At 66.8% G+C, this 115343-nt stretch carries 89 protein-coding genes, 1 tRNA gene and 6 pseudogenes (2 of these 96 cut by a window edge); 64 read left to right on the top strand and 32 right to left on the bottom strand.

The genetic code is table 11. The annotated features are described in order from the left end of the window. The 5 genes from ARGLB_RS10065 to ARGLB_RS10045 all read left to right on the top strand — a co-directional run. On the top strand, positions 1-736 hold the 3' portion of the coding sequence (locus ARGLB_RS10065; RefSeq protein WP_003801823.1) for a prephenate dehydrogenase. The gene continues 374 nt to the left of window position 1, outside the view; only the last 736 of its 1110 coding nucleotides appear in the window; its start codon lies off the left edge, out of view; it ends in the stop codon at positions 734-736. Next, positions 736-1449, top strand: a complete 714-nt coding sequence (cmk, locus tag ARGLB_RS10060; protein WP_003801821.1) for a (d)CMP kinase — start codon at positions 736-738, stop codon at positions 1447-1449. Before ARGLB_RS10065 ends, cmk begins: the two co-directional genes overlap by 1 nt. Continuing rightward, positions 1442-2176 (top strand): lysophospholipid acyltransferase family protein, encoded by a 735-nt coding sequence (locus ARGLB_RS10055; protein WP_043418628.1) that lies wholly within the window; start codon positions 1442-1444, stop codon positions 2174-2176. The genes cmk and ARGLB_RS10055 overlap by 8 nt, the downstream gene beginning before the upstream one ends. Positions 2177-2186: 10 nt before the next feature. Next, on the top strand, positions 2187-3737 hold the full coding sequence (gene der / locus ARGLB_RS10050; protein WP_003801817.1) for a ribosome biogenesis GTPase Der: 1551 nt from the start codon (positions 2187-2189) through the stop codon (positions 3735-3737). A gap of 140 nt (positions 3738-3877) precedes the next feature. Further along, positions 3878-3954: transfer RNA gene (locus ARGLB_RS10045), tRNA-Pro, on the top strand. A gap of 80 nt (positions 3955-4034) precedes the next feature. On the opposite strand, the gene ARGLB_RS10040 is transcribed toward ARGLB_RS10045, so the two are convergent. Further along, complete coding sequence (locus ARGLB_RS10040; RefSeq protein ID WP_003801814.1) at positions 4035-4907, bottom strand: Fpg/Nei family DNA glycosylase; 873 nt, start codon at positions 4905-4907, stop codon at positions 4035-4037. A gap of 154 nt (positions 4908-5061) precedes the next feature. Between ARGLB_RS10040 and gcvH the strand changes: the two genes are divergently transcribed. From gcvH to ARGLB_RS10015, 5 genes are all read left to right on the top strand, one after another. Further along, a complete protein-coding gene (gcvH, locus tag ARGLB_RS10035; RefSeq protein ID WP_003801813.1) occupies positions 5062-5448 on the top strand; it encodes a glycine cleavage system protein GcvH in 387 nt (128 codons plus the stop codon). A 146-nt stretch (positions 5449-5594) separates the two neighbouring features. Further along, a complete protein-coding gene (locus tag ARGLB_RS10030) occupies positions 5595-6071 on the top strand; it encodes an FHA domain-containing protein (RefSeq protein WP_003801812.1) in 477 nt (158 codons plus the stop codon). 22 nt (positions 6072-6093) lie between these two features. Further along, the gene (gene ftsR, locus ARGLB_RS10025) at positions 6094-6810 is read left to right on the top strand and encodes a transcriptional regulator FtsR (RefSeq protein WP_043418625.1); all 717 of its coding nucleotides are present in this window, start codon (positions 6094-6096) and stop codon (positions 6808-6810) included. Next, positions 6810-7313, top strand: coding sequence for a bifunctional nuclease family protein (locus ARGLB_RS10020; protein ID WP_003801809.1), 504 nt, complete (start codon positions 6810-6812; stop codon positions 7311-7313). The genes ftsR and ARGLB_RS10020 overlap by 1 nt, the downstream gene beginning before the upstream one ends. A 252-nt stretch (positions 7314-7565) precedes the next feature. Further along, positions 7566-8162 (top strand): MerR family transcriptional regulator, encoded by a 597-nt coding sequence (locus ARGLB_RS10015; protein WP_003801807.1) that lies wholly within the window; start codon positions 7566-7568, stop codon positions 8160-8162. Between the two features lie 96 nt (positions 8163-8258). On the opposite strand, the gene ARGLB_RS10010 is transcribed toward ARGLB_RS10015, so the two are convergent. Continuing rightward, on the bottom strand, positions 8259-9080 hold the full coding sequence (locus ARGLB_RS10010) for a ParA family protein (RefSeq protein WP_003801805.1): 822 nt from the start codon (positions 9078-9080) through the stop codon (positions 8259-8261). Between the two features lie 304 nt (positions 9081-9384). On the opposite strand from ARGLB_RS10010, the gene ARGLB_RS10005 reads away from it, so the two are divergent. Then, entirely contained in the window at positions 9385-12780 is a 3396-nt protein-coding gene (locus ARGLB_RS10005) for a pyruvate carboxylase (protein WP_003801803.1), read from the top strand. 196 nt (positions 12781-12976) lie between these two features. Next, positions 12977-14425, top strand: a complete 1449-nt coding sequence (locus ARGLB_RS10000; protein ID WP_003801801.1) for a MinD/ParA family ATP-binding protein — start codon at positions 12977-12979, stop codon at positions 14423-14425. A gap of 100 nt (positions 14426-14525) precedes the next feature. Here ARGLB_RS10000 and ARGLB_RS09995 read toward each other — a convergent pair whose 3' ends face one another. Further along, positions 14526-16346 carry an AMP-dependent synthetase/ligase gene (locus tag ARGLB_RS09995; RefSeq protein WP_003801799.1) on the bottom strand — a complete coding sequence of 607 codons (1821 nt, stop codon included), beginning with the start codon at positions 16344-16346 and terminating at the stop codon, positions 14526-14528. Between the two features lie 194 nt (positions 16347-16540). Here ARGLB_RS09995 and ARGLB_RS09990 point away from each other — a divergent pair, with 194 nt between their 5' ends. Continuing rightward, positions 16541-17686: an ROK family glucokinase gene (locus ARGLB_RS09990; protein ID WP_003801798.1), complete on the top strand. Its 1146-nt coding sequence runs from the start codon at positions 16541-16543 to the stop codon at positions 17684-17686. Between the two features lie 25 nt (positions 17687-17711). Here ARGLB_RS09990 and ARGLB_RS09985 read toward each other — a convergent pair whose 3' ends face one another. The 3 genes from ARGLB_RS09985 to ARGLB_RS09975 are packed head-to-tail and all read right to left on the bottom strand — an operon-like array spanning position 17712 to position 20015. Next, positions 17712-18425, bottom strand: a complete 714-nt coding sequence (locus tag ARGLB_RS09985) for a hypothetical protein (RefSeq protein ID WP_003801796.1) — start codon at positions 18423-18425, stop codon at positions 17712-17714. Continuing rightward, positions 18418-19230 carry an alpha/beta hydrolase gene (locus tag ARGLB_RS09980; protein ID WP_003801792.1) on the bottom strand — a complete coding sequence of 271 codons (813 nt, stop codon included), beginning with the start codon at positions 19228-19230 and terminating at the stop codon, positions 18418-18420. Before ARGLB_RS09980 ends, ARGLB_RS09985 begins: the two co-directional genes overlap by 8 nt. Then, on the bottom strand, positions 19227-20015 hold the full coding sequence (locus ARGLB_RS09975; RefSeq protein ID WP_003801790.1) for an alpha/beta hydrolase: 789 nt from the start codon (positions 20013-20015) through the stop codon (positions 19227-19229). The genes ARGLB_RS09980 and ARGLB_RS09975 overlap by 4 nt, the downstream gene beginning before the upstream one ends. 110 nt (positions 20016-20125) lie before the next feature. Here ARGLB_RS09975 and ARGLB_RS09970 point away from each other — a divergent pair, with 110 nt between their 5' ends. Together ARGLB_RS09970 and ARGLB_RS09965 are read left to right on the top strand one after the other, a co-directional pair. Beyond that, positions 20126-20914, top strand: a complete 789-nt coding sequence (locus ARGLB_RS09970; protein WP_003801785.1) for a lysophospholipid acyltransferase family protein — start codon at positions 20126-20128, stop codon at positions 20912-20914. A gap of 123 nt (positions 20915-21037) precedes the next feature. Further along, positions 21038-22429, top strand: a complete 1392-nt coding sequence (locus tag ARGLB_RS09965; RefSeq protein WP_003801783.1) for a class II 3-deoxy-7-phosphoheptulonate synthase — start codon at positions 21038-21040, stop codon at positions 22427-22429. A gap of 77 nt (positions 22430-22506) precedes the next feature. Here ARGLB_RS09965 and ARGLB_RS09960 read toward each other — a convergent pair whose 3' ends face one another. Together ARGLB_RS09960 and ARGLB_RS09955 are read right to left on the bottom strand one after the other, a co-directional pair. Beyond that, positions 22507-24753: a Stk1 family PASTA domain-containing Ser/Thr kinase gene (locus ARGLB_RS09960; RefSeq protein ID WP_003801782.1), complete on the bottom strand. Its 2247-nt coding sequence runs from the start codon at positions 24751-24753 to the stop codon at positions 22507-22509. A gap of 113 nt (positions 24754-24866) precedes the next feature. Continuing rightward, positions 24867-26186 (bottom strand): lytic transglycosylase domain-containing protein, encoded by a 1320-nt coding sequence (locus ARGLB_RS09955; RefSeq protein WP_003801780.1) that lies wholly within the window; start codon positions 26184-26186, stop codon positions 24867-24869. Positions 26187-26436: 250 nt separating this feature from the next. Between ARGLB_RS09955 and ARGLB_RS09950 the strand changes: the two genes are divergently transcribed. Continuing rightward, positions 26437-26790, top strand: coding sequence for an Rv2175c family DNA-binding protein (locus tag ARGLB_RS09950; RefSeq protein ID WP_003801779.1), 354 nt, complete (start codon positions 26437-26439; stop codon positions 26788-26790). A 71-nt stretch (positions 26791-26861) separates the two neighbouring features. Here the strand turns inward: ARGLB_RS09950 and ARGLB_RS09945 are convergent, their stop codons facing one another. Continuing rightward, positions 26862-27956 (bottom strand): polyprenyl synthetase family protein, encoded by a 1095-nt coding sequence (locus tag ARGLB_RS09945; RefSeq protein ID WP_085929195.1) that lies wholly within the window; start codon positions 27954-27956, stop codon positions 26862-26864. After that, positions 27953-28498, bottom strand: a complete 546-nt coding sequence (locus ARGLB_RS09940; protein WP_245531508.1) for a hypothetical protein — start codon at positions 28496-28498, stop codon at positions 27953-27955. Before ARGLB_RS09940 ends, ARGLB_RS09945 begins: the two co-directional genes overlap by 4 nt. A gap of 141 nt (positions 28499-28639) precedes the next feature. On the opposite strand from ARGLB_RS09940, the gene dinB reads away from it, so the two are divergent. The 23 genes and pseudogenes from dinB (at position 28640) to dnaE (ending at position 55872) form a co-directional block, all read left to right on the top strand. Then, positions 28640-29800: a DNA polymerase IV gene (dinB, locus tag ARGLB_RS09935; protein ID WP_085929194.1), complete on the top strand. Its 1161-nt coding sequence runs from the start codon at positions 28640-28642 to the stop codon at positions 29798-29800. 331 nt (positions 29801-30131) lie between these two features. Next, positions 30132-30503: an SCO2097 family morphological protein gene (locus tag ARGLB_RS09930; protein WP_003801771.1), complete on the top strand. Its 372-nt coding sequence runs from the start codon at positions 30132-30134 to the stop codon at positions 30501-30503. A gap of 414 nt (positions 30504-30917) precedes the next feature. Further along, positions 30918-31346, top strand: a complete 429-nt coding sequence (gene mraZ / locus ARGLB_RS09925; RefSeq protein ID WP_003801769.1) for a division/cell wall cluster transcriptional repressor MraZ — start codon at positions 30918-30920, stop codon at positions 31344-31346. 153 nt (positions 31347-31499) lie between these two features. After that, the gene (gene rsmH, locus ARGLB_RS09920) at positions 31500-32498 is read left to right on the top strand and encodes a 16S rRNA (cytosine(1402)-N(4))-methyltransferase RsmH (protein ID WP_003801767.1); all 999 of its coding nucleotides are present in this window, start codon (positions 31500-31502) and stop codon (positions 32496-32498) included. Then, entirely contained in the window at positions 32495-33160 is a 666-nt protein-coding gene (ftsL, locus tag ARGLB_RS09915) for a cell division protein FtsL (RefSeq protein WP_003801765.1), read from the top strand. The genes rsmH and ftsL overlap by 4 nt, the downstream gene beginning before the upstream one ends. A gap of 44 nt (positions 33161-33204) precedes the next feature. Continuing rightward, positions 33205-35013: a peptidoglycan D,D-transpeptidase FtsI family protein gene (locus ARGLB_RS09910; RefSeq protein ID WP_003801762.1), complete on the top strand. Its 1809-nt coding sequence runs from the start codon at positions 33205-33207 to the stop codon at positions 35011-35013. A 117-nt stretch (positions 35014-35130) separates the two neighbouring features. Further along, positions 35131-36801 (top strand): UDP-N-acetylmuramoyl-L-alanyl-D-glutamate--2,6-diaminopimelate ligase, encoded by a 1671-nt coding sequence (locus tag ARGLB_RS09905; protein ID WP_003801760.1) that lies wholly within the window; start codon positions 35131-35133, stop codon positions 36799-36801. Between the two features lie 6 nt (positions 36802-36807). Continuing rightward, positions 36808-38280 (top strand): UDP-N-acetylmuramoyl-tripeptide--D-alanyl-D-alanine ligase, encoded by a 1473-nt coding sequence (locus tag ARGLB_RS09900; protein WP_003801759.1) that lies wholly within the window; start codon positions 36808-36810, stop codon positions 38278-38280. Next, entirely contained in the window at positions 38277-39386 is a 1110-nt protein-coding gene (gene mraY / locus ARGLB_RS09895; RefSeq protein WP_003801757.1) for a phospho-N-acetylmuramoyl-pentapeptide-transferase, read from the top strand. Before ARGLB_RS09900 ends, mraY begins: the two co-directional genes overlap by 4 nt. Before the next feature lie 20 nt (positions 39387-39406). Beyond that, positions 39407-40988 (top strand): annotated as a pseudogene (gene murD, locus ARGLB_RS09890) (UDP-N-acetylmuramoyl-L-alanine--D-glutamate ligase). A gap of 2 nt (positions 40989-40990) precedes the next feature. Next, complete coding sequence (gene ftsW / locus ARGLB_RS09885) at positions 40991-42271, top strand: putative lipid II flippase FtsW (protein ID WP_003801750.1); 1281 nt, start codon at positions 40991-40993, stop codon at positions 42269-42271. Positions 42272-42282: 11 nt separating this feature from the next. Then, a complete protein-coding gene (gene murG / locus ARGLB_RS09880; protein WP_003801749.1) occupies positions 42283-43383 on the top strand; it encodes an undecaprenyldiphospho-muramoylpentapeptide beta-N-acetylglucosaminyltransferase in 1101 nt (366 codons plus the stop codon). After that, a complete protein-coding gene (gene murC, locus ARGLB_RS09875) occupies positions 43380-44759 on the top strand; it encodes a UDP-N-acetylmuramate--L-alanine ligase (protein ID WP_003801748.1) in 1380 nt (459 codons plus the stop codon). Before murG ends, murC begins: the two co-directional genes overlap by 4 nt. Continuing rightward, the gene (locus tag ARGLB_RS09870; protein WP_003801746.1) at positions 44752-45789 is read left to right on the top strand and encodes a cell division protein FtsQ/DivIB; all 1038 of its coding nucleotides are present in this window, start codon (positions 44752-44754) and stop codon (positions 45787-45789) included. Before murC ends, ARGLB_RS09870 begins: the two co-directional genes overlap by 8 nt. Before the next feature lie 189 nt (positions 45790-45978). Next, the gene (gene ftsZ, locus ARGLB_RS09865; RefSeq protein ID WP_003801745.1) at positions 45979-47211 is read left to right on the top strand and encodes a cell division protein FtsZ; all 1233 of its coding nucleotides are present in this window, start codon (positions 45979-45981) and stop codon (positions 47209-47211) included. 67 nt (positions 47212-47278) lie between these two features. Beyond that, a complete protein-coding gene (locus tag ARGLB_RS09860; RefSeq protein WP_003801744.1) occupies positions 47279-48052 on the top strand; it encodes a purine nucleoside phosphorylase YfiH/LACC1 family protein in 774 nt (257 codons plus the stop codon). Continuing rightward, a complete protein-coding gene (locus tag ARGLB_RS09855; RefSeq protein WP_003801743.1) occupies positions 48045-48782 on the top strand; it encodes a YggS family pyridoxal phosphate-dependent enzyme in 738 nt (245 codons plus the stop codon). Before ARGLB_RS09860 ends, ARGLB_RS09855 begins: the two co-directional genes overlap by 8 nt. Before the next feature lie 90 nt (positions 48783-48872). Beyond that, positions 48873-49403: a cell division protein SepF gene (locus ARGLB_RS09850; protein ID WP_003801742.1), complete on the top strand. Its 531-nt coding sequence runs from the start codon at positions 48873-48875 to the stop codon at positions 49401-49403. A gap of 134 nt (positions 49404-49537) precedes the next feature. After that, entirely contained in the window at positions 49538-49825 is a 288-nt protein-coding gene (locus tag ARGLB_RS09845) for a YggT family protein (protein WP_003801741.1), read from the top strand. Positions 49826-49993: 168 nt separating this feature from the next. Continuing rightward, positions 49994-50689, top strand: coding sequence for a DivIVA domain-containing protein (locus tag ARGLB_RS09840; protein WP_003801740.1), 696 nt, complete (start codon positions 49994-49996; stop codon positions 50687-50689). Positions 50690-50770: 81 nt separating this feature from the next. Next, on the top strand, positions 50771-51343 hold the full coding sequence (gene lspA, locus ARGLB_RS09835; protein ID WP_003801739.1) for a signal peptidase II: 573 nt from the start codon (positions 50771-50773) through the stop codon (positions 51341-51343). Further along, entirely contained in the window at positions 51336-52262 is a 927-nt protein-coding gene (locus ARGLB_RS09830; protein ID WP_003801737.1) for an RluA family pseudouridine synthase, read from the top strand. The genes lspA and ARGLB_RS09830 overlap by 8 nt, the downstream gene beginning before the upstream one ends. Before the next feature lie 52 nt (positions 52263-52314). Beyond that, positions 52315-55872 carry a DNA polymerase III subunit alpha gene (gene dnaE, locus ARGLB_RS09825; RefSeq protein WP_003801735.1) on the top strand — a complete coding sequence of 1186 codons (3558 nt, stop codon included), beginning with the start codon at positions 52315-52317 and terminating at the stop codon, positions 55870-55872. Here dnaE and ARGLB_RS09820 read toward each other — a convergent pair. Then, the gene (locus ARGLB_RS09820) at positions 55869-56327 is read right to left on the bottom strand and encodes a flavin reductase family protein (RefSeq protein WP_175304981.1); all 459 of its coding nucleotides are present in this window, start codon (positions 56325-56327) and stop codon (positions 55869-55871) included. The two genes, dnaE and ARGLB_RS09820, sit on opposite strands and share 4 nt — an antisense overlap. A 180-nt stretch (positions 56328-56507) precedes the next feature. On the opposite strand from ARGLB_RS09820, the gene ARGLB_RS09815 reads away from it, so the two are divergent. The 3 genes from ARGLB_RS09815 (at position 56508) to nrdR (ending at position 59287) form a co-directional block, all read left to right on the top strand. Beyond that, complete coding sequence (locus ARGLB_RS09815) at positions 56508-57092, top strand: hypothetical protein (protein ID WP_003801732.1); 585 nt, start codon at positions 56508-56510, stop codon at positions 57090-57092. 90 nt (positions 57093-57182) lie between these two features. Beyond that, the gene (gene hisD / locus ARGLB_RS09810) at positions 57183-58577 is read left to right on the top strand and encodes a histidinol dehydrogenase (RefSeq protein WP_050934328.1); all 1395 of its coding nucleotides are present in this window, start codon (positions 57183-57185) and stop codon (positions 58575-58577) included. Between the two features lie 122 nt (positions 58578-58699). Continuing rightward, positions 58700-59287 (top strand): transcriptional regulator NrdR, encoded by a 588-nt coding sequence (nrdR, locus tag ARGLB_RS09805; protein WP_083839631.1) that lies wholly within the window; start codon positions 58700-58702, stop codon positions 59285-59287. Positions 59288-59420: 133 nt separating this feature from the next. On the opposite strand, the gene ppgK is transcribed toward nrdR, so the two are convergent. Both ppgK and map read right to left on the bottom strand, forming a co-directional pair. Further along, positions 59421-60224 carry a polyphosphate--glucose phosphotransferase gene (gene ppgK, locus ARGLB_RS09800; RefSeq protein WP_003801723.1) on the bottom strand — a complete coding sequence of 268 codons (804 nt, stop codon included), beginning with the start codon at positions 60222-60224 and terminating at the stop codon, positions 59421-59423. Positions 60225-60304: 80 nt separating this feature from the next. Further along, positions 60305-61183, bottom strand: coding sequence for a type I methionyl aminopeptidase (gene map, locus ARGLB_RS09795; RefSeq protein WP_003801721.1), 879 nt, complete (start codon positions 61181-61183; stop codon positions 60305-60307). A gap of 124 nt (positions 61184-61307) precedes the next feature. On the opposite strand from map, the gene ARGLB_RS23025 reads away from it, so the two are divergent. Further along, the gene (locus ARGLB_RS23025; protein ID WP_003801719.1) at positions 61308-61472 is read left to right on the top strand and encodes an SPOR domain-containing protein; all 165 of its coding nucleotides are present in this window, start codon (positions 61308-61310) and stop codon (positions 61470-61472) included. Between the two features lie 63 nt (positions 61473-61535). On the opposite strand, the gene panB is transcribed toward ARGLB_RS23025, so the two are convergent. Beyond that, positions 61536-62441, bottom strand: a complete 906-nt coding sequence (gene panB / locus ARGLB_RS09790; protein ID WP_003801716.1) for a 3-methyl-2-oxobutanoate hydroxymethyltransferase — start codon at positions 62439-62441, stop codon at positions 61536-61538. Positions 62442-62684: 243 nt separating this feature from the next. Here panB and glnA (ARGLB_RS09785) point away from each other — a divergent pair, with 243 nt between their 5' ends. The 5 genes from glnA (ARGLB_RS09785) (at position 62685) to ARGLB_RS09765 (ending at position 68799) form a co-directional block, all read left to right on the top strand. Next, positions 62685-64025, top strand: a complete 1341-nt coding sequence (gene glnA / locus ARGLB_RS09785; RefSeq protein WP_003801714.1) for a type I glutamate--ammonia ligase — start codon at positions 62685-62687, stop codon at positions 64023-64025. A 9-nt stretch (positions 64026-64034) separates the two neighbouring features. Further along, positions 64035-67046 carry a bifunctional [glutamine synthetase] adenylyltransferase/[glutamine synthetase]-adenylyl-L-tyrosine phosphorylase gene (locus tag ARGLB_RS09780; protein ID WP_003801713.1) on the top strand — a complete coding sequence of 1004 codons (3012 nt, stop codon included), beginning with the start codon at positions 64035-64037 and terminating at the stop codon, positions 67044-67046. Positions 67047-67067: 21 nt separating this feature from the next. Then, positions 67068-67493: a VOC family protein gene (locus ARGLB_RS09775; RefSeq protein WP_003801710.1), complete on the top strand. Its 426-nt coding sequence runs from the start codon at positions 67068-67070 to the stop codon at positions 67491-67493. Between the two features lie 6 nt (positions 67494-67499). Next, the gene (locus tag ARGLB_RS09770; RefSeq protein WP_003801708.1) at positions 67500-68015 is read left to right on the top strand and encodes a GNAT family N-acetyltransferase; all 516 of its coding nucleotides are present in this window, start codon (positions 67500-67502) and stop codon (positions 68013-68015) included. 232 nt (positions 68016-68247) lie between these two features. Next, positions 68248-68799, top strand: a complete 552-nt coding sequence (locus ARGLB_RS09765) for a hypothetical protein (protein WP_003801706.1) — start codon at positions 68248-68250, stop codon at positions 68797-68799. 572 nt (positions 68800-69371) lie between these two features. On the opposite strand, the gene glnA (ARGLB_RS09760) is transcribed toward ARGLB_RS09765, so the two are convergent. Then, complete coding sequence (gene glnA / locus ARGLB_RS09760; RefSeq protein WP_003801701.1) at positions 69372-70796, bottom strand: type I glutamate--ammonia ligase; 1425 nt, start codon at positions 70794-70796, stop codon at positions 69372-69374. A gap of 271 nt (positions 70797-71067) precedes the next feature. Between glnA (ARGLB_RS09760) and ARGLB_RS24065 the strand changes: the two genes are divergently transcribed. After that, a complete protein-coding gene (locus ARGLB_RS24065) occupies positions 71068-71505 on the top strand; it encodes an RDD family protein (protein ID WP_003801699.1) in 438 nt (145 codons plus the stop codon). Between the two features lie 6 nt (positions 71506-71511). On the opposite strand, the pseudogene ARGLB_RS22765 reads toward ARGLB_RS24065, so the two are convergent. The 4 genes and pseudogenes from ARGLB_RS22765 to lipB form a co-directional block, all read right to left on the bottom strand. Then, positions 71512-71823, bottom strand: a pseudogene (locus ARGLB_RS22765) (DUF3817 domain-containing protein); the annotation flags it as partial. A gap of 110 nt (positions 71824-71933) precedes the next feature. After that, positions 71934-72686, bottom strand: a complete 753-nt coding sequence (locus ARGLB_RS09750; RefSeq protein WP_003801697.1) for a DUF4191 domain-containing protein — start codon at positions 72684-72686, stop codon at positions 71934-71936. Between the two features lie 88 nt (positions 72687-72774). Then, a complete protein-coding gene (lipA, locus tag ARGLB_RS09745) occupies positions 72775-73782 on the bottom strand; it encodes a lipoyl synthase (RefSeq protein WP_003801694.1) in 1008 nt (335 codons plus the stop codon). Then, a complete protein-coding gene (gene lipB / locus ARGLB_RS09740; RefSeq protein ID WP_003801692.1) occupies positions 73779-74447 on the bottom strand; it encodes a lipoyl(octanoyl) transferase LipB in 669 nt (222 codons plus the stop codon). Before lipB ends, lipA begins: the two co-directional genes overlap by 4 nt. Before the next feature lie 162 nt (positions 74448-74609). Here lipB and ARGLB_RS09735 point away from each other — a divergent pair, with 162 nt between their 5' ends. Further along, complete coding sequence (locus tag ARGLB_RS09735; protein ID WP_003801690.1) at positions 74610-76475, top strand: serine/threonine protein kinase; 1866 nt, start codon at positions 74610-74612, stop codon at positions 76473-76475. 23 nt (positions 76476-76498) lie between these two features. Here ARGLB_RS09735 and ARGLB_RS09730 read toward each other — a convergent pair whose 3' ends face one another. Continuing rightward, positions 76499-77392 carry a TIGR01777 family oxidoreductase gene (locus ARGLB_RS09730; protein ID WP_043418656.1) on the bottom strand — a complete coding sequence of 298 codons (894 nt, stop codon included), beginning with the start codon at positions 77390-77392 and terminating at the stop codon, positions 76499-76501. Positions 77393-77465: 73 nt separating this feature from the next. Here ARGLB_RS09730 and ARGLB_RS09725 point away from each other — a divergent pair, with 73 nt between their 5' ends. Then, a complete protein-coding gene (locus ARGLB_RS09725; protein ID WP_003801685.1) occupies positions 77466-81071 on the top strand; it encodes a S41 family peptidase in 3606 nt (1201 codons plus the stop codon). A gap of 114 nt (positions 81072-81185) precedes the next feature. Here ARGLB_RS09725 and ARGLB_RS09720 read toward each other — a convergent pair whose 3' ends face one another. The 5 genes and pseudogenes from ARGLB_RS09720 to ARGLB_RS09700 all read right to left on the bottom strand — a co-directional run bounded on the left by ARGLB_RS09720 (position 81186) and on the right by ARGLB_RS09700 (position 87360). Beyond that, positions 81186-81614 (bottom strand): OsmC family protein, encoded by a 429-nt coding sequence (locus ARGLB_RS09720; RefSeq protein WP_003801682.1) that lies wholly within the window; start codon positions 81612-81614, stop codon positions 81186-81188. Positions 81615-81805: 191 nt separating this feature from the next. Next, positions 81806-82156: a hypothetical protein gene (locus ARGLB_RS09715; protein ID WP_003801680.1), complete on the bottom strand. Its 351-nt coding sequence runs from the start codon at positions 82154-82156 to the stop codon at positions 81806-81808. Between the two features lie 163 nt (positions 82157-82319). Further along, positions 82320-84088 (bottom strand): annotated as a pseudogene (gene sucB, locus ARGLB_RS09710) (2-oxoglutarate dehydrogenase, E2 component, dihydrolipoamide succinyltransferase). Positions 84089-84217: 129 nt separating this feature from the next. Further along, on the bottom strand, positions 84218-85600 hold the full coding sequence (lpdA, locus tag ARGLB_RS09705) for a dihydrolipoyl dehydrogenase (protein WP_003801672.1): 1383 nt from the start codon (positions 85598-85600) through the stop codon (positions 84218-84220). Positions 85601-85842: 242 nt separating this feature from the next. Continuing rightward, the gene (locus tag ARGLB_RS09700; protein WP_003801670.1) at positions 85843-87360 is read right to left on the bottom strand and encodes a leucyl aminopeptidase; all 1518 of its coding nucleotides are present in this window, start codon (positions 87358-87360) and stop codon (positions 85843-85845) included. A gap of 261 nt (positions 87361-87621) precedes the next feature. Between ARGLB_RS09700 and ARGLB_RS09695 the strand changes: the two genes are divergently transcribed. From ARGLB_RS09695 to ARGLB_RS09680, 4 genes are all read left to right on the top strand, one after another. Next, positions 87622-88560, top strand: coding sequence for a proteasome assembly chaperone family protein (locus ARGLB_RS09695; protein ID WP_003801667.1), 939 nt, complete (start codon positions 87622-87624; stop codon positions 88558-88560). Positions 88561-88653: 93 nt separating this feature from the next. Beyond that, the gene (locus ARGLB_RS09690; RefSeq protein WP_003801665.1) at positions 88654-89994 is read left to right on the top strand and encodes an MFS transporter; all 1341 of its coding nucleotides are present in this window, start codon (positions 88654-88656) and stop codon (positions 89992-89994) included. 146 nt (positions 89995-90140) lie between these two features. Further along, positions 90141-91664: a DUF4192 family protein gene (locus tag ARGLB_RS09685; RefSeq protein WP_003801663.1), complete on the top strand. Its 1524-nt coding sequence runs from the start codon at positions 90141-90143 to the stop codon at positions 91662-91664. 450 nt (positions 91665-92114) lie between these two features. Further along, entirely contained in the window at positions 92115-93389 is a 1275-nt protein-coding gene (locus ARGLB_RS09680; protein WP_003801660.1) for an RNA polymerase sigma factor, read from the top strand. Between the two features lie 359 nt (positions 93390-93748). Here ARGLB_RS09680 and ARGLB_RS09675 read toward each other — a convergent pair. Together ARGLB_RS09675 and ARGLB_RS09670 are read right to left on the bottom strand one after the other, a co-directional pair. Beyond that, positions 93749-95067: pseudogene (locus tag ARGLB_RS09675) on the bottom strand (HNH endonuclease). Between the two features lie 525 nt (positions 95068-95592). Beyond that, positions 95593-95814: a DUF7455 domain-containing protein gene (locus ARGLB_RS09670; protein WP_003801656.1), complete on the bottom strand. Its 222-nt coding sequence runs from the start codon at positions 95812-95814 to the stop codon at positions 95593-95595. Positions 95815-96039: 225 nt separating this feature from the next. Between ARGLB_RS09670 and ARGLB_RS09665 the strand changes: the two genes are divergently transcribed. Then, on the top strand, positions 96040-98145 hold the full coding sequence (locus ARGLB_RS09665) for a DNA gyrase/topoisomerase IV subunit B (protein WP_003801653.1): 2106 nt from the start codon (positions 96040-96042) through the stop codon (positions 98143-98145). A 29-nt stretch (positions 98146-98174) separates the two neighbouring features. Here the strand turns inward: ARGLB_RS09665 and ARGLB_RS09660 are convergent, their stop codons facing one another. Both ARGLB_RS09660 and ARGLB_RS09655 read right to left on the bottom strand, forming a co-directional pair. Continuing rightward, a complete protein-coding gene (locus ARGLB_RS09660; protein ID WP_003801652.1) occupies positions 98175-99164 on the bottom strand; it encodes a M56 family metallopeptidase in 990 nt (329 codons plus the stop codon). A gap of 6 nt (positions 99165-99170) precedes the next feature. After that, a pseudogene (locus ARGLB_RS09655) lies at positions 99171-99556 on the bottom strand (BlaI/MecI/CopY family transcriptional regulator). Between the two features lie 273 nt (positions 99557-99829). Here ARGLB_RS09655 and ARGLB_RS09650 point away from each other — a divergent pair. The 3 genes and pseudogenes from ARGLB_RS09650 to cydD all read left to right on the top strand — a co-directional run bounded on the left by ARGLB_RS09650 (position 99830) and on the right by cydD (position 105986). Then, complete coding sequence (locus tag ARGLB_RS09650) at positions 99830-101431, top strand: cytochrome ubiquinol oxidase subunit I (RefSeq protein ID WP_003801646.1); 1602 nt, start codon at positions 99830-99832, stop codon at positions 101429-101431. Between the two features lie 18 nt (positions 101432-101449). After that, the gene (gene cydB, locus ARGLB_RS09645) at positions 101450-102499 is read left to right on the top strand and encodes a cytochrome d ubiquinol oxidase subunit II (protein WP_003801644.1); all 1050 of its coding nucleotides are present in this window, start codon (positions 101450-101452) and stop codon (positions 102497-102499) included. 6 nt (positions 102500-102505) lie between these two features. Then, a pseudogene (gene cydD / locus ARGLB_RS09640) lies at positions 102506-105986 on the top strand (thiol reductant ABC exporter subunit CydD). On the opposite strand, the gene ARGLB_RS09635 reads toward cydD, so the two are convergent. Next, positions 105983-106213 (bottom strand): zinc-ribbon domain-containing protein, encoded by a 231-nt coding sequence (locus tag ARGLB_RS09635; RefSeq protein ID WP_043418617.1) that lies wholly within the window; start codon positions 106211-106213, stop codon positions 105983-105985. The pseudogene cydD and the gene ARGLB_RS09635 overlap by 4 nt on opposite strands. Positions 106214-106374: 161 nt before the next feature. Between ARGLB_RS09635 and ARGLB_RS09630 the strand changes: the two genes are divergently transcribed. After that, positions 106375-107427 (top strand): GNAT family N-acetyltransferase, encoded by a 1053-nt coding sequence (locus ARGLB_RS09630; protein ID WP_003801639.1) that lies wholly within the window; start codon positions 106375-106377, stop codon positions 107425-107427. Positions 107428-107440: 13 nt separating this feature from the next. On the opposite strand, the gene ARGLB_RS09625 is transcribed toward ARGLB_RS09630, so the two are convergent. Then, complete coding sequence (locus ARGLB_RS09625; protein ID WP_003801638.1) at positions 107441-107959, bottom strand: DinB family protein; 519 nt, start codon at positions 107957-107959, stop codon at positions 107441-107443. Positions 107960-107968: 9 nt separating this feature from the next. Next, positions 107969-110485 carry a DNA gyrase/topoisomerase IV subunit A gene (locus ARGLB_RS09620; RefSeq protein WP_003801635.1) on the bottom strand — a complete coding sequence of 839 codons (2517 nt, stop codon included), beginning with the start codon at positions 110483-110485 and terminating at the stop codon, positions 107969-107971. A gap of 56 nt (positions 110486-110541) precedes the next feature. Between ARGLB_RS09620 and ARGLB_RS09615 the strand changes: the two genes are divergently transcribed. The 4 genes in view from ARGLB_RS09615 to ARGLB_RS09600 are tightly spaced (at most 44 nt apart) and all read left to right on the top strand, a layout consistent with a single transcriptional unit that may run on beyond the window. Next, entirely contained in the window at positions 110542-113232 is a 2691-nt protein-coding gene (locus ARGLB_RS09615; RefSeq protein ID WP_003801632.1) for a bifunctional acetate--CoA ligase family protein/GNAT family N-acetyltransferase, read from the top strand. Positions 113233-113276: 44 nt separating this feature from the next. Then, positions 113277-114017, top strand: a complete 741-nt coding sequence (locus ARGLB_RS09610) for a DUF5998 family protein (protein ID WP_003801630.1) — start codon at positions 113277-113279, stop codon at positions 114015-114017. A gap of 1 nt (position 114018) precedes the next feature. Beyond that, a complete protein-coding gene (locus tag ARGLB_RS09605; RefSeq protein ID WP_050934325.1) occupies positions 114019-115302 on the top strand; it encodes an alkaline phosphatase family protein in 1284 nt (427 codons plus the stop codon). Continuing rightward, positions 115295-115343 carry the beginning of a thymidine kinase gene (locus tag ARGLB_RS09600; RefSeq protein WP_003801626.1) on the top strand. 725 nt of this gene lie beyond the right edge of the window, so only the first 49 of its 774 coding nucleotides appear in the window; it begins with the start codon at positions 115295-115297; its stop codon lies off the right edge, out of view. Before ARGLB_RS09605 ends, ARGLB_RS09600 begins: the two co-directional genes overlap by 8 nt.

Raw genomic sequence — 115343 nt, 5'->3', positions numbered from 1 at the left:
CCCCATGGCCGGACGCGAGAAATCCGGGCCCGTCGCCGCCCGCGGCGAGCTCTTCACCTCCATGCCGTGGGTTGTATGCCCGACCGAGGAATCCTCGGCCGGGGCGGTCCAGGCTGCGCGGGCGCTGGCCACCGACCTCGGTGCTGTCGTTTCGCAGTTCACGGCCGAGGAACACGACGGCGCCGTGGCCCTGGTGTCCCATCTGCCGCAGGTGATGTCCTCGCTGCTGGCGACCCGTCTGCAGGACACGCCGCTGCACGCCCTCTCCCTCGCGGGGAACGGGCTCCGCGACACCACCCGCATCGCAGCCAGCGACCCCACGCTGTGGGTCCAGATCCTGGGTGCGAATGCCGGCAAGGTGGTGCAGATCCTTTACGGGGTTCGCGACGACCTCAACCGGCTGATCGGAACGCTTGAGGACCCCGCAGCCGCCGGAGCCCGTCTCGACCTGGCCCAACTGATGAGTGAAGGCAACGCCGGGCAGGCACGGATTCCGGGTAAGCACGGCGGGCCGCCGCAGGCATATTCCTGGCTCACGGTGCTCGTGGACGACCGGCCCGGCCAGATCGCGAGGCTGCTGACCGAGATCGGTGAGATTGGCGTCAACCTCGAAGATCTCCGCCTGGACCACTCCTCAGGGCAGAATGTGGGCATGGTGGAGATCTCGGTGCTGCCGAGCGCGCATGACCTCCTTGTAGAAGCACTAAGCGACCGTGGATGGCGGGTACTGCAGTAATGACACAGGAACTGACCGAAACTTTGCCTGCCCTCCGGCTTGGCCGCCCGCTCGTGGTGGCCATTGACGGGCCGTCCGGCTCCGGAAAGTCCAGCGTCAGCAAGGAAGTGGCCCGCCGGCTCAGCCTTGCCTATCTGGACACGGGCGCCATGTACCGTGCCCTCACCTGGTACTGCCTCGACCGCGGCACAGACCTCGCCGATGCCTCCGCCGTCGAGCTGGCCGCCGAAGAACTGCCGCTTGACATCAGCACCAGCCCGCACGCCGAGTATGTGCGGGTCGACGGCACCGACGTCACCGACGCCATCAGGGAACCGGCCATCTCCTCGGCCGTCAGTGCCGTCGCCACCACGCTCGGTGCCCGGACGGAACTCATCCGCCGCCAGCGCGCCCTGATTGAAAAGCACAACCGCCGCATGGTGGTGGAGGGCCGGGACATCACCACCGTCGTCGCGCCCGCTGCCCAGGTCCGCATGCTTCTGACCGCCAGCGAGGAGGCGCGGCTCCGCCGTCGCGGCATCCAGCTCGGCGGGACGCAAAGCGCTGAGCAGCTGGCCGCCCAGGTGACCCAGCGGGACGCGAAGGATTCCACGGTGGTGAATTTCACCCAGGCGGCGGACGGCGTAGTGACTCTGGATTCATCTGAGCTGGATTTCGAGGAAACCGTGTCCGCCGCGCTGCGCATCGTCACCAAGGTCATCAACCATGAGTGATTCCGCCAGGATGCCGGGGGCTGGAGTTCCCGGCAGCTGGACCACGGCCTGGAGCCGGCCCGTCGGCCGGTTCCTGAACAACATCGTCTACCGCACATCCGTGACCGGGCGCTCCAACGTCCCGGCCGCGGGGCCGGTGATTTTCGCAGGAAACCACATCAGCTTCCTCGACGGACCCGTCATGTTCGGTGCCTCACCCCGGCCCATGCACATCCTTGTTAAGAAGGAGATGTTCAAGGGCTTCCTGGGCCGCGTGCTGAAGGCATCGGGCCAGCTTCCGGTTGACCGGGCGGGGGACCGCTCGGTCCTGCAGCTCAGCAAGGACGTGCTCGACGCCGGCCGCTGCGTCGGCATCCTGCCCGAGGGAACCCGGGGGAGCGGCACCGCAGCCGGCATCAGCAACGGGGTGGCGTGGCTCGCCCTGAATTCCGACGCCGTCGTGGTGCCCGTGGCCATCCTGGGCACGCGGCAGGGCGGCGAACACCTGGACAGCATCCCGAAACCGGGCCGCAGGCTGCACGTCAGCTTTGGCCAGCCCCTCGCGCTCGGCCGGAAACCGGAAGAAACCGGGCGTGCTTCAATGGACAGGGCGGCTACGGAAATCCGTAACACTCTGGCCGCGCACATCCGCGACACTGTCCGGCTCAGCGGGCTGTCATTGCCCTCCGCGGATCATCCGCACCAACGTACAACAGCAGTAGCCGGGCCGCCGGCAGACCACCATTAAGGAAAGTGCAATGAGCGATACGACTCAAACTTCCGGCCACTCCGGCGCCGGCGAAGACGAATACACGCCCACCGGCACGGACCAGGTGGCTGAACATCTGGCAGCCCTGGACGACGACGAGGCCGAGCTTCGCGCCGCCTCCCTCCGCGCCGGACTGGACGACTACGAACTCGACGAGGAAGACGCCGCGCTCCTCAGCGGCCTGCACGACGAGGACGAGCTTGAGGGCCCGCTCAAGCTGGACCCCGTGCTCGCCATCATCGGCCGCCCGAACGTCGGCAAGTCAACCCTCGTCAACCGCATCCTCGGCCGCCGCGAGGCGGTCGTGGAGGACACCCCCGGCGTGACGCGTGACCGCGTGATGTATTCGGCGAACTGGAACGGCCGGAACTTTACCCTGGTGGACACCGGCGGCTGGGAGCACGATGCCCGCGGCATCCACGCCCGGGTGGCGGAACAGGCCGAAATGGCAGTCGAGCTCGCTGACGCCGTGCTGTTCGTCGTTGACTCTGCCGTAGGCGCAACCGCCACCGACGAGGCTGTCATGAAGATGCTCCGGCGGAGCAAGAAGCCTGTCATCCTCGTGGCCAACAAGGTGGACGACTTTGCGCAGGAAGCCGACTCGGCAGTCCTGTGGGGCCTGGGCTTCGGCGAGCCGTACCCCGTCTCCGCGCTGCACGGCCGCGGCGTCGCCGACCTGCTGGACCACGTCATGGACACCCTGCCGGAATTCTCCACCGTCGAGGGCGTTGAACGCTCCGGCGGCCCCCGCCGGATCGCCCTGATCGGACGTCCCAACGTCGGCAAGTCCTCCCTGCTGAACAAGCTGGCCGGCTCCGAGCGTGTGGTGGTGGACAACACCGCCGGCACCACGCGAGACCCCGTTGACGAATTCATCGAGCTCGGCGGCCAGACCTGGCGTTTCGTGGACACCGCCGGCATCCGCCGGCGCCAGCACATGGCACAGGGCGCCGATTTCTATGCCTCCCTCAGGACCCAGAGCGCGCTGGAAAAGGCGGAGGTCGCCGTCGTTCTCCTGGCTGTTGACGAGGTGCTCAGCGAACAGGATGTCCGCATCCTGCAGCTGGCCATCGAATCGGGGCGCGCCCTGGTGCTCGCGTTCAACAAGTGGGACCTGCTGGACGACGAACGCCGCCGGTACCTGGAACGCGAAATCGAACAGGACCTGGCGCACGTGGAGTGGGCACCGCGCGTCAACATTTCCGCCAAGACCGGCTGGCACAAGGACCGCCTGGTGCCGGCGCTGGAACTGGCGCTGGAAAACTGGGACAGGCGCATTCCGACCGGACGGCTCAACGCCTTCCTGGGCGAGCTGGTGGCGGCCCACCCGCACCCGGTCCGCGGCGGCAAGCAGCCCCGCATCCTCTTCGGCACGCAGGCGTCCAGCCGGCCCCCGAAGTTCGTCCTGTTCACCACGGGGTTCCTGGACCCGGGCTACCGCCGGTTCATCACCCGCCGCCTGCGGGAAACGTTTGGCTTCGAGGGAACGCCCATCGAAGTCAGCATGCGTGTGCGTGAAAAGCGTGGCAAGAAGCGTTAATTACGACACACCGGGCGGCGAATGCCGGAAAGTGTCACTGGCACCCTCCGGAATCGTGTAAGCTCTTCTAGGTGGTTCGGCCGGACTGCTTAGGTGAAATTCTTTGGAATGATCACCGAAGCGGAGAACGGCGGAACTGACGGGCTGTAGCGCAGCTTGGTAGCGCACTTGACTGGGGGTCAAGGGGTCGCAGGTTCAAATCCTGTCAGCCCGACCACAACAAAACCCCGCCAACCCAACCGGGTTGGCGGGGTTTTTTGTTGCCCGTTTTTTGTTGCCGCCCGACGGCGGCACGCGCTACTTGAGGAAGCGGGACGTTCTGCGGTCGGCCAGGATCTTGCCGTTGGTTTGGCAGGTGGGGCAGTACTGCAGCGCAGTGTCCGCGAAGGACACCTCCCGGACTGTGTCGCCGCATACCGGGCAGGGCTGGCCGGCGCGGCCATGCACATTCATGCCGCTCCGTTTCGCATCCTTGAGGTCGGCGGGCGCCTTCCCCTGGGCCTGTGCCACTGCGGCTCCCAGGACGGTGTGGATGGCGTCGAACAGGATCCCGACCTTCGCCGGTTCCAGGGAATTGGCCATCGCGAACGGGGAAATTTTCGCCGCGTGCAGGATTTCATCGCTGTACGCATTACCTATGCCGGCAATGACACTCTGGCTCCGGAGGACACCCTTGATCTGGTGCGCGTGCCCGGCGAGGATCTCGGCGAACATCTCCCGGCTGAAGGCCGGCGCCAGTGGGTCCGGGCCGAGCTCGGCGATGCCGTGAACGTCGCCCGGTTTTGACACCACGTAGATTGCCAGGCCCTTCTTGGTGCCCGCCTCGGTCAGGTCGATGCCCATCTTCCCGCCGTCCGCTCCGGTGAGGAGCAGGCGGGCCGCGATGGGACCCTTGCCGGGCCTGAGCGGATCGGGCGAGGGCTTTTCGGTATAGCGGACCCAGCCCGCCCTGGCGAGGTGGAAGACAAAATACAGGCCGTCGGCGCTGATGCTGACGAACTTCCCGAACCGCTCCACGCCGCTGATGGTTCGGCCCGCCAACGCCGTGTAGGGCGGGTCGGCCGTCTTGAGCACGGCTACGGACAGGATCTGCAGCTTCTCCAGCACCGCGCCGCGCAGCCGCGTGTCGAGGAACGTGCTCAGTGCGGCCACCTCGGGTAGTTCCGGCATGGCACCACTTTGCCATACGGGATGCCGGATCGGGCGGTTTCCGCGGGGCATCATGGCACATCCGGCGGCCAGGGAGTTGTGCATATACTTTCAACCGGTGGCTGTTCCCTACGCCTCCGTTGACATTGGTGATTGACCCGATGAAAGGCCCCTGATGAGCAACATTCCCTCTGATCTGTCCTACACCGCCGAACACGAATGGGTGACCGCACCGAATGCCGATGGCGTGGTCCGCGTGGGGATCACCGACTTCGCCCAGGACGCCCTCGGGGATGTCGTCTACGCCCAGATGCCTGAAGTTGGTACCACTGTTAAGGCAAACGACGTCGTGGGGGAGGTTGAATCCACCAAGAGCGTCAGCGACATTTACGCGCCTGTCTCCGGCGAGATCGTGGCCCGCAACGAGGCGCTCGACAGCGATTCAGCGCTCATTAACTCCGATCCGTACGGCGACGGCTGGCTCATCGAAGTCAAGCTCGCCGAACCTGATGCAGTGGATTCCCTGCTCAGTGCATCGGAGTACGAACAACAGGTAGGCTAAAGCTAACCAGTCCCGCAGCCCGGCCACCGGAGTCCAGCAATGGACCCCAATGGCCGGACGGCGGGCGGCACACCGGAGCTGCCAGGCAGCTCCGGACGGTACGCGTTGATTGCAGGGGGACATCTGCAACGAAGGAGGAGGAATCCATGGTTGGCGGCGAACAGAACCACACCAACGGCGATTACGGCACGGGTGCGGGCAGGGCCTCGGAAACCACCTCGATCAACCTCACTCCGGTTCATGACGAGCCAACGATCGTACCCAAGCTCTCCCCGGAGGAACGCTCTGCCGTCGAGGCACTGCCCTCCGGCTCCGCCCTGCTCGTGGCCCACAGCGGGCCGAACTCGGGTGCCCGGTTCCTCCTTGACTCTGATGTCACCACGGCCGGGCGGCACCCGGATGCTGACATTTTCCTCGACGACGTGACGGTCTCCCGCCGCCACGTCGAGTTCCGGCGCACACCGCGGAGCTTCGAGGTGGTGGACACCGGAAGCCTGAACGGCACCTATGTCAACCATGACCGCGTGGACAGCGTGGAACTGAGGTCCGGAAACGAAGTCCAGATTGGCAAGTTCCGTCTCACCTTCTACCTGAGCCCTGCCCGCGCAGCAGGACGCGTCTGATTCGGAGCGGCTGCCTGTGGCAATGGCACAACCGGAGCGCCGGGGACCACTGGTCCTGAACATCGGGGAAGTGCTCGCTCAGCTGAGCGATGACTTTCCGAGCATGACGGCGTCGAAAATCAGGTTCCTTGAGGAAAAAGGACTCATCAATCCCCGGCGTACCCCCGCGGGCTACCGGCAGTACTCCGACAGCGACGTCGAACGGCTCCGCTTCGTCCTGTCTCTCCAGCGCGACCAGTACCTGCCGCTGAAGGTCATCAAGGACTACCTTGACGCCATCGACAGGGGCGAACGGCCCGAGAACCTTCCGCCCGGGGTTACCGTCTCCCCGCGGATCGTCTCGGACGAGCTCGCCGCGGAACTCCAGAACAAAGCACGCAGGCTCAGCGAGGAACAGCTGCGCGCGGAGTCGGGGGCCAGCGTGCCGCTCCTGCAGTCCCTGCTCAGCTTCGGCCTCATCGGGCACACTGACGGCAAATTTGACGAGCACGCCCTCCAGGTGGCGCGCGCCTGCGTCCAGCTGGAGAGTCACGGCCTGGAGCCACGGCACCTCCGGCCCTTCCAGGCAGCCGCGGAGCGCGAATTCGGACTCGTTGAACGGGCCGTGGCCACCCTGACCTCGCGACGGGACGCTGCATCGCAGGCCCGCGCGGCGGAAGCCGCCCGGGAAATCAGCGACCTCTGCCTCACCCTGCACCGGGCCCTCGTGCAGGACCGTATCTCGCGGATGGAAATCTGATGATCGAAGTCGAGATTGTGGGCGTCCGCATCGAACTGCCTTCAAACCAGCCCCTGGTTCTGCTCCGCGAGATGCACGGAGAACGGCACGTTCCCATCTGGATCGGGACACCCGAGGCAAGTGCCATTGCGCTGGCCCAGCAGGGCGTGGTGCCGCCGCGGCCCATGACCCACGACCTCCTGGTTGACGTCGTGGAGACGCTCGGGCATTCCGTGGTCAGCGTGAACATCGTGGCCGTGGAGGACAACATCTTCTACGGCCAGCTCCAGTTCGAGAACGGGGCCACGGTGAGCTCAAGGGCATCCGATGCGCTGGCCATCGCACTGCGCGCCAAGTGCCGGATCTGGTGCGCCGACTCTGTCATGGACGAGGCCGGCGTGCGCATCACCGAGCACGACGAAGGCGAGGACACTGAGCCCGGCCCCACGGTGGAGGAAGAGCGCGAGCTGCGCCGGTTCCGGGAGTTCCTTGACGACGTCGAACCCGAGGATTTCGACGGCTAAGGTCACGTTAAGGTTAAAGTTAAGGCTGAAACTTTCGACACGCCCCGATAATCAAGCGAACGTCTTTGACCTTGGGCCGCGGCAGGCCTAACGTCGAAGGTACCAAGTTCCCATTGCATACGACAGCGGCGCAAGTCACACTGGAAAGTGCTACTCCGGCCGAATTACAAGCGTGAATTTCTTCCGGACTTCATGCGCGTAGCAGCTGTTGCGGCAACTTCCTCAGGGGAGCTCATGACAAGGAGGATCCACGTGAGTCCGAAAGGCGAAGCAGGCGAGCTGAAGCAACCCTCGACGGCCGGCGTTGCCGTGCCCGCAAGCGGTGCTCAGGGCCTTCTCTTCACTGAGGATCTCCCCGTTCTGGACGAGGACGCCGGCTACCGCGGGCCCACGGCCTGTAAGGCGGCCGGGATCACCTACCGGCAGCTCGACTACTGGGCCCGCACCGGCCTGGTGGAGCCTGCAGTCCGCGGCGCAGCAGGTTCCGGCTCCCAACGGCTCTACGGTTTCCGCGACATCCTGGTCCTGAAAGTGGTCAAGCGCCTGCTGGACACCGGGGTATCGCTGCAGCAGATCCGCAGCGCCGTGGAGCACCTCCGTGAACGCGGTGTCGAGGACCTGGCCCAGATCACGCTCATGAGCGATGGCGCCAGCGTCTACGAATGTACCTCCGCGGACGAGGTCATCGATCTCGTGCAGGGCGGCCAGGGCGTGTTTGGCATCGCCGTGGGCCGCGTGTGGCGCGAAGTCGAGGGAAGCCTCGCCTCGCTGCCCAGCGAGCACGCCGGCGAACAGACGTTCCCGGACGACGAACTCAGCAAGCGCCGCGCCGCCCGCAAGATCGGCTAGCGGCGGCAGCCGCGAGATTTACGCAGAAGGCCGCCTCCCGTCGGGGAGGCGGCCTTCTGCAGTCAGCGGGATCGTGGCTGGGAGCAAACCACGCTGCTAGCGGGCCACCCGGCTGCGGCTGGTCTTGTTGGCGGCCATAAGATTTTCGAGCAGTGAGTCGTAGAGCCCTGCCGCGGCCTTGGCGGAGTCGCCGGGCCAGTGGTGGACGGAATGTGCTGCGCCCTGGATCTGCTGCCAGTTGGCCTGCTCCGGGATGTGTGGGGCCAGCAGGAGGTCACCGAACATGGCCTGCATCTCGGCAAGCCGGAAAGCGTGCTCGGAGGATCCGGAGCGCACCCGGTTGGCCACAATGCCGGCCGGGGAGAGGTTCGGTGCGAATTCCTGCCGGAACAGCTGGATGGCCCGCATGGTGCGTTCGGTACCGGCGACGGAGAATAGCCCGGGCTCGGCCACCAGGGCCACCTTGTTGCTGGCGGACCAGGCCATGCGGGTGAGCCCGTTCAGGGACGGCGGGCAGTCCACCAGGATGAGTTCATAGGCGTCCGCACCGGCGAGCACCGCGGACAGCCTGCGCAGATCGCGCTTGCCGAGGTCGGGCCGGTCGTAGATCCCGGTGTACGCGGACCCGACGGCGACATCGAGCACCGTTGGGCCTGAACCATTGGTGGCTGCCCGGCTGATCCAGCCGCTGGGCACAACGTTCTCGGCGATCTTGGCCTTGCGCGGATTTTTCAGCATTCTGCCGATGTCCAGCTTGTCGCTGGGCTGCACCCCGAGGGCTGTGCTGGCGTCGGCATGGGGATCGAGGTCAACTACGAGGGTTGGGATGCCTGCGGCCAGTGCCGCAGACGCCAGTCCGGTTGTCACGGATGTCTTGCCGACACCGCCCTTGAGGCTGCTGATGCTGACTACTTGCACTTGATAAACCAATACCTAACGCCGGTTGCCGTGTTGGGGTACGTTCCGTTCCGGTGCTGCCCGATGGTGCTGCAGGAACAGGGGCAGGCTTCCGCCGCCCCATTCATCATATGTTGACCTCGGCCCGAATCCCTTCTTATCGGGATCCGGGCATGCCTCGCAGTAATTACAGGCCCGGCAGTGAATATGGCCCGGACATGACGGATAATTCTGTGATGGTAGACACAATGATTTGTGTTTCCTCCGGCCCGTCTTACACACTGTGACCACTTACCGATACCACCCGCAATGATGCAGGAGAAGTATGTTTTCCAAGATTCTGGTGGCCAACCGCGGAGAAATCGCAATCCGTGCTTTCCGCGCTGGCTACGAACTGGGCGCCAAGACAGTCGCTGTGTTCCCCAATGAGGACCGTAACTCGATCCACCGCCAGAAGGCCGATGAGGCGTATCTGATTGGCGAAGAGGGACACCCCGTCCGCGCCTACCTGGACGTTGACGAGGTGGTTCGCGTTGCCAAGGAGTCCGGCGCGGACGCCATCTACCCCGGTTACGGCTTCCTCTCTGAGAACCCCGACCTTGCGCGTGCCGCCAAGGCCGCAGGCATCACCTTCGTGGGTCCGCCCGCAGAGGTCCTGGAACTCGCCGGCAACAAGGTGGCAGCTCTGGAGGCCGCCCGCAAGGCCGGCGTTCCCGTGCTGAAGTCGAGTGCGCCGTCGAAGGACCTCGACGAGCTTCTCGCCGCTGCGGATGAGATCGGTTTCCCCATCTTTGCCAAGGCCGTGGCAGGCGGCGGCGGGCGCGGCATGCGCCGCGTCGACACCCGCGAGGCCCTGCCGGAGGCGCTGCAGTCCGCCATGCGCGAAGCCGACGCGGCCTTCGGTGACCCCACCATGTTCCTTGAGCAGGCCGTGCTGCGCCCGCGCCACATCGAGGTCCAGATCCTGGCCGACGCCGAGGGCAACGTCATGCACCTCTTCGAGCGTGACTGTTCCATCCAGCGCCGCCACCAGAAGGTCATCGAGATCGCCCCGGCCCCCAACCTGGACGAAGGCATCCGCCAGGCCCTGTACCGGGACGCCGTGAAGTTCGCCAAGGCCCTGAACTACGTCAACGCCGGAACGGTCGAGTTCCTGGTGGACACCGTGGGCGAACGCGCCGGCCAGCACGTCTTCATCGAAATGAACCCCCGCATCCAGGTGGAGCACACCGTCACGGAAGAGGTCACCGACGTCGACCTCGTCCAGGCGCAGATGCGCATCGCCGCCGGCGAGACCCTGGCTGACCTGGGCCTGTCCCAGGAAACGGTCTTCCTCAAGGGCGCCGCGCTGCAGAGCCGCATTACCACCGAGGACCCGGCCAACGGTTTCCGGCCCGACGTCGGAAAGATCACCGGCTACCGCTCCGCCGGCGGTGCCGGCGTAAGGCTCGACGGCGGTACCGTCTACTCGGGTGCCGAGATCAGCCCGCACTTCGACTCGATGCTGGTAAAGCTCACCTGCCGCGGCCGGGACTACCCCGCCGCTGTTGCCAGGGCTCGCCGCGCACTGGCGGAATTCCGTATCCGCGGTGTCTCCACCAACATCTCCTTCCTGCAGGCCGTCCTGGATGACGCCGACTTCATCGCAGGCAACGTGGCCACGTCCTTCATCGACGAGCGGCCCGAACTGCTGAAGGCGCGCGTCTCCGCCGACCGCGGCACCAAGCTGCTGACGTGGCTCGCCGAGGTCACTGTGAACAAGCCGAACGGCGAACTTCCGGTCCACAGCGACCCGGCGGACAAGCTCCCCTCAGTCAAGGGCATCGAAGCCCGCCCCGGCTCCCGCCAGCGGCTGCTGGAACTCGGGCCGGAGGGCTTCGCCAAGGCGCTGCGCGAGCAGACGGCCGTCGCCGTCACGGACACCACGTTCCGCGACGCCCACCAGTCCCTGCTGGCCACCCGCGTCCGCACCAGGGACCTGCTGGCCGCCGCACCCGCGGTCTCCACCCTCCTGCCGGATCTCCTGTCCGTTGAGGCCTGGGGCGGCGCTACCTACGATGTCGCCCTGCGGTTCCTCGGCGAGGATCCCTGGGACCGGCTCGCCGCGCTGCGCAAGGCCCTGCCGAACGTCTGCCTGCAGATGCTGCTCCGCGGCCGGAACACCGTGGGCTACACCCCGTACCCCGAGGAAGTGACGGAGGCCTTCGTCAACGAGGCAGCGGCCACGGGCATCGACATCTTCCGCATCTTCGATGCACTGAACGACGTCAGCCAGATGGCACCTGCCATCCGCGCCGTCCGGGCCACCGGCACCGCCGTCGCCGAGGTGGCACTGTGCTACACGGGGGACATGCTGGACCCGGACGAAACGCTCTACACGCTGGACTACTACCTGGGCCTGGCGGACAAGATCGTCGAAGCCGGCGCCCACATCCTGGCCATCAAGGACATGGCAGGCCTGCTGCGTCCGGCAGCCGCCGCGAAGCTCGTCTCGGCACTGCGGGAACGCTTTGACCTCCCGGTCCACCTGCACACCCACGACACCGCGGGCGGCCAGCTCGCCACCCTGCTCTCGGCAGTCGAGGCAGGCGTCGACGCCGTTGACGTCGCCTCGGCATCCCTTGCCGGCACCACGAGCCAGCCGTCGGCGTCGGCCCTGGTTGCCGCCCTGGCCCACACTGAACGTGACACCGGGCTCAGCCTGGCCGCCGTCAGCTCACTCGAGCCGTACTGGGAAGCCGTTCGCAGGGTCTACGCTCCCTTCGAGTCGGGCCTGCCGGGCCCGACCGGCCGCGTATACCAGCACGAAATCCCGGGCGGGCAGCTGTCCAACCTCCGCCAGCAGGCCATCGCGCTGGGCCTGGGCGAGCGCTTCGAGGCGATCGAGGACATGTACACCGCAGCCGACCGGATCCTTGGCCACCTGGTCAAGGTGACCCCGTCGTCCAAGGTGGTGGGCGACCTCGCTCTGCACCTCGTGGGCCTGAACGCAGACCCGGCCGACTTCAACGAGAACCCGCAGAACTACGACATCCCGGACTCCGTCATCGGGTTCCTGTCCGGTGAGCTTGGCGATCCTCCCGGAGGCTGGCCGGAACCGTTCCGCACCAAGGCCCTCCAGGGCCGAAGCATCAAGGTGCGCGATGCCGAGCTGAGTGCCGAGGACAGCGCCGCTCTCCGCGGCGACTCCAAGACCCGCCAGCAGACGCTGAACCGGCTGCTCTTCGCCGGTCCCACCAAGGACTACCTCAAGAGCAGGGAGATGTACGGCAACGTTTCGGTCCTGGACACCCGTGACTACCTCTACGGCCTGCAGCGCGGCGAGGAGCACGTAATCCAGCTCGAAAAGGGTGTGCGCCTCATCGCGTCCCTGGAAGCCGTGTCCGAGCCCGACGAGAAGGGCATGCGCACGGTCATGTGCACGCTGAACGGCCAGTCCCGCCCGGTCTCGGTGCGCGACAAGTCCGTCGTCAGCAACGTGAAGACGGCAGAGAAGGCGGACCCGTCCATCCCGGGCCACGTCGCCGCTCCCTTCGCGGGTGCCGTGACGGTCACCGTCAAGGCGGGCGACACCGTCAACGCAGGCGACACCATTGCCACCATCGAGGCCATGAAGATGGAGGCATCCATCACGACGCCGGTGGGCGGCAAGGTGACGCGGCTGGCCATTTCCGCTGTGGAACAGGTACAGGGCGGTGACCTGCTGATCGTCGTCGAGTAGGCGACTGTTGGGCAGCTGCCCGGCGGGCAGAATGACCGCTGACTAGCCTGCAGGGTGGCCAGCGGCCGCCCTGCAGGTAGGGTGGAAAACAGAAAAAGGTTGTGGGGACGGCGCCAAGCCGCCCCCACAGCCATTTCCGAACCACACCGGCAGCCCGGAACTTCACCGGAAGCCAGTACAAGACAGAGCGGAAGCCATGACGCAGACCAATACGCCCAAGCCCGGGCCGCGCCCCGACAGGCCCCCCGTCGTCGATGTTGCGGGGGAGGGTGGCACCCGTCCCGGCGGCGTGTCCCCGGCGGACGCTGCGGACGTGGCTCCGTCCGACGCCGGCGTGGCCCGCTCCGACGCCGCCAGCGTCGCGCCGACAGGGGACATCAGCGTGGTGACTGTTTCCGACGCCCAGGACCGCACCTCCGCCGGGTCGCTCTCGGCAGTCGGCGGCGTGGTGCAGCAGGGAATTGCGCCGGTGGCGATGCCCGTCGTCACGGCGGGTCCCGACGGCGTCAGCACGGCGGGAGTCAACATGGCGGGCGTCAACGCTGCGGATGTCACCCCAGGGGATGTCAGGGCCGGGGGCCAGGACGCAGCAGGTCCAGCAGCCGCGGGCACGGAGCACGCCGGCGCAGATTCAGCAGCCGGCGTGGCTGTCGCCGCCGAACCGGCGCCGGCTGAAGAAGCCAGGGATCTCCCTGGGCGCCGCGAACGCCCCGAGGGGCCTGAGCCGGCTGCCGCCCTGACCGCCGACCGTCTCCTCACCAGGTCCGCCGCCGCACCGGTCTCGGGCTGGCGCCGATGGCTGTACCAAATGACCCTGGGCTACGTGAACCTGGGCGACTCGGACCAGGTCCGCATCCAGCGGGCAATGGAGCACCGCATCGCCCTGCGGCTGGGGGAGCGGACCCGGTACGTGCCGGTGCTCTCGCGCAAGGGCGGGGTGGGCAAGACCACCGTCACCACTCTCCTCGGTATGGTGCTGGCGGAGCTGCGTGAGGACCGGGTCATCGCGATGGACGCCAACCCGGACCGGGGCACACTCTCGGACCGTTCCCCGGGCCGGGCTGATTTCACGGCCCGCCAGCTGGTGAAGGACAGGTTCACCGTGAACTCGTTCGCACAGCTGTCCAATTACACCGCGCGCGACGGTTCGCGCCTCGATGTTCTCGCCTCCGACACAGATCCCATGGTGGCCCACGCCTTCGACGACGCCGACTACCGCGCCGTCACCGACATCCTGGGCCGGTACTACTCGATCGTGCTGACCGACTCAGGCACCGGCATGGTGCACTCGGTCATGAAGGGCACGCTGGAAAAGGCCGACGCCGTGGTACTAGTGTCGGGCGGAAGCGTGGACGAGGCCCGGCTGGCGTCCGAAACGCTGTCCTGGCTTGAAGCCCATGGCCGCCAGGATCTCGTCGCCAAGGCCACCGTGGTCATCAATATGGCCGCCGGCGACCGCACCCTGGTCAACATCGACGAAATCGAGCAGCACTTCCTGTCCCGGGTCAAGAATGTGGTGCGTATTCCGCACGACCGGCACCTGGCGGAAGGCTCACGGATCCGCCTCGGCCAGCTGAAACCCGCCACCCGCGCCGCGGCCGTGGAGTTGGCCGCGCTGGTAGTGGACGAGCTGCAGCAGGCCTGAGCCCCCCCGCGGCGGGAGTTTTTGGACACTTATTGGCCTCCGGAGGCCCTGGAAGCCGCGACAAGCGGACAAAAACTCCGGAGGTGGACCGAGCCCTCGGCTAGGTGCGGCTGGGCTTCGGCGACGTGTACATGTCATCGATCACCGCTTCGAAGTCCTTCATGACCTGGGCGCGCTTGACCTTCATGGACGGGGTCAGGTGGCCGGAGGCCTCGGTGAAGTCGCTCGGCACGATCCGGAAGGACTTGATCGCCTCCGCCTGCGACACCGACTGGTTGGCCTGGTTGATGAGCTCCTGCACGGCGGCCTTGACCTCGGCATGGCTGGCGGCGTCGCCCAGGGGCGTGTCCGCCGGCAGGCCGTGGCGCTGCAGCCAGCCCGGGAGGGCTTCCTCATCGAGGGTCACCAGGGCGCCGATGAACGGGCGGTTGTCACCCACCACGAGCACCTGTGACACCAGCGCATCAGCCCGGATCTGGTCCTCGAGCAGTGCGGGAACCACGTTCTTGCCGCCGGCGGTGACGATGATTTCCTTCTTCCGGCCGGTAATCAGCAGGTAGCCGTCGTCGTCGAGCTGGCCGATGTCCCCGGTGCGGAACCAGCCATCAGCGAACGACTCCTCAGTCAGGTCGGGGCGCTGGTAGTACCCCTGCATGACGCAGATGCCCTTGACCAGGATCTCGCCGTCGTCGGCAATCCGGACGCTGTTGCCGGGAATCGGGACGCCGACGGTGCCGATCTTGATCCGCTCCGGCGTGTTGACGCTGACAGGTGCCGTGGTTTCGGTGAGGCCGTAGCCCTCCAGGATCTGCAGGCCGATGCCCTGGAAGAAGTGGCCCAGACGCTCGCCCAGTGGGCCTCCGCCGGACACCGCATGCGCCACCTCGCCGCCCATGGCGGCGCGGAGCTTGCCGTAGACGAGTTTGTCGAAGACCGCGTGCCTGAGCTTCAGGCCCAGGCCGGCGCCACCTGCCTGCCGCGCACGCGAGTAGGCGATCGCGGTTTCGGCGGCCTTGTGGAAGATCGCACCCTTGCCGCCGTCCTCGGCCTTGGTGAGGGCCGAGTTGTACACCTTTTCGAACACGCGCGGAACGGCGAGGATGAACGTCGGCCTGTAGCTCTGCAGATCGGGCAGCAGGTGCTTGATGTCGGGGGTATGTGCCACGGTGACACCGGCGGCCACGGCCAGGACCGAGATGAAGCGCGCGAAGACATGCGCCAGCGGCAGGAACATGATGGTTCGGGACTGCTCGTTGACAACGCCGCTCAGCGAGGTTGCCAGAGCGTTCTCGGACAGCTCCACGAAGTTTCCGTGGGTGAGTTCGCAGCCCTTGGGCCGGCCGGTGGTGCCGGAGGTGTAGATGATGGTGGCGAGGTCACGGAGCCCGGCGGAGCGCCGCCGGGCGTCGAGCTCGTCATCGCTGACGGCGGCGCCGGCCGCACGGACGGTGTCGAGGCCGTCCCCCTCCAGCTGCCACACGTGGGTCAGCGACGTGAGGCCTTCGGTGGCAGCGGCCTGCCGGATGACGTTTTCGTGGTGGTCCGATTCGCCGAATGCGGCGACCGCACCGGAGTCACCCAGGTTCCAGGCGACCTGGGAAGGTGACGACGTTTCGTAGATGGGAACGGAAACGCCACCTGCGAACCAGATGGCGAAGTCGATGAGTGCCCACTCATAACGGGTCCGGGACATGATGCCCACCCGGTCGCCCGCGCCCACGCCGCTGGCGATGAGCCCCTTGGCGAGGGCCGACACGTCAGCCAGGAACTCTTTGGCCCGGATGTCCTGCCATTGGCCGGCGGAGTCGAGGCGCGAAAACAGGGCAGGGTTGGATGACTTAGCCGCTTGGCGCAGCACAAGGTCCGTGATGTTGCTGTCCAGGGGGACGTTCGCCAAGGGCGGAACGCTGAATTCGCGCACGTTAGCTCCTTTGATATCCGTTGGCCGCAGCGGGTAACCCCAACCTTAGTACCTCACACTGCGATGGCCGGTAGATCCTGCTTACCCGCCGGTAACTTTACGGCGGAGAAGTGCGGGGCGCCAGTGTGCCGGGCGTGTCGTGTGTGCGTCGTACCTGCGGAGACGCTCTGCGGCGACATCTAGAATGGGGGACTATGCAGCCCACCCCGCCCAACGACCAGCCAGCCCCGCTACTAGACTCCGGCCGGAGCGGCTTCCCCGCTGAATGGGCGTCACGGCGCGGGGCATTACGGCGGCCAGTGGCGCGGCCCCGGGTGTCGGCGTACGGTGGCCAGCCGGCGGGCCACCGGCTGTTTCGGCAGCAGCTGCGGCTGGGCCGGCGGGGACTCGCCATCGGCATTGATATTGGCGGCACCAAAGTTGCCGCCGGCGTGGTGGACGCCGAGGGCCACATCCTGCGCGAGGCGCGCCGGTCCACGCCCGGCAGCGATCCGCGTGCGGTGGAGCGCGTCATCGTCGAACTCGTCGAGGAGCTGAGCTCCGGTGCCCGGATCAGATCGGTGGGCATTGGCGCCGCCGGGTGGATGGATCTCGACGGCGGCACGGTGCTGTTCAGCCCGCACCTCGCCTGGCGGAACGAACCGCTGCGGGAAAACCTGCAGCACCTGCTGCGGCGCCCCGTCATGCTGGTTAACGACGCCGACGCTGCGGCCTGGGCCGAGTGGCGCTTTGGCGCCGGGCAGGGGCAGGACCGGCTGGTCTGCATCACCCTTGGCACCGGCATCGGCGGAGCCATGGTGATGGACGGGCACGTTGAACGCGGCAGGTTCGGCGTGGCGGGGGAGTTCGGCCACCAGATCATCATGCCCGGCGGGCACCGCTGCGAGTGCGGCAACCGCGGCTGCTGGGAACAGTACGCCTCAGGCAATGCCCTTGGCCGGGAGGCCAGGGAACTGGCCTTGGCGAACTCGCCGGTGGCCCAGGAACTTCTCAAGGCCGTGGACGGAAGCGCCGAGCGCATCACCGGAGCCACGGTGACGGAACTGGCGATCGCGGGCGACGCCGCCTCCCGGGAACTCCTGGAGGACGTCGGGAACTGGCTCGGGCTGGGGCTGGCGAACCTCGCCGCCGCCCTCGATCCCGGGAAGTTCGTGATCGGCGGCGGCCTTTGCGCGGCCGGCGAACTACTGGTGGCTCCGGCGCGCAAGGCCTTTGCCCGTAACCTCACCGGCCGCGGATTCCGTCCGGCCGCCGACATCGACCTGGCGGCCCTTGGGCCCAACGCCGGCCTGATCGGCGCTGCCGACCTGTCGCGGGTCCGCAGCCGTACGCACCGCTGACCCCGATCCTCCGCTGACGGAAGCGTCAGACCCGGGCGCCGTCGTCGTTCTCGTCTTTCTCCTGCGGCAGCTTCATGATCAGGTACACCACAGCCCCGATGAAGACGGCCACCATGCCGAGGATTGCCAGCAGCGGCGCGGAGCGCCAGAACATGGACGACAGGACCAGGGCAACCGGAGCGCCCACGGCGCCCAGCCACGCCAGCATCGTCAGCGGATCCGTCGCCGAAAGCTTGGGGGGCTCCTCCGGGACGAACCCGCCGTCGTCGTCCTCGACGCTGTAGTCGCGCGGATCGCCCGCGCCGGCCCGAACGTCGCCCTCTCCGGCCCGGGCGGCCTGTCCGGGCTCGGCGGAGTCTGGCTGCCCGGCTGCTTTCTCCCGGTCGGCAGCCTCCTGCCGCTCGGCGGCCGACAGTTCCCGGGGCGCCCGGGGCGCCAGGCCCAAGGGATCGAAGTCGGTAAAGTGCCTTGCAGCGCTTTCCGGACCGGAGCCGTCCGCCTGTTCTGCCGGTGCAGGGCCTTCCTCCGGTGCAGGGCCGGCGTCGTCACTGGTGGCCGTGCTGTGCCGGGGGCCGCCGTGATGGCGGGAAGACCCGGCGCCCGGGGAGTCACTGTCGCCGGGAACGACGTCCGCATCGGGAACCGGGGCGTCGCCCTGGAGCCTGGCCACCAGGTCAAGCCAGACGGCGTCGTCCTGGTTGGCACTCGGATCGGACGAATTCGAATCGGGCCTATTCATCGGTGGCGCCCTTCTGGCTGGCTGTCGCGGAGTCGGCGGATTCCTGGCGGATGTCTGCCACCACGGAGCGGATGAAGTCCACCGAGCCGCCGAAAATCTGGCCGGCGTCGTGGTCCAGCGTGGCCACGTGGTAACTGTTGTCCAGCCGCGTGAGCTGCAGTGGGGCGTGGGTAAGCCCGCGCCGCAGGGCCGTGATGCTGGAATCGGAAACAACGTGGTCCACAGCGGAGCGGAACACGCGCACGGGCGCTGTGATGCGTGGCAGCAGACGGACCGTGTCCTTGAACATCTTATTCAGTTCGTGGGCGGCCGCCACAGGGGTCCGGGAATATGCGCCCTCGTCGACGCCCTGTTTCCGTATGTCGTTGGCGATGGCCGGCGTGCTCTTGAGGACCAGTTTGAGGATGCCGGCCAGCGGGGCCCGGCGGTCATCGATGACAAGCGCGGGGTTGACGAGAATCGCTCCGGCCACAGGCCTGGTCGCGGCGATGCGCAATGCCAGGGCGCCGCCCATGGACAGGCCGGCGGCGAACACGAGGTCGCACTCGGACTCGAGCTCCAGGTAGGCGTCGTCCATCGCCTCATGCCACTGCGTCCAGCGGCTGCGGGAAAGCTCCTGCCAGGTGGTGCCGTGGCCCGGAAGCAGGGGCATTCTGACTGCAAAGCCGGCATCGGCAAAGGACTGGGCCCACATACGGAGGCTGTGCGGGCTGCCGGTGAACCCATGGGACAGCGCAATGCCGATAGACGGCCCCTCGCCGGAGAAGACGCTGCTGAACGGACTGTGATCGGGAACTGTGGTCATGACTTCTCCGACGGTATGTGGCTTCGGGAACGCAGCTGGAAAAACCGCGCCGAGGACTCGAAAATTTCCTGGGCGTCCGTGTCCAGCGTAGCCACGTGCCCGCTGTTCCTGAGCGGCACCACGTCGAGGGCTGCCGAGGTGAGGCGCTTCCGTATCAGGCTGAGTGAGCTCGGGGGCACGACTGCGTCGTTGACCGACTTGAAGACCAGCACCGGGGCGGTGATCCGCGGCAGTCCGCGGGCGGCGGCAGCGAAGAGCCGCTTCAACTGGTGAACCGCCGCCAGCGGCGTCAGGGAGTAGTCCCCGTCGTCAGTGTGGGGTGCCGTCGTATTCTCTTCGGCAATGGGCACCGTGGTTCTTTGGATGTACTTCAGCAGGCCAATGATCCGGACGCGCCGGTCATAGAAGCTCAGGCCGGGATTGACGACGGCGACGCCCGCGACGCTGTGGCGGGATGCGGTGAGGAGGGCGATGGCACCGCCCATGGAGAGGCCGGCCACGTAACACTCGTCGGTCTTTGCGGCCAGGTCCAGATATGCCTGCTCGAAGGCGCCGTGCCACTCGCGCCATCCTGTGCCGGCCAGGTCCTGCCAGCTGGTGCCGTGTCCGGGGAGCAGTGGAACAGTGACGGCGAAGCCGCGCCCGGCCAGGTATTCGGCCCACGGCAGGATGCTCAGGGGACTGCCGGTGAAGCCGTGGGAAATCGCGATTCCGATCCGTGCATTGGGGCCGTGTCCCGCGTAGCTGAAAGCGGCGGGCCTTGTCCGGTCGCTGCTTTCTGTCATGGATCCATCGTGTCACTGTTCCGGACAATTCTCACTAGAGTAGGGTTGCATTGCAGTGCCGCCGGGCCCTCTGAACGCCCCGGCGGTAGCCTTCCGGAGAGGTAAGACACGTGTTCTATTGGGTCATGAAGCGGATCTTCCTGGGGCCGGTGGTCCGCACTCTTTTCCGGCCATGGGTCAAAGGACTGGACAACATCCCGTCCGAGGGTGCAGCCATTATTGCCTCCAACCACCTCTCATTTTCGGACTCGATCTTCATGCCGCTGATGGTGCCGAGGCCTGTCGTTTTCCTGGCCAAGTCCGAATACTTCACGGGCACGGGAATCAAGGGCCGGCTGACCGCCATGTTCTTCCGCCTGACCAACCAGCTGCCCATGGACCGCTCCGGCGGGGCGGCGTCGGCGGCCTCACTCGAGGCGGGCATGGACGTGCTGACGCACGGCGGACTGCTGGGCATCTATCCCGAAGGCACCCGCAGCCCCGACTCGCGGCTTTACCGCGGAAAGGTGGGGGTGGCGCGGCTGGCGCTCCAGGCCGGCGTCCCGGTCATCCCGGTGGCGATGATCGGAACGGACAAAGTCCAGCCCATCGGCAAGCGGCTGCCGAACATCCGCAGGATCGGCATGATCTTTGGAAAACCGCTGGACTTCAGCAGGTATGAAGGCCTGGCTGATGACCGGCTGATCCAGCGGTCCGTCACGGACGAGATCATGTACGAGCTCATGCGGCTCTCCGGGCAGGAATACGTGGACGAGTACGCCTCGGTGGTCAAGCTCAGGCTGGCGGGGAAGTCGAGCGAAGAGCCCGGAAAGGGCAGCGAAGAGCCGGGGAAGTCGGGCGAAGAGCCCGGGAAGTCGGGCGAAGAGCCGGGGGAGGCCGGTTCGTCCCGGTCGGCTTAGCAGGCTGTGACGCGTTGACCTTTTAGCGCTGCGCATCTGTGACGCCCTGCATCTGTGACGCCCTGCCCGGGCGCATGACAGTCCGGGTGTCCCGAGCCGGTCAGGCCAACTACTCTTAGTAATGTGACTGAGCTATCTGCAAAACCTGCCTCTTCCCTGACCAGCACTTCACAGAGCGGTGCGGCCAACTATCCGGGACTCGACAACTGGCGGGATCTTCCCATCTCCCAGCAGCCGAGCTGGCAGGACCCCGGGGTCTTCAACGCGTCCGTCAAGGAACTGTCGGTGCTGCCGCCGCTCGTTTTCGCCGGCGAAGTGGACATCCTCCGCGAGCGTCTCGCCGCCGCAGCCCAGGGCAAGGCATTCCTGCTCCAAGGCGGTGACTGCGCCGAGACCTTTGAAGGTGCCACGGCGGACAAGATCAGCGCACGCGTAAAGACGATCCTGCAGATGGCCGTGGTGCTGACCTATGGTGCGGCGATGCCCGTCATCAAGATGGGGCGCATGGCCGGCCAGTTCGCCAAGCCACGTTCCTCCAACGACGAGACCCGGGACGGCGTGACGCTGCCGGCATACCGCGGTGACATCGTGAACGGATACGACTTCACCCCCGAGTCGCGGGCCCACGACGCCAGCCGCATGCTGCGCGCGTACCACACCTCCGCGTCCACGCTGAACCTCATCCGGGCCTTCACCCAGGGCGGCTTCGCGGACCTCCGCCTGGTGCACACCTGGAACAAGGGGTTCACCGAGAACCCTGCCCATGCCCGCTACGAGTCGCTCGCGCGCGACATCGACCGCGCCATCAAGTTCATGGCGTCCTGCGGCGCGGACTTCGAGGCCCTCAAGCGGGTTGAATTCTTTGCCAGCCATGAGGCGCTGCTGCTCGACTACGAGCGTGCGCTGACCCGCATCGACTCCCGCACCGGCCTGCCCTACGGCACCTCCGGCCACTTCCTGTGGATCGGTGAGCGTACCCGCGAGCTGGACCACGCGCACGTGGACTTCCTGTCCCGGGTCCGCAACCCGATTGGCGTCAAGCTGGGCCCGTCTACGTCCGGTGACGATGCCCTGCGTCTCATCGACAAGCTGGATCCGGAGCGTGAACCCGGCAGGCTTACGTTCATTACCCGCATGGGTGCCGGCAACATCCGCGAGAAGCTCCCGTCCCTCGTGGAAAAGGTCACCGCCTCCGGTGCTCAGGTCCTGTGGGTCACGGACCCGATGCACGGCAACACCGTCACCTCGCCCAACGGCTACAAGACCCGCAATTTCGACGACGTCATTGACGAGGTGCGCGGGTTCTTCGAAGTGCACCATGCCCTGGGGACGGTTCCGGGCGGCCTGCACGTCGAGATGACCGGGGATGACGTGGCTGAATGCCTCGGCGGTGCCGACCCCATCGACCAGGAAGCCTTCCTTGACCGCTATGAGTCGGTCTGCGATCCCCGGCTGAACCACATGCAGTCGCTGGAGATGGCCTTCCTCGTGGCGGGCGCGCTCACCCGCCGCTAACAGCAAAGGCGAGGAAAGACCGGCGTCGGGGAGCAGTTGAGGCGCCCCGGCGCCGGTCTTTCGTTTGCCGTCCGGGCTTAGACCACGGTGAGGGTGACGACGGAGCCTTCAGGGACCTCGGTGTCGACGGGATCCTGGTCCCGCACCGTGCCGAAGAACCCGCCAAGGACTTCGTTGACGCGGACTTGGAAACCGCGCTTCCGCAGCGCTTCGGTTGCGTCTTCCACCTGTTTGCCGATGTAGTTGGGCACCTTCACGAGCTTGGGCCCCTCGGAAATCGTCAGGGTGACCGTTTGGCCCTTTGTCAGGGTTCCTGAAGCAGGCTCCTGGCTGACCACGGCGCCCTTGGGAACGTTCCGGTCATGCACCGTTTCGTCGGCGAAGACGGCTTTCAGGCCGGCGGATTCGATGGCACGGAACGCCGCGTCCTGGTCCTGTCCGCGCACGTCCGGCACGGGAATGGGCTGCGGGCCCTTCGAGACAGTGAGGCTTACCGGTGTCCCATGCCGCACGGCGGTTCCCGGGGCCGGAGCCTGGCCCAGCACCGTGCCGGCAGGCACCTCCTCATCGAACTTTTCGGTGACCTTGCCCAGCGCCATCTCGGCCCCGTTGAGTGCTTCCTTGGACGCATCGAGCGTCTTGCCCGTCAGCTGCGGCAGGGGAAATAGCTGCGGACCCTTGGACACGAACAGCGAGACCTGCTGGAATTTGCGGATTTCCGTTCCGGCGTCCGGCTCTGATCCCACCACGAGTCCGGCTTTGACGTCGTCGTCGAAGACGTCCTTGGTACTGGACTGGAAACCGGCGTCCCGGAGCAGCTGCTGGGCCTCCGCCACGGTCCTGTTCGCCACGGCCGGCACGGTGCCGGGGGAGCCGGGGCCCATGCCGAAGAACCAGCCCGCTCCCGTGGCCAGAAGGGCCAGGATCACCAGGACCACAATCCAGAGCGCTCCCCGGCGCCGGGAATTCCCTTCCCGGAGCGTTCGGACGGGAGTGGCCGCGGCGCGCGACCGTTCCTTTTGTTCGTGGCGGTCCAGCTTCCGCTGTTCCCGCTTGCTCAGGGGGAGCGGGGCAGCCTCCCTGTCGTCGTCGTTGTCGAACCCGTAGGGCGGGAGGACCGGCCTGTGAGTTGAAGAGACAGGAGTTGAAGAGACAGGAGTTGAATCGGCAGGCCTTGAAGAGGCGGGAGGTGGGGAGGCGGGGGCGGAAAACACGGTGGTCGGGTTGCTGGTGCGGGAAATGACTTCCGTGGGCCGGCCCCGGGGGACGTCATCGCCGTGAATGGGTGCGAGCAGCTCGGTGTGGTTTGCCTGGTTTCCGGGGCCTCCCTGGTTTCCTTGGGCGTGTGGGCTCTGCGGCATGCGGGACGGCATCCGGGCAGGTGCCGGGGGAGCGCCCATGCCGCGCGGGCCGGGGCCGGGGGCCATACCTGCCGACGCGGCCGCCTGGATGGCTGCGGGGGGTTGCAGGTCAAGTTCGGTGTCGGTGAGGTTGGTCCGGATGTGACGGAGTTCCGCGAGCAGGGCGTTGCCGTCCACCGGCCGTTGCTCGGGGTCGCTGGCCGTACACCACTGCACGAGTTCGTCCACTTCCCCCGCGAGGCCTGGAACCAGGCCTGACGGGGCACCCACCGCAGAATTCACGTGCTGGTAGGCCACCTGGATGGGGACGTCGCCGTCGAACGGCTGGCGTCCGGTGAGCATCTCGAACAGCATGATGCCCGTGGAATAGATGTCGCTTCGTGCGTCGGCCGGCTTGCCAAGGACCAGTTCCGGCGAGAGGTACGCGACGGTGCCGATCAGGGCACCTGTGCTGGTTGTCGTCGTCACGGCGCGCGCGAGGCCGAAGTCGCCGATCTTGATCCGGCCGTCGTCGGCGATCAGGACGTTCTCCGGCTTGACGTCGCGGTGGATCAGGCCGGCGGCATGGGCAGCCCCCAGGCCTTCCACCACCGGATCGATGAGTGCCAGGGCCAGCCGGGGGGACAGGGCGCCCTTGCTGTTGATGACGTCGCGGAGGGTGTGCCCCTTGATGTACTCCATCACGAGGTAGGCGGTGTCTCCATCGTGCCCCTGGTCGAGGACGCCCACCACATGCGGGTGTGAGAGCTTGGCGGCTGCCCGTGCTTCGCGGGCCAGGCGGTCCAGGAAACTGCCGTCGTTGACCAGATGTGGATGCAGGACTTTCAGGGCAACATCACGGTCCAGCCTCTGGTCCGTGGCCACATAGACGGTGGACATCCCGCCCCGCGCCAACCGGGATTTCACCTGGTAGCGGTTGTCCACCAGGGACCCAACGAGACTGCCTAAAGCGTTTTCCTGCACTCTTCGATACTAAGTGCTGCACGGAAACGGGTCCGAATCAACATGCGATCCGGACCCGTATCGTTATGCTCCCCGGAGCCGGGATCTGCCGGCACCGGGGTCAGTTGAGGGTGTCAGCTGAAGTTCTTACGGTGTGCCTTGATGGCTGCGACGTAGCGCTTGGTGTCGGTGTACATTCCGTGCTTGTTGACCGAGTACTGGCCCTGGTAATAGCCGGCGATGGCGTAGTCCAGGCTCTTGCTGGTCCGGATCAGCTGGCGGATGATGGCGACTCCGGCGGTGGCATTGTCATACGGATCAAGCAGGTTCAGCTTCCGGCCCACGAGGTCGGATGCCCATTCGCCGGAGGAGGGGATGACCTGCATGGTGCCGATGGCGTTGGCCGGAGACACCGCCCGCTGGTTGAACCCGGATTCCTGGTACGCGAAGGCCTGTGCCAGCGCCGGATCCACGCCCATCCGCCGTGCCGTGTCGGCCACGATGGACTGCATCTGGGCAAGCGACGGAACCGGCGAGGCGTTGAGCAGGGCCTTGTTCTTGTTGGCCGAGCTGACCACGGCTGCCGGGTAGGTGTAGCCAAGGAACGAGCTGGGCACGAGCGGCGTGACGCTGGATGCCGGCTGGACGGCTGCGGCCTTGCCGGGAATGGCGAGCTTCTGGCCGGGGTAAATGATGCTGGTGACCTTCAGCCGGTTCGCCGACAGGATGTCCGCGAGCTTGACGCCGTGCCTGGCCGCGATGCCGGACAGCGTGTCCCCGGACTTGATGACGTAGGAGGCTGAGCGGGTGGCGGCCGGTGCTGCCGCCTTGGCCGGTGCCGCCGCGACAGCCGTGCCGGCGCCGAGGCGGATCTTCTGGCCGGGGTAGATGATCGACGTCACCTTGAGCCCGTTCCAGCTGAGCACCTGGGAGAGCCTGACGCCGTGCCGCCCGGCGATGCCGCCCAGTGTGTCGCCGGACTTGACCGTGTACGTCCTGGCAGCGGTGCTGGCAGGCGCAGCAGCAGTCCTGGCCGCCGGAGCGGCGGCTGCCTTCAGCTTGATCCGCTGCCCCGGGTAGATCACGGAGTTCGATTTCAGGTTGTTGAGCTTCAGCACGGCAGTGGTGCTCAGCCCGTACCGGCCGGCGATGCCGCTGACCGTGTCCCCGCGGACCACCGTGTGGGCCGTCGGGGTGACGCGGGTGGGCTGAAGGCCCGACGGGAGCGCGGCCGGCACGGCGGCTGCGGGGATGATGCCAGCTCTGACTGCTGCCGCCTGTGCCTCGATGGCGGCGGCGAGTGTTGCGGGCACGGTTTGGGGCCGGGTGTCGGCATCTGCGGGCTGGGCGACCGCAAGGGAGGAAAGCATGACGGCGGGGAGCGTGGCCGTCGTGGCCGCGATCAGGGGCAGCCCCGGCCGGGGTGACTGCTTAGTGGAGCGGGTCGTCGTCATGGGAAAGATCCTCTTCTCAGCGGCGAATGCTGTCGGTCATGCCAGTTGCTCGTGATACCAATGTTACTGATGTTAATCGTGTTGCGAATGTTATCTATGTGAATCTCTCACGATTTTTCGGTTAGCACAAGAACGGGCTTTCAGCCGGGAAATCTGCCCGGCTGGGAGTGTCGCGCGCGAAAATGGAGCGGGCGCACACGTGAGCTGTTTCGACTAGGCTTGCGGGCGCCCGACATGGCAACCTTGACCCGTGAGTACTGTAGAAACCCTTGTAGGCGACTGGCTGCCCCTGCCCGACGTCGCCCAGTTGCTGGATGTGTCCATTACCAAAGTCCACGGGCTCCTTGACGAGCGCGCGCTGGCGGCCCTGCGGGTCGGGGAACGGCGGATCCGTTCGGTGCCCGCGGCTTTCCTCCAGGACGGCCACGTCGTGGACAGCCTCAAGGGCACGATTGTGGTGCTGTCAGACGCCGGTTTCTCTGACGAGGAGCTTATCGGCTGGCTTTTTACCCCTGACGAGTCACTTCGCGGGCGGCCCATTGATGCCCTCCGTGAAGGCCGCAAGACGGAAATCCGACGCCGGGCGCAGTCCCTGGCCTGGTAGAACCAGCCCAGCCTGGCAACTAACCCAGCCTGGTAACTAACCCAGCCTGATGGAGGGGCCGGGCCAGCCGATCAGGCGGCCCGGCTCACTGTCGCCTCAGCCAGCCGCCGCAGCGCGGTCTTGGGGAGGTCTTCCAGCGGCAGGACCTCCAGTGCCGCGTACGCCGCTGCACCGAATTCCTCGATCAGCACTTCCGTGGCCTGCAGCGCACCGCAGTCCGCGATGATCCGGCGGATCTCGGCCACGTCTTCCTCACCCAGGTCGGGGCTGCCAAGCTTTGAGTCGATGAACGCGGACTCCTCGGGGGTGGCCAGGTCCAGGGCGAAGGCCACGAGGACCGTCCGCTTGCCTTCCCGGAGGTCGTCTCCCGCTGGCTTTCCAGTGGTGACCGGGTCGCCGAAAACGCCCAGGACGTCGTCTCGAAGCTGGAAGGCCTCGCCCAGGGGGAGGGCGAACGCGGAGTAGCCGCGGAGCAGTTCGTCCGAGGCTCCGCCGAGCGCACCGCCCAGGGCGAGCGGATGTTCCGTCGAGTACTTGGCCGACTTGAAGCGGATGATCGACTGGGCGCGGCTGACGGCCCCGGCGCGGTCCCGGACCGGCCCGGCCACCTCTTCGAGGATGTCCAGGTACTGGCCGGCCATGACCTCCGAACGCATCAGGTTGAAGATCAGCCTTGCCCTGCTTCCTGAGGCTGCCGTTTCGCCGATATCGGTGAAGGCTTCCTCGCTGAAGGATAGGCAGAGGTCGCCGGCCAGAATGGCCGCGGCGTGGCCGAAGCGTTCGCTGTCGAGGGCCCAGCCCTGGGACTCGTGGAGCTGGCTGAACCGGCGGTGCACGCTGGGTCCGCCGCGGCGGGTGTCCGACCGGTCGATGATGTCGTCGTGGATCAGGGCTGCCGCCTGGAACAGCTCAAGCGCGGCGCCTGCTGTGACGATGTCCTTGGCCGAGGCGGGGCCGCCCGCTCCGCGCCATCCCCAGTAGCACATGAGGGCACGAAGCCGCTTCCCTCCGGTGACCAGGTTGGAGATGGACCCCATGATGGGATCGATGTCCGGCGAGATTGCCATCATGATCGACTGCCGGGTTGTCAAGAAGTCTGTGAGCTTTCCCGCTACGGCGGCCACGAAGTCCGCCTGCTCCACGCGAAGCTGCTCGGCCACCATCACTTGACGGACTCGGGCGTCACGTTGGCGCCGATGGTGAAGGTGGAAATTCCGCCGGTTGCGGGGACGGCGATGTTAACGGTCTCGTTGCCCGCCCGCACGAAGTCCTTGGACGCCACGCTGCCCACCGTGTTGCCGGGAACGGGTTTGAAGCCCTGTGCCTCCAGGGCTTTGGTGTAATACGCGACGACGGCGGCCGGCTTGGCGGCGGTTGATCCCACCAGTGCGGCGGTGGCCGGGGATGTTGACTTATCGAAGCTGCTGGCAACCACCTTGGTCCCGGGCATCACGGGAAGAAGCTTTGACGGGAAGCCGGCGACGAGCGCCCCCACGGTGGCCGACGTGCCAGGTGTTGCACTGGGGCTGGCGGTTGCGGTCGCGGACGCCGTGGCAGTCGCCACTGCGGACGAGGATGCCGGCGCCGCTGACGCGGACGTCGCGGAACCGGGTTCCTGTGGTGTGCACGCTGACGCCGCCGCCACTACGGCCGCTCCAGCGGCGAGCAGCCCAAGGCGGGCAGGCATGAGCGTTCGAATGACCTTCACAGGTGCGGTCCTCCTGGGTGTTGATGCCGGATTCAGCCTCCAGTTTAGTCAGGTGCAGGGCATAGGATTGCAGTTGTGGGGCCGGACGAAGACAGAGAGCAGACGGAAGCGCGGCTGCGGGACCTTCGGCGGGCGAGCATTATGCACGTCGACATGGATGCGTTTTTTGTCTCGGTTGAACTGAGGGCCCGCCCTGACCTGCGCGGCCGGCCGGTCATCGTAGGCTTTCCTGCGGAGCGTTCCGTTGTGCTGTCTGCGTCGTACGAGGCACGCAGGTTCGGCGTGAAATCGGCGATGCCCATGGCGGTGGCCCGCAGGCTGTGTCCGCAGGCCGCCATCATCGAGCCCCGGCACAAGCTGTATTACGAAGTGTCCGGCCAGCTGATGGCGATATTTGAGTCCATCACCGAGCTCGTCGAGCCGCTCAGTGTTGACGAGGCGTTCCTGGACGTCGGCGGCGCGATCCGCAGGCTCGGTCCGCCGTCGGAAATCGGGCAGTTGATCCGGCGGAGGGTCGCCGGCGAACTGGGCATTACGGCGTCCGTGGGGATCGCCGCCAGCAAGTTCGTGGCCAAGATCGCCTCAACCCGGTGCAAGCCGGACGGCCTGCTGCTCATCCGGCCGGAGCAGACCGTACCGTATCTTCACAGCCTTCCGGTCAATGCCCTCTGGGGTGTCGGGGGCAAGACGGCGGAGGTGCTGGCCCGCATGGGAATCCGTACCGTGGCGGACGTCGCTGCCACGCCGGTCTCCTCGCTCAAGAAGGTGCTGGGCGCCACCGGTGAGCACGTCCACCGGCTCTCCTGGGGTATCGACAGCCGGACTGTCACGCCGGTGCGGGTCGAGAAAAGCATCGGAGCGGAGGAAACGTTCGCTGCGGACACGGCGGACGATGCCCTGCTGCACAGGGAGCTGCTGCGGCTGTCCCACCGCACCGCCGAGCGGCTTCGTGCTTCGGGGCTGGTGGCCCGGACGGTGGCGCTCAAGCTGCGGTACGCCGACTTCTCCACCGTAACCCGAAGCCGCACCGTCCACACGCCACTGGACAGTGCGCAGCTCATCTATGCAGTGGCCATCCAGCTGCTGGAGTCACTGGGCAGCCGGCCCCTGACGGTCCGGCTGGTGGGCGTCCGTGCGGAGCAGCTGGAAGCCGCCGCCCAGACCTCCCTCCAACTGAGCCTGGACAGGCGCGATGACAACTGGCGGGCCGCCGAACAGGCGCTGGACAAAGTGGCCCAGAAATTCGGCAGTAAGTCCGTGCTTCCGGCCCGGCTGCTTGAGCCGGGCAGCGGCAACTCCTGATGAGTTCCGGCTGACGTGATTCCCGCGACACCCGAGGGTGCGGGAAACCGCGTTCACGGCCGAAGATCCGGGCCAGTTCAGGGCCTTGGGGAGTGTTGCCGCCCGTGAACAGCGTCTTTCAGAACAGCGCCTAACAAACTATCCTTATAGATACAAAGATTTCGAACGTCTGGACATGTGTGGATCACCCGACCCGCCACGTACGTATGCTTGAATCCCTGGATCTGCCGAGGTTGGCAGGCCGGGAACCTGGATGGCATGCCGGTCGTTGACGGGGCAGGAACAACCGGTTCCGACCTGTCTGGACGTTGGCCTACTTAAGGAGGTCGTGATGCCGCTCTCGGAGCACGAACAGAAGCTGCTCGAGCAACTCGAGAGGCAACTGCATGAGGACGATCCCAAGTTCGCCAATTCCATGGGCTCGGATCCCGGCCGCAGCTGGTCCACCCGGCACATTGTGATTGGCGTACTGGCCACGCTGGCCGGGGTGCTGCTCCTCCTGGTGGGGGTTTCCCTCCAGAACATATTTGTAGGGGTCCTCGGGTTCGTCGTCATGGGTGCCGGAGTTTACTTTGCCACGATGCGCAGCGTTGCGGCCGGCAAAGCAAAGGCCGGCGGGCATGGCCGTAAGTCGAAGAACAAGAGCTCCTTCATGAACAGCCTCGAAGAACGATGGGATGAAAGGCGCCGCGGGGAGTCCTGAGCCAACGCTCCACTTCCCACCTCCTCCACTTCCCGCCACCTCCACTTCGTAGCACCCTCCACATAGCACCACCCTCCACATAGCACCACCGGGGCTATCCCGGGTGGGCGCCCATAATCCAGGAATGACCCGCTGCGGCGGGTCATTCTGCTTTAAGCCACGGAACTGATGCCGGGAGCCCGTGCTCCGAGCCTGATCTCGCTGCGGATGCCATCTGAGGGCCGGCGCGATTCCCCTCCACTTTCCACCCCCGGCAAAAATCCCCGCCATTCCGCGGAAAAATGTTTGTCCAAACCGGTGAGAAACGTCCGCGTCGCGTTGACTGTGGGGAGAAGTGGAGTAAAGTGGGGCGCGTAAGAGGGTAGTGGCAGCGCGGGGGTTGTTCGGCTTCTGACGGCAGACGGGCGGTGGGACGTGTTCCTTGGGACACACTCACCGCGTCTTGACGAAAAGGGCAGGATCATTCTTCCCGCTAAGTTCCGCGAGGAGCTTGCCGGCGGACTTGTTCTCACCCGAGGTCAGGAGCGCTGCATCTACGTCTTCAGCGAGCAGGAATTCGCGAGGGTTCACGAGCAGATCCGGGAGGCTCCGATCTCCAACAAGCAGGCTCGTGACTACATCCGGGTTTTTCTCTCTGGAGCCTCGGACGAGGTGCCTGACAAGCAGGGGCGCGTGACCATACCTCCCGCGCTCCGGGAGTACGCAGGGCTCGGCAGGGAGTTGGCTGTTATTGGGGCCGGCACCCGAGCTGAGATCTGGGACGCCCAGGCCTGGAATACGTACCTTGCAGAGAAGGAAACCTCCTTCGCTGAAACCGACAACCCCATCGCCGGCATCCTTTAGGCCGGCCCGAATCCGTTTCTTGGACGAGATCTCCAGCCGCCCATCCTTGACGACTACCTGGCTCACTTCCCCGGAGCCAGGCAGCCGCGGGGATAGGCGCGGATGGGGATCTGGCCCAAGAAGCACACGAGGCGCTCAAGGAAGGACGAAGGCGTGACAGAACCCGACCAGCCGAAGCCTACGTCCGAACGGCATGTGCCGGTCCTGAAGGACCGGTGCATCAATCTTTTGGCGCCCGGATTCGAAGCGGCACGCCTGCGCGGAGAGATACCGGTGGCCATCGACGCCACGCTCGGCATGGGCGGGCACTCCGAAGCCATGCTCCAGCGTTTTCCTGACCTGCACCTGGTGGGCATCGACCGTGACGAGGAAGCCCTGGCGCTGGCAGGTGAGCGGCTCAAGCCCTTCGCGGCGCGCACGGACCTGGTTCACGCTGTGTACGACGAGATCGGCGAGGTGCTTGAGGACCTCGGCATTCCCGAAGTCCACGGCATCCTGATGGACCTCGGGGTCTCGTCCCTGCAGCTCGACGAGCGGGAACGCGGTTTCGCGTATTCCTTTGACGCACCCCTGGACATGCGGATGGATACCAGCCGCGGCCAGACGGCGGCGGACGTCGTTAACACCTACAGCGAAGAGGAACTGGTCAGGATCATCCGCAAGTGGGGTGAGGAAAAGTTCGCGGGGCGCATCGCCAACAGGATCGTTAACGCCCGGGCCGCGAAGCCGTTCACCACCACGGGGGAACTCGTCGAACAGATCCGGGCAGTGGTTCCGGCCGCCGCGGCCAAATCCGGCGGGCACCCGGCCAAACGCACCTTCCAGGCACTGCGCATCGAAGTCAATGAGGAACTCGAAGTCCTTGAGCGTGCCGTTCCGGCAGCGGTGGATGCCATCGCCCTTGGCGGCCGGATCGTTGTGATGTCCTACCACTCCCTGGAAGACAAGATCGTCAAGGGCGTCTTCCAGACCCGCTCCAAATCGTCAGCTCCGCTCGGTTTCCCGGTGGAGCTCGAAGAACACAAGGCCGAACTCAAAACCCTGACCAAAGGCACCGAGGTGCCTACCGCCGTCGAGATCGCAGAGAATTCGCGTGCAGCATCAGCCCGGCTGCGCGCAGTGGAACGTATCAGAGCCAGGAGAGCAACATGAGCGCAGCAGCTGCCAAGAACCTCGCCCTTCCGTCAGGCCCGAGCGTCCAGGATGTAGAGGCCGGCCTTCCGGGTTCGGCCCGCAAGGCGCGCACCCCGCTGTCCCTGGTCCGGTCCGCACCGAGGAAGCGCCGCGCGCCCTTTGTTGTTCTCTGCTTCGGTATGCTGGCGGCCGCACTGATCGCGGTGCTGGTGCTCAACATCTCTGTATCCACGGCCCAGTACCAGCTGGTCAAGCTCCGTGCCGAACAGACCGCACTGACCAAGCAGAACCAGGACCTGACACAGCAGGTGCAAAACTTCGAGGCTCCCCAGAATCTGGCTGCCAAGGCTTCAGAATTGGGAATGGTTGCTGCCACCGGCAAGGGACAGATTGATCTTTCCACGCTGACCGTGAGCGGGGATGCCAAACCGGCGGTCAAGGGAGACTCGGCAGGAGCGGTGATCGCTGCCCCTGCCGTCCCGGGTCAGCTGAATGTGGTTCCGCCCGCCAGTTCGGGCGAGCCGCTGGCAAGCAGGGCCCCGGCTGCCGGTGAAACGGCAGCTGCCCAGCCGGAGACCCCGGCGGCTGCGAAGCCGGCCGAACCGGCAGCTGCAGCCAAGCCGGCCGCCCTCAACGGGGGCACCATTCCGGCGCCTGAGCAAAGGACGCCGGGGCAGTAGGGAAGGAACAGGCGGCTGGTAGCCCGCATGGCAAGCAGTAGGGGATGAGCGTGGCGCAAGGCAAGAGCAAGGCAAGCAAGAAGAAGGCCGCTAACGCCACGAAGAGGCTCCGCCTCGGACTCAGCATCATGCTTGCGCTGCTGGTGGTGGTCGGCGGAAAGCTGTTCCTGGTGCAGGGGCTGGACGTTGGCGGCATGGCTGAAGCTGCCCTTGACAACCGGCTGCGCCCCACCGTGCTGCCGGCCGAACGCGGCAGTATCCTGGACGCGAATGGCACCGTGCTGGCCAACAGTGTTATCCGCTACAACATCACAGTTGACCAGTCTGTAAATACCAAGACCGAATCCTTCAAGCGGCTTGAAAAGGTGAACGGCAAGGACGAGCTCGTCACCGTGTCGCGTGACCAGGGGATCGCCGAGCTTGCTGCCGTCCTGGGCATGGATGCCGGGGACGTGCGCAAATCAGTCACCGGAACCAGGACGTACTACATCGTGGCCAAGGACCTCCGGCCGGACGTCGAAAACCGGGTTTCGGAACTGCAGATCCCGGGCATCTTCTCCGAAGGCACCAGCAAGCGCGTGTACCCGAACGGCTCCGTGGCCGGCGGCATTGTGGGTTTCCTGGAGAACGGAACCACCGGCCAGGCCGGCCTCGAACAGACCCAGGACGGGATACTGCGTGGCACCGCGGGCAAGCGCGTCTTCGAAATCGGCGCCGACGGCCTCCGCATTCCCGTGGGCATCGACGAACTGACGCCCGCGCAGGACGGCAAGGACGTCAAGCTCACCCTGAACTCCGATCTCCAGTACTTCGCCCAGCAGGCCATCCAGACCCAGGCGGACAAGCTCAGCGCCGAGTGGGGGGTCATCATCGTCTCGGACGTTAAGACCGGCAACATCATCGCCATGGCCGACACCAACACGCCCGACCCCAACGACCCCGGCAAGGTGGCAGCCAAGGACCGCGGCGTCCGCTCCGTCACGGCGGCGTACGAGCCGGGGTCCGTGGAAAAGATGATCACCGCCGCCGCCGTCATCGAAGAAGGCAAGGCCAAACCGCTGGACACCTTCGTTATCCCGCCGTCTCTGGTGGTGGATGGCCAGCAGTTCGACGATTCCTTTTCCCACGGGACCGAGAAGCGGACCCTGGCGGGCATCCTGGGCTGGTCCATGAACACGGGCACCGTAATGGCGGGCCAGCGCCTCACCAAGGACCAGCGCCACGACTGGCTGCAGAAATTCGGCATCGGCGAGGCGCCGGAGATCGGGTTGCCGGCGGAAGCGAAGGGCATCCTGACCCCGGCCGACCAGTGGGACGGCCGCCAGCAGTACACGGTGCTGTTCGGCCAGGGTGTTTCGCAGTCGACACTCCAGACAGTCCGCGCCTACCAGTCCATCGCCAATGACGGCGTGATGCTGCAGCCGCGGCTCATCGACAGCTACATCAGCCCCGACGGAACCGAAGACAAGGTGGCGGCCAAGCCGCCCCGCAGGGTGGTCTCGGAGGAGACAGCCCAGCAGGTGAGGGACATCCTCGAAAGTGCCGTCACGGAAGGCCAGATCAAGGAGGCCGCCATCGACGGCTACCGGGTCGGAGCCAAGACGGGCACCTCGCAATCGCCCTGCGACGACGGGACTGCTGGCTTCTGCGGCTACACCGCCTCGATGGTGGGGATGGCGCCGATGGACGATCCGCGGTTTATTGTGGAGGTGGTCCTGCAGCGTCCCAAGGGGTCCATTTACGGGATCACCAACGGGCCCGTGTTCCGCTCGGTCATGAGCCAGGCGCTGCGGACGTACAACGTTCCGCCGTCCAAGGGCGCGCCCGTCAGGCTGCCGCAGTTTGCAAAATGACGCAGTTCGCCAAGTAACGCAGTACACCAAGTAACGCCCGCCAAGATAAGACCGCGGCACACCTGAACAAACAGTTCGGTGGTGTCCGCCGGTCCACCAGCACCAACGGAGATTCAGTTGCCACAGCACCATGACCCCGGCACTGCCGACGCCCCGGAGGGGCAGGCATCCAAGAGCGGCTTCCGGCCCACCGCCGTCGCCGCCGTCGAGCTCGGTGTCGTCGGCCAGTCAGTAGGCGTCACCGTGCCCGGGGCCTCCGAATCGGTTCAGGTCACCGGCATCTCGCTCGACTCCCGGACCGTGGAGCGCGGGGACCTGTATGTTGCCCTGCCGGGAGCGGCGCGGCACGGCGCGGACTTCGCGAGGACGGCGCTCGAGGCCGGCGCGGTGGCGGTGCTGACGGACGACGCCGGCGCGAGACTCCTTGCCCTGGGGTCGGACATCGCTGTGCCCGTGCTGGTGGTGGCGGAACCCCGCAGTGTGGTGGGCCGGCTGTCCAGGCTGATCTACCGGAGCCAGGACGCCGACCTTCCGGGCCCCTCGATGTTCGGCGTGACGGGCACCAACGGAAAAACCACCACCACGTACTTCATCAACGCCCTGCTGCAGGCGATGGGCAAGAAGACCGGACTCATCGGCACCATCGAGATCCTGGCCGGCGGAGACCCGATCCCAAGCCTCCTGACCACCCCGGAATCCACGGATGTCCACGCCCTGCTGGCCCTCATGCGGGAACGCGGGCTCGACGCCGCATCCATGGAAGTCTCCTCGCACGCGGTTTCCTTCCGCCGGGTGGACGGCGTGGTCTTCGACGTCGTCGGTTTCACCAACCTGACCCAGGACCACCTGGACCTGCACGGCACCATGGAGGAGTACTACCGGACCAAAGCGGAGCTTTTCACCGCCGAACGTGCCCGTGCCGCCGTCGTGACGGTCGACGACGAGTGGGGACGACGGCTTGCCGCCCAGACTGAGCTTCCGGTCACCACGCTGGCAACCATCCAGCCCGGCAGCGGGCCGGAAGCGGACCCGGCCGGGCCGGCAGGAGCCGACTGGACGGTCACGGACTCAAAGCCCCGCGGACTCGGTACGGAATTCACCCTCCGCGGCCGGAACGGCACGGAACTCCGCGTGCACACCGGGCTGCCCGGGGCCTTCAATGTCTCCAACGCGGCACTGGCCCTGGCCATGGTGCTCGCCGGCGGCGCAGACCCCGCCGAAGTGCAGGCAGCACTCGATTCCAAAGATCCGTTCACTGTGGCGGTGCCGGGCCGTATGCAGCTCGTCTCCACCCGGCCGGCCGCCGTCGTCGACTTCGCGCACAACACCGATGCACTGGCACGCGCCCTGGCGGCCGTCCGGTCCCCGGAGCCCGCGTCCAAGGTCATCGTGGTCTTCGGCGCCACGGGCCAGCGCGACCAGGGCAAGCGCCCGTCCATGGGCGCCACCGCGGCCCGGCTTGCCGACGTCGTGATCGTCAGCGACGACGACCCCCATGATGAGGACGCCGCGGCGATCCGCGCCGAGGTGCTGGTAGGTGCCACGGACGCCAAGGAAGCCGAGCAGTTGGACTGCAAAATCATGGAGGTTTATCCGCGGGACGCTGCCATCCGGGAGGCCGTCAACCTGGCGGCACCGGAGGACACCATCCTCATTGCGGGGCGGGGGCACGAAGTGTGGCAGGAGGTCAAGGGAGTGAACCTTGCCCTCGACGACAGGGTGGAACTACGGAACGCCTTGACGGCACGAGGATTCACCGTTCTCCAAGACGACGGGATAGAGTCCTAGACCGACATGATTGAACTAACTGCGGCGGAAATCGCCGAAATCACCAACGGCCGGCTGCTTGCCGACCCCGACGTCACCCCGGGATCCGTGGTGACCGATTCGCGGGAGGCCGTTACCGGCTCCCTCTATGTCGCCAAACCGGGCGAAAGCGCAGACGGGCACAGCTTCGTTGGTGCGGCCTTTGGCCGCGGCGCGGTGCTGGCCCTCACTGAACGCGAAATCAAGGACGACGCCGGCCGGACCTACCCGTCGGTCGTTGTCGCGGATGCGGTGCTGGCCATGGGCGCCCTTGCGGCAGAGGCTGTCCGGCGGATCAGGCACCACCGCGAGGCCGCCGGTGAGGCGCTGACGGTCATCGGCATCACCGGTTCGGCCGGCAAGACCACCACCAAGGACCTCCTCGCGGGTATCCTGTCGGCTGAAGCGCCGACCGTTGCACCCCAGGGTTCCTACAACGGAGAGGTCGGAGTGCCCCTCACGGTCTTCCAGGCGGGCTTTGATACCCGGTTCCTGGTCATCGAAATGGGCGCCACGGGCATCGGACACATCCGCTACCTGGCCGACATGGTCCGGCCCGAAATCGGAGTGGTGCTCGGCGTGGGAACAGCCCACGCCGGGGAATTCGGTGGCGTGGAAAACATCGCCGCCGCCAAGGGCGAACTCGCCGAGGCGCTCCCCGCCGAAGGCACCGCCGTGCTGAACCTTGACGACTTGCGCGTTGCTCCCATGGCGGCGCGGACCCAGGCAACTGTCCTGGGCTTCTCCTCCCGTGATGCTGAGCCGGACGCTCCTGCCGTCCGGGCCGCCAACCTGGACACCAACGCCTCGGGCAACCCGGAGTTTGACCTCGAAGTGCCGGGGGAGCCCACGGTGAGGGTCACCAGCAAACTCATCGGCGAACACCATGTTGCGAACCTCCTCGCCGCAGCAGCGGCCGCGCACGCGGCAGGTGTGCCGGCTGACCGGATCGGCGCATCACTGAGTTCCCAGTCCGCGGCCAGCCGCTGGCGCATGGAGCGGACCGAACGGCCCGACGGCGTCACGGTCATCAACGACGCGTACAACGCCAACCCGGAATCCATGCGGGCTGCGCTGCGCACGCTGGCCGATCTGGGCCGCGGCCGCCGCACCTGGGCCGTGCTCGGGGCCATGCTGGAACTGGGCGACGATTCCATCCGCGAGCACACCGCCGTCGGCACGCAGGTGGTGCGGCTGAACATCTCCCGCCTCCTGGTGGTGGGCCGCGAAGCGCGTTCGCTGTACGTTTCCGCAGTGCAGGAGGGGTCCTGGGGCGATGAATGCATCTTCGCCGAGACCGTTGATGAAGCCTACGAACTGCTCCAGGAGCAGCTCGAACCCGGCGACCTGGTGCTCTTCAAGTCCTCCAACAGCGTGGGACTTCGCCATTTGGGCGATCGGATAGCATTACCCCCACATGCCACCCCCACATCTGCCAATGAAGGGAGCGAGCTGCTGTGATTGCACTTCTGATCGGCGCTGGCCTGGCCCTGCTGCTGGCACTGGTGGGTACGCCGCTGTTCATCCGGCTGTTGGTCCGCAAGAGCTATGGCCAGTTCATCCGCGATGACGGACCGACGTCGCACCACACCAAACGTGGCACGCCCACAATGGGTGGCACCGTGGTGGTGGGCGCGGTCCTGCTGAGCTACGGACTGACCCACCTGATCATGTGGCTCATGAACCCGCGGTCGGCCGGGCCGTCCGCGTCGGCGCTGCTGCTGCTCTTCCTGATGGTGGGGATGGGCCTGGTGGGCTTCCTCGACGACTTCATCAAGATTTCCCGGCAGCGCAGCCTCGGCCTGAACGCCAAGGCCAAGCTCATCCTCCAGGCGGCCGTGGGCATCATCTTCGCCGTCATGGCCCTCTACTTCCCGGATCCCGACGGCCTCACCCCGGCCTCCACCAAAATCTCGCTGGTCCGTGACATCCCGTGGCTGGACCTCGCGTTCGGCGGCACCGTGCTTGGTGCCATCCTGTTCGTGCTGTGGTCAAACCTCATCGTCACGGCGGCGACGAACGGCGTAAACCTCACCGACGGCCTGGACGGGCTGGCCGCCGGCGCCGCGGTCATGGTGTTTGGCGCCTACACGCTGATGGGCATCTGGCAGAGCAACCAAGCCTGTGGTTCACCCCGCCAGGCGGGCAGCGGCTGCTATTCCGTCCGGGATCCCCTGGACCTCGCGCTTCTCGCAGCCATCATGAGCGCCGCGCTGGTGGGCTTCCTGTGGTGGAACACCTCACCGGCCAAGATCTTCATGGGTGACACCGGCTCCCTCGCGATCGGCGGCGCCATCGCCGGGTTCGCCATCCTGTCCCGCACCGAACTGCTGCTGGCCTTCATCGGCGGCTTGTTCGTCCTTATCACGCTCTCCGTCATCATCCAGGTGGGCTACTTCAAGGTGACCAAGGGCAAGCGCTTCTTCAAGATGGCACCCCTGCAGCACCACTTCGAACTCAAGGGCTGGGCGGAAGTCACCGTGGTGGTCCGGTTCTGGATCCTCGCCGGCCTGTTCGTCGCCGCGGGGCTTGGCATCTTCTACGCAGAATGGGTGGTCCTGCTGTGAACGGCTCCGAATCCCACAACATGACGGCGGGTCCGGCGGTAACCGGTCCGGCGCGGCTCAGCGGCCTGGTTAGCTGGGACTCCGACTGGGCCGGGCTGCGCGTCGTGGTCACCGGGATCGGCGTCTCGGGCTTCGCCGCTGCGGACACGCTGATCGAACTCGGTGCCCGCGTGGTGGTGGTCGACGGCGCCACCACGGAAACAGCCCAGGCCAAGGCGGACACGCTGCGGATCGTGGGCGCGGCCGACGTTCTCCTGGGTGAGGATGCCGTCCGCGCGCTGCCAAAGATCGACGGCCTGAAGCCGGACCTCGTGGTCACTTCGCCGGGCTGGCGCCCGGACCAGGCTTTGCTCGCGGCCGCCTCCCGCGCCCACATCCCGGTCTGGGGCGACGTCGAACTCGCCTGGCGACTGCGCGTCCGCGAAGGCCGGAAGACAGCTGACTGGCTCACCATCACCGGCACCAACGGCAAAACGACGACGGTCGGCCTGACCGAGTCCATGCTGCGGGCCGCAGGCCTGAAGGCGATCGCCGTGGGCAACGTCGGCACGCCGATCCTCGACGCCCTGCGTGACCCGGTGGAGTATGACGTCTTCGCGGTGGAACTCTCCAGCTTCCAGCTGCACTGGTCGGAGTCTGTCTCGGCAGTCGCCAGCGTCTGCCTCAACGTCGCTGAAGACCACGTGGACTGGCACGGCTCCTACGAGTCCTACCTCGCCGACAAGGCCAAAAATCTACGAAAACACCCAGAAGGCCTGCATCTACAACGACGAGCAGATCGAAACCGAACGCATGGTGGAGGACGCGGACGTGGTGGAAGGCTGCCGCGCGGTGGCCTTCACCACCCTCACGCCCGCCATCAGCATGCTCGGCGTCGTGGAGGGCCTGCTCGTGGACCGGGCGTTCATCGCCGAACGCAAGGACAGCGCCGTGGAACTGGCGTCCATGTCCGACCTCGGCCCGGTGGCACCCCGTCACATGGTGGCCAACGCCCTGGCCGCCGCAGGCCTGGTGCGGGCCTACGGCGTCAGCCCTGAGCACGTGCGGGAAGGGCTGCAAGCCTACATCCCCGGAAGCCACCGCATCCAGCCGGTCGCCAAGCAGAACGGCGTTCTCTGGATCAATGACTCCAAAGCCACCAACCCGCACGCAGCCTCAGCCTCCCTGGCTGCGTTCGACCCGGTGGTGTGGATTGCCGGCGGCCTGTCCAAGGGCGTCAGCTACGACGACCTGGTCCGCGACCATGCCCGCCGCCTGAAGGCCGTGGTGCTGATCGGCAAGGACACAGCGTCGCTGGAAGAGTCCCTGCAGCGACACGCACCGGATGTCCCCGTCATCCGGCCGGCGGCAGGCCACACTGAAATTGTGCAGTCAGCCGGAACCGGGCATGACGCCGCACCGGAATCAGCTGAAACCGGGGAGGCAGTGATGGCGCGGGCCGTCGAATCGGCGGCGCAGCTCGCCGCCTCGGGTGACACTGTGCTGATGGCTCCGGCTGCTGCATCCATGGATCAGTTCTCTTCCTATGCTCACCGTGGCGACGCCTTCATTGCAGCGGTCCGCGGGCTCGTGGAAGGGGAGGCCCGGACCGGCAAGGAGTAAGAATGGTCAGCACGCCCACACGTCCCGCGGCCACCCGGCAGCGGGCGGGGGAGAGCGGCCGGCTGCTCCGCTGGTACCGGCGCTTCTGGTCCGCCCTCGAGGGAAACGGCAAGTCGCGCAACGGCTCCACCTACTACCTCATCCTGGGCACCACGCTGGCCCTGACCGCCATCGGCATCATGATGGTGCTCTCGGCGTCCAGCGTGGAGGCCATCGCGGCCGGCGAGTCGCCCTACACGGCAGCCCTCAAACAGGGGCTTTTCGCCGGAATCGGCACCTTCTGCATGTTCATGCTGTCGCGGATCAACGTCGTATGGCTGAAGCGCCTTGCCTGGCCGGGCATCATCATCGCCTATGCCCTGCTGGGGCTCGTGCTGGTCATCGGCACCAGCGTCAACGGCAACAAGAACTGGATCGACATCGGCGGGTTCTTCACCCTGCAGCCGTCCGAGGCGGCCAAGCTTGCCCTGGCACTGTGGATGGCCACCGTGCTGGCCAAGAAGGCCTCCCTGCTGCACCAGTGGGGACACGCTGTGGTCCCCGTGGTTCCCATCGCCGGCGGGATCATCGGACTGGTCCTGATCGGAAACGACCTCGGCACCGGCATGATCATCATGCTCATCACGGCCGCCGCCCTGTTCTTCGCCGGCGTGCGCCTGTACCTGTTCGGGTTCGCGGCCGTGGGCCTCGGTGCCGTCATAGCGTTCATGGCCATGACCAGCTCCAACCGCGTCTGCCGCATCACCTCGTGGTGGACCGGCCAGAGTTGCGGCGACGGCATCGACGCCAACTACCAGTCCACCAACGGCCTTTACGGACTGGCATCGGGCGGCTGGTTCGGCGTGGGGCTCGGGCAGAGCCGGCAGAAATACAGCTGGATCCCCGAAGCCCACAACGACTTCATTTTCGCCATCATCGGTGAGGAACTCGGGCTGGTGGGGACCGTCGTCGTACTTGTCCTGTTCGCCATCCTGGGCGCCGCCATCTACCGCGTGGTGGTGGCGCAGGAGGACCTGTTCCACCGGGTCCTGGCCGGCACCATCATGGTGTGGCTGCTGGGCCAGGGCACGGTCAACATGGCCGTGGTCACCGGCCTGATGCCGGTGATCGGCGTTCCCCTGCCGTTCATCTCCTACGGCGGCTCGGCGCTGCTGATGTCGCTCTGCGCGATCGGCGTAGTGTTGTCACTGGCCCGCGAACAGATGGCGCCCAACATCCGGCCCCGCAAACTGCTCGGCCCGTGGCGGTTGCCCGGGCGCAAGAAATCCCGTACGAAAGCGTAAACCAGCACCTGATGAAAACCGAGTCATTGTCCGTGGTCCTCGCCGGCGGCGGTACAGCAGGCCATATCAACCCGCTGCTGGCCATCGCTGCCGCCATCCGCGATGCCCGCCCCGATGCCCGCTTGCTCGCCGTCGGAACGGCCGCCGGTATGGAAACCAGGCTGGTCCCGGCCGCCGGGCTCGAACTGGCCACCATCGACCGCGTCCCGTTCCCGCGGAAGCCCTCCGCAGACCTGCTCCGCCTTCCGGGACGGCTTGCCGGCGCCGTGCAGCAGGCAGGGCGCATCCTCGACGACGCCGGCGCGAACGTCCTCGTGGGCGTGGGCGGCTACGTCTGCACGCCCATGTACCTGGCAGCCTGGCGGCGGAAGATCCCCATCGTTATCCACGAAGCCAACACCCGCCCGGGCCTGGCCAACCGGGTCGGAGCACGGCTGAGCCGGCACGTGGCCGTGGCCTTCGCCGGCACACCGCTGCCCCACGCCCGCCATGTGGGCATGCCCATGCGCCGCGAAGTTTCGGCGATGGTCAGGGCAACGGCGCGGAACGGCGCCCTGCGCAGCCTGGACCTGCAGCCCGGGAAGCCGGTGCTCATCGTCACCGGAGGCTCCTCGGGGGCGCAAAGCATCAACCGCACAGTGGCGGCGTCCCTCGAGGCGCTGTCCCGGGCCGGCGTCCAGACCATCCACATCACCGGCCGCGGCAAGTCCGTGGCTGACCCGGACGGCAATGCGCTGAGCGCCGACGGTTACCGGCAGCTTGAGTACGTGGACGGCATGGAGACTGTTTACGCCGCGGCTGACCTGCTGCTGGCCCGTGCCGGCGCGGCCACGGTGAGCGAGGTCGCCGCGGTAGGCGTTCCCGCGGTCTTCGTGCCGCTGCCGATCGGCAACGGCGAGCAGGCGCTGAACGCCCGCGGACTTGTGGATGCTGGCGGCGCCCTCCTGGTGGCGGACAGGGACTTCACCCCCGAATGGGTCCGCACCAATCTCATCCCGCTGCTGACTGACCGCCCCCGCCTCGATGCGATGGCGGCTAACGCGGAAAACCTCGGCATCCGAAATGCCGACCAGCTCATGGCCGACCTAGTACTGGAAGCGGTATCCAAATGACCACCAACGCAGCACCCAGCCAGGAAGCACTCGGCCGCGTGCACTTTATTGGGATCGGGGGCGTGGGCATGTCCGCCGTCGCCAGGATCATGGTGGCGCGCGGGGTTCCCGTCAGCGGAACGGATGCGAAGGACCTGCCGGTCATGACGGAGCTCGCCGGGGCCGGCGCCCGGATCTGCGTGGGTTACGACGCCGCGAACCTCGGCGACGCCCAGACCGTCGTGGCAGGCTCGGCCATCCGCGCCGACAACCCCGAACTCGAGGCCGCGCGGGCCGCCGGGCTGCCCGTGCTGCACCGCTCCGAAGCCCTGGCCGCCACCATGGCCGACGACCTCGTGGTGACCGTGGCCGGTACCCACGGGAAGTCCACCACCACCTCCATGATCACCGTGCTGCTGCAGGGCGCCGGCGTGGACCCGTCGTTCGCGATCGGGGCCAATGTCCCGGCGCTTGGCGTCAACGCGGCGAACGGCAGCTCCAAGGTGTTTGTCGCCGAGGCGGATGAGTCCGACGGTTCGTTCCTGAACTACCGGCCGCAGATCGCCGTCGTCACCAACGTGGAACCGGACCACCTCGATCACTACGGAACCGCCGAAGCCGTTTACGAATCCTTCGACCGGTTCACGGAGCTGCTGCCCGCCGACGGCGTGCTGGTGGCCTGTGCGGACGACGCCGGCGCACACGCGCTGGCGCTGCGCACCCGTGAGCGGGGCAATACCCGTGTTGTCCTGTACGGCACCTCCGATGCCGCCGACCTGCGGCTCGACGACGGCGGCCCAGGCAGGGTGGCCATCACGACGGCGGGTGGCCGGTTCCCGCTGGCACTGCAGGTCCCCGGACGGCACAATGCGCTGAACGCTGCCGCCGCCATGGCGGTGGCACTCGAGCTCGGCGTGGACGCCCAGGCCGCCGCCTCCGCCCTGGCGGGCTTCTCCGGCGCGTCCCGGCGGTTCGAGTACAAGGGGGAAGGCCGGGGCGTGCGGGTCTACGACGACTACGCGCACCACCCCACGGAAGTGCGGGCCGCCCTGGCGGCGGCTAGGTCCGTGGCCGGCGACCACAGGGTGCACGTCCTCTTCCAGCCGCACCTGTTCTCCCGCACCCGGGAGTTTGCCTCCGAGTTCGCCGACGCGCTCAAGGCCGCTGACACTGCCTTGGTGCTCGACATCTACCCGGCCCGCGAGGATCCCATCCCGGGCGTCACCAGCGCCCTCATCACCGAGCACCTCGGTTCTGGCGGCAGCCTGGTCGGAGCCGGGGATGAAGCCGTCGCCGCCCTGGCCGCGGCCGCGCAGCCGGGGGACATCATCCTCACTGCCGGCGCCGGGGACGTCACCGCTTACGGGCCGCTCATCGTGGAGACCCTCGGTGGCTAGCACCCGGCGCCCCACCTACAGGCCGGCCAAGCCCGCCAGCCGGGATGGTGCTGCCCGGGACGGTGCTGCCGGGCGGGACACAAGCGCCGGCGCGCCCGACGGCGGCAAACCGGCCGTGATCACCGCCTCCAAGGGCGTCCCGGAAGTTACCGCGCAGGAAAAGGCGCAGGCCAGCGCTCCGAAACGCAGCACGCCAAAGGCCAGCGCTCCGAAACGCAGCACGCCAAAGGCCGGCACGCCGAAGGGAAAAGCCTGGAAGCCCGGAACGCAGAAGCCGGAGACCACAAGTCCGGACAAGCCAGGGCCGGACAATGTGCTGGCGTTTCCCGAACCGCGGGGCCGGCGCATCAGGCGCAACCTCATCGTGGCGGTGTGTGTCACGGCTGCCCTCGTGGCGGGTCTCATCATCGCTGCCGTCTATTCCCCGGTGCTGGCGGTCCACAGCGTGAGCGTCACAGGCACCAAGCTCCTCAGGCCGGCCCAGGTGCAGGCGGCGCTCAAGCCGCTTCTGGGCACGCCGTTGCCGCAGGTCAGCGACGACGAGGTCACCTCGCTGCTCAAGCCGCTCGTCCAGATCAAATCCGTCACCACTCAGGCCCACCCGCCGTCGGTGCTCGTGGTTCAGGTCCAGGAACGCGTCCCCGTTGCCCTCGTGAAGCGCGGCAACGAGTACATGCTCGTGGACGTCGACGGCGTGCGGCTCAGCACCACGGCGGACCCCACCTCCGTGAAGCTGCCGGTGATCGACGGCGGCGCCGGCACGATCGGCAAGGACCTGTTCCAGGCCACGGCCGAGGTCCTCGGCGCGCTTCCGGCCAATGTGCTGGCCAAGCTCTCCAACGCCTCCGCCAAATCCGTGGACGCGGTGGAGCTGAAGCTGCTGGACGGCCAGACCGTCATCTGGGGCAATGCGGGGGAGAAGGAGCTCAAGGCACGGGTACTCGAGGCGCTGCTCAAGGTACCGGCGGATCCTGCGAACCCGGTCAACACCTATGACGTGAGCGTGCCGCGGCATCCGGTGACGCGGTGAACCGCTGTATTTCTCGGGGATTAGGACGACACGCGGTGGCGGTTATTGAATGTAGCCAGCATAGGAAATAGCGTCACAGACGTGAGTTACTTGACATAACTATAACCTTCAACTGGAAGGTTAAGGTTCAGCTCTTCAAGCTCGACTCCATCAGTTTTCGCAATAGGACACTAACAAGGGACACGTAACGTGGCAGCTCCGCAGAATTACTTGGCCGTCATCAAGGTCGTCGGCATCGGCGGCGGTGGCGTGAACGCAGTCAACCGCATGATCGAGGTGGGTCTCCGCGGTGTCGAATTCATAGCCATTAACACCGACGCCCAGGCTCTGCTGATGAGTGATGCCGACGTTAAGCTCGACGTCGGACGGGAACTGACGCGCGGGCTGGGCGCCGGGGCCAACCCGGAGGTCGGCAAGCAGGCTGCCGAGGACCACGCCGACGAAATCGAGGAAGTCCTCCGCGGTGCCGACATGGTCTTCGTGACCGCAGGTGAAGGCGGTGGCACCGGAACCGGCGGCGCGCCGGTTGTTGCCCGCATTGCGCGCTCCCTTGGCGCCCTGACCATCGGTGTGGTCACCCGTCCGTTCACCTTCGAGGGCCGCCGCCGCGCAGGCTCCGCCGAGACGGGCATCGACGCCCTCCGCGACGAGGTGGACACACTGATCGTGATCCCCAACGACCGCCTGCTGTCCATCAGCGACCGCAACGTCTCCGTCCTGGACGCTTTCCGCTCCGCTGACCAGGTCCTGCTGTCCGGTGTCCAGGGCATCACGGACCTCATCACCACGCCGGGCCTGATCAACCTTGACTTCGCCGACGTGAAATCTGTCATGCAGGGCGCGGGCTCGGCCCTTATGGGCATCGGCTCCGCCCGCGGCGAAGACCGCGCGGTCAAGGCAGCCGAGCTGGCCATCGCCTCCCCGCTGCTGGAAGCCAGCATCGACGGCGCCCACGGTGTCCTGCTGTCCATCCAGGGCGGCTCCGACCTCGGCCTGTTCGAGATCAACGAGGCTGCGCGCCTGGTGCAGGAAGTTGCCCACCCCGAAGCCAACATCATCTTCGGCGCGGTCATCGACGACGCCCTGGGCGACGAAGCCCGTGTCACCGTCATCGCGGCAGGCTTCGACGACGTCAAGGCCACCTCGCCGTCCATGGACCAGTCGCAGCCGCAGGCTGCCCCGCAGCGGCCCGCCGTGCCGGCGGCCGCCCCGCAGAGCCAGCCGTCCGCGGGCAGCCAGCAGGTCCACGTCCAGCCCGTACACGCCGGTGTGGGTGCCGCAGGCCTCAGCAACTGGGGGCAGCAGCGCCCGTCAGCGGTCCCCGCTGACTCGGGGTTCGACGTCGACCTTCCGTCTGTAGTTGAGCCCGACCTCACCGGCAGCCGGTCTGACGACCTGGACGTTCCCGATTTCCTGAAGTAGGAGGTCGCCGGGCGGATATCCGCCCGGCTGCTGTCCCGTTTTCCTCACCTGATAGCCGGAGTTCCGATTGTTTTTGTGGCGTGCTGAAGTGCAGCCTGGCGTGTCCGTGGCGTTCACCGACACGAATGCCGGCAACCTTGCCCTGCACGTGGGCGACGATGCTGCCGCGGTGCTTCGCCGCAGGGCCCAGCTGGAGCACGCCGCCGGGGTCGCCCCCCGCGCGTTCCAGTACATGAACCAGGTTCACGGCAACGAAGTGTCCCTTGTCGTTGAGTCCGGAGCAGTTGCTGAACCCGGCACAGTTGCTGAATCGGGAGCAGTTGCTGAATCCGGCACAGTTGCTGAATCCGGTGCAGATGTTCCGCAGGCGCCGACAGCGGATGCGCTGGTGTCCCTCGGCGGGCCACTCGCGGTGATGGTGGCGGACTGCATCCCGCTGGTCCTGGTGGGCGCCGGGGCTTCCGGTCCCGTGCTGGCTGCCGTGCATGCAGGGCGCCCCGGACTGTTCTCCGGGGTCATTCCGGCTGCGGTGGAACAGATGCGCGCCTCCGGTGCCGAGGATATCCGTGCCTGGCTGGGCCCGTCCGTCTGCGGCAACTGCTACGAGGTACCCGCCGAACTCCGCGACGAGGTCGCCGCCCTCCTTCCGGCCACATGGTCAACCACAACATGGGGAACGCCGGCGCTCGACCTGCCCGGCGGTGCCGCCAGCCAGCTCGACGCCCTCGGCATTCCCATCGAGTACCGGGGGCCCTGCACGCTTGAAAACGAATCCTTGTTTTCCTACCGCCGTGACTCCCGGTCAGGCAGATTCGCCGGACTGGTGTGGACCCATGACTGACAGTCCGGCATCCGGGGACGCCCGGACGGAACAGCTGCGGGGGCGCCTCGACGCCGTCCGGCAGCGCATCGGCCGCGCCGCCGCGGCTGCCGGCCGCGGTGAAAACCCGCCGCGCCTGATAGTGGTCAGCAAGTTCCATCCGGCCGACGACGTCCGCCGGCTGGCAGCGCTTGGCGTCAAGGATTTCGGCGAGAACCGGGACCAGGAGGCCTCCGCCAAAGCCGGGGAACTCGAGGCCCTTGACCTCACCTGGCACTTCGTGGGCCAGCTTCAGAGCAAGAAGTCCAAGACCGTGGTCCGGTACGCGTCAGCCGTGCATTCGGTGGACCGCTCCCAGCTCGTGGCGGCCCTGGAACGGGCCATGGCCGGCCAGCAGGAGCTGACCGGCCGGGCGGACCTGGACTGTTTCATCCAGGTGAGCCTGGAAGAAGACGCCGGTGCACACCGCGGCGGGGCAGCGCCCGAGGAGGTGCCGCAGCTTGCGGAGCAGCTCGAGGCCGCGGACGGCCTTCGTCTGGCGGGTGTCATGGCGGTGGCGCCGCTGGGGGCGGATCCTGACCGGGCATTTGAGAAACTGCTGGGGATTTCAACCGGTCTGCAGCGGGATTTCCCCGGCGCCACGGGGATTTCCGCCGGCATGAGCCAGGATCTGGAGGCTGCTGTCCGATTCGGTGCGACACACCTCCGAATTGGCTCAGATATTCTCGGTTCGCGCCCGGCCGTGCGGTAGCGTCTGTCGTATTGGAAGTGAATGGCGGGGATTTCCAATGCTGTCTTGACCTTTGGGCGGCCCGCTTACGGACACGATTAGGAGTCGACCATGGCTGGCGCTCTGCGCAAGACAATGATCTATCTTGGGCTCGCCGACGGCGATGAACACTACGAGTCTGAGCTTTCCACCCAGCAAAAGGATGAGGACAACTCAATGGAGCATGACCGTGAAGAGCGCCGCGCGCCGGCGCCGCTCCGAGAGGTCACCCGTGAAGCGCCACCAGCTGCCGAAGAGGAATACCGCGCACCCGTGACACCCATCAAGCGTGCGGCATCGAGCCGCGAAGAGACCACCGGACTGCGGCAGATCACCACGATCCACCCTCGCTCCTACAACGACGCCAAGCTCATTGGCGAAAGCTTCCGTGACGGTATCCCCGTCATCATGAACGTGACGGACATGGGGGAGGCGGACGCGAAGCGCCTTGTCGACTTTTCCGCCGGCCTCGTCTTCGGTCTGCGCGGAAGCATCGAGCGCGTGACGAACAAGGTTTTCCTGCTGTCGCCGTCGTATGTCGAAGTCATCGGAGATGACAAGAAAGCCAGCGAGTCGACCGCCAGCTTCTTCAACCAAAGCTAATAAACGGCTCTCCGGATGCCAGGCAGGTGCGCACCTGCCTGGCATCCGTGCTGAAATAGGGGAGCAGCACAATCTGGCAGGAATCCCAGGGCATGGAAGTGTCCGCGACGAACATGGAGACAATGGGTTAGCTCATGGGAATACTATTCGGGCTCGTCTACATCGTTCTGCTGTTCATTTTTGTCGCGTTGATTGTCCGCCTCGTGTATGACTGGGTTCAGATGTTCGCCCGGGAGTGGCGTCCCCGGGGGGTAGCATTGGTGGCGGCTCATGCGGTCTACTCGGTGACCGATCCGCCGCTGAAGGTTCTTCGGCGCCTCATACCGCCGCTGCGGCTGGGCGGCGTCTCGCTGGACCTTGGGTTTCTGGTGCTGTTCATCGGCCTGAGCATTGCCATGGCGATCACCAAGTCATTTGCATAACTTCATATCAGCTTGCCCGCGCCGAGGCCGATCCGCACGGATCCCCGGGCGCAGAAAACCTTTTGTTTGACGCCACGGTGTTGAATTAGAGGAACCAGACCATATTTAGGTACCGTAGTTTTGACGGCCGGAAGGCCTCCTGACGAACTAGACCAACGAGGTGACCAGATGGCTTTGACGCCAGAAGACGTTGTCAACAAGCGCTTTCAGCCGACCAAGTTCCGCGAAGGCTATGACCAGGACGAAGTTGACGACTTCCTGGACGAGATCGTCGTTGAACTGCGGCGCCTGAACCAGGAGAACGAAGAACTTCGCAAGAAGCTGGCCGAAGGCGGCTCCGGATCGCCGGCTGCCACCTCCGCTGTCGCCCCTGTCGTCGAGAAGGTTCCCGCGCCGTCCAAGTCCGAGAAGGACGAAACGCGTGCGAAGGCCGAAGCTGAGGCCAAGGCCGCCGAAGCTGCCAAGAAGAAGGAAGCCGAGCAGGCCGCACCGGTTGCAGCCGCGGCACCCGCCGTCACCAGCAGCAATGTCTCCGAGTCCGCTGCCGGCCTGCTGGCCATGGCACAGCAGATGCACGACCGCCACGTGTCCGAGGGTCAGCAGCAGCGCGACAAGATCATCGCAGAAGCACAGATCGAAGCCAGCAGCCTCGTCAACGACGCACAGGAGAAGTCGCGCAAGATCCTGGGCGCCCTGGAGCAGCAGCGTTCCGTCCTCGAGCGCAAGGTGGAGCAGCTGCGCGGCTTCGAACGCGACTACCGCTCACGCCTGAAGGCCTACATCGAGGGCCAGCTGCGGGACCTGGACGCCCGTGGTTCCGTTGCCGCCCCTGAGGTCGGCGAAAGCAGCAGCGCCGCCGTTTAGCACGTATTCTGAAGGCCGGTGGCTGAGGATTCCTCGGCCACCGGCTTTTGCCATTAACGACGGTTCCCGAATGAAAGCACCATGACAGACGACCTTGCCGCTGACGCAGCGCACCCAGCTTCATCATCACCGCGGCCACGGCGCGCCGTCCTGCTGTCCGTGTTCGCCGGACTGGCAGTTTTCGCCTACGTCTTCGACCAGCTCACCAAACTGTGGGTCACCAGCACCATGGTGGAGGGCGAACGGATTCCCGTGCTGCCCCCGCTGCTGCACTGGTACTACATCCGGAACTCCGGCGCGGCGTTCTCCATTGGGGAGAAAGTGACCTGGGTGTTCACGATCATCATGGTGGTGGTTGCCGCCGCCATCCTGTTCCAGCTGCGTAAGCTCGGTTCCGCGTGGTGGGCGCTGGCGCTGGGGCTGCTGTTCGGCGGTGCCCTGGGGAACCTGACAGACCGGCTGTTCCGGGACCCGTCGTTCGGAATGGGGCACGTTGTGGACTTCATCCAGCTGCCCAACTTTGCGATCTTCAACATCGCCGACTCCGCCGTCGTGTCATCCGTGGTCATCATCTGCCTGCTGACCCTGCGGGGGATTGCCCTTGACGGATCGCACCACAGCGTCGAAAAGCGGAACGGGACCGGCGATGTCTGAGCGGGTGGTGGTGCCCGAGGAGCTGGACGGGACACGTGTGGACGCCGGCCTGGCCAAGCTGATGGGCATGTCCCGTTCGTCCGCCGCAACGCTGATAGCCGAAGGCAACGTCGTCAGCGGCGGCAAACCGGTGGGCAAGTCCGCCAAACTCGCGTCCGGCGCCGTGCTGCACGTGACGGTCCCTGAGCGCCGGGACCCCCTTGAAGTCGTGGAGGAAGTTGTGGAAGGCCTGAAGATCCTGCTGGATGACGACGACTTTGTGGTGGTCGACAAGCCGGTGGGGGTCGCGGCACACCCGTCCCCGGGATGGGTAGGGCCCACCGTCGTCGGCGGACTCGCCGGGGCCGGCTACCGCATCTCCACCTCCGGCTCCGCCGAGCGCGCCGGCATCGTCCACCGCCTCGACGTCGGAACCTCCGGGGTCATGGTGGTGGCCAAGACGGAACCCGCCTACACCGCCCTCAAACGGGCATTCAAGGAACGCACCGTGGACAAGGTCTACCACGCGGTGGTCCAGGGCCTGCCGGACCCGCTGCAGGGCACCATCGACGCCCCGATCGGCCGGCATCCCGGCCACGACTGGCGCTTCGCCGTCATCGAGGACGGCCGGCCATCCGTGACGCACTACGAGGTCCTCGAGGCGTTCGGCAAGGCCACCCTGGTGGAGGTGCACCTGGAGACCGGCCGGACCCACCAGATCAGGGTCCATTTCGCCGCGCTCCGCCATCCCTGTGCAGGAGACCTCACCTACGGGGCCGACCCGCGGCTCGCCGCGACCCTCGGGCTCACCCGGCAGTGGCTGCACGCCCGTGAACTGGGCTTTGACCACCCGCGCACCGGGGAACGCGTCACCGTGACCAGCGCATACCCAGAGGACCTGGCCTACGCCCTGGAAGTCCTGGGCACCGGCAAGGCCTGAGCCTGCGGCACGCCGGCATTAATTGTCAGGGGGTCGGCACTAGAATGGTCCGGTGACTTCCAGCAATGACTCGTTCGTACATCTCCACACCCACACCGAGTACTCGATGCTGGACGGCGCCGCCAGGCTCGGGGAACTGTTCGATGAAACGGAGCGGCTGGGGATGCCCGCCCTGGCGACCACCGACCACGGCTACCTCTTCGGTGCCTTCGACTTCTGGCGGAAGGCCACCGACAAGGGCATCAAGCCCATCATTGGCGTGGAAGCCTATGTGACTCCCGGGACCGCGCGCGGCGACAAGTCCCGCGTCCGCTGGGGCGACGAGAGCCAGCGCAAGGACGACGTCTCCGGCGGTGGCTCCTACACCCACATGACCCTGCTGAGCTACAACAACGTGGGCATGCGGAACCTGTTCCGTGCCTCCTCGATCGCCTCCCTGGACTCAGTCTTCGGCAAGTGGCCCCGGCTGGACCGGGAGCTGCTGAACACCTACTCCGAAGGGCTTATCGCCACTACCGGCTGCCCCTCGGGCGAGGTCCAGACCCGGCTGCGGCTCGGCCAGTACCGCGAAGCGCTGGAAGCCGCTGCGGAGTTCCGGGACATCTTCGGTGCGGAGAACTACTTCTGCGAACTCATGGACCATGGGCTGGACATTGAACGCCGGGTCACCGGTGACCTCCTGCGGCTGGCCAAGGAGCTGAACCTCCCGCTCGTTGCCACCAACGACCTCCACTACACCCACGAGCATGACGCCAAGGCGCACGAGGCCCTGCTGGCCATCCAGTCCGGCTCCACCCTGCTCGAACCCACGTACGACAACGGCGGCTCCCGGTTCGCGTTCTCCGGCAGCGGCTACTACCTGAAGTCGCCGCGGGAAATGCGCGAGCTGTTCCGCGACCACCCCGAGGCGTGCGACAACACCCTCCTGATCGCCGAGCGGTGCGAGGTGTCCTTCAACACCGGGGCCAACTATATGCCCCGGTTCCCGTGCCCCGAGGGCGAGGACGAAACGTCCTGGCTGGTCAAGGAGGTCGACAAGGGGCTTCATTACCGCTACCCCCAGGGCATCCCGGACAAGGTCCGCAAGCAGGCTGATTACGAGCTGGAAGTCATCACCTCGATGGGCTTCCCGGGCTACTTCCTGGTGGTGGCCGACTTCATCAACTGGGCCAAGAACAACGGCATCCGGGTGGGCCCGGGACGTGGCTCGGGTGCAGGCTCCATGGTGGCCTACGCCATGCGCATCACCGACCTTGATCCGCTGCACCACGGCCTGATCTTCGAGCGGTTCCTGAACCCCGACCGTGTCTCCATGCCTGACTTCGACGTCGACTTCGATGACCGGCGCCGCCCGGAGGTCATCGACTATGTGACCCGCAAATACGGCGACGAGCGCGTGGCCATGATCGTCACGTATGGCACCATCAAGACCAAGCAGGCGCTGAAGGACTCCTCGCGCGTGCTCGGCTACCCCTTCAGCATGGGTGAACAGCTGACCAAGGCACTGCCGCCGGCCGTGATGGCGAAGGATATTCCGCTTGCCGACATTCAGAACAAGGACGCCAAGCGCTACAGCGAGGCGGGGGACTTCCGGCAGCTGATCAGCACGGACCCCGAGGCTGCCAAGGTGTTCGAGACCGCACTGGGCATTGAGGGCCTGAAGCGGCAGTGGGGCGTGCACGCGGCCGGCGTGATCATGTCCTCGGACCCCATCATCGACGTCATTCCGATCATGCGCCGCTTCCAGGACGGCCAGGTCATCACCCAGTTCGACTATCCGACGTCCGAAGGCCTCGGCCTGATCAAGATGGACTTCCTCGGGCTGCGAAACCTGACGATCATTTCCGATGCGCTGGAAAACATCAAGATGAACCGCGGCGTCGACCTGGACCTCGAAACGCTGGAGCTGGACGACGCGGCATCCTACGAGTTGCTGGCCCGCGGTGACACGCTGGGCGTTTTCCAGCTCGACGGCGGCCCCATGCGGTCCCTGCTCAAACTCATGAAGCCTGACAACTTCGAAGACATCTCCGCCGTACTGGCGCTGTACCGCCCGGGGCCCATGGGCGCCAACGCGCACACCGACTACGCGCTGCGCAAGAACGGGATCCAGGAAGTCATCCCCATCCACCCGGAACTCGAGGAACCCCTCAAGGAGATCCTCGGCGGCACATTCGGCCTCATCGTGTACCAGGAGCAGGTTATGGCCGTGGCGCAGAAGCTCGCCGGCTATTCCCTGGGCCAGGCAGACATCCTGCGCCGCGCCATGGGTAAGAAGAAGAAGTCCGAGCTGGATAAGCAGTTTGCCGGCTTCTCGCAGGGCATGCAGGACAACGGCTACTCCATGGAGGCCGTCAAGACCCTGTGGGACATCCTGCTGCCCTTCTCCGACTACGCCTTCAACAAGGCCCACTCGGCCGCGTACGGCGTGATCTCGTACTGGACGGCGTACCTGAAGGCGCACTACGCACCCGAGTACATGGCCGCGCTGCTGACCTCGGTCGGCGACGACAAGGACAAGTCCGCGATCTACCTCAACGAATGCCGTCGCATGGGCATCACGGTGCTGCCGCCGGACGTCAACGAGTCCGCGCTGAACTTCACCCCGGTGGGGGAGGACATCCGCTTCGGCATGGGCGCCATCCGCAACGTCGGCGTCAACGTGGTGGAGGCCATGGTGGCCGCGCGCGAAAAAGAAGGCGCCTACAGTTCGTTCAAGGACTACCTCATGAAGGTCCCTGCCGTGGTGTGCAACAAGCGCACCATCGAATCGCTGATCAAGGCCGGAGCCTTTGACTCGCTGGGCCACCACCGCCGCGCGCTGGCGATGGTCCACGAAGAAGCCATCGACTCCGTCATTACCCTCAAGCGCAACGAGGCCATCGGCCAGTTCGATCTCTTTGCCGGCTTCGATGAGGCCGAGTCCGAGTCGTCGCTCAGCATCGAGATCCCTGACCTGCCGGAATGGGAGAAGAAGGACAAGCTCGCATTCGAGCGGGACATGCTGGGCCTGTACGTCTCAGACCACCCGCTGCAGGGCCTGGAAGGTGTCCTCAGCCAGCACGCCGACCAGTCCATCACCTCGATCATCGCGGAGGACGGGCCGCACGACGGCGCCATCGTCACCATCGCGGGCATGATCACCTCACTGAGCCGCCGGATCGCCAAGGCCAGCGGCAACGCCTATGCCCGGGCGGAGATCGAGGACCTCGGCGGTTCCATGGAGGTCATGTTCTTCGGACAGGTCTACGGGCCGATTGCCTCGGTTCTCGCCGAGGACCTGATCGTGGTGGTCAAGGGCCGGCTGCAGCGGCGCGACGACGGTGCCGTGACCCTGAACTGCATGGAGCTCTCCGTCCCGGACCTCAGCCAGGGCACCAACGGACCGCTGGTGATCACCATGCCCACGCACAAGGCCACCGAGGCCGTGGTCACGGAACTGGGGGACGTGCTGCGCAACCACCGCGGCAACTCCGAGGTCCGGGTGAACCTGCAAGGCGACAGCCGGATCGAGGTCATGGCGCTGCCCGTGCACCTGCGCGTGAATCCGAACCCGTCACTGTTCGGGGACCTGAAGGTGCTGCTGGGCCCGGCCTGCCTGGACGCCTAGATTTCGTAGTCCAGCGGAACGGGCTGCCCGTAGGTTCCGGAGTGGTACAGCAGCGGTGAACCGTCCTCGCCAACCTGCCCTTCCACCACTTCGACCACCACGACGGCGTTGTTCTCGAACGACAGGCGCATCTGGATCTTGCCGATCAGCCAGCCGGAGACGTCCTTGAGCACCGGGACGTCATAGGGTCCGTGGGCCCAGTGGTCGCCGGAGAAGCGTTCTTTGGTGCGGGCGAACCGGTCGGCCAGCTCCTGGTTCTCGAGTCCCAGCATGTGCACGCCGATATACGCGGTGTTGGCCACCGCCGGCCACGAGCTGGAACTGCGCGCCATATTGAAAGTGAAGCGCGGCGGTTTGGCGGAAAGCGAGGCAACGGAGGTGGCCGTGAAGCCGTAGGGGACCCCGTCATAGTTCACGGTGATGATGGCCACGCCCGCTGCGTGCCGGCGGAACATCTCTTTGAACGTGCCCTCGAAGGCGCCATCATCTGAGGTCACTGGAATCGATCTCCCTGCTGCATCTGTGCCGATTGAGTTTCTAGTACAAGACTATGGGGCTTCCGGGCGGATGGGGCATTCACTTGGCCCGCAGGCACGTGATGCTGAATGCCAGCCAACATTTGTTAACGTTTCTTCATGACCCAGTCTGCATCCCTCCCTCCCGTCCGCCCCTCTGACGGGGCCCAGGGCGCCCGGCGGCGGCCCGGCAAGGGCTGGGCGTGGGCGGCTGGAATCATCGGTGCCGGCATCCCGGCCGGGCTCCTTTGGTGGCTGCTGGCCCCGGGCGGGCAAAACCTCGTTTCGGGAAACTCGACGCTCTCCTCCGGGACAAACACCGCGGGCTGGCTGCCCCGGGACCTGGTGCTGGCAGGACTGTTTGTCCTTGCAGGCTGCCTGGTGGCTGTGCTGTTGTCCGGCCGCCGTGACGGCGGGACGCGGCGGATGCTGCTGCTGTCCGTCGCGGCCAGTGCCGCGGCGGCTGTCCTGGCATGGCAGACCGGCGTGCTGGCGGGCCTCTGGCTGGGCGGTCCGCAGGACACGTCGGCGAACGCGAGCGTGGCCTTCTCGCTGCGGTCCCTGACCGTCCTTGTCCTATGGCCCGCGGCTGTCGCTGCCGGCTTCTTCGTGCTGCGCATCATCGGCCTCCTGCGGGCCTCCGTAGACCAGAATGTGAACCAGCAGCTGGAGGGTAACAGCGGCGACGGCCGCGCGTGGCAGTAGGGCGCGGCGGTAACAGACGTCAGGGTGCCCGGCCGCGGCGCGTAAAATGTACGGGTGACCACTTCTCCGGACAGCGCTGAGCCCTCGAATATCCAGGTTCCCTCGACTTCCCAGGCGCCCTCGAATTCCCAGGTACGCGCGAACACCCCCGCCGTCGACTTCCGCACCGTTGACTTGCGGGGCCGCAGTCTCAGCCTGGCCGAACTCCGCGGGGCGGTGCCCCGGGCTCGGCAGCAGACAGTTGCCGACGCCGAGCAGAAGGTGGGCGACATCATCACGGCCGTCCGACAGCGCGGCTTCGCCGCCCTGTCGGACTTCGCCCTGGCGTTTGACGGCGTTGAGCAGGCGCATCCGCGCGTTCCGGCGGCGGCACTCCGGTCAGCGCTGGACGGCCTGGACCCGGCTGTTAGTTCGGCGCTTCAAGAGTCCATCAGCCGCGCGCGCCGGTTCGCCGACGGGCAGCGCCCGGCCGACGTCGACATCTCCCTGGGCGACGGCGCAGTGGTGAGCCAGAAGTGGGTGCCCGTGGCACGCGTGGGCCTGTACGTCCCGGGCGGCCTGGCGGTCTACCCGTCCTCGGTGATCATGAACGTGGTTCCGGCGCTGGCCGCAGGGGTGGAGTCGATCGCACTCGCCTCGCCGCCGCAGAAGGACTTTGGCGGTCTCCCGCACCCCACCATCCTGGCCGCTGCGGCGCTGCTGGGAATTGACGAGGTGTATGCCATCGGCGGAGCCCAGGCCATCGCCGCCTTCGCCTATGGTGTGCCGGGCGAAGCGGGAACTCCCGCACTGGAACCCGTCGACGTGGTGACCGGGCCGGGCAATATCTTCGTGGCCACGGCCAAGCGCCTCGTCAAGGGAGTTGTGGGGATCGACTCCGAGGCCGGCACCACGGAGATTGCCATCCTCGCTGACTCCACGGCCCGCCCGGCGTTCGTTGCCGCGGACCTGATCAGCCAGGCCGAACACGATCCGAAAGCCGCCTCTGTCCTGATCACGGATTCCGTCCAGCTCGCCGCGGACGTCCGCGAGGAACTGGAACTGCAGGCTGCATCCACCAAGCACAGCCAGCGCGTGCGCGAGGCACTGTCCGGCCCGCAGTCCGGCGTCGTGCTCGTGGACGACCTCGACCAGGGCATCGCGGCGTGTGACGCCTACGCCGCCGAACACCTGGAGATCATGACCGCGGACGCCCCTGCGGTGGCAGCGCGGATCCGGAACGCGGGCGCCATTTTCGTCGGTGACTACAGCCCCGTGAGCCTCGGCGACTACTGCGCCGGTTCCAACCACGTGCTTCCCACGAGCGGCACGGCGGCCTTTTCGTCCGGGCTGAACGTGACCACGTTCCTGCGCGCCATCCAGGTGATCAACTACTCGGAGGCGGCGCTGGGGCAGGTCAGCGGCCACATCGTCAGCCTGTCCGGCGCGGAGGACCTCCCGGCGCACGGCGACGCGGTCACGGTCCGGTTCCAAGGCGCCCGCTAACCACTACATGTAGTAGCCGCCCACTACATGTAGTAATTACAGGCTTGTTATTCGGCCATATGTAGCCGTAAACTGGGAGCCGAAGGAAGCTTCGGCCAAAGTACGGAAGGGTAGGGAAAAACGTGTACTGTCCGTTTTGCCGCAACCCTGATTCACGTGTTGTGGACAGTCGCATGGCCGACGACGGCTCGGCCATCCGCCGCCGCCGGCAGTGTCCCGAGTGCGGCCGCCGCTTCACTACCGTGGAAACCACCAGCCTGTCCGTGATCAAGCGCTCCGGCGTGGGCGAACCCTTCAGCCGCAGCAAAGTCATCAACGGCGTCCGCAAGGCCTGCCAGGGCCGGCCCGTCAGTGAGGACGACCTCGCGATGCTGGCGCAGGAAGTCGAGGAGAACATCCGGGCTTCCGGTGCGGCGGAAATCGACGCCCACGAGGTTGGCCTGATCATCCTCGGACCGCTGCAGAAGCTGGACAAGGTGGCGTACCTCCGGTTCGCCAGCGTCTACCAGGCCTTTGAATCACTCGAGGATTTCGAATCCGCCATTGCGCTGCTCCGGCACGAGGCCGACGTCGACGCCAAAGGGGCGGCGGCCCCCGGAACCGACAGCAAGGGCTCTGACGGCAAGGGCTCCGAGCCCAAGAACACCGCAGAGAAGAACACCGCAGAGAAGAACGCCGCAGAAAAGAACACCGCGAAGAGTACGCTCTAAAGTCTCCGGTGGCGGCAGCGGAGGGGAAGCCGCAGCCGCCACCGGCTCCAGTGCAAAACGCCGAAGGCGGCAGACCCCGTGTCTGCCGCCTTCGGCGTTTCTGCGGGCCGCGTTGACCGCGGCCCGCCCGGGTTTACTTAGCCAGTTCGTGCTTGACGGCGATCTCCAGGGCCGCGCCCACGATGCCGGCCTCGTTCTTCAGCTCAGCGGGGACAATCGGGGTGCGCAGCTTCAGGCGCGGCAGGTACTCGTCGGCGCGCTTGGAGATGCCGCCGCCGACGATGAAGAGCTCGGGGGAGAACAGGAATTCGACGTGGGAGAAGTAACGCTGCAGCAGGACGCTGTACTCCTCCCAGCTGAGGCCGTCCCGTTCGCGGGCCACAGCAGAGGCCTTGCTTTCGGCGTCGAAGCCGTCGATCTCCAGGTGTCCGAGTTCGGCGTTGGGCACGAGGTGGCCGTTGAAGATGAACGCGGACCCGATGCCGGTGCCGAGGGTGATGACCAGGACGGTGCCGCCGATTCCGGCGCCCGCACCGTACCGGGCTTCGGCCAGGCCGGCCGCGTCGGCGTCATTGATGACCTCCACGGGGCGGCCCAGGCGGGCCGTGAGCAGTGCATCAATGTCCGTGTTGAGCCAGCTCTTGTCCACGTTGGCGGCCGAGTGGACCACGCCGTGCTGGATGATGCCGGGAAACGTCACGCCGATGGGGCTGTCAGCCTCGGGTGCGTCGGGACGTGCCGAGAGTTCCTCCACGACCTTGGCCACCACCTCGACCACCGCTTCCGGCGTGGCCGGCTGTGGGGTCGCCAGGCGGAAGCGGTCGCCGATCAGTTTGCCCTTCTTCAGGTCGACGATGCCGCCCTTGATTCCGGTTCCGCCGATGTCGATGCCGATCAGCGGGGCGTTCTTGCGGGTCTTTTCGTCCTTCTTGGCCAATGGGATTCCGTTCGTGGCAGGGTAGGGGCTCGGGCTGGGCAAGGGTGACTTGCCGAAATGACGCGGGCGGTTGGCTGGCGTCAGGGAAGGGTCAGGATCTCGGCACCGGATTCAGTGACGAGGAGCGTGTGTTCGAACTGCGCGGTGCGCTTGCGGTCCCTGGTGACCACAGTCCAGTCGTCGGCCCACATGTCCCACTCGATGGCGCCGAGGGTCAGCATGGGCTCGATGGTGAACACCATGCCAGGCTCAATCACGGTGTTGTACGCCGGCGCGGCATCGTAATGCGGGATGATCAGCCCGGTGTGGAAGGCCTCGCCCACACCGTGTCCGGTGAAGTCGCGGACCACGCCGTAGCCGAAGCGCCTGGCGTACGACTCGATGGCGCGGCCGATCACGTTGATTTGGCGTCCGGGGGCCACGGCCTTGATGGCGCGGTTGAGGGACTCCTGGGTCCGCTCAACCAGCAGCCGCGACTCCTCGTCAACGTCGCCCACCAGGAAGGTGTAATTGGTGTCGCCGTGGACCCCACCGATGAAGGCGGTGATGTCAATGTTGAGGATGTCGCCGTCCTGCACCACCGTGCTGTCCGGGATGCCGTGGCAGATGACCTCATTCAGCGACGAGCACAGGGACTTGGGAAAGCCGCGGTACCCCAGCGTGGACGGGTAGGCGTCGTGGTCCAACAGGAATTCGTGGCCGATGCGGTCCAACTCGTCGGTGGTGATGCCCGGCCGGACGTGCTTGCCCACCTCCACGATGGCCTGCGCGGCGATCTTGCTGGCCACACGGATCTTCTCGATGGTTTCCGGTGATTTGACCTCTGACCCGGTGAATTTGGCCGGACCTGGCTTGCCGACATACTCCGGCCGCGGAATCGACGCGGGAACCTGCCGCTGCGGGCTGATGGTCCCCGGGGTAAGCGTGCCGGTGGGTGCGGTCGAGGCTAAGGAAGGCATAGATTGATCATATAAGGCAGCACAGAACGCCATGTAAATTAATGCGCCCGGCGGCTACCGTTGGGGGTTACGTTACGCGGATCACAGCGGCTGTGTGCCGTTAGCCGGAAAGCGAGGAAGACCGATGCCCGAGTACTGGTACAACGTCAAGACCCACATGGTGGAGGAAGACGCGATGTCGGACTGGACCCAGCTGATCGGTCCCTACAAGACCCGGGAAGAGGCGGAGCACGCACTCGAGAAGGTCAAGGCGCGCAACGAAACCTGGGAAAAGGGCGACGACGACTGATCCTCCGCTCCCAATGCCAGGCAGCGCTTCCGGAAGGCAAGCGCCGGTTTAGAATGAACGGGTTTAGAACGAATGCTCCGGTCCGGGAAACTGTCCGGACCGGACGTCGTCGCCGTAGGCCTTGGCCGCGTCGCTGAGGGCGGTCCGGAGGTCCGCGTACTGCTTGACGAATTTGGCCATCCTGCCGCCGCGGAGCCCGGCCATGTCCTGCCAGACCAGAACCTGCCCCGTGGTGGCATTGCCTGCGCCGATGCCGATGGTGGGCACCGAAATGGCAGCGTCCACGGCCTTTGCCGTCTCCGCGGGAACCATTTCCATGAGCACGCAGAACGCGCCAGCCTCGGCCAGCGCCGCGGCGTCGTCGACAAGCCGCGCGGCGTCGTCGCCCCGGCCCTGCACGCGGTAGCCGCCCAGGGAATGCTCACTCTGGGGCGTGAAGCCGATGTGGCCCATGACCGGAATGCCGGCCTGAACCATCGCCCTCACGGTTTCGGCGTAGAACTTGCCGCCCTCGAGCTTCACTGCGTGCGCCAGGCCTTCCTTGAGGAAGCGCACGCCGGTGGCCACTGCCTGCTGCGGCGAAACCTCGTAGCTGCCGAAGGGGAGGTCCGCCACCACCAGGGCGCGCTTCGCGGAGCGGGTGACCGCACGGCACAGCGGCAGCAGCTCATCGACGGTGACGGGCAGGCTGGTTTCGTTGCCAAAGACGTTGTTGGATGCCGAGTCGCCCACCAGGAGGACTTCGATGCCTGCCTCGTCGAAGATCTCTGCCGTGTACTGGTCATACGCCGTAAGCATGGCGAAGTGTTCGCCGCTGGTCTTGGCCTGCTGCAGGTGGTGGGTGCGGATCCGGGGGAGCGGCTTCCGGGCGGGTTCCGACGGCGGCGCTGCTGCTGCCGTGGGACCGTTCCCATAAGGTGCAGGTACTTCAGCGGACGTGCGTGGATCGGGACTGCTGCTTGAGGCCATGGCAAGAGCGTAGTCCGGGACCCGCCGTGCTAGCCACCGGCCGCCAGGGGATGCCGGGTGATTCGCGTCATAGCGGGTTTGCCCGGGCGGGCCTGCCCGGCCCCCGTTTGAGTGTTAACGCTGTGTTACGCGCCGCAGCCGCGCCAGCAGCACGCGTAAATGCTTAGTAAAGTGATCCGTGAGCTGCCGCTGCTCCGTCGTCGACGGACCGGGGCATGAACGTAGACCGGAGAAGAGGCCTTCATGGACCGCCAGCAAGAGTTTGTCCTGCGCACGATCGAAGAGCGCGACGTACGTTTTGTGCGCCTGTGGTTCACCGACGTCGTGGGCTCGCTCAAATCGGTGGCGCTGGCACCCGCGGAGGTCGAAGGCGCCTTCGAAGAGGGCCTCGGCTTCGACGGCTCGGCCATCGAAGGCCTTGCTCGTGTCTTCGAGTCGGACATGCTGGCCCAGCCGGACCCGTCCACCTTCCAGATCCTTCCGTGGCGCGGCGAGACCGAGCAGACGTCCCGCATGTTCTGCGACATCCTGACTCCCGACGGCGAGCCCTCGGCAGCGGATCCGCGAAACGTCCTCAAGCGCACCCTGGCCAAGGCCGCCGACATGGGGTTCACGTGCTACACGCACCCCGAGATCGAGTTCTACCTGCTCAAGTCGCAGGAGCCCGGCCCCGACGGTTCACCCATTCCGGTGGACGAGGGCGGCTACTTTGACCACGTCCCCGGCGGCGTGGCCCAGGACTTCCGCCGCACCGCCGTGACCATGCTGGAATCCGTGGGTATCTCCGTGGAGTTCAGCCACCACGAAGCCGGCCCGGGCCAGAACGAAATCGACCTGCGCTACGCGGACGCCCTGCAGACTGCGGACAACATCATGACCTTCCGTACGGTCATCAAGGAGGTGGCGCTGCAGCAGGGCACATACGCCACCTTCATGCCCAAGCCCTTCACGGCCCACCCGGGGTCGGGCATGCACACGCACTTCTCGCTCTTCGAAGGTGACACCAACGCCTTCTTCGAGGCAGGTGCCGAGTTCCAGCTCTCCAAGACGGCGCGCCAGTTCATCGCCGGTATTCTCAAGCACGCCCCCGAATTCACCGCGGTCACCAACCAGTTTGTCAACTCCTACAAGCGCCTCTGGGGCGGGGGAGAGGCGCCCAGCTACCTGAGCTGGGGGCACAACAACCGCTCCGCCCTTGTCCGTGTCCCGCTGTACAAGCCGGGCAAGGGACAGTCGGCCCGGATCGAATACCGCGGAATCGACTCAGCCGCCAACCCCTACCTTGCCTACGCCGTGCTCCTGGGCGCCGGGCTGAAGGGCATCGAGGAGGGCTACGAGCTGCCCGCAGCGGCGGAGGACGACATCTGGTCGCTGAGCTCCGCGGAGCGCCGGGCGATGGGCCACGACCCCCTTCCCGCCAGCCTGCACGACGCCATCCGGGCCATGGAGGACTCGGAACTGATGCCGCAGATCCTGGGCGAGCAGGTCTTCGAGCACTTCCTGCGCAACAAGCGGGCGGAGTGGCAGGACTACCGCCTGCAGGTGACCCCTTATGAGCTGCAGCGCAACCTCGCCATCCTTTAGGCGGCTGCGGTGAGCTTGGCCCGCCGGCTCATTACCGCCGGCTTCAGCGACCTCGAGAAGGGCGAACGGTTCCTCGCTGCCCCCGAGCTGGAGGGCATTGACCAGGACATCCTGTTCGCCGGCCTGCAGCTGGCCGCGAACCCCGACGCCGCGCTGCAGTCCCTGGTCAGGCTGATTGAGAAGCACCCGGACCTGCGGAAGCTGGCCGCGGCGGACACCGAGGTGAGCGAACCGCTCTACCGGGTCCTTGGCGCCAGCGAGGCACTGGGTGAATTCCTTATCCGGCATCCGGAGCACCTCGACGCCTTCAGTGTGACCGCCAGCCCGGAACCGCTCCAGGCCGACCCGGCCGAGCTGCGTGCACAGCTGCTCAGGTCGGTGCGGGCCGACCCCACCGCAGCCCGACCGGTGGCCGGCATCTCGGGTCCCGAGGCCTACGAGGCGCTCCGCACCGCCTACCGCCGGGGCGTGGTGGACCTCGCCGTCAAGGACCTCTGCGCTGCTGACCCGCTGGACTTTATGCCCGCCGTCGGCGCCGAACTCGCAGACCTGGCCGGCGCGGCCATCGAGGCCGCCCTTGCGGTCTCCCGCGCCGAAGCGGCGGGAAAGTTCGACGCCGGGGAGGTCGCCGACGTCGCACTGTCAGTGATCGGGATGGGCAAGTGCGGAGCCCGGGAACTGAACTACATCTCCGACGTCGACGTCATCTACGTGGTGGAGGCAGGCGAGCTGGACGACGCCCGGGCCAACACCATCGGCACCGCGCTGGCGTCCGGCATCTCGCGTGCCATTTCCTCGCCGGCGCGCGAGCCCGGCCTGTGGGAGGTTGATGCCAACCTCCGTCCGGAGGGGAAGTCCGGCCCGCTGGTCCGGACGCTGGCTTCGCACCAGAGCTACTACGCCCGGTGGGCGGAAAGCTGGGAGTTCCAGGCGCTTCTGAAGGCGCGCACCATTGCGGGCGACGCCGAGCTGGGCGCGCGCTACGAGGAGGCCGTCTCGCCGCTCGTGTGGACCTCGGCGAGCCGCGACGGATTCGTTGAGTCCGTGCAGGCCATGCGGCGCAGGGTGACAGAGCATATCCCGCCGGCCGAGGAACAGCGGCAGATCAAGCTGGGCCGGGGCGGGCTGCGGGACGTCGAATTCACTGTCCAGCTCCTCCAGCTCGTGCACGGTAAATCGGACGAATCCCTCCGCCGGCGCGACACGACGTCGGCCATAGCCGCACTGTCCACCGGCGGCTACATCGGCCGGGCAGACGCGGCCGCGTTCGACCACGCCTACCGGTACCTGCGGCTGCTCGAGCACCGCATCCAGCTTTTCCAGCTGCGCCGCACCCACCTCATGCCGGTCAAGGAGGAGCCCCTCCGCACCCTGGCCAAGGCAGTGCTGGGCCCCTTCTCAACCGACCGGCCGCACCCCGACGCGCTCCTTGCCGCATGGCAGCGGACCAAACGTTCCGTCCGCGAACTCCACGACCGGATCTTCTACCGTCCGCTCCTGAATACGGCCGCCAAGCTGAGCAGCGAGGACGCGCGACTGACTCCGGAAGCCGCGCAGGGCCGGCTCGCGGCACTCGGCTACCGGGATCCGCAGGGCGCACTTCGCCACATCGAGGCGCTGACAGCGGGGGTCAGCCGGCGTGCCGCCCTGCAGCGGCAGCTGCTGCCCATCCTCCTGGGCTGGCTGGCTGAGGGCGTGGACCCCGACGCCGGGCTGCTCGCCTTCCGCAGGATCAGCGAGGCCCTGGGCACCACGCACTGGTACCTCGGCATGCTGCGCGATTCCGCTGCGGCGGCCGAGCGGCTGTGCCACATGCTGTCCAACTCCCGCCTCATCGCCGACCTCCTCGAGGTGTCGCCGGAATCGGTGTCCTGGCTGGGGACGGACAAGGAACTGGCGCCGCTGAGCTTTGAGACGCAGTGGCAGGAGATCACCTCCAAGATGTCCCGGCACGCGGACCCGGAAAGCGCCATGCGCCTCATCCGGCTCATCCGGCGCCGTGAAATCCTTCGGATTGCCATCGCGGACAGCGCCGGCCTGCTCCGCCAGGACCAGGTGGGGGAGGCGCTGGCCGAGACGGACCGTGCCGCCATCCTTGGCGCCCTGCGGGTAGCGGAAAACATTGTCTCAGCTGCCGGCCCGTTGAAGACCTCGGTGCTGGTGGTGGCCATGGGCCGGCAGGGCGGGCTGGAGATCGGCTACGGGTCCGACGCCGACGTCCTGTACGTGCACCGTGCGCTGCCCGGTGCCTCGGACGATGAAGCCCAGCAGCAGGCCGCGAAGATCGTGGGCCATCTGTCCACCCTTCTGACACAGCCGCTCAAACCGGCGATCATGGCCGAGCGGGTTCTTGCCGTGGACGCTGACCTTCGCCCGGAAGGCAAGAACGGGGCGATGGTGCGGTCGCTGGAGTCGTACGGCGAGTACTACCGCCGCTGGTCGCTCATCTGGGAGGCGCAGGCACTGCTCCGTGCCCGGCCGATCGCGGGTGATGACGGCCTTGCGGCGGACTTCGTGAAGCTGATCGATCCCATCCGCTACCCGGACGCCGTCTCCGACGCGGACGTCCGGGAGGTCCGCCGCATCAAGGCGCGGGTGGAGTCCGAGCGGCTGCCCCGCGGCGCCGATCCTGCCCGGCACCTCAAGCTGGGACGCGGCGGCCTCAGCGACGTGGAATGGCTGGTACAGCTGCTGCAGCTCCAGCACGCCGGAAGCCACCCGGAACTGCGCACCACGTCCACCCTGAAGGCCCTTCACGCGGCGGCCTCGCTGGGGCTGCTGGAAGACGACGACGCCCGCCTGCTGGCCGACGCCTGGCGGCTCGCCAGCCGTATCCGTTCCGCGAACGTGATCTGGACGGGCCGCGCCTCGGACCTGCTGCCCTCGTCCCGGCGCGACCTGGAGGCCGTGGCCAGATGGTGCGGCTACGAGGAAGGGATGGCCACAGCGTTCGAGGAGGACTATCTGAGGGTGAGCCGACGGGCCCGCGCCGTGTTCGAGAAAGTCTTCTACGGCCACTGAACCGGTGCTAGGTTTGGGCGCATGGCTACCCAAATCTTCATGAACCTTCCCGTCAGGGACCTCGATCGATCCGTGCAGTTTTTCACGGCGCTGGGCTTTACGTTCAACCAGGACTACACGGATGAGAACGCCACCTGCATGGTGATCAACGATGACGCCTTCGTAATGCTCCTGGTGGAGAAATTCTTCAAGACGTTCACCGCCAAGGAGATCGTGGACGCGACCTCGGCCACCGAGGCCATCATGGCCTTCTCTGTGGATAGCCGGGAGGCCGTGGACCAGATGGTGGGCAAGGCCCTGGCCGCGGGGGGAACCGAATCGCAGCCGGTGCAGGACTACGGGTTCATGTACAGCCACAGCTTCCAGGATCCGGACGGGCACCTGTGGGAGGTCATGTGGATGGATCCGGCGGGTCCGCCCGCCGACGGGACGGCACCTGCTTCCTGACGGATCATGAGTCCGGACGTATGGCTCATTCCGTTGCGCGACCTGGATGCCGATGCCCGGGCCATCCACCTGGGTGCGGTGGCGGAACTGGAACTCGCACCGGGCCAGCAGGAGTTTGTGGGCGACCCGCTGCGCATGATGCTGGCCGGGCTCGAGGACGGGTCCCGCAGGCCCTATGTCGTCGAGGCGGGCGGCAGGGCTGCCGGGGTGCTGACGCTGCAGTCGGGGGCAGCCCGGCTGGCCGGCTGGCCCGACGACGACTCCGCCTGGCTGCTCCGTGGGTTCCTGATCGACAGACGGCGTCAGGGGCAGGGGCTGGGCCAGGCGGCTGCCTCCGCGGCAGTGGCGGCGGCCGCCAAACTGACGGCAAGGCTGGGAGGCGGCCAGACCGGCGTCGTGCTTTCAGTCAACCAGAGCAATCCCGCCGGGCAGGGAGCCTACCTGAAGGCCGGTTTTGTGGACAAGGGCCTCTACCTGGGCAGCGAGACCGGTCCGCAGCGGACCATGTACGCCCCCTTCTGACCGATCATCCCGTACGGAAATACCGCCGGACCGTTGCGCCAGCACGGGGGCGTGCCTACGCTGTGTCTTGGCAGTGCACTTCAAACCTTGTTGGGGGGAAGGCTTGAAAAGGTCTTCGTCTCGGAGGCACTCGCCGGAACAGGCTGGCTCCCGGTCTCAGCACGCCTGGAGCCAGCTTTCGGCACCGGAGCCTCCGTACCGCCAGCCTCCGTACCGCGAAAGCCGGCAGGATTTGGCACGCCAGGACGCGGAGCACGCCCGCGCACACGCGAAGGGCGGCCGCGCCAGGAGGCTCAGGAGGGCCGAGCTTCTGCTCATCGGGGCGGGTGTTGCCGCCACGCTCATCGGGGCGGCCTACCAGTACGCCGGGATCAGGAGCACGTTGGAAAGCAGCACCGCTTCCTCCCTGTATGCCCAGCAGCAGGAGATCGACAGGATCTTCGTGGACAACGTCGACCTGCAGCCGTACTTCTGGCACCGCCAGGAACTGCCCGACGCATCGGCGATCCGGGATCCTGCGGCGAAGCTGGGAGCACAGCAGCTGGCTGCCCGGGCTGAAGCGACGGCCCACCGCATCCTGGATCACTTCGCCCACCTCAAATACCAGATGGGAACGCAGGCGTTCACCTCCGAACGGTCCGACTGGGAGGCCTACATGCGGCGGAGTTTCGCGGACTCCCTCATCCTGTGCCGGGCTTTGCGGGGAGACCAGGAAGCTTTTGGCGGCACCGGTGCGGACTCCCTCTGGGGGCGCTACGCAGAGGAACCCTGCCGGGGCTCATGAGCGGGGTCTTTCGGACCGTGTCCTAATCGTGAGAATTGTCCCCGGCGATCCTCCGCCAAGGCCACATTCGGGCGAGTAGTTTCAGTGCACCACTAAAGGGAAGGTGCGCGGCCATGACTATCACTGAATACATCTCAGGCATTGCGATTATGACCGGATCGCTGGTAGGCGTCTTGGGCCTTTCTTTCGCGATCCTCCGTGCCCGGTCCCACCAATAACCCGGTGGGCGGAGGCGTGAAATCCCTCGGCGCGGGGGCTTTCGAAGAATCGGCAGTTGTTCTACCGTTGCGGCTATGAAACTGCATGTGACATACCAAGGTGGAGACAAGGACAGTAAGTCTGAGCTTCGAGAATTATCGGAGTTCCCGATTGAACTTCCCGGGGGCAGGTACGACTTGACCTTCAGGCACGCGAGTCAGGACCCCGATCCGACGGAGGCCGCGGCCAAGTGGGTGTCCCAGGAGTCGTGAACCGCAGACGACGAAAGGCCGGCTCCAGGTAATGAAACCTGGGGCCGGCCTTCGCTGTAACGGGATCCTTACGGACTAAAACCGGTTTAGCCCTTGATCTGGCTAGACGCCGTAGTACAGCTCGAACTCGTAGGGGTTCGGGCGCAGGGACAGCGGGCGGATCTCGTTCTCGTACTTGTACTCGATCCAGGTGTCGATCAGGTCCTGGGTGAACACTCCGCCGGCCTGCAGGAACTCGTTGTCCTCAGCCAGTGCCTGCAGTGCCTCCTCGAGGGTGCCCGGAGCCTTGGGGATGTCCTTGGCTTCCTCGGCGGGGAGCTCGTAGAGGTCCTTGTCGATCGGAGCCGGCGGTTCGATGCGGTTGCGGATGCCGTCGATGCCGGCCATCAGCTGGGCAGCGAAGGCCAGGTACGGGTTGGAGGAGGGGTCCGGAGCGCGGAACTCGATGCGCTTCGCCTTCGGGTTGGAGCCCGTGATCGGGATACGGATACCGGCGGAGCGGTTGCCCTGCGAGTAGACCATGTTGACCGGGGCTTCGAAGCCCTTGACCAGGCGGCGGTAGGAGTTGACCGTCGGGTTGGTGAACGCGAGGACGGCGTCGGCGTGCTTCAGCAGGCCGCCGATGTACCAGCGGGCGGTGTCGGACAGGCCGGCGTAGCCCTTCTCGTCGTAGAACAGCGGCTCGCCGTTGCTCCACAGCGACTGGTGGCAGTGCATGCCCGAGCCGTTGTCACCGAAGACCGGCTTCGGCATGAAGGTGACGGACTTGCCCCAGGCGTCAGCGGTGTTCTTGATGACGTACTTGAACTTCTGCAGGTCATCAGCCGCGTGGGTCAGCGTGGTGAACTTGTAGTTGATCTCGGCCTGGCCGGCGGAGCCAACTTCGTGGTGGCTGCGCTCGACCTCAAGGCCGGCCTCGTCCAGGGCAACACACATGGCGTCGCGCAGGTCGGCCTGCTTGTCGGTCGGGGAAACCGGGAAGTAACCGCCCTTGACGGGGGTCTTGTAGCCGAGGTTTCCGCCCTCTTCTTCACGTCCGGTGTTCCAGTGCGCTTCTTCGGAGTCGATCTTGTAGAAGCTGCCCTCGGGGGAGGACTGGTACTGGACGTTGTCGAACACGAAGAACTCTGCTTCGGGAGCGAAGAACGCGGTGTCGGCGATGCCGGTGGAGGCGAGGTAGGCCTCAGCCTTCTCTGCCACGCCGCGCGGGTCGCGGTGGTACGGGTCGCCGGTGCGGGGGTTCACGATCGAGAAGTTCAGCGCAAGGGTCTTCTCCATGCGGAACGTGTCCAGGAACGCGGTGGTGACGTCCGGAATGAGCTGCATGTCAGACTCGGCGATGCCCTGGAAGCCGCGGATGGAAGAACCATCGAAAAGCTGGCCGTTGACGAAGAAGTCGGCGTCCACGCTCTTGGCGGGCACGTTGAAGTGCTGCTGAACGCCGGGGAGGTCGGTGAAGCGAATGTCGATAAACCGAATGTCTTCATCTTTGATGAACTTGAGGACTTCGTCCGCAGTCTTGAACATCTATGCTCCTTACGCATATGTAATAACTGGCTCTAAAGCCAAGTGGTCCAGCGCAATCCAATGAGCGGAAACACAAAAGTGCCCCGCTCCAGGCTCGCTAGCAACTGTTACCACCCTAGGGATTGGGGATTTCCCGTCCGTGTCCGCTTTGTTTCCGGCAGGTTACAGAACCTACTGATATGTAAACGCTATACGGTGTCCACACTGTGGTCCACGCCTATCCAAAGTGTGAACGTCCGCGGTGCTGCCGGCCGCTCGGTAAACTTGGTAGGTGGTAGATCGCAAAGACATTGGTTCGTGGCTCAGCGGGCCTGACACTTCCGGCATTTCCAAGTACCCGGGGGAACGCCTGGGCTTTCCCGAATCGGGCACCGGATCCATGGCCCGCGCCGGCCGGCGCATCCTGGCGATCACCATCGACTGGGCCATCGCGCTGCTGATCAGCAACGTGTTCCTCGCCGGCAATTCCATGGCCACGCTTGCCGTCTTTGCCGCCGAGCAGATCCTGCTAATCGGAACCCTGGGCTACAGCATCGGCCACCGAGTGATGGGCATCCACGTGGTGAAGCCGGATGGCTCAGCTGCCGGTCCGCTGGCCGCCCTGGTCCGCACTGTGCTGCTCTGCCTGGTAATCCCGGCGGTGATCTTCGACCCCGACCAGCGCGGACTCCATGACAAGGCCATGAACACGGTCCTCGTCCGCAGGTAGCCGCCCGGCCGCGAGGTACCCCCGGCGGAGCGCCCACCGCTCAAACAGGACGGTGGCGAAGGGGAAAACCGCCGAGAGGCCGGCGAACAGTGCCACCTTAAACGGCCAGCGCTGCAGCCGCCACAAGACCAGGGCGGCCACCCCGTAGCCGATGAACAGCGCCCCATGCACCGGTCCGGCAATCTCCACGCCGAGTTCGGTGGTCCCGGCGATCCACTTGAAGTACATGCCGGCCAGGAGTGCGGCCCAGCTGAAAGCTTCGGCCACCGCCAGCAGGCGGAAGGCGCGGACGACGGCGGACGCAGACGGGAATTTCACAGGAGGCTCCGGCTTCTGTAGGGGCTGGGGTCTGGCTGGTGTGTGTCGTTGAAATGAAAACGCCCCGGGGCCGGCGCAGATGCGGCGGCCGCCGGGGCGGATCAGGCGGACTAGCGTCCGCGCTGGGGGCGGGCCTTGTAGGGGTCCACGCCCTTGGGGATCGGGAGGCGGGTGCCCAGCGACGAGATGCGCTTGGACACTGCGCTGACCTCGGTCTTGGTGAGCTCCTTGTTGAGCTTGTTCATCTTTTTCGCGACCTGGCTGATGGGCACCTGGCCCTCGCCGCGTCCGGTCTCGATGACGTGGATGGTGACATTGGGAAGGATGCGCGCCAGCTTCTTCCGTTCGCCTTCGATCAGCGGGCGCACACGGTGCGTGGGCCCTTCAGCAACGAGTACGACGCCGGGACGCCCGACAGCGCGGAAAACGGCGTCCTGGGTCCGCGGGTTCACAGCCACGGGCTGCTCCTCGGTGATCCAGCCGCGCTTGAGCGTGCTGAGGGCAGCCCCCGACGCTCCCGGCTGGTTTTCGATCTGGGCGAACGCAGCCCGCTCGGCGCGGCGCGAAAGGATGAACGTTGCCGCAAGGAATCCCAGCGGGATGCCGATGATCAGGCCTGTAATCCAGTTATTCAGCAACAGGCCAACCACGAGGCTGACGGCCACGACGCCCAGGAACGCCAGGAGCATGAGCCACGGAACCATGGGGTCGTGGCGGCGGGTCATATTGAAGACTTCGCGGATCTGCTTGAGCCGGCTGGGCTTCTTTTCCTTCACGGCCTTGGGTTTGCGCCCAAAGAGACCGCGCTTGGAGGCATCAGCGGCCGCAGGAGTGTTGTTGCTGGAGTCAGGGGATTTCGCCATAGTGCCTTAATTCTACGTGATCCACGACAAAGGGCCGGACGCCGGAAAGTACCAGTGTCCGGCCCCTGGCCGTGGGAAATATATGGTGTTACTGGTGCGCTGCGAGCAGGGAGCTGGCTTCCTGGCGGGTGGATCCGGAGGATTCGATGTGGGCGAGTTCGGCGGGGATTTCCCAGCCCTTTTTGCGCATCGCGGTGGCCCAGAGCCGGCCGGCCCGGTAGGAGGAACGGACCAGGGGGCCGGACATGACGCCGAGGAAGCCGATCTCTTCGGCCTCGGTGGCGAGGTCGACGAATTCCTGCGGCTTGACCCAGCGGTCCACCGGGAGGTGGCGTTCGGAGGGGCGCAGGTACTGGGTGATGGTGATCAGGTCGCAGCCGGCCTGGTGCAGGTCCTTCAGGGCTTCGGAGATCTCGTCGCGGGTTTCGCCCATGCCCAGGATGAGGTTGGACTTGGTGACCATGCCCAGGTTCCGGCCCTGGGTGATGACGTCCAGGGAGCGTTCGTAGCGGAACGCGGGCCGGATGCGCTTGAAGATGCGTGGCACGGTTTCGACGTTGTGGGCGAAGACCTCGGGTTTGGAGTCGCAGATCGCGGCGATGTGCTCGGGTTTGCCGGAGAAGTCCGGGATGAGGAGTTCGACGCCGGTGCCGGGGTTCAGTTCGTGGATCTTGCGGACTGTTTCGGCGTAGAGCCAGACGCCTTCGTCTTCGAGGTCGTCGCGGGCGACGCCGGTGACGGTGGCGTAGCGGAGCTGCATGGCCTGGACGGAGCGGGCGACCTTGGTGGGTTCGAACCGGTCCACGGGGGAGGGTTTGCCGGTGTCGATCTGGCAGAAGTCGCAGCGGCGGGTGCATTCGGAGCCGCCGATCAGGAAGGTGGCTTCCTTGTCTTCCCAGCATTCGAAGATGTTGGGGCAGCCGGCCTCTTCGCAGACGGTGTGCAGGCCTTCCTTCTTGACCAGGTTCTTCAGACCGACGAATTCCGGGCCCATCTGGACCTTGGCCTTGATCCAGTCCGGTTTGCGTTCCACCGGGGTGGCCGCATTGCGCTGCTCGATCCGCAGCATTTTCCGGCCTTCTGGTGCCAGTGTCACAGGAGAGCTCCTTCGGGGGTTGCAACTAGGGCGTCTTCATTGTTGCGCAGTTCCTCGGTGATCCGCGAAACGAGATCTGCCGGGGACACGTCGCGGCCAGTTTCCTGGGCGATGGTGGTCACACCCGCATCGGTGATCCCGCAGGCGATGATCTGGCCGTACGGTGCGAGGTCGTTGTTGCAGTTGATGGCGAAGCCGTGCATGGTGACGCCCTGGCTGACCCTGATGCCGATAGCGGCGATCTTGCGTGCGGGGCCCTTGGCGTCCTCTTCGATCCAGACGCCTGCGCGCCCCTTGATCCGGACAGCCGTGATGCCATAGTCGGCGAGCACAGCGATGATCACGGCCTCCAGGCGCTCAACGTAGTCCCGGATGCCGGCCTTGTTCTTCAGTTTGATAATCGGGTATCCGATGAGCTGGCCCGGCCCGTGCCAGGTGAGCTTGCCGCCGCGGTCCACGGGAACCACGGGCGTGCCGTCGAAGGGCCGCTCGTGATCCTCGGTCAGCTTTCCGGCCGTGTAGACGGCGGCATGTTCGAGGAGGAGTACCGTGCTGGGGGCCTTGCCGGCCAGGACATTTTCATGGATTTCGCGCTGGATGTCCCAGGCGTGGCTGTAATCGACGAAATCCGGGGCAAGACCGAGCTTTGTGAACTCAAGAGTCATGCGTTCCAGCTTAGACCTCAGCCGGCTTCCTGCCAGATAGTGTGCCCAAGCTCTCACCCTGTTGCCGGTCACATTCCGCGCCATCCCTGACGACGGCGGGGCCCCCGGCTTGCCTGTGGATAACTTCTGCAGGAATCCCCGGATTCCGGTACTCCTTAAGCCATGGACCAGCACAGCCCGGAAAACCACAGCCTCGAAATGCGCAGCCCGGAAAGCAGCCGCAGAGCCAATCCGCACGGTTCCGCCGGGGAAGCGCCTGCCGTCGCGGGCTATTCGGTGTGCCGCTGGCTGGGCCGGGGCGGCAGCGCGGACGTGTGGCTGGTCTCGCAGGACTCCACCGGCGTGAAGCTTGCCCTGAAGTGCTTCGGCCGCCCACGGGGCAGCGGTGAATCTAGCAGCGATGAACCAGGCAGCGGTGAACCAGGCGCTGCGGGCATGCCCCCTGCCGTGGCGCGGGAGGAGGATGTCCGCCGTGAACTGCTCGTCATGTCAGTGCTGGACCACGAGCACCTGGTGAAGGCCTGCGGGGTGGTCAGGACGGATGAGGCTGGAGGGGGCAGCTTTGGCCTCCTCATGGACTACGCGGCCGGTGGCTCGCTCCAGCAGATGGTCACGGCGAGGGGCGTCCTGAGTGTCGGCGAGACGGTCACTGTTCTGACCCCGATCGCGCAGGTCCTGGGCTACCTGCACGGCAAGGGCTTCACCCACTCCGACGTCGCACCCGGCAACGTGCTTTTCACCGCCCACGGGAAGCCGCTGCTGGCCGACCTCGGCGTGGCCCGGATGGTCGGGGACGCTTCCGGCATTCCTGACCGGCACACCGAAGGCTTCACGGATCCGGCTCCGGTGGACGCAGTCCGGGCGGGACTCCAGCCGGAACGAGACGTCTATGCGGCCGCCGCCTTGGGCTGGTACTGCCTCACCGGACAACCACCTCCGCCGTCAGCGGCGAGGCCACCGCTCTCGCTGCTTGTGCCGGAGGTGCCGGCCGAGCTGGCAGCGGTGCTGGAAGCGGGACTCAGCGACGACCGCCGGCAACGTCCCGCCGCCGCCGAGTTTGCCACGGCCGTGTACCGCAGCGCGGCCGCGGTCCCTGTGGATCTGTCCCGCTCCGTCCATGACACGGTCCTGCCCGAGCTGCTGACGCGCAGGCCCGTCCCGCCGCCGGGCGGGCGGGTGAAGAAGCGCCTGCTCGCCTGGGGAAGGCGTTTGCGGACGGCCGCGTGGGTGGGTCCCTTGGGCCGGCCGTCATGGCATGGAGCGCCGGCGGACCCGGTTCCGTCGGTCCCGCAACCAGATCCCAGGTACGCCGCGGTGAGGCGCGTGGCCAGGCACGCTGCGGCCAGGCACGCCTTGGCCAGGCACGCTGCGGCCACGCACCCGGCTCACGCTGCGGTCAGGCACCCCGCGGTGAGGCGCGCCGCAGACAGGCAGCGCGGCCGCAGCCGCCGACTGGCAGTGGCCGGCGGCGTGCTCACGGCGGCGGTTCTCGCTGGCGCCGGGCTAGTGGGGCTGCCCGGCACGGCGCAGGAAGCAGGCCCGGCAGCACAAGAGCCAGCAGCACAAGAGGTGTACCTGCCGGCCGGTCCCGCACCTTCGCAAGGCCCCGACCTTCCCGATGATGTCAGGCGGCGGCTCGCGGCGAAGGATCCGGTGGAGGCCGTCCTCGGACTGGCGCAGCTGCGGTCACTGGCGCTGCGGGAGGGCAGGCTGGATTTGCTCGACGATGTGAATGCTCCGAATACTCCCGCTCATGCCGCAGACCGGCGGATCCGGGCCGGGCTGGAGAAATCCGGGACAGTGCTGGCCGGGTTCACCACGAGCCTCTCCGCCGTGCGCCGCCTGCCCGGAAGCACGCCCGGGAGGGCAGTGGTGGCGGTGACGTCGTCGACCTCGGCTTATGAGGAGCGGTCGGCCGGCGGCGCCGTCGTGGCTGCCGGAACGCGGCAGCAGGACACCAGGCTGCGGCTTGTCCTGGTCCAGACCGCGGGACGCTGGCGCATCGCAGACATCCTGCCGGCAGGCTGAACACCACCCAAAACGGAGAACGACTATTTGTCGCCGGCGACCCAGGCGGCGGCAAGCGCCACCGAATGGTGCTGCCAGGTGAACCCGCTGTTCCTGAGCAGCGTCGGCTCGAGCCGCTGGCTGGCGAGCAGGAGTTCGTCGGCCAGCTTGCCCATAACGAGGCGCAGTGCCGGGGCCGGCGCACGCAGCACCGCGGGGCGGTGAAGGGCCCTTGCCAGCCCCGCCACGAGGGTGTTGACATCGGCGGCCTCCGGCGCCGCCACATTCACGGGGCCCGAAGTCCCGGAGGTGAGGAGGAATTCGAACGCTGAGGTGAGGTCGGGGAGGGTGATCCATGGCCAGTACTGCCGGCCGTTGCCCAGAGGACCGCCAACGCCTGCCCGCAGCAGTGGCAGCAGGCGTCCCATGGCCCCGCCTGACCTGCTCAGCACCACTGCGGTCCGCGGGGTCACAACCCGGACTCCGGCGGGGGCTTCATGGGCTGCCGCTTCCCACTCGACGCAGATGCGCGCCATGATGCCCTGCCCGGCGGGGGACTCCTCGGTCAGCATGGCCTGCCCGGCGTCGCCGTAGTATCCGGCCCCGGACTGGCTGATGAAGATCCGGGGCGGGGAGTCGAGGTGGCGCATCGCCGAAGTCAACGTCCGCGTGGGATCGAGGCGGGACCGGAACAGCTCATCGATCCGGTGCGGTGTCCATGGCCTGGCGCCGATGTTGGCGCCGGAAAGGTTGACGACGGCGTCGGCGCCCTCAAGGCAACCCGGGTCCAGAGTCCCGCTGGCGGGATCCCAAGGGATCTCCGACGGCGACGACGGCGGCCGTCTCACCAGCCTGACGACGTCGTGCCCGTCGGAGACGAGGCGGGAGGAGAGTGCGGTTCCGATGAGCCCGGAGGCACCGGCCATGACAATTCGCATGATCCATCTCACCATGCCCGGCACGGCAGGGCACCTCCACGATGGCTCATGTCACGTTGACTATGATCGAACGATGACCTCTTCGAGTTACCTCCGGTTCCCCCATGTTCACGGCGATCTGGTCACGTTTGTGGCCGAGGACGACGTCTGGATTGCAGCCCTCAGCGGCGGCCGCGCCTGGCGTGTTTCCTCGCTCCAGCTGCCGGCCCGCAACCCGCGCTTTACGCCGGACGGAAAGAAGCTGGTCTGGACGGTCGTGCAGGGGACGGCTCCCGAGGTGGTCATCGCTGATGTCGACGGCGGGGGATACCGCCAGCTGACCTTCTTCGGACACAGCACCACGCGGGTCAAGGGCTTTACCCCTGCCGGGGACATCGTGGTCACCAGCGCATTCCGCCAGGCCGAGAGCCGCCACACACACGCGTACCGGCTGTCCACCGACGGCGGCTGGGCCGAGGAGCTTCCGCTGGGACCGGTTGAGTCCGTGGCCTTCGGCCCGGAACTCGGGGACGAAAAGCCAGTAGTGGTGGGCAGCGTGCTGTCCCGCGAACCGGCCTGGTGGAAGCGCTACCGCGGCGGTACCGCCGGAAAGCTCTGGATCGACAGTGACGGTAACGGCGAGTTTGAGCGGCTCCTGCCGGAGCTGGACGGCAACCTCGCCGATCCCATGTGGGTGGACGGGCGCATCGCCTTCCTCTCCGACCACGAAGGCTACGGCAACCTGTACTCTGTCCTGCCCGGCGGCGGGGACCTGCGGCGCCACACCGACCACGAGGACTTCTACGTCCGCCACGCCTCCACCGACGGCAAGCGAGTCATCTTCGAATCTGCCGGTGAGCTCTGGCTCCTCCATGACCTCGGGTCCGAGGCTGTCCGGCTGGAGATTGCGCTCGGATCGGCGTCCCAGGGCCGCCGCCCCTCACTCCTCAAGGTCGCCAAGCACCTGGGTGACGTCCGGCCGGACGCTACCGGGGAAGCCAGCGCCGTGGAGGCCCACGGAACCATCCACTGGCTGCGGCACAAGGACGGACCGTCCCGCGTGGTGGAGGCGACGGCCGGCGTCCGCGCCCGCCTGCCGCGTCCGCTTCCCGACGGCCGCATCGCCTACGTGGCAGATCACGACGGCGACGAAGCCCTGTTCATCAGGGAAATCGCCCCGCAGGTCCCGATACGCGACGGAGGGGTCCGGGCGGCCAAAGCCGCCAGCGCAGCCAAGGGCAACGGCGCTGCCCCGGATACCGCCTCCGCCTCGGACCAGCAGGAAGCCGCGGCTCCCGCCGTGCCGCTGCCCAGGCCTGTTTCCGCCGCCGGAGTAGCGGGGCCCCGCGCCACCCACCCGGTGGCCGACGACGCGGCGGCCGACCTCGCCCCTGCGGAGGCGGCAACCGAAACAACGGCTGGCCAGGCAACCGGCACTGTTGCGGCCGAATCAAGCCCGCTCACGGTCCGGTTCCCCAAGCCTTCACGCGCCAGCGCGATTGAAGCCAGCCCCGACGGCCGCTGGGTCGCCATCGGAACCGCCTTTGGCGACCTGTACCTTGCCGACACGCAGGACGGCGCGCTGACGGCGGTAACCAGCATCGGCGAGGGCAGCATTGAGGACCTCGCATGGTCGCCGGACTCCGCATGGCTCGCCTGGTCCGAACCGGTGACTTCCTTTGGCTCACGCAGCCGCCTGCGGCTGGTCCGCGCCACCACCCGGGAAACGAAGCCCCGGGAAACGAACCCCAGCGCAACCAACACTCCGGAGGTCAAAGCCGGAGAGGCCGCCATCGTGGAGGTGACGGACGGGCGCTTCCGGGACGAATCGCCGTCGTTCTCCCCGGACGGCAAGTTCCTTGCCTTCCTTTCCAACCGCAGTTTCGATCCGGTCTACGACGGCCATTCCTTTGACCTGTCCTTCCCCAGCCCGATCAAGCCCTACCTCGTGGCACTGGCGGCGGACACCGCTTCGCCGTTCGGCCCCAGCGTGGCCCTGGCAGACGGACCCGGACAGGACGGCACCGCAGCCACGTCCGACGCAGCCGCCGCGGGCGAGACCGCACCGGCCACTGTCCGGGTGGACGCCGAAGGCCTGGCCCACCGGGTCATCAGCGTCCCGGTTCCGCAGGGCAACTACTCGGACCTGACCGCCGCCGACGGCGCGCTGCTGTGGCTCGACAGCGCCCTTGCCGGCGTCACCGGGGAGGGCAGGGCAAGCCTGGAGGACAAGAACGCGGCACCGAGCCTGGTCCGCTTCGACCTGGCCAAGCGCAAGAGCACCACCCTCGTGGAAGCCGTGCACAGCTACCGGCTGTCCGGTGACGGCAAGAAGGTGGTCCTGGTCCACGACAATCAGGTCCGCGTGGTGCCGGCCGACGCCAAAGCGGACGAGGATTCCGGCCAGCTGGTCAAGGTGGACCTCACCCGCATCCGCGTCCTGATGGATCCGCTGAGCGTGTGGGGCCAGGCGTTCGATGAAGCGTGGCGGCTGCAGCGCGACTTCTTCTGGACCGAGGACATGGCAGGCCAGGACTGGGACTCCATCCACGCCCGCTATCGCCCGCTCGTGGAGCGGCTCGGATCCCATGACGACCTGGTGGACCTGCTGTGGGAACTGCACGGCGAGCTCGGCACATCGCACGCCTACGTGCGCCCGGCCGCGGCCACGGAAAACGGCAGCAACGGCCAGGGCCGGCTGGGTGCCGACCTCGCGTTCACCGGCGAGGGCTGGGAAATCGAGCGCATCCTGGCCGGCGAATCGTCGGACCCGCTGGCCACCTCGCCGCTGACGCGCCCGGGCGCCGACGCCAAGGCCGGGGACGTCCTGCTGGCCATTGACGGCGTACGCCTGACAGAGTCGCTGACACCGGCCATGCAGCTGGTGGGCGCGGCCGGCCGGGCGGTGGAACTGACCATCCGCAACGGCGCCGGCCACGGACCGGCGGCCGGGGTCCAGCGCCGGATCGCCGTCGTCCCCATCAGGGATGAGGAACGGCTCCGGTACCAGGACTGGGTGAACGCCAATCGCCGCACCGTGCGCGAGGCGTCGGACGGCAAGTTCGGCTACCTGCACATTCCGGACATGATGGCCAACGGCTGGGCGCAGCTCCACCGCGACCTGGACACCGAGACTGCGCTCGATGGTCTGATCGTGGACGTGCGCCGCAACCGCGGCGGACACACCTCCCAGCTCGTTGCCGAACTGATCGGGCGGAAGGTGACGGGCTGGAGCATGCCCCGCGGCGAAAAGCCGCGGACGTATCCGCACCACGCGCCGCGCGGTCCGGTCATCATCCTGGCCGATGAATTCGCCGGTTCCGACGGCGACATCATCACGCAGGTCTCGAAGCTGCGAGGCATCGGCCCGGTGATCGGCACGCGCACCTGGGGTGGCGTCGTGGGCATCGACAACCGCTTCACGCTGGCCGACGGAACAGGCGTTACCCAGCCCCGCTACGCCACCTGGTTCGGCGGCGGCGTGGGCTGGAGCGTCGAAAACCACGGAGTGGCTCCGGACATTGAGGTGACGTTCCCGCCGCACGCGTACGCTGCCCGCCGGGACCCGCAATTGGAGTCCGGCATCACGGCGCTGAAGGAAATGGTCCAGGAGCTCCCCACGGACCGGCCGCCGGCCCGCGAGGGCTACCGCCGGTTGCGCCCCGAGCCGCTGCCGGCGCGCCGCCACAGCCAGGCGTAGCAGGCCGTTCAAATGCCGGAATGCCGCCGGCGCAAGCCGGCGGCATTCCGGAAAGCACGAAGGCCCCGTTCCCGACTGGATTCACCAGGGGAACGGGGCCTTCGGGCTTTAAGGCTAGGAAGCCAGTGTGGCGTCCAGGGTGATGTCGATGCTGGCGAGGGCACCGGAGACAGGGCAGCCAACTTTGGCCTCAGCTGCGATCTTCTGGAATTCATCTTCGGTGATGCCGGGGACCTTGGCGTTCAGGGTCAGGTGGCTGCCCGTGATGCCGGTACCGGGCTGGAACGTGACGTCCGCCTTGGTGTGCACCTCTTCCGGCGTGTGGCCAGCCTGCGCCAACGCGTGGCTGAAGGCCATGGAGAAGCAGGCGGAGTGGGCTGCGGCGATCAGCTCTTCGGGGCTGGTCTTGCCTTCTGAGGCCTCCGTGCGGGCCTTCCAGGTGACCTCGTAGGTGCCCAGTCCGGAGCTGTCGAGTGTGGTGTTGCCCGCGCCCGTCATCAGGTCGCCGTTCCATACAGTGTGTGCGGTGCGTGTTGCTGCCATTTCCACTCCTTAGCTTGGGATCAATCATGGCCGGGCTGGCGCCCGGACCGTCCTCCACAATCCTATGGATTCGCTGCCTCCGGTGCACGGGTTGTCCGCTGTCAGAGGATTATGACCGGAGCCGCCAACGACGACGGCGACGCCCCTTCCCAAGGGGGCGTCGCCGTCGTCGTTGGCATGGCAGAGGGCGGTTACTGCCAGAGCGTGGCGATGGCGACGTTCAGGAGGGCCAGCCCGCCGACGCTGTGGGCAAGCCCGGCGGAGATCGGCTCGCCCTTCTTGTACTTGCGGCGGCCGATGAAGGCCAGAACGCCGACGACCAGGGCGACGGCGAACTTGATGCCAAGTTTGGCATAGTTGGCGTCCATGTCGAGCGCGGGGATCAGGCCCATCATCACGATGCCGGTGAGGAGCTGGAGTGCCGCGCCGTCGAACTGCCGGGGGTGGACGGTCGGCTTCTTCATGTTGCCGATCCAGATGCCGACGATCATGGCGGCGCCGACGATGTGCAGGAAGACCATGACGTTATAGACGATGTTCATGGCATCAGTCTAGCCAGATACTTCTACGCGCCGTAGTAAGGCGCGGCTGAAGCTCGGGCTACCGTTGGCCAAACAAACGACGACGGCGGTGCGGCCTTCCGGTGGCAATCCACCGGCGTCCGCACCGCCGTCGTTTTCGGCTGTTGTTACCGTCCCCTGTTGGTTACAGTCCCAGGTCCGCTTCGAACGCGCCTTCTTCGAGGCGGGCCTTCAGCGTCTGCAGGAAGCGTCCGGCGTCCGCGCCGTCCACCAGGCGGTGGTCGTACGTGAGGGACAGGTACATCATGGAGCGGATGGCGATCGAGTCGTCACCGTTCTCGTCCTGGACCACCACGGGGCGCTTGACGATCGCACCGGTGCCGAGGATGCCGACCTGCGGCTGGTTGATGATCGGGGTGTCGAACAGCGCACCGACAGAACCAATGTTGGTGATGCTGAACGTACCGCCGGACAGTTCGTCCGGACCGATCTTTCCGTCGCGCGTGCGGCCGGCGACGTCGGCGATCTTGCCCGCCAGACCGGCGAGGTTCAGGTTGCCCGCGTCGGAGATGACCGGAACCAGCAGGCCCTTGTCGGTGTCCACCGCAATCGCCAGGTGCTCGGCGTTGTGGTAGGTGATCTCCTGCTTGTCCTCGTCATAGGCAGCGTTCAGCTTGGGGTGCTGCTTGAGGGCCTCGGCCACGGCCTTGGCAATGAAGGGCAGGAACGTCAGCTTGACGCCGTTCTGGGCCTGGAACGAGTTCTTGGCCTTGAGGCGGAGCTTGGCGATCTTGGTCATATCGACCTCGTGCACCTGGGTCAGCTGGGTGGAGACCTCGAGGGACTCGCGCATGCGGCGGGCGATGACCTGGCGGATGCGCGGTGCCTTCTGCACGGTGCCGCGCAGCGATGAAGCCGCCGCAGACGGTGCTGCGGAGGCGGCGGCCGGGGCTGCCTGTGCTGCGGCTGCCGGAGCGGCCTTGGACTCAGCGGCGGCCAGGACATCCTGCTTGCGGATGCGGCCACCAACGCCGGTGCCGGAGACGGAAGCGATGTCCACGCCGTGCTGGTTGGCGAGCTTGCGGACCAGGGGGGTGACGTAGCCGGACTCGGCGCCTGCGGCCGGTGCAGCCTGCGGAGCAGGTGCGGCCTCCGGTGCCGGTGCGGCCTGGGGTGCCGGTGCAGCCTGGGGAGCGGGTGCTGCCTGGGGAGCCGGCGCTGCCTGGGGAGCCGGCGCGGGGGCGGCTTCCTGGGCGGGGGCGGCCTTCTCAGCTGCGGGCTGTTCGGCAGCGGGGGCGGCGGGCTGCTCAGGAGCAGCAGCAGGAGCAGCGGCGCCCGAGCCAATCACGGCGAGGACAGAGCCAACCTCGGCGGTCTCGTCCTCGTTGACGCGGATTTCCTGCAGGGTGCCGGCCACGGGGACGGGATTTCGGTGTCCACCTTGTCGGTGGAAACTTCGAGCAGCGGCTCGTCAACTTCCACGGAGTCGCCAACGGCCTTGAGCCAGCGGGTGACGGTGCCTTCGGTGACGCTCTCGCCAAGGGCCGGCAGGGTGACTTCGTGGCCTTCGCCGGAGGAGGCAGGTGCTGCCTCTGCGGCAGGTGCTTCCTGGGCCGGTGCCTCTTCGGCGGGTGCTGCGGGTGACTCTTCAGCAGGTGCAGCCGGTGCTTCCTCAGCGGGAGCTGCTGCGGGGGCTTCGGCAGCGCCGCCGCCCGAGCCGTCACCGATGCGCACCAGGGGCGCGCCAACTTCAGCGGTCTCGTCTTCGGCGACGAGGATTTCCTCGATGACGCCGGCGATCGGAGAGGGGATTTCGGTGTCTACTTTGTCGGTGGATACCTCGAGCAGCGGTTCGTCCACCTCTACCCGGTCACCTACCTGCTTGAGCCAGCGGGTGACAGTTCCTTCGGTGACGCTCTCACCGAGGGCGGGCAAGTTAACGGATTCAGACATGTCGTCCCCGTTCTCCTTATTGATCTAAAAGTGCGGATGAATTGCTGCATTGTTCGAGCCTGGTGCACCCTGCTGTTCGAGCCGGTGCACCAGGCCCTTGTGTCTTGCGGAGTTGCCTCGCGGAACGACTTAGCCGTGGAGGGGCTTGCCCGCCAGAGCCAGGTGCGCCTCGCCCAGGGATTCGTTCTGGGTCGGGTGGGCGTGGACCAGCGCGGCCACGTCCTCGGGGTAGGCTTCCCAGTTCACGATCAGCTGGGCTTCGCCGATCTGCTCACCCATGCGGGCGCCGATCATGTGGACGCCGACGACGGGGCCGTCCTTCTGGCGGACCAGCTTGACGATGCCGCTGGTGCCCAGGATGGAGCTCTTGCCGTTGCCGGCGAGGTTGTATTCCTGGGTGTCGACCTGGTCGTCGCCGAACTTGGCCTTGGCGGCCTTCTCGGTGTAGCCGACCGTCGCAATTTCCGGCTCGGAGTAGGTGACCTTGGGGATGTTGACGTCTTCGACGATGACAGGCTTCAGGCCGGCGATTTCCTCGGCGACGAAAATGCCCTGCTGGTAGCCGCGGTGCGCCAGCTGCACGCCGGGGACGATGTCGCCGACAGCGTAGATGTTGCCCACGCCGGTGTGCAGGCGCTCGTTGGTGATGACGAAGCCGCGGTCGATGGTGAGGCCCGCCTCTTCATAGCCGAGGTTGGCGGTGACGGGTCCGCGGCCGACGGCCACGAGGAGCAGGTCGGCTTCGAAGGTCTTGCCGTCGACAAGGGTGACCTTGACGCCGTCGTCGTTCTGCTCGACACCCTGGAAGAAGACGCCGGTGGAGAACTTGATGCCGCGCTTCTTGAAGGCGCGCTCAAAGTTCTTGACGATCGTCGCGTCCTCGTTCGGGACGAGGGAGGGGAGGCCTTCAACGATCGTGACGTCAACACCGAAGGACTTCCAGACGGAAGCGAACTCGACGCCGATCACGCCGCCGCCCAGGATGATCGCGCTCTTGGGGATGTAGTCCATGGTGAGTGCTTCATCGGAGGTGATGACCTTGCCGCCGATTTCCAGGCCCGGCAGCGTGCGGGAGTAGGACCCGGTCGCAAGCACGATGTTCTTGCCCTTGTAGGCGGTGCCGTTCACGACGACGGTGTCGGTGCCCTGGAGCTTGCCTTCACCCTCGATGACGGTGATGCCCTTGGACTTGATCAGGCCCTGCAGGCCCTTGAACTTGCCGGCAATGATGCCGTCCTTGTAGGCGTTGACAGCGGTGATGTCGATGCTGTCGAGCGTCACGTTCACGCCGTACTTGGCGGAGTCGCGGGCGTGGTCGGCCAGCTCCGCGGAGTGCAGGAGAGCCTTGGTGGGGATGCAGCCGTTGTGCAGGCATGTTCCGCCGAGCTTGCCCTTCTCCACGAGGCCAACGGTGAAGCCAAGCTGAACGGCCCGGAGAGCCGTGGCGTACCCGCCGCTGCCACCACCGAGTACCAGGATGTCGAATTCTTGCGCAGTTGCCTGATCGGCCACTTAGACGCTCCCTCGCGTGAACGATGACACGAGAGTACGCATCATCTGGTCTTGGAAATTGCTCTGCCGTGATTATGCCAGCAGGCCTTTTCCCTTTCATTTGTGACTACCGTGGTTCACCTTAGCGAACCACTTATCCATGCTCCACCTTGCCGCTGCTTTTGTGGAGCGCTTGTGTCGAGTGTCACGCGGCTGTGTGGCGAGCGGATCACGCTGCCGCACAGCCGCGCGTCACACTGGCCCTAGGCCAGGAGATCCTCGACGTAGGCCACCAGCGTGCGCACGGTGCAGCCGGTGCCCTGCTTCGGCGTGTAGCCGTAGGGTGCTCCGTTGTTGAAGGACGGGCCGGCGATGTCGATGTGCGCCCACGGGATGGTCTGGCCGCCCTTGTCCTTGCCCACGAACTCGCGCAGGAACACGGCCGCCGTCATCATGCCGCCGTGACGCTCACCGATATTGGCGATGTCCGCCACCTGGGAGTCGAGGCTGGGCCGCAGTTCCTCCGGCAGGGGCATCGGCCAGACGAGCTCGCCGGCCCGGTCAGCCGCAGCCTTCAGCGGGCCGGTCACGCTGTCCGCGCCCATGATGCCGGCGGTGCGGTTGCCAAGCGCGATCAGCTGGGCGCCGGTCAGGGTGGCAACGTCGATGATGGCATCCGGGTACTCCTGGCTGGCCGCGACGATGCCGTCGGCCATGACCAGCCGGCCCTCGGCGTCGGTGTTCAGCACTTCAACTGTCTTGCCGCCGAACATGGTCAGCACGTCGGCGGGACGCGACGCGGCCCCGGAAGGCATGTTCTCGGCGATGCACAGCCAGGCGGTTGCCTTGACGGGCAGCCCAAGGCCCGCGATGGCCAGCACCGTGTTAAGCACGACGGCGGCGCCCGCCATGTCGCTCTTCATGTCGCCCATGCCCAGGGCCGGCTTAATGGAGATGCCGCCGGTGTCGAAGGTGATGCCCTTGCCGACCAGTGCGATTTTCCTCGTGGCCTTGGCGGGGGAGTACTCCACCTTGACGAGGCGCGGCTGCCGGGCGGAGCCCTTGCCAACGCCCATGATGCCGCCGAAGCCTTCCTTTTCCAGGCGCTTTTCGTCCCACACCGTGACCTTGACGGGCAGCCCCTTGGACAGTTCCTTCGCTGCGTCGGCGAACGACTCGGGGTAGAGGTGGCTCGGCGGCTGGTTCACGAGCGAGCGGGTGGCGTTGACAGCCTTGCCCAGCAGGCGCGCACGCTCGAGTGCCGGCTGCAGGTCTTTGTCTCCGGCCAGGTCAGTGAAGATCGCGACGTCGGCCACGGGATCCTTGAGGCCGTCCTTGGACGAGCGGAACTCCGTGAACGAGTACGCTCCCAGCGCGGCACCCTCGGCGATGGCAGCGACATCGGCGACAGTCGCCGTCGGGAAGGCCAGCGTGACGGACGACAGCCCGGCAAGCTGGCGGACGGCGGAGCCGGCAGCGCGGCGCAGCGCCTCGCCGGAAACCCTTCCCCCGGGGTCGACCTTTCCTATGCCGGCCAGCACGAGGATTCCTGAGCCCGTTTCCGGAAGCCCGGGAAGGCGGACCGCCTGGTCCGGGGCGCCGGTGATGCCGAGGACCTTCAGGGAATCGGTCAGGGCCTCGACGGATTTCGCGGTCAACGGGTTTTCCAGCAGGAAAGGGCCGGCCGTGCCCTGTCCGACGCCGATGACCACTGCGTCACTTGGCGCCTTCTTCAGGTCCCTTGCAATGGCACTAAGGTTGGTTTCAGTATTCTTGACCACGAGGATCGGTCCTCAATTCTCTGTGATTGTTCGGGCAGGGAGCGCAGCAAGGCGCCCTCTCGCGGGTGCCGGCCGCCGTCCCCGCAGGGCAGCGGCGCCAGCTTCCAAGGAAGCCAATTCCGATCGTAGTCTCTCGTTCCGCAACTGCGGGGGAGCGCCGGGGAAACGGGCCGGTTGAGAGCCGTGCCACAACGCCCCGAGGAATGACGCCGCTCTTCCGGGCGTTATGAAGATTAACCCCGACCACGAAAGGAACTCGCCGTGTTTGAAAGGATTTCCGGCTCGCTGCTGGACCCCGACGCGCTCTATGCCAAGAACATTGGGCTGTTCCATAACCCTGAGCTCCGCGGGCTGAACCTGGTGATGGGCTTTACCGGTTTCGCCGATGCCGGCCACGTGGTCCGGCAGATCACCGGCGAGCTGCTGGACACCCTCGACTCCGAACGTGTGGCCGTGTTCGACGCCGACCAGCTGATGGACTACCGGTCCCGGCGCCCGCATGTGACCTTTGTGGAGGATCACCTGCAGGATTACCAGCCGCCCACCCTGGCCCTGTACAGGCTGGTCGACGGGCTAGGCAAGCCGTTCCTGTTCCTCGCCGGCTTCGAGCCGGACCTGCAGTGGGAACGATTCGCCCGTGCCGTGGTGCAGATCGTCGAGGCCCTGGACGTCAACCTGGTGACCTGGATCCACTCAATTCCCATGCCTGTACCCCACACCCGTCCGGTCGGCGTGACTGTGCACGGCAACCGGCCGGAGCTCATTGAGGGCATCTCCTCCTGGAAGCCGACCGTGGAAGTGCCTGCCGCCGTCGGGCATGTCCTGGAACTCCGCCTGACCGACGCCGGCCGCAACGTTGCCGGGTACGTGATCCACGTGCCGCACTACCTCGCCGAGGCGGAATACCCCACGGCTGCCGTGGCCGGCCTGGAGTACCTGGGGGCCGCAACCTCGCTGATGCTGCCGACCGACCGGCTGCGCGAGTCGGGCCGTGAAGTGGGCCGGCAGATTGCCGAGCAGATCGAGGCGTCGGAGGAAGTCCAGCAGGTGGTGGCCCGGCTCGAGGCCCGCTATGACGAAAAGGCGGAGGGCACAGTGCGCCGGTCCCTGCTTGCCAACGAAAATGATGAACTGCCCGACGGCGACGCACTGGGCGCCGCTGTGGAGGCCTACCTGGCGCGGGAGAACCCCGCGCCGTAAGCCCCGTCACTGGGCTGCATTAGGCTCATCACTGAAAGGCCAAAAGCGGGCAAATTAAATAGTATTTTTGCCTCCGCTGGGGATAATAAAAGGGTGACTGCACCCCGCGCCTGGCTCATTTGGTCCATTGGCATCTTTTCGTACCTCGTGGCTGTGACGCAGCGTACGTCGTTCGGTGTGGTCGGACTCGAGGCCACCGAGCGGTTCCATGCCAGCGCCTCGGCCATCTCCTTTTTCACGGTGCTGCAGCTGCTGGTGTACGCCGGACTTCAGATTCCGGTGGGTGTGCTGGTGGACAGGTTCGGTTCCCGGGCCATGATCGCCGGGGGCGCCCTGCTGATGGGCCTGGGGCAGTTGCAGCTTGCGTTTGCAGACAGCGTCCCGGCCGGTGTGCTGGGCCGCGTGCTCGTGGGGGCCGGCGACGCCATGACCTTCATCTCCGTCATCCGGCTGATTCCGCTGTGGTTTGCGCCGGCCCGCGTTCCGCTGCTGACCCAGCTGACCGGCATGTCCGGACAGCTCGGCCAGTTGCTGAGCGTGGTGCCGTTCGCCTTCATCCTGCACACCGCGGGCTGGACCCCGGCGTTCCTTGCGCTGGCCGGATTCTCCGGAGTCGCCGTCGTGCTGGTGGTCCTGATGCTGCAGGACGTGCCGCCCGGCACGCCCAGGCAGGAGGCGGCCAAGGGGCTGCGCGCCACCGGCGTGTCCCTGTCGCGCGCGTGGAAGCAGCCGGGGACGCGGCTGGGGATGTGGAGCCACTTCACCATCCAGTTCAGCGGCACGGTGTTCGCCATGACCTGGGGCTACCCGTTCCTGATTTCGGCGCAGGGTCTCGATGCCGGGACCGTCGCGTCGCTCATGTCCCTGTATGTGGCCGGTGCCATCGGAGCCGGGCCGCTGATCGGGCGTTTTGTTGCCCGGCACCCGCTCCGGCGCTCCACCATGGTCCTCCTCCTTGTCGGTGCCACCGCGGCAGCCTGGGCAGCCGTGCTGCTGTATCCCGGCCGCTCACCGCTGTGGCTGCTGGCGGTGCTCATCGTGGTGCTGGCCATCGGCGGCCCGGGCTCCATGATCGGCTTCGACTTTGCCCGCACCTTCAACCCGGCCCACCGGATCGGGACCGCCACGGGCATCGTCAACGTGGGTGGCTTCTTCGCAGCGCTCATGGCTATCTACCTCATCGGCGCCGTGCTGGACATCCTCAACTCCACGGGCTTTTCCCGCGGGGAGCTCTATGGCCTGGAGCCCTTCCGCATCGCGCTTTGCGTGCACTTCCTGCTCCTCGGCGTCGGGTCCGTCGCCATGCTGGTGGTCCGGCGCAAGGTCCGCCGGCAGATGGCTGCCCAGGGAGTGGTGGTGCCGCCGCTGCTGCAGGCAATGGCCCAGCAGCGGCGCGAGCGGATTGCCCGCCGCAAGACCCCTTCCCGCGACTAGGCCCCATACCGCCGGCCGGAGCCCTTGCCGCGGGCAGCGAGACTATTCCTCAACACACCTGTTCCGGGTTGTCCACATAGCGCAGGCTTCCACATAGCTCAGGCTGCCTGTCGCGCCGGCGGTGACCGCCGTCGGAAGCTGTTTCCATGACACCGGAGCATCTCATCATCAGCGGTCCCGAAGACATTCTTGGCTACATTCCGCACAGCCTGGGTTATTGGCCGTCGCAGAGCCTCGTGGCCATGACCATGCAGGGCAAACGCCTCGGGGCCACTCTGCGGGTCGACCTCCCGGAGCGCGGTGGCCGGCGCAGCCGGGAGGCGTTCGCGAGGACGGTGGCGGAGTACCTTCTGGCGGACAAGGAAGCCGACGGGTCGCTGCTGGTCTTCTTTACTGACGGCGATGTTATCGACGGCGGTAATAGCGACGCCGGTCATAGCGACGCCGGTCATAACGGCGCCGGTGATAACGGCGCCGGCAGGGAAGGAACGGCGGCGTTGTCCTTGCGGCCCCTGCTCGCCGATCTGGAATGCGCGCTCGGGCTGGCTGGCATGCCGGTGCGGGACGCATGGCGCGTCGGTGACGAGTACTGGCGCAACCTGTACTGCACCGATAGCAGTTGCTGTCCGATGCCGGGCCGCTCCGTCGCAGAAATCCGGGACAGCCGGCTCAATGCGGAGATGGTGTATCTGGGCAGCAGCGTCGGTGCGCCGCCGGGTGCTACTTCACTCTGCAATGCCAATACGACTCCGGCGGACGACGCCGCTGTGATGGCAGCCGAACGCGAGTGGATCCTAGCCCTGGCCGGCAAGGGGACTCAGCGGGCACAGTTTGATGCGGTCCTCGATGCCTGGGCAGCTGCGCTCGCAGCAGCTCCGCCTGACGCCGTTCTGCCTGAGGCCGTTTTGCCTGAGGCAGCCCCGGGACGTGGCGGGCAACGTGCGCCCGGTCCACGCGCAGCCGGCCCGGAAAAGGGACTGGAACCGCAACTCGCCGGGTTCCTGCGCGCGTCCCTGCATGTTCCGGCCTGGCGCGACGCGGTTCTGGTCATGGCCGCCGCGGGACGCGCCGCGGCGGCGTCCGGAGCCGAAGCCTTCGGGATCTTCTCCGCCGGGACTGGACTCCCCGTGTCCTGCCCGCTGCTGCCGGAGCCGCGGCTGTCCCTGAGCGGATTACCCAGCCCGGCGCCCGACGGCGGCGTGGCATCCTCGGCGCCCGGAACAGACTCGGTGCCCGGAGCGGAGCAGGCGCCCGGAACAGGACTGAGCGGCGATCATCCGTACCAGGGGATGGCCACGGGCCGTCCTGACCAGGTGCCTGCCTCCAGCGGCGGCCCGGATGCCCTGCCGGGTTATGGCGAAGTCCTGTTGGGCCTAAGTCCGTCGGTACCGGACTGGGACACTCTGAAACGCCTGGAGGGACTGATGGCGGAGTTGTCGTCGTTTGGCGGGGGACAGGCGCAGGCTGCAGCGCTGACGGCCACCGGCTGGATCGAATGGTGCCGGGGTAGGGGCTCCTTCGCGCACGCATCATTGACCCGGGCCCTGAAGGCCAGCCCGGGGTACCGGCTGGCCGAGTTGCTGTCCGAGGTGGTCCGGCGCGGAACAATCTGCGGATGGGCAGGGCGACGTGAGGCAGCTTGGCAGAAATTCGGATCGGACGCCGCTTAGAGACTGGCCTGCCTGGAGATTGACCGCGTCCAGAGCCGGCGCGGGGCCGGTTCGCAAGCCAGACCAGGCTCGGGCTCCGGATCGCAACGCCCAGCCGGACCGCAACGCCCAGCCGGACCTCGCCACCCGGGCGTACCTGACGACCCGTCCGGGCCTCTCCGCCGGGCCGGACCGAGGAGCCTGCCGAAGCCGACACATCCCGTGGGCGCGGCGTATTACGGTCCGTTCGGCCCCTGGTACGGAAAATCATGAGACAATGGAGGCCGAGACCCGGTTGGGTCCGTGAATCAATGCTTGCAGTGGTCCCATGCGGGAACATTGCGGCCGCCCCGGCAGTTCTACTTAGTGGCCCTGTCGGTCGGTTGCATCTGATGTCGATCACGGACTTGACAGGGTCATAGTGGTGTTGCCCGAAGGTGACTCCACAGACCGCCGCTAGAAAGGTTTTCTGTGACCCCGTCTTCCGCGAAGAAGGAACCCGCCGCCCTGGCCGTTGACACTGCCGAGGAGAAGCCGGCGGCATCCAGCGCCAAGCGTGCCGCCACCCGTGCCGCTGGGAAGCCCGAGCCCAAGAAGCGCGGACCCAAACCCGGAGCCAAGGCTGCAGCCGAAGCTGCCGGAAGCCGCTCAACCGATGACGATGCCGACGTGGAAGTCGAGGAGGACCTCGACGACGCGCAGCCCGACACCGCAGATCTGGTCGATGAACCCGACGAGGCCGGCAAGGAAGCCGCAGCGCCTACCGGTTCGGGCTTCGTTTACTCTGACGCCGACGACGACGACGCACCTGTCCAGCAGGTCATGTCTGCCGGCGCTACCGCCGACCCCGTCAAGGACTACCTCAAGCAGATCGGTAAGGTAGCCCTCCTCAACGCCGAACAGGAAGTTGACCTCGCGCTGCGCATCGAGGCCGGCCTGTTCGCCGAAGAGAAGATCGCCGCCGACGACGGCTCCATGGATCCGAAGTACAAGCGCGAGCTCGAGTTCATCATCCATGACGGCAAGCGCGCCAAGAACCACCTGCTCGAGGCCAACCTCCGCCTCGTGGTGTCGCTGGCCAAGCGTTACACCGGCCGCGGCATGCTGTTCCTGGACCTCATCCAGGAAGGCAACCTCGGCCTCATCCGTGCCGTCGAGAAGTTCGACTACACCAAGGGCTTCAAGTTCTCCACGTACGCCACCTGGTGGATCCGACAGGCCATCACCCGTGCCATGGCGGACCAGGCCCGCACCATCCGTATCCCGGTGCACATGGTGGAAGTCATCAACAAGCTGGCCCGTGTCCAGCGCCAGATGCTGCAGGACCTGGGCCGCGAACCCACGCCCGAAGAGCTGGCGCTCGAGCTGGATATGACGCCCGAGAAGGTCGTCGAAGTCCAGAAGTACGGCCGCGAGCCCATTTCGCTCCACACGCCGCTCGGCGAGGACGGCGACTCCGAATTCGGTGACCTCATTGAGGACTCCGAAGCAGTCGTTCCTGCCGATGCTGTGAGCTTCACCTTGCTGCAGGAACAGCTGCACTCCGTGCTGGACACCCTGTCCGAGCGCGAAGCCGGCGTCGTTGCCATGCGGTTCGGCCTCACGGATGGCCAGCCGAAGACTTTAGACGAAATCGGCAAGGTCTACGGCGTTACCCGTGAGCGCATCCGTCAGATTGAATCCAAGACCATGTCCAAGCTCCGCCACCCGTCCCGGTCGCAGGTGCTGCGGGACTACCTGGACTAGGAAACACCGGACCCAGCAACTGCTGGACTGGCAAACGCGAACAAAGGCCAGGCCTTCTGCCCGAAACGGCGGCAGGCTTGGCCTTTGTCGTGCCGCTACGACATCAACCACGTTCACGTGCATGTTCGGCCCAGAGTCCGCGCCCGTGGCTTAGCCATTGCCTGAATCACCTCCCCTCTGGACCCGTTATGCGGTTCTCAGGTCACCGACTGGACGGCCTGGCCCGGCCGGTTCCCGGAAAGGGTGATTTCAAGGATCGCTGAAGCCTGAGTCACGGATTCCTCGTCTACCGGTTCCAGGCTGACTGGCTCCACGCCTGTCGGTTCCCGCTACCCCCGGTTGGCGCACTCCGGTGCACGCTAACCAGTTCCAGGCAGTGGCGGTGCGGTGGAGCGGTAGGTGTGGCCTGTGGGTGTGGTGAGTTCGATGGTGTGGCGCGGCCCGGGTCTGGGTTGGGTTGTCCAGCCGGGGAGTTCTTTGGTGTGGTTGCATGCTTCGCAGAGCCCGGCGCCGTTGGCCAGGGTGGTGGGGCCGTTGTTGTGCCAGGGGATGATGTGGTCGTGGTGGCGGATGGGGGCGTCGCAGTAGGGGTGCGGCAGGTGTCGTCGCGGATCTGGATGAAGCGGCGCAGCGGTGCCGGGAACAGGCGCCTGCGCGAGTCCATGGCCACCAGGTCGCCGGTGTTCGGGGCGGTGTACAGCCGCCGGACCCAGATCTTCAGTTCCTTCACCGCGTCCTTCTGGCCGGTGGCTGAGTCGGACACGTTTGAGCCGGACATGTTTGAGTCGGCAGCGCCGCCAGCGGTTGCCCGGGTGTAATCCTGCAGGCCCGAACCCTTCGGGCGCCGCCCCTGTCCTTCGCCGCGTCCCTGTGCGCGTTCCGGGTTGAGGAGCTCCCGTGCCCACTGGGCGGGGACAACACCGTAGCCGGGGATCCGGGCGGGTTCGCTGTCGCCCTGCAGGAGGGTGCGGTCGGTCATGACGAGGCTGATCTCGATACCGGTGATGCCGCCGGGGGTCCCGGTGGTCCGTTCGACCAGGGTGTCGGCTTTGATCTGACTGAGCGTGCGCGGGTCCCCGGCGGCTTTGAGGGTGTCAGCGTGCCGGGTCAGGGCCGCATGCACGGCGACGCCCTGGTGGGCGGGCAGCAGCGCGGTCAGGTAGGTCATGGTGTCCGGGGCCGGTCGGAGGCTCACGGACCGTTCCGACGCGGCGTGGCTGGCGCGCTGAGCGACAGAGCGGGGGTCCCTGCGCGTGGCGGCGGCGCGGACCGCCCCCACAATGCTCCGGGTCCCGGCGCCGGTGAAGGTTCCGGTGTCGGCGGCGAGTTCCTCGTCGACGGCGGAGCGGTCGGCCGGGCTCAGGCAGGCGGTTTCCTTCACGATGTGCATAGTCCGTTCTTCGTTGAGCTGGCCGGTGTCCAGGGCTCCCAGGGTGTGGGGCATCTCCTTGACCAGGGCCTTGGACATGCCGAGCAGCCGGCCGCCGCGGTGCGGGGACTCGCCCCGGGCCAGCGCGATCTGTTCGGCCGCGCCCAGGCCCCGGTCTTTGCTGCGGTCTTTGCCGAGGTTCTCGGCGGTCAGTGTCCTGCGGCCCTCATCCGTCCCAAGATCCGTCTGGTCCTGGCTGTGCCGGGTCTCGAAGGTGACGGCAAGTCTGGCCTGTTGCCCGGCAAGCATGTTTTTGACGTTCTCGTACGCGTGGGTCTGGTCGATCAGCCCGGCCTTGTCGGCGTTCAGATCAGCCCGCAGAAGGGCGGTTGCCGCAGCGACCCGGTCCGCCAAAGCCGGCCTCGGCGTACAGGGCCCGCGCCCACCAGCGCCCGTTCCGGCGATGGAGGCGTCGGCGTCGGCGAACAGAACATCGGCAAACTGGGCCTCGGGAAACGGGTCCTCAGGGAACACAGCCGGGAACGCGGCGTCGAGGTCATCGTCATACGGCAAACCGTCGTCCTCGAACTCATCGAACAGAATGGCGCCGTCCGGGAACGCATCGAACAGGAACTCAGCATCAGGAAAGGCGGCGGCCTGCAGCACGCCGCCGTGCGGCGCCGCTCCTGTCAGTGCTGAATTCCCGCTGCCTTCCATGAACACAGTCTGCCAAGGGGGACTGACAATTTAGCGCCGCAGTGAGCATCCACGGCAGAGGCGAAAAAGAAAAAGCCAGGACCCCCGTGCGGGGATCCTGGCTTTGAGCTTTGTTGTCTAGTCGACCGGAACCGGCGCCTTTTCCTGCAACCGGTCCGTCTCATCGTGCCAGTCGGAGCTGAGCGGCCTCAGGGTCGCTTCGACGGCGCGAGAATGGTGGGCGCAGAAGAGCAGCTCACCTCCGGAGGACTCGAGTACAACCCGGACGTATGCCTGTGCACCGCAACGGTCACACCGGTCAGCTGCGGTTAGCGTGCGGTCGGCAACTGCTGTTGTCATGTCGGCCTCCTTAGTAGTTCTGTACATCTATATAACCAGCATTCGCCGCTAAACCATGGCAAGGATGGGTCACTTTCGCTGTCCGCGTATCACGTGTACGTAACGAACGCCGGGAGCGGGGACCCGTGTCGGGAGTGGCAGTCGGGCATTTGGCGGCGGCGGGACTAGGCTAGGGGGAGCCTTTTAACGCCGATCCGGCCTGTTCCTCAAAGGAGTTCCCTACCTGTGGCACCGAGTTCTGATTACACCGCCCGCCACCTTTCGGTGCTGGAGGGGCTGGAGGCCGTGCGCAAACGCCCCGGCATGTACATCGGTTCCACGGACTCCCGCGGCCTTATGCACTGCCTCTGGGAAATTATCGACAACTCCGTCGACGAGGCGCTGGCCGGCTTTGGCCACGACATCAAGATCATTCTGCACGCGGACAACTCTGTAGAGATCCACGACGACGGCCGCGGCATTCCCGTCGACGTCGAACCAAAGACTGGCCTCACCGGCGTCGAGGTGGTCTTCACTAAACTGCACGCGGGCGGCAAGTTTGGCGGCGGTTCCTACACCGCCTCCGGCGGCCTGCACGGCGTCGGCGCGTCCGTCGTCAACGCGCTCTCGGCACGTCTCGACGCCGAAGTTGACCGGGGCGGCAAAACGTACAGGATGTCCTTCCGCCGGGGTGAGCCCGGCCGCTTCAACGACAACGGCCGCCCCAGCCCGGCCGCCACATTCGCCCCGTTCGTCGAAGACTCTGTCCTGGACGTCGTCGGCAAGGCCAAGCGCGGCGTCACCGGAACGCGCATCCGCTACTGGGCGGACACGCAGATCTTCACCCAGGACGCCCGGTTCTCCTACGAGGAACTCACCGCGCGGGCCCGCCAGACCTCCTTCCTGGTCCCCGGCCTGAAGATCACCGTCCGCGATGAGCGCAAGCTCCCCGGCACCCCCGGTGAACTGGGGGCGCACGAGGAAGTGTTCCACCACGACGGCGGCATCTCCGAGTTCGTGGAATTCCTCGCTGCGGACTCCGGGGTCACGGACGTCTGGCGCCTGCATGGTTCCGGCAAGTTCAAGGAAACCGTCCCCGTGCTGGATGAGAAAGGCCACAGCAAGATCGCGGAAGTTGAACGCGACTGCGAAGTGGACGTCGCACTGCGCTGGGGGATCGGTTACGACACCACGGTCCGCAGCTTCGTCAACATCATCTCCACGCCGAAGGGCGGCACGCACCAGTCCGGCTTCGAGCAGGCTCTCGTGAAAACGTTCCGAAAGGCCGTGGAAGCCAACGCGCGGAAACTCAAGGCCGGCAACGACAAGATCGAGAAGGACGACATCTTCGCTGGCCTCACCGCCGTCCTGACCGTGCGGCTCGCTGAGCCGCAGTTCGAGGGCCAGACGAAGGAAATCCTCGGCACCTCCGCAGTCAAGGCCATCGTGGCCCGGGTGGTGGAGAAGGAGATAGCGGCCAAGCTGAACTCCTCCAACCGCAACGACAAGGCACAGTCAGCGTTGCTGCTGGAAAAGATCGTCAGCGAGATGAAGTCGCGCATCTCCGCGCGCGTGCACAAGGAGACGCAGCGCCGCAAGACAGCGCTAGAGTCGTCGTCGATGCCCACCAAGCTCGCAGACTGCCGCACTGACGACGTCGCCCGCTCCGAACTGTTCATCGTGGAGGGCGACTCGGCCCTCGGAACGGCCAAGCTGGCGCGCTCCTCGGACTTCCAGGCGCTGCTGCCGATCCGCGGCAAGATCCTCAACGTCCAGAAGGCCTCCGTGGGCGACATGCTCTCGAACGCCGAGTGCGCGGCCCTCATCCAGGTGGTCGGGGCCGGCTCCGGACGCAGCTTCGCGATCGAAGCCGCCCGTTACGGGAAGGTCATCCTGATGACCGACGCCGATGTCGACGGCGCCCACATCCGCACTCTGCTGCTCACCCTCTTCTTCCGGTACATGCGGCCCATGGTGGAGGAAGGCCGGGTCTTCGCTGCCGTGCCGCCGCTGCACCGGGTAGAAGTCATCAACCCCGGCCAGAAGGCCAACGAGATGATCTACACGTATTCCGAGGCCGAGCTGCACGCCCTGCTGGCGAAGCTCGCAGCTGAGGGCAGGAAGTACAAGGAACCCATCCAGCGCTACAAGGGTCTGGGTGAGATGGATGCTGAGCAGCTGGCCGAAACCACGATGGACCCCCGGCACCGCATGCTTCGCAAGGTGAACATCGAGAATGCCCAGCAGGCGGAAGCCACGTTCGACCTACTCATGGGATCGGATGTCGCGCCGCGCAAGGACTTCATCATCGCCGGTGCCTCCAGCCTGGACCGGGAACGCATCGACGCCTAGGAGCCGGCCTCAGCCGACGGAGGCCGGGCTCAGCCCAGCAGGCCGGGAACTATCAGGAGGGCTGTGGGCATCGCCAGCAGCAGCGTGCACACGGCCAGGACGGTTGCCCGGAGGCCGCCGGCGAGCGGAGGCTGGGGTGAGAGAAGGCGGCTCACGCGTGACGCCGTCGTGCTCGGTCCGGCGCCGCCGGCGCCGGCGCCGTCCGGCAGCTGCAGGCTTGAGCCTGCAAGGCCTGCCGGTTCGACGACGGCGGCCCCCGGGGGTGCCGCCGAGCCGCTGGCGACGATGGCTATCGCCTTGATCAGCGTTACCTTGCTCTCCGTTTTGAGGGCAACATCGTCCGCAAGCATTTCAATGAGGGAGTTCACAGCCTCCTGGGCCAGGCGCGTGGTGGGCAGCCATGGCAGGGCCTGGCGCCAGGCGGCGAAGGCCCACAGCAGCAGGTGGTGGCGCTGGGTGAGGTGCGCGTTTTCGTGAATCAGGACGGCGCGCAGCTCTGCCGGTTCGAGGGCGGCCATCAGGCCGTCGGAGAGGACCGTGACGGAGCGGGCGCCGCCGGGCAGGCAGTAGGCCACCGGGGAATCGTGGTTGATGACCACAGTGCCGGGCCCGTCGTCGGACGGTGAGGCCAGGAGGGCCAGCAGTTCGCGGTGCCGCCTGCGCTGGCGCTCGATTTTGTAATAGGTCAGCAGCAGCGTGAAGACGAGGTGCGCTGTCAGCAGCGCGGCCGCGGAGAGCGCGAAGAGATGCCAGAAGCCCAGGGCTGTGGTGGGCGCTGCAAACAGCACCATGCCTGCCAGCGCGCGCAGGCCGGCAATCAGGTTGTCGCCGACGGGTTCGAGGCCATAGACCAGCATGGCACCGATCATGGACAGCCCACCGGCGAGTGCGATGGCCTGCCACAGCACCATGGCCGTGAAGGGGTCGCGCGCCGGCCAGTGGGCGCGCGAAAGAAGGATAGGTACCGGCCAGGCCAGTACTATCGCCAGGACCGCCAGGAAATATGAGGTCCAGAACATCAGGTGCTAGCTGTGGCCAAGCAGTTTGCGCAGCGTCTCGGCTTCACTTTCCGTCACGGAACCGATGAACCGGGCCAGCACGGCCTCGCGGTCCGGAGCGGATCCCAGCACTTCATGCATGAGTTCGGCGGTGTGGTCTTCGCGGCTGGACACAGCCTGGTAGCGGTGCGGCCGGGTGCCGCGTTCACGCTCCACGAGGCCCTTCTTCTCGAGACGCGAAAGGACCGTCAGACGGTGGTCACCGCCAGGTCCTTGCCCTCATGCCCTGCTGCTCCGCCATGCGCGGCCGTGCTCTGCGCAAGCAGGTCCCGCAGCGTGTTGGCCGTGGCTGCTTCGTGGCCCGCCCAGAGCAGGTCCATGACTGCGCGTTCCAGTTCCCCAAGACTTGCCATCTGTACATCCTTTTGACAACGCACTGCCAGGAGCCGATCGCCCGGCCCGTGCCGTGATTCCAATACTGCAACTTCAAATCTATCGCGTTTCGCCGCGCGTTTCTACATGAGGTAGAACGCTCGGCGCGTCGCGGGTGATTGCGTTCCTCCGATGTGCATGCAACCGTGTTTACAGTGTTCGGACCTGTGTTCTACACTCTGTAGAAGTTGAAGTTCTACGTTGTGTAGAAAACAACGCTGGAGAGCTAGACCCAACCGTAAGTAGGGACCGCCTTGGACGCCTTGGAAATCGCACGCTGGCAATTCGGAATCACCACCGTCTACCACTTCATGATGGTGCCGCTGACAATCGGCCTGGGCCTGGTCGTCGCAGTGATGCAGACCGTCTGGTACCGCACCGCAAATCCCGCCTATCTGCGGATGACCAAGTTCTGGGGAAAGCTTTTCCTCATCAACTTCATCATGGGCGTGGCCACCGGCATCGTCCAGGAGTTCCAGTTCGGGATGGCCTGGAGCGAATACAGCCGCTTCGTGGGTGACGTCTTCGGCGCTCCGCTCGCCCTCGAAGCCCTGCTGGCGTTTTTTGTCGAGTCAACCTTCCTGGGCCTGTGGATCTTCGGCTGGAAGCAGCTCAAGAGGGGCGTGCACCTTGCGTGCCTCTGGATCGCCGTGGTCGGCTCGTTTTTCTCCGCGTACTTCATCATCGTGGCCAACAGCTGGATGCAGCACCCCGTCGGCGTCACCATGATTGACGGGCGCCCGGTCATGACCGACGCCTGGGCCGTCTTCACTAACAACACCGCCCTGGTAGCCGTGCCGCACACCCTCTTCGGCGCCCTTGCCGTCGCCGGCGGGTTCCTGCTCGGCATCGCCTGGTACCACCTCTGGCGCAGGCGCCGCGACGGTATCGACACCATCGGAGCGGACGGCAAGCTGGTTGCCGGCGAGTCCGACATTCCGGGCCGCGACCGCACCGACTACACAGTCTGGATCAAGTCGCTGCGGATCGGCGCCGTCGTCGCCATGATCTCCTTTGCCGGAACCGCCCTCACCGGTGACCTGCAGGGCAAGCTGATGTTCGAACAGCAGCCCATGAAGATGGCCGCAGCCGAGGCCGCGTGCCACGACGGAACGGGCTTCTCCGTCCTGAGCGTGGGCAACGTCGGCTCCCGCAACTGCGACGACATCGTGGCGCTGATCGAGGTCCCGGGCATCCTCTCCTACCTCGCGAAGGGCGACTTCACCACCGAGGTCAAGGGCGTCAACAGCCTGATCGACCAGTACAAGGCGGACTACGGCACGCACGTCCCGGACAACCCCATCTACGGTGACCGCGCAGGCCAGGAGATCCAGTACGTCCCCGTCATGGAGGTCACCTACTGGGGCTTCCGCGCCATGATCGGATTCGGCGGACTCGCGGCCCTGGCAGCTTTGGTGGCACTCTGGCTGACCCGCAAGGGAACCGTGCCCGAGTCGCGCTGGCTGATGCGGCTGGCCGTGTTTGGCATCCTGGCCCCCTTCGGTGCGAACGCCGCAGGCTGGATCTTCACGGAGATGGGCCGGCAGCCGTTCGTCGTGGCCCCCAACCCGGACCTCAACGGCATCGACCAGGTCTTCATGTTCACCGCCGCGGCCGTATCGCCAGGGGTGTCCGCCGGTGAAATCCTGACCTCCCTCGTTGTGCTCACCCTGATCTACGCAGTGCTCCTCGTGGTGGAAGTGAAGCTCCTCGTGAAATACGTGCGGGGCGGCGTCGTCTCGGCCATGCCCGAACTGGCCCACGTGCCGGTCGACGAGAACGAGGATGCCACACCCCGCGACGGCGGACCGGACAAGCCCGGAACCTCCGACGACGTCCTGGCCTTCGCCTACTAAGACCCGAGGATACAAAGCATGGAACTGCTGCCAACCATTTGGTTCATCGCCATCGCCGTCCTGTGGACCGGCTACCTCTTCCTGGAGGGATTCGACCTGGGCGTCGGGATGCTGATGAAGATCTTCGCCCGCAACAACACCGAACGCCGCGTACTCCTCAACACCATCGGGCCGGTCTGGGACGGAAACGAAGTCTGGCTCCTGACCGCCGGCGGCGCCACCTTCGCCGCCTTCCCGTTCTGGTACGCCTCCCTGTTCTCCGCCCTGTACCTGCCGCTGCTGCTGGTCCTGGTCGCGCTGATTTTCCGGGCGGTGGCCTTCGAATACCGAGGGAAGGTGGACACCGACCGCTGGCGGAACACCTGGGACTGGGCGATCGCCGTCGGCTCCTTCCTGGCCGCCTTCGGCGTGGGTGCCGCCTTGGGGCTGACCACCACCGGACTGCCGCTGGACGCCAACGGCGACCGCGACGGCGGGCCGTTCGCCTGGTTCAGCTGGTACGCCGTGCTGGGAGGCCTGGCGGTGGTTTGCTTCGCCCTGCTGCACGCCCTGGCATTCCTGGCATTGAAGACCGACGGCGGCGTCCGGCACCGTGCGCGGCAGTGGTTCGTTCGGCTGCTTCCCGTCCTGCTCCTGCCGATGGCCGGCTGGGCCATCGGCGTTCAGGTCCTCACCGGTGAAGCCTGGACGCTGGTTGTCCTCGCGGTGGCCGTGGTCGCCGCGGCCGTGGCCTGGGCCCAGGCCCGGAAGGGAAACGAGGGCCGGGCGTTCCTGGGAACCGGTGTGTTCCTGCTGGGCGGCTCAGCCTCCATTTTCGGCGCGGTCTTCCCCGTGGTGCTGCCGTCCACCATCGACCCCGCCTACAACCTCACCATCGCCAACGCCTCATCCTCCGACTACACCCTCGGCCTGATGAGCATCGTGGCGTGCATCGGACTGCCGCTGGTGATCGCCTACCAGGCATGGACGTACTGGGTGTTCCGCCGCCGTGTCAGCGCCGCCCACATCCCGGAGGCGCACAGCTTCCTGCCCGCAGTCGCCGCGAAAGCACTCATCAGGAAAGACTGACCCGCTTTGAAACCCCAATTCCCGGCCGGACCCTCCACCCGCCGCGCCCTTTACGGACTTGGCCTGCTGGCCGCGCTGAAGGCCCTGTCCCTTGTCCTGATGGGGCAGGCCGTCGCATCCGTGCTCGCAGGCCTCATGATCCAGGACGCCGCGTGGGGTGACCAGTTGGGCTGGGGAGCAGCCGGCGTGGTGCTGCGGTCCGTCACGGTCTGGGCGCAGGGCGTCGCCGCGAGACGCGCCGCCCTGGGCGTCAAGGAGGAGCTGCGGGCGCAACTCCTGGAGACGGCACTGCGCAACGGAGTCCGGGCCGCCGGCCCGTCCGACGGCGGCCTGGCCGTGCTTGCGACGCGCGGCCTGGATGCCCTGGACAGCTACTACACGCAGTACCTCCCCGCGGTCGTGAACTGCGCGGCCATCCCGCTGCTGCTCGGCGCCCGGATCCTTTTCGCCGACTGGGTCAGTGCCGTGGTGATCGTGCTGACGGTGCCCCTGGTCCCCGTGTTCATGGTGCTGATCGGCCGCTACACCGAGGACAAGGTGCGGGAGGCCCAGGCTGCCCTGTCCCGGCTGTCCGGGCACATGCTCGAACTCGCCAAGGGGCTGCCGGTGCTGGTGGGGCTCGGCCGGGCCGCTGCCCAGCGCCGCGCCCTGGAGGACATTTCCGAAGACTACCGGCAGCGGACCATGGGGACCCTGCGGACGGCGTTCCTCTCCGCGCTCGCACTGGAACTGATCGCCACCATTTCCGTTGCCGTGGTGGCGGTGTTCATCGGCGTCAGGCTGGTCCACGGCGACATGGCGCTGGAGGCCGGGCTGCTGGCCCTCATCCTCGCCCCCGACTGCTACCTGCCGCTCCGTGAACTGGGAACCGCCCACCACGCGAGCGACGACGGCCGGGCAGCACTTGCCGAAACGACGGCGGTGCTCGACGCACCGGAGCCACGGCGGCTCGTGCCGGTTCCGGCCGCAGTTGGCGGCCCGGCCGGCGTAACTGTCCGGGACCTCACCGTGAGTTATCCGGGACGGCAGGGCACCGCCGTCGGGCCTCTCAGCTTTTCGGCGCCCGCCGGACTGGTCACCGCGCTCGATGGTCCCAGCGGCGCGGGCAAGAGCACCGTGCTGGGCGTTCTCGCGGGAACGGTCGGAACCGGCGGCGGCACAGCAGTGTCCGGAACTGTCGGAGGATTCGCGGCCGGCGACGTGGCCTGGGTGCCGCAGCATCCCGTGATGGTGGCAGACACCGTGCGCGAGGAGGTGCTGCTGTACCTGACGGCGGGCACGGCAACAGCCGGCAAGCCAGCAGCCGGGTCAGCCGTCCGCGGGGAAGCAGACTCCGGGGGAGTGCTGCGGTGCCTGGCCGCTGTCGGCGCGGACCACCTGGCGGACAAGCATCCGGCCGAACTGAGTCCGGGGGAGCTGCGCCGCATTGCCCTTGCAAGGGGCCTGGCCCGCATCGAGGCAGGCGCCACAGTATTGCTCCTGGACGAGCCCACCGCGCACCTCGACCGGGACTCGGCCAACCGTGTCCATGATGCGATCCGAGCGCTGCGCGGCCGCGCCACTGTCATTCTGGTGGCTCATGACCGCCAGACGAGGGAACTCGCCGACAGGATCGTGCCCCTGTCCGGCCACGGAGCTGCGCCGACTCATGAAACGTCGCCCCTTGCTCCGGCTGAGGCCACTGCCCAGGTTTCGGCCGGCGCCGGCCACCGCAGTGCGCCGGCCGACGGCGGGGGCGCCGCCTCTGCGGTGGCCGGCAGCGGGGCAGGCGGCGTCCCGGCCGCCAACGCGCGAGCCAGTTCCCCCCGCACCGCCGCGATGCTCACCAGGCTGCTCGCGCCCGTCCGTGGACGCTTCGCAGCATCCGGAATCGTCGGGGCCCTGGCCGCCCTTTTCGCCGTCGCGCTTTCAGGGCTTTCCGGCTGGCTCATCCTGCGCGCCAGTGAGCAGCCGCCCATCCTGTACCTCCTGACCGCCATTGTGGGTGTCCGTTTCTTCGGCATCGGCCGCGCTGTTCTGCGCTACTGCGAGCGGCTCCTCCTGCACGACGCCGTGTTCGCGTCCCTGACGAAGCTGCGCGGCGGCCTCTGGGCGTCCCTCAGCCAGCGGGCACTGTCCCTGCGCCGGCTGCTGCAGGGCGGCAACGTGCTGGGCGCCGTCATCGAGGACGTCGACACCGTCCGGGACCTGCTCCCGCGGGTGGTGCTGCCGCCGATTATTGCCGTGGCGGTGGCAGCAGCCGCCTCCGGTACGGTGGCTTGGCTGATTCCGGCGGCCCTGCCGGCCGTGCTCGCCGCCGCGCTGGTGAGCCTGGTGGCTGCGCCCGCCGCGTCATTGTTCGCGGACCGGATGTCTGCCAAGGCCGAGCAGCGGCTGCGCTCCGGGGTCCTCCGGCGGGTCGCTGCCGCGCTGGACGCCAGGGCGGAACTGCACGCGAATGCCGCGACGCAGCCGGTTCTGGCCGGTATCAGTGCGCTGGACCGGGACGCCACCGGCGCGGCACGCAGGTCGGCCTGGGCTGAAGGACTCGGCCAGGCCCTCACCGTGGCCGCGTGCGGCGCGGGCGCGCTCTACAGCGCCGTGCTGGCGGCGCCCGAGGTGCTGGCCGGTTCCCTTCCGGCGACCGCGGTCGGCGTCGTGGTTCTCCTGCTGTTGGCGCTCGCCGAACCGTTTGGGGCCATGACGACGGCGGTCCGGCAGTTTCCGGCGCTGCGTGCGGTCCTGCGCCGCATCGGTGAGTCGGGCGTCCTGCAGCCGGGAGAACCCAGCGTTAATCGGAAAAACATTCGGCCGGTTCCCCGCGGGCTGGGGCAGCCGGGCGTCGATCTGGAGGGCTTGTCGGCCGCGTGGCCAGGCGGCGGTGCTGTCTTCAGTGGCGTGTCTGCCGTGGCTGAGCCCGGCCGTTGGCTGGCGGTGACCGGCCCGTCCGGCGCCGGCAAGTCCACGCTGCTGGCGGTGATGCTGGGCTTCCTCCCTGCCCGGGCAGGCCGCATCGCGGTGACCGGCACCGCGGCGTGGTGCCCGCAGGAGGCGCACCTCTTCGACTCCACCGTCCGCGGGAACCTGCTGCTCGGCAGCCCGCGGCAGGAGTCGGGCATGGGGGTCTGGGCAGGAGACCGAACAGGCGATGCGGGAAGCATTGGCAGCGGTTGGCCTGGCGCCCCTGCTGGCGCGTCTGGAAGACGGCCTGGAGACCCGCATTGGCCCGGGCGGAGCATTCCTCAGCGGTGGCGAACGGCAGCGGCTCGCGGTGGCGCGTACCCTCATGACGCAGGCCGACGTGATCCTCCTGGACGAGCCTACCGCGCACCTCGATGCCGAATCCGGACGGGCGCTGATCGCGGACCTGCGTGCCGGACTTGCGTCGCGCACCGTGGTACTGGTGACCCACAACCCTGCCGACATCAGCCCCGACGACGCGCTCCTGGAGCTTCGCGCCGAAAACCGGCTCGCCGGCGCCGCGGTGATGGCATCGGGGCGGGGTTAGCCCACCAGCGCTTGTTTCTGTCGGCCGTTGACCACCGAGGTGGCGCCGCAGTTGGAGCAGGTGATCCGGTAGGAGCGTGAGGTCGTGAAAACCGGAATGAAGAACAGCGTGAACTTGGTGGCCCGCTCCTCAAGGTGCTGGTGCGCGAACACCCGGCAGTACTGGCAGGCCGCCGACCGGCCGGGCAGCAGCTTCTGAACAGTCTTGAATCCGAAGAGTAGAAGCATTCTGCGCCTTTCAGGGAAAGCTGGCCGCTATTGCCCCAGCCGGTGATTGCCCCAGCCTACGGGTTGCCGCCCCGCAGCGCAGTACCAGTGCAGCGTGAGGAACAGCGAGCGCAGAGGCGGCATGATGGCGCGGCCAGTGGCCGGCGGCTAGCCTGTTTCCCATGACGCACAACGACGCCCCCGGCCTGCCCGCCGCCGGTTCCGGTGACCTTCCCGCCGTCGGCTTCCCGGAACTGCACTGGCGCAGCGCCGGCCCCGCGGATCTGGATGCCTGGGCTGAGCTGATCGCCCGGACCGCGGCTGCCGAGCAGCCTGTGTGGTTTGAACGGCGGGCGGACCTGGAACAGATCATGGAGTCCAAAAACAACCCGGTGGGTCCAAACACAGTGCTTGGCCTGGACTCCGGCGGTGTTCCCAGGGCCTATGCCCGCCTGACCAAAAACAAGGACGGGGCCAAAGCCCATGGATTCTGTGCCGTGGACCCCAAGTGGCAGCGCCGCGGCGTCGGGTCAGCCCTTCTGTCCTGGCTGGAGGCACGGACCAGGCAGCGGTTCGCGGAGGATTCCGGTGCAAATGTTGCCGGTGCGGACGGAACAGGGCCAGTACCGCGGCTGCGGATTTTCATCGAACAGAAACAGCAGCACCAGTGCGCTCTCCTGGAGGAGTCCGGGTATGAGGTGGTCCGCTACTACAACGAGATGCACCGCCCGCTCTCGGCTCCGCTGCCCGAAGCGCCACTGGACCACGGCCTGAAGCTGGTGCCGATGGAACCAGGGCTGAGCGAAGCCGTGCGCCTGGCGCACAACCAGGTCTTCGCCGACCACTGGGGAAGCGAACCGCGGGACGAGGAGTCATGGGGCTTCGTGGTCAACGACCCCCTGGCCCGGCCCGATCTCAGCGCGGTCGTGCTGGCGAGTAGCACGGGTGAGGTGGTTGGCTACCAGCTGGCCAGCCACGACCCGGAGACCGCCGTGGCACGCGGGTTCACCGAGGGCTACACGGACCTGCTGGGTGTCCGCCGGGAATTCCGCGGGCGCGGCGTCGCGCAGGCACTCCTGGCCGATGCCATGCGGCGGTTCGCCGCCGCGGGCATGGACAAGGCGTCGCTGGATGTGGATTCCGAGAACCCCACTGGCGCCATGGCGCTGTACCGCAAGATGGGCTACGCCCCGGTTAACACAAGCCTGGCCTGGGACAAGGTCCTCCAGCCCTGAACGAAAGCGCCGGTCAGCCGTCCACGTCCGCAAGGTGATGGACGACGTCGTGCAGGAAATACTGCGCGAGCGTCAGGACAGTGAACTCCGAGCCGTTGCTGCGCAGCCCGGTCCGGTCCCACTGCGACTCCTGCACCCTGGCGAAGGAGGCCGCCACCTGCTGGCCCTCCGCAGTGAGCTCGGCGCTCACCACGGCGGGGTCGGCGTTCGCGTAGTCGCTCTCAAGTGCCGTCTTGTCCTGGTCCCAGTTCTGAAACCGCGCGTTGTCATCGGTGAGCATCAGGTTGAGGCGGCGGTCGAAGAGGTTGAACACGTCCCTGACATGGCAGGCGTACTCCAGCGCGGACCAGGTGCTGTCGTCCGGCCGCTCGGTGGCGTCCGGCCGCCGGAGCACGGCCCGCCAGCGCGGCAGCATGTTCTCGACGCTGCCGGGAACCGTGGACGGCGTGACGGTGGACGCGTCGAAGCCGCACTGCGTGCAGGGGCGGGACAGGACCCAGGTCCAGTCCTTTTCATCCGGGACGATAGGCATGGCAGTAGTCTAGGCGGATTCCGGCCAGGCCATGCTCGGGCCGATGACGTCCACCGCCTGTGAGAGCGGAATGCCCGAACCATCGCGCCGGCCGTGCTCCTGGGGCAGCGAGCGGGCCACCCCTGCCGACGACGACGCCTTCGCCGGGCCGTGGCCGGCCCACGCCAGCAGCAGCGTGTCCTCACCCTTCAGGAACCGGTGCGCCCGGACGCCGGCGGTGGCGCGGCCCTTGGCCGGGTATTCGGCAAAGGCCGTCACCTTGGCGGCCCCGGGGGCGGTGCCCGGCAGGGCACCTTCCGTACCGGAAATGGTGACGACGACGGCGGATTCGTCGCCGGGGGCGACCGCACCGAAGAACACCACCTGATCCCCGGCGGCGAGCTTGATGCCGGCCATGCCCCCGGCCGTCCTGCCCTGCGGGCGGACGACGGCGGCGCTGAACCGCAGCAGCTGTGCCTGCCGCGTCAGGAACACCAGGTCGGTGTCGTCGGATCCTGCCGGGGCCACGCCCACCACGGTGTCCTTGTCCTTCAGCGTGATCACTTCCCAGTCCTCGCGGTTCAGGGGGTAATCCGGCTGTACCCGCTTCACGATGCCCTGCGCCGTGCCGAGCGCCAGCACTTCATCGAGCGGGGCGAATGCCACAAGGGACTCACCCTTCAGGAGGGTGATGAAGTCCTTGGCCGGAACGCCTCCGGCCAGGTTCGGCAGGCCGGAGACCGGCGGGAGGACGGGCATGTCCATCACCTGGATCCGGAGCATGCGCCCCTGGGAGGTGATTGCGGCGATCTCGCCCCGGGCCGACGTCTTGACCACCGAGCGGAACACGTCGTGCTTGGAGCGGGGGCCGGTCTCGGCCAGGCTGTCCTGGTTGGCGGTCCGGGCGATCTGGCCGGAGGCCGTGAGGATGGCCCAGCACGGGTCGTCCGCAATCTCGAGGGCCAGGGGAGCGGGCTTGCCCTTGACGCCCGCCTTGCTCTCGACGCCGGCGGCGCTGGCCACCGTGGGGGACACGGCCTCGGATTCCAGGAGCACCGTACGCCGCGGCGTGCCGTACTTTTCCGCGATCTCCCCGAGTTCGCCGGACACCAGTTCCCGCAGCAGCTGATCGGACTCGAGGATGGCCTCCAGTTCGGCGATCTCCTTGCGAAGTTCGTCCTGCTCCTTCTCCAGTTCGATCCTGCTGTACTTGGTCAGCTGGCGGAGCCGGAGCTCGAGGATGTAGTTGGCCTGGATCTCGGAGAGGTCGTAGATGGACATCAGCCGTTCGCGGGCCGCGGAGGCCTCGTCCGAGGACCGGATGATCTGGATGACCTCGTCGATGTCCACGATGGCGATGAGCAGGCCCTCCACCAGGTGGAGGCGGTCCTTCTTCTTGCCGAGCCGGAACACCGTCCGGCGCCGCACCACCGAGATGCGGTGGTCCACGTACACGGTGAGCAGCTGCAGCAGGCCCAGCGTCTGCGGCTGCCCCTCCACGAGGGTGACGTTGTTGATGCCGAAGGAGTCCTCCATCGGCGAGTAGCGGTAGAGCTGCTGGAGAACCGCGTTGGGGTTGAAACCGTTCTTCAGCTCGATGACGAGCCGCAGGCCGTGCTTGCGGTCGGTCAGGTCCACGACGTCGCTGATACCTGCCAGCTTCTTGCCGTTGACCGCGTCCTTGATCTTCTCGATCACCTTTTCCGGACCCACCATGTACGGCAGTTCTGTGACTACGAGGCCCGTCCGGCGTGCCGAGAGCTGCTCCACCTCCACCTTGGCGCGGGTCTTGAAGGAGCCGCGGCCCGTGGCGTACGCGTCCCGGATGCCGTCCAGGCCCACGATGCGCCCGCCCGTGGGCAGGTCGGGGCCGGGCACGAACCGCATGATGTCTTCCAGCGTGGCGTCCGGGTTGGCGATGAGGTGCCGGGCCGCGGAGATGACCTCCACGAGGTTGTGCGGCGCCATGTTCGTGGCCATGCCGACGGCGATGCCGGTGGTGCCGTTGACCAGCAGGTTGGGGAACGCTGCGGGCAGGACCTCCGGCTGGGTGAGCTGGTTGTCGTAATTGGGGACGAAGTCCACCACGTCTTCGTCGAGGTGGTCCGTCATGGTGAGCGCTGCCGCCGCCAGCCGGGCCTCGGTGTACCGCGGTGCCGCGGGGCCGTCGTCGAGCGAGCCGAAGTTCCCATGGCCGTCGATCAGGGGGAGCCGGAGCGAGAAGTCCTGGGCCATGCGCACCATGGCGTCGTAGATGGCGGTGTCGCCGTGCGGGTGGAGCTTGCCCATGACCTCACCCACCACGCGGGCGCTCTTGACGTGGCCGCGGTCGGGACGGAGGCCCATGTCGCTCATCATGTAGAGGATGCGCCGCTGGACGGGCTTAAGGCCGTCCCGGGCGTCGGGCAGGGCCCGGGAGTAGATGACCGAGTACGCGTACTCCAGGAAGGAGCCTTCCATCTCGGAAGTCACGTCGATATCAACGATGTTTTCGGTGTAGTCCTGGACTGTTTCCCCTGCGGGGGTGCGTGTTTGGCGGCGTGCCATGGGGCTGGTGGATCCTTTTTGGGGTGCACTTCGGGAGGTTTAGCTAGGCTAAGCCTATGGTGGATCAGCCCGGGGACGGCGAATATCCGGAATATTGGGAGGCCGATGTCGTTCTGAGGGACGGCGGCACAGCGCATTTGCGCCCCATCCACCCCACCGACGCGGACGCCGTGCAGACCTTCCACACGCGGCAGTCGCAGAACTCCATCTACATGCGGTTCTTCGCCCTCAAGGAGCGGCTCTCCAGCCGCGAACTCAAGCGCTTCACCGAGGTGGACTACCGGGACCGGGTGGCCTTCGTGATCACCATCGGCGGGGACATCATCGGCATCGGCCGGTACGACCGGCTGGACGACCCCGCGGAGGCCGAGGTGGCCTTCAACATCGCCGACGCGCACCAGGGCCGGGGCATCGGCTCGATCCTGCTGGAGCACCTCGCGGCGGCGGCCCGCGAAAACGGGATCCGCCGGTTCAGTGCCGAGGTCCTGCCCGAGAACCGCAAGATGCTCATGGTCTTCTCTGACGCCGGGTATGACGTCAAGCGCCATTTCGACGATGGCGTGGTGAGCCTCGAGTTCAACATCGACCCGACGGATAAATCGCGCGCCGTGATGGAAGCCCGGGAGCACCGCGCGGAGGCGAGAAGCGTGCAGGACCTGCTGGCGCCGTCGTCGGTAGCGGTGATCGGTGCGAGCCGCAGGTGGGGGACCGTGGGGTACCAGCTCCTGGAACACATCATCGAAGGCGGTTTTACCGGTCCCGTCTACGCCATCAACCCCGAAGCGTTTGAACTGGCCGGAATGCTGTCCTTCGGCAAGCTCTCGGAGGTGCCCGGGCCGGTGCAGCTGGCCATTGTGGCGGTGCCCTACGAGGAAGTCCCCAAGGTGGTGGATGAGTGCGCCGCCGCCGGCGTGAAGGGGGTCCTGGTGGCCTCCGCGGGATTCACCGAGGACGGGGAGCGGGGCCTCGCCCGGCAGCGGGAGCTGGTGCGGCAGGCGCGGGCCAACGGGATGCGGGTCATCGGACCGGCCTCGCTGGGCATCGTGAATACCAACCCAGCGGTGTCGCTGAACGCCTCCATGGCACCAAGCCTGGCCCGCGGCGGCGGTCTGGGGCTGTTCAGCCAGTCCGCGGCGATCGGGGTGGCGCTGTACGCGGCGTCCAGCCGGCGCCGCGCCGGCCTCTCCACCTTCCTGTCGGCCGGAAACCGGGCCGATGTGTCCGGCAACGACATGATGCAGTTCTGGGAGGACGACGCCGACACCACCGCGGTGGGCCTGTATCTGGAGTCGATCGGCAACCCGCGCAAGTTCTCCCGTATCGCCCGCAGGCTCGCGCGGACCAAGCCGGTGATCGTGGCCAAGTCCACGTCCATGGGGCTGCAGCTGCCGCCGGGCCATGCGGTGCGCACCACGCAGGCTCCCGCCGATGCGCTGGACTCGATGATGCGCCAGTCCGGGGTGATCCGGGTGGAGACCATCGAACAGCTTATGGACGTGGCACAGATCGTGTCTGCCCAGCCGCTGCCCAAGGGTGCCGGGGTGGCGGTCTTCAGCAACTCCGGGGCGCTGGGGAAAGTCGTGGCGGACAGCGCCGTATCCCACGGCCTCGGCGTCGAGGAGCTCGTGACGGAGCTGGATCTGGACGCCGGCATGTCCCGTGCCCTGCCGGCCCTGCGTGAACGGCTCCGCGGGGTGCTGGCCAACGAGGCGGTCCACGCGGGCGTAGTGGCCTTCCTTCCGGCCCGCGGGCTGACCGTGGAGAAGCTTGCCGGGGCGCTCGCAGAAGCCTCCGCCGAGGCCGGAAAACCGGTGGTGGCTGCTTTCACCGGCATCCTCGATCCATCGGTGTACGTGGAAGGCATGGTGGGGGAGGGCGCCGGCGCAGCGCCGGTGCCGTGCTACTCGAATCCCGGGGCGGCCGTGGCCGCCCTCTCCGCCGTTGTGCGCTACGCCGAATGGGCGGAACGGGACCAGGGCCTCTTTGTGGATCCCGATGGGTGCGATCCGGATGCAGCGCACGCCGACCTCGAACGGCTGCTGGCCGATGTCCGCGGCGAGCAGCTCAGGCAACTCGAGCCTGCAGACGCCGCGCGCCTGCTGGCGCATTACGGGATCAGGGTGATGCCCTCGGAAGGCTTCGATACGGAGGATGAAGCCGTGGCGGCGGCCGGCAGGCTCGGCTGGCCCGTGGCACTGAAGACCACCGATCCGACGCTGCGCCACCGCCTTGACCTGGGCGGGGTGCGGCTGGACATCCAGGACGCGGAGTCCCTCCGGCTGAACATTCGTCAGATGCGCCGGGCGCTGGAGCCCTACGGCCTGGCGTCGCTGGAGGTCCAGACCATGGCCCCGGTGGGCCAGGCCTGCACTCTGCGCGCCATCGAGGACCCTTTGCTGGGGCCGGTGGTGTCCTTCGGGCTGGCCGGCGACGCCGTCAACCTGCTGGAGGACTGGGCGCACCGGGCGCCGCCGCTGTCCGGCGCCGACCTCCGCGACCTGATCCGCAGCCCCCGCGCGTCACGGAAGCTGTTCGGCTACCAGGGTCTGCCCGCCGTCGACGTCTCCGCTTTGGAGGAGGTGGCGGCGCGGCTGGCACGGCTCAAGGATGCGCACCCGGAGATAGCCCTGGTGGAGTTCAACCCGGTCCTGGCCACGCCGCAGGGGGCGTTCATCCTGGCTGCCGACGTCCGGATCGGGAACGCGGCGCAGCGCACTGACAGCGCGCGGCGGGCGATGCGGAGCTAGTCCCCTGGTTAGCATGTGCCACACCGATCTGTGAAAATGGGGAAATGAGCTCCCAGCCTCCCACCTCGAAGCCTCAAGCGCCCGACCACAGCCCGCAGGCTTTCCAGCACAGCTCACACAACCACAGTGTGCAGGGCCAGAGCCTCGACGGCGCCCTGCAGCAGGCGGGGTTTTACCCGCTGCTCGTAGCCGACGTCGTGGATGACGCCTTGGACGGCCGGGACTGCCTCGCGCACCTGGTCCACCTCGAGACCCACTTCGACCGCGCCGAGGTCCGCCGGCACATCACCGTCCTGGTCCTCACCGAGGACATGCTGGTGATCACCCACGTGGACGACCAGCAGCTCGACGAGGCGGGCGAACAGATCGTGGCGCAGATTTCCACGGAATCCGTCCCGGTGTCGCAGATCCGCTCGGTGGTACTGAGCTACATGTACGCCCAGCCGCAGAACTACAAGCCTTCGGACCCGGTCCGCGAGGTCACCCTGTCCATCGCCTGGTCCGGCGGCCAGCGCCTTGATGTGGGTCCGGCCAGCTGCGGAGACCCGCAGTGCGAAGCTGACCATGGCTACAGCGGCACCATCGCCCAGGAAGATATCGTCCTGCGCATCAGCGCCGAGGCGGACGGCCTGCAGGCGGTCCAGGATGCCAAGCTTTTTGCCCGTGCCCTGCGCGCGGTAAACACCGGATCCCCCACCCCGGTGCGGCACGCGCCGTCCGCAACCCACCCGCGTCCCCGCATGGGAGTTTTTGCCAACCGGCTCAGCCGCGGGCACAAGCGCTGAGATGCGGGAGCAGGAAAACCATGCTTCAGGCTCCGCACCACGAACCACGGAATCCGGTCCTGCCGTAAGCGGGTTGCCGGGGGCGCCGGCCTATGGCCGCCGTTCCGTGGCCGAGGTGCTGGGCAGCGCAGCAGCCAGCCTGGGTGTACCGGGCTTCGAGAACGTGCTGGGCCTCCCGCAGGCCAAGCGCGTGTGCGTGGTCCTCGCCGACGGGCTGGGCCGCAGCCTGCTTAAGCAGAAGACCGCGCACACTCCCTTCCTCCGGGGCATCCTGCAGCAGGGCCAGGGGGCGGTCCCCGTCTGGCTGGATGCCGCCTTCCCTTCCACGACTGCAGCCTCCCTCGCCAGCCTCGGCACCGGACTCGCGCCCGGCCAGCACGGACTGGTGGGCTATGACGTCCTGGACCCGGCACAGGACAAAGTGGTCAACATGCTGGGCAACTGGGATGCCGCCGTGGACCCGCAAAAGTGGCAGCCGTTCCCCACCGTCTTCGAACGTGCCTCCGAACACGTGGCGGTCACCACCGTCAGCCTGCCGCAGTTCGGCGGCTCGCCCATGACCCAGGCGGCGCTGCGCGGCGGAACGTTCGTCTCCGGCACCACCTCGCACGCCCGCACGGCGGCGGCAGCCGAGGCGATGGCTGACGCGGAGTCTGCCCTCATGTACTTTTACGTGAACGACCTGGACAAGGCCGGCCACCGGTACGGCGCGCAGTCGCCGCAGTGGGAGCACCAGCTCGAGGAGCTGGACGCCACGGTCAAGCGCCTTGATGCGTCACTCCCGCCCGGAACCACAGTGCTGGTGACGGCCGACCACGGCATGCTGGACGTTCCTGAGTCACAGCGCCTCGATTACGCCGCCGACGCCGCCCTCGTGGACGGTGTCCGGCACACGGCCGGCGAACCGCGGATGGTCCACCTGTACCTGGAGGACGACGCCGGTGACGCCGCGAAGGAACGGCTCCTGGCGGCCTGGCGTGCCCGCTTCGGCGAGCGGATCTGGGCGTTCAGCCGGGAGGAAGCCGTGGCTGCCGGGCTCTTCGGTACGGTGCGGCCCGAAGTTACAGGACGGTTGGGCGATGTGATGGTGGCAGCCCGGGATGCGCTGGCCTTCTACGACACCCGCCGGGTACGTCCGACGGCCATGGAGGTTGTGGGCCAGCATGGTTCCCTGACCAGGGCCGAACGCGAAATCCCGCTGCTCAGCTTCCAGGCTTCCGGTAGGACAGCTGCGGGCAAGGCTGTCCGCGGAAGGACGGCAGGCCGCCAGGGATCCCGTGGCTGAGCTCGTCTTCTTCTCCGGAACCATGGACTCCGGCAAGTCCA

The sequence above is a fragment of the Arthrobacter globiformis NBRC 12137 genome (assembly GCF_000238915.1).
In the GTDB taxonomy this organism is placed as follows: Bacteria; Actinomycetota; Actinomycetes; order Actinomycetales; family Micrococcaceae; genus Arthrobacter; species Arthrobacter globiformis.
The sequence above is the reverse complement of the archived record's forward strand: the minus strand, read 5'-3'. Positions and strand labels throughout refer to the sequence as shown.

Excerpts from the sequence above, each read along its gene's own strand:
- ARGLB_RS09845 (WP_003801741.1), top strand. The coding sequence starts at position 49,538 with ATGGGAATACTATTCGGGCTCGTCTACATCGTTCTGCTGTTCATTTTT.
- murC (WP_003801748.1), top strand. The coding sequence starts at position 43,380 with ATGACCACCAACGCAGCACCCAGCCAGGAAGCACTCGGCCGCGTGCAC.
- ARGLB_RS10030 (WP_003801812.1), top strand. The coding sequence starts at position 5,595 with ATGGTTGGCGGCGAACAGAACCACACCAACGGCGATTACGGCACGGGT.
- ftsW (WP_003801750.1), top strand. The coding sequence starts at position 40,991 with ATGGTCAGCACGCCCACACGTCCCGCGGCCACCCGGCAGCGGGCGGGG.
- ARGLB_RS09725 (WP_003801685.1), top strand. The coding sequence starts at position 77,466 with ATGACCTCTTCGAGTTACCTCCGGTTCCCCCATGTTCACGGCGATCTG.
- ARGLB_RS09840 (WP_003801740.1), top strand. The coding sequence starts at position 49,994 with ATGGCTTTGACGCCAGAAGACGTTGTCAACAAGCGCTTTCAGCCGACC.
- ARGLB_RS09685 (WP_003801663.1), top strand. The coding sequence starts at position 90,141 with ATGACACCGGAGCATCTCATCATCAGCGGTCCCGAAGACATTCTTGGC.
- ARGLB_RS10005 (WP_003801803.1), top strand. The coding sequence starts at position 9,385 with ATGTTTTCCAAGATTCTGGTGGCCAACCGCGGAGAAATCGCAATCCGT.
- der (WP_003801817.1), top strand. The coding sequence starts at position 2,187 with ATGAGCGATACGACTCAAACTTCCGGCCACTCCGGCGCCGGCGAAGAC.
- ARGLB_RS09715 (WP_003801680.1), bottom strand. The coding sequence starts at position 82,156 with ATGAACATCGTCTATAACGTCATGGTCTTCCTGCACATCGTCGGCGCC.
- ARGLB_RS10020 (WP_003801809.1), top strand. The coding sequence starts at position 6,810 with ATGATCGAAGTCGAGATTGTGGGCGTCCGCATCGAACTGCCTTCAAAC.
- cmk (WP_003801821.1), top strand. The coding sequence starts at position 736 with ATGACACAGGAACTGACCGAAACTTTGCCTGCCCTCCGGCTTGGCCGC.
- ARGLB_RS09820 (WP_175304981.1), bottom strand. The coding sequence starts at position 56,327 with ATGTTCCGCCGGCACGCAGCGGGCGTGGCCATCATCACCGTGAACTAT.
- ARGLB_RS09815 (WP_003801732.1), top strand. The coding sequence starts at position 56,508 with ATGACCCAGTCTGCATCCCTCCCTCCCGTCCGCCCCTCTGACGGGGCC.
- ARGLB_RS09990 (WP_003801798.1), top strand. The coding sequence starts at position 16,541 with ATGCAGCCCACCCCGCCCAACGACCAGCCAGCCCCGCTACTAGACTCC.
- ftsL (WP_003801765.1), top strand. The coding sequence starts at position 32,495 with ATGAGCGCAGCAGCTGCCAAGAACCTCGCCCTTCCGTCAGGCCCGAGC.
- glnA (WP_003801714.1), top strand. The coding sequence starts at position 62,685 with ATGGACCGCCAGCAAGAGTTTGTCCTGCGCACGATCGAAGAGCGCGAC.
- ARGLB_RS09830 (WP_003801737.1), top strand. The coding sequence starts at position 51,336 with ATGTCTGAGCGGGTGGTGGTGCCCGAGGAGCTGGACGGGACACGTGTG.
- ARGLB_RS09900 (WP_003801759.1), top strand. The coding sequence starts at position 36,808 with ATGATTGAACTAACTGCGGCGGAAATCGCCGAAATCACCAACGGCCGG.
- ARGLB_RS23025 (WP_003801719.1), top strand. The coding sequence starts at position 61,308 with ATGCCCGAGTACTGGTACAACGTCAAGACCCACATGGTGGAGGAAGAC.
- map (WP_003801721.1), bottom strand. The coding sequence starts at position 61,183 with ATGCCTTCCTTAGCCTCGACCGCACCCACCGGCACGCTTACCCCGGGG.
- ARGLB_RS09850 (WP_003801742.1), top strand. The coding sequence starts at position 48,873 with ATGGCTGGCGCTCTGCGCAAGACAATGATCTATCTTGGGCTCGCCGAC.
- dinB (WP_085929194.1), top strand. The coding sequence starts at position 28,640 with ATGCACGTCGACATGGATGCGTTTTTTGTCTCGGTTGAACTGAGGGCC.
- ARGLB_RS09775 (WP_003801710.1), top strand. The coding sequence starts at position 67,068 with ATGGCTACCCAAATCTTCATGAACCTTCCCGTCAGGGACCTCGATCGA.
- lspA (WP_003801739.1), top strand. The coding sequence starts at position 50,771 with ATGACAGACGACCTTGCCGCTGACGCAGCGCACCCAGCTTCATCATCA.
- ARGLB_RS09930 (WP_003801771.1), top strand. The coding sequence starts at position 30,132 with ATGCCGCTCTCGGAGCACGAACAGAAGCTGCTCGAGCAACTCGAGAGG.
- ARGLB_RS09910 (WP_003801762.1), top strand. The coding sequence starts at position 33,205 with ATGAGCGTGGCGCAAGGCAAGAGCAAGGCAAGCAAGAAGAAGGCCGCT.
- ARGLB_RS09610 (WP_003801630.1), top strand. The coding sequence starts at position 113,277 with ATGAGCTCCCAGCCTCCCACCTCGAAGCCTCAAGCGCCCGACCACAGC.
- ARGLB_RS09730 (WP_043418656.1), bottom strand. The coding sequence starts at position 77,392 with ATGCGAATTGTCATGGCCGGTGCCTCCGGGCTCATCGGAACCGCACTC.
- ARGLB_RS09660 (WP_003801652.1), bottom strand. The coding sequence starts at position 99,164 with ATGTTCTGGACCTCATATTTCCTGGCGGTCCTGGCGATAGTACTGGCC.
- ARGLB_RS09750 (WP_003801697.1), bottom strand. The coding sequence starts at position 72,686 with ATGGCGAAATCCCCTGACTCCAGCAACAACACTCCTGCGGCCGCTGAT.
- ARGLB_RS10040 (WP_003801814.1), bottom strand. The coding sequence starts at position 4,907 with ATGCCGGAACTACCCGAGGTGGCCGCACTGAGCACGTTCCTCGACACG.
- ARGLB_RS09770 (WP_003801708.1), top strand. The coding sequence starts at position 67,500 with ATGAGTCCGGACGTATGGCTCATTCCGTTGCGCGACCTGGATGCCGAT.
- ARGLB_RS09620 (WP_003801635.1), bottom strand. The coding sequence starts at position 110,485 with ATGGCACGCCGCCAAACACGCACCCCCGCAGGGGAAACAGTCCAGGAC.
- gcvH (WP_003801813.1), top strand. The coding sequence starts at position 5,062 with ATGAGCAACATTCCCTCTGATCTGTCCTACACCGCCGAACACGAATGG.
- lipB (WP_003801692.1), bottom strand. The coding sequence starts at position 74,447 with ATGACTCTTGAGTTCACAAAGCTCGGTCTTGCCCCGGATTTCGTCGAT.
- ARGLB_RS09635 (WP_043418617.1), bottom strand. The coding sequence starts at position 106,213 with ATGCTTCTACTCTTCGGATTCAAGACTGTTCAGAAGCTGCTGCCCGGC.
- panB (WP_003801716.1), bottom strand. The coding sequence starts at position 62,441 with ATGGCCTCAAGCAGCAGTCCCGATCCACGCACGTCCGCTGAAGTACCT.
- ARGLB_RS10000 (WP_003801801.1), top strand. The coding sequence starts at position 12,977 with ATGACGCAGACCAATACGCCCAAGCCCGGGCCGCGCCCCGACAGGCCC.
- ARGLB_RS09670 (WP_003801656.1), bottom strand. The coding sequence starts at position 95,814 with ATGACAACAGCAGTTGCCGACCGCACGCTAACCGCAGCTGACCGGTGT.
- ARGLB_RS09720 (WP_003801682.1), bottom strand. The coding sequence starts at position 81,614 with ATGGCAGCAACACGCACCGCACACACTGTATGGAACGGCGACCTGATG.
- ARGLB_RS09735 (WP_003801690.1), top strand. The coding sequence starts at position 74,610 with ATGGACCAGCACAGCCCGGAAAACCACAGCCTCGAAATGCGCAGCCCG.
- ARGLB_RS09975 (WP_003801790.1), bottom strand. The coding sequence starts at position 20,015 with ATGACAGAAAGCAGCGACCGGACAAGGCCCGCCGCTTTCAGCTACGCG.
- ARGLB_RS10055 (WP_043418628.1), top strand. The coding sequence starts at position 1,442 with ATGAGTGATTCCGCCAGGATGCCGGGGGCTGGAGTTCCCGGCAGCTGG.
- glnA (WP_003801701.1), bottom strand. The coding sequence starts at position 70,796 with ATGTTCAAGACTGCGGACGAAGTCCTCAAGTTCATCAAAGATGAAGAC.
- ARGLB_RS09955 (WP_003801780.1), bottom strand. The coding sequence starts at position 26,186 with ATGACGACGACCCGCTCCACTAAGCAGTCACCCCGGCCGGGGCTGCCC.
- ARGLB_RS09985 (WP_003801796.1), bottom strand. The coding sequence starts at position 18,425 with ATGAATAGGCCCGATTCGAATTCGTCCGATCCGAGTGCCAACCAGGAC.
- ARGLB_RS09855 (WP_003801743.1), top strand. The coding sequence starts at position 48,045 with ATGACTGACAGTCCGGCATCCGGGGACGCCCGGACGGAACAGCTGCGG.
- cydB (WP_003801644.1), top strand. The coding sequence starts at position 101,450 with ATGGAACTGCTGCCAACCATTTGGTTCATCGCCATCGCCGTCCTGTGG.
- ARGLB_RS09625 (WP_003801638.1), bottom strand. The coding sequence starts at position 107,959 with ATGCCTATCGTCCCGGATGAAAAGGACTGGACCTGGGTCCTGTCCCGC.
- ARGLB_RS09980 (WP_003801792.1), bottom strand. The coding sequence starts at position 19,230 with ATGACCACAGTTCCCGATCACAGTCCGTTCAGCAGCGTCTTCTCCGGC.
- ARGLB_RS09615 (WP_003801632.1), top strand. The coding sequence starts at position 110,542 with ATGGTGGATCAGCCCGGGGACGGCGAATATCCGGAATATTGGGAGGCC.
- ARGLB_RS09630 (WP_003801639.1), top strand. The coding sequence starts at position 106,375 with ATGACGCACAACGACGCCCCCGGCCTGCCCGCCGCCGGTTCCGGTGAC.
- ARGLB_RS09605 (WP_050934325.1), top strand. The coding sequence starts at position 114,019 with ATGCGGGAGCAGGAAAACCATGCTTCAGGCTCCGCACCACGAACCACG.
- ftsR (WP_043418625.1), top strand. The coding sequence starts at position 6,094 with ATGGCACAACCGGAGCGCCGGGGACCACTGGTCCTGAACATCGGGGAA.
- murG (WP_003801749.1), top strand. The coding sequence starts at position 42,283 with ATGAAAACCGAGTCATTGTCCGTGGTCCTCGCCGGCGGCGGTACAGCA.